Consider the following 113,754-nt stretch of genomic DNA (forward strand, 5'->3'; position numbering starts at 1 on the left):
GTCGCTCTGACGCTCTCCATGGGGCCCGCCGAGTGGCTGCTCCACCGGTTCCGCCGGGTCAGCCTCGCCCGGCTGCGCACGCTCACCACGGCCCGCGCCTTCCGGCGGGCCGCGGCCGGGAACCTCGTCCACTGCCTCGGCGCCTACCTCGCCGTCCTCCTCGCCCTGTCCGCCGTCGGCACCCTGCTGTGGCCGGGAGCCGAAGCGCTGGGCGGCGCGCGGCTGCTCGGTCTCGTGCTGGTCGGGGTCGTGCTCTGGCTCGGCCTGCTCCTGCAGGCCTTCGGCGCGGTGCGCAGCGCCGCCGCCGTGTGCGTGGCCGCCGCCGCGACCCAGACCCTCGCACCGAGTGCGGGCCCGGCCGTCTCCGCCGTGGCCGCGGCCGTCCTCGCCGTCCTGACGTGCGCGCTCCTCGTCCGCCCGACCGCCCACCGCGCCTGAGGAAGCCCGTGACCCCCTCCAGCCCCTCCCTGCTCGTACCGTTCTACGAGCACCCCGCCGACCGGCCCGAGGAATGGGACGCCGTGGTCGCGGCCGCGCCGTCCCTGTACGGCGTCGTCCTCAACCCCGCGAGCGGCGCGGGGACGGCCCCCGACCCCGGCTTCGCCGTCGTCGCCGAACGGCTCCGCGCGGCCGGGGTCCGGGTCCTCGGCTACACCGACACCGCCTACGGGCGGCGCCCGCACGGCGAGGTCGTCAGCGAACTGCTGCGCCACCGCGACTGGTACGGAGCGGACGGAGCCTTCCTCGACCAGGTGCCGACCGCGCCCGAGGCCCTCGCCCATGTCCGCCGCATATCCGTCGCCGCACGCGCCGCGGGCGCCCGCACCCTGGTCCTCAACCACGGCGCCCATCCCGACCCGGGCTACGCCGAACTCGCCGACCTGCTGGTCACCTTCGAGGGCCCCTGGGACTCCTACCGGGGCCTCGATCTTCCGCTCGCCGACCACTACTGCCACCTGGTCTACGCGGCCCCGCGCGGCGCGCTCCCGACGACCCGCGTCCACTGCGCGGTCCCCGGCACGGGCTCCCACCCCTGGGGCACCCTTCCGCACGCCCTCACTCGTGAACCCGCCCCGGCAGGCCAGGGCGTGTTCTCGGCCGGGTGACCGGCTAGAGGGTGTGCACCGCGCCCAGGGTCAGGGCGACGAGCACCACCGTGGCCGTCACCTCCTCCACCGCCCCGAACACGTCGCCCGTCACCCCGCCGAACCTCCGCACACAGCGCCGCAGCAGCAGGGCCGCCGCGGCGAGACCCGCGCCCGCCGCGAGGACGTGGCGCAGGGCGTCGTAGGGGGAGAACAGCGCCCCGGCCGCGGCGCAGGTCACCAGGACCGCCGCGGTGACGAGGGACGCGGCGCGGGCCGGGACGGTGGCGGCGACCATCGCGCCCAGGCCCTCGGGGCGGGCCGCCGGGATGCCCTCGCGGGAGGCGTGGGTGAGGGCGAGCCGGGCGACGGTCGCGGCGAGGACGGCACCGACCGCGCCGTACGCCCAGCCCTCCTCGTACAGCCGGTACAACGCGGCGACCTGGGCGAGGAGGACGAAGAGCAGCACGATCACACCGAACGGACCGATGTCCGACTGCTTCATGATGCGCAGCGCGTCCTCGGCCGGCTTCGCGCTGCCGAGCCCGTCCGCCGTGTCCGCGAGTCCGTCCAGGTGCAGGCCGCGGGTCAGCAGGGCCGGCACGGCCGCCGTGGCGACGGCGGCGAGCAGGGGACCGGAGCCGAGCAGCAGGAGCACCCCGCCGGGCGCGGCCGCGAGCAGTCCGACCACGAGGCCGGCGAACGGGGCCCAGAGCATGCCGGCGCGCGCCGCGTCCCTGTCCCAGCGGGTGATGCGGGCGGGGAGCACGGTGAGGGTGCCGAAGGCGAAACGCAGGCCGTCCATCCGGGCAGGGTAAGCCAGGCCTCCAGCCTGTAAATTGCGCATATCGCGTATACGGCGCATATCCGAAGCAGGTGGCATGGGTCACTGGTTCTACCGAAACTTCGTCGAGCCGGGAAAGCTCCCGCTGCTCATCGCCCTGTTCTCGTTCGTGGTGACGTTCCTGGTCACCCGGGCGATCGTGCGGATGATCCGGGCCGGGAAGGGCCCGTTCGGCAATGTGGAGTCCGCCGGCGGACTCCACATCCACCATGTCGTACCCGGTGTCGTCCTCACCGTCGTCGGCGGCTTCGGGGCCGTCGCCAGCGGCCGGGAGGGTGTCACCGCCTGCGTCTTCGCGGCGGTCTTCGGGGTCGGCGCGGGGCTCGTCCTGGACGAGTTCGCGCTGATCCTCCACCTCGACGACGTCTACTGGAGCGACCAGGGGCGCAAGAGCGTCGAGGTCGTCGTCCTGACCGCCGCCCTGGTGATGCTGGTCCTCGGCGGTTTCTCACCGCTGGGCGTCAACGAACTGACGCAGGACCAGCGGCAGAACCGGGCCGCCTTCATCCTCACGCTGCTCGTCAACTTCCTCTTCGTCCTGATCACCCTGGTGAAGGGGAAGTTCCGGCTGGCGGTGCTCGGGACCCTGGTGCCGTTCGTGGCGATCGTCGGGTCCGTCCGCCTCGCCCGTCCCGGCTCCTGGTGGTCCCGGCGTCTCTACCGGCGCCGCCCCAAGGCCCGGGCCCGCTCCCGGCTGCGCACCTATCGGCACGACCGGCGCTGGGACAAGGTGCGGCGCAGACTTCAGGACGTGATCGGCGGCTTCCAGGAACGGGTGCCGGGCCGCAGTTCCGGCTCGGGGTCCGACGGCGGCGGCTGACGGCGCTCCCGCCAGGACTCGACCGCCATGAGCGCCAGCACGGCGGCGATCGCCGCGAGGTGTTCCTTGCCCGCCAGGTTCGTCTTGACCAGGACCTCCACCACCATGGCGACGACCACGAGCGCCCCGGTCCACCGGGCCCGGTAGCGCCGACAGACGTACACGGCGAGGCCGACGACGGCCGCCGACGGGCCGGTGTCGACCACCTGCGCGTCGGAGGCGGGCAGCCCCAGCGGGCCGTCCGGGCCCAGGGCGAGGCCGGCGCGCGCGTACAGCGTGCCGGCCAGCGTCGCGAGGTAGGCGATGGCGAGGGTGCGCCACCGCCCCAGGCATATCTCGGCGATGCCGAAGACCAGCAGCAGCTGCGCGAGCGCGCCCCACACCGGCAGGTCGAGCGCCGGTACGAAGAGGGAGAGCGGGGTGCGCAGCAGGGCGAGCCAGAGCGGGTCCTCGGCCCGGACCGACCCGATGTTCTGGACCGGCTGGTACCCCCAGTCCTGGTTCTGCACGAGCTGGAAGAGCGCCGTGAGGAAGACGGCCCCCAGTGTCATCGGCACCGCCCGCCACCGCCGGGTCACGAGCGCGGTCCGTACGGCCACGTACAGCGGCCCCCACTCGCGGCGGGCGAAGTCCGTGAGCGCGGACCTCACCGCTTGCCCTCCAGGTGCTTGCGGTGCATCCACTTCGGCAGGCCGGGGGCCTCCAGGAAGCCCTCGGCGCGTCCGGCGGCCAGGCCGATGCGCAGCAGGTCGGCGCTCTTCTCGAAGAGCATGAAGCGGGGCTCCCAGATCGGTCGGTACTTGGCGTTGGCGCGGTACAGCGACTCGATCTGCCACCAGCGGGAGAAGAAGCTGAGGAGGGAACGCCACATCCGCAGCACGGGTCCCGCCCCGAGCTTCGAGCCACGTTCGAAGACGGAGCGGAACATGGCGAAGTTGAGCGAGACCTGAGTGATCCCGATCTCCTTGGCGCGCTGGAGGAGCTCGATGACCATGAACTCCATCAGGCCGTTCTCCGCGTCCCGGTCACGGCGCATCAGGTCGAGCGAGAGACCCTTGGGGCCCCAGGGGACGAACGAGAGCACCGCCCGCAGCTCGCCGGCCTCGTCGCTGCACTCCAGCATCACGCAACGGCCGTCCCGGGGGTCGCCGAGCCGGCCGAGCGCCATGGAGAAGCCGCGTTCGGTCGCCCCGTCGCGCCAGTCGTCGGCCTTGCGGAGCAGCTCGTCCATCTCGTCGGCGGGGATGTCCTCGTGGCGCCGGATCCGGACCTCGTACCCGGCCCGCTTCACCCGGTTGTACGCCTGCCGCACCGACCGCATGGCCCGGCCCTCGAGGGTGAACTCGTCGGTCTCCACGATCGCCTCGTCGCCCAGCTCCAGGGCGTCCAGGCCGTGCCGGGCGTAGACGGTGCCTGCCTCCTCGCTCGCGCCCATGACGGCTGGGATCCAGCCGTGCTCACGGGCCTCGGCCAGCCACGGCTCGATGGCGCCGGGCCAGGCCTCGGGGTCGCCGATCGGATCGCCCGAGGCGAGCGAGACCCCGCCGACGACCCGGTAGGCGATGGCGGCCTTCTCGCTCGGGGACCACACCACGCTCTTCTCGCGGCGCAGCGCGAAATAGCCGAGCGAGTCGCGTTCGCCCTGCTTCTCCAGGATGTGCCGCAGCCTCTCCTCGTCCTCGTCCGTGAGCGGGTCGACGGCCCGGCGCGAGCGGAACGCCGCGTAGAGCACGGCGATGATCAGCAGCGTGGAGAGCACGTTGATGGCGACGTCGACCCAGCCGGGGGTGGCGATCCCGTCGAAGCGCGAGTCGTCGGCGGCCAGGGTGATCAGCCGCATGACGCCGTACCGCCAGCGCTCGAGGAACGTCGAGGTGCCCGTCGAGGTGTTGGTCACGGTGACCAGGAACGCGGCGAGCAGCGAGGTGACCAGGAGCCCGCCGACCGCGACGACCGCGGCGAGCAGCGGGTTGGAGCGGTCGCCCTTGGCGTAGAACTCCTTGCGGCCGAGGACCAGCGCGAGGACGAACGCGGCCGTCAGGGTGAGCGAGACCCAGTTCTGGGGGTGCTCCCGGATCTCGGCGAAGGCCATGGCCAGGGCGAAGAGCAGCAGGAAGAGACCGCTGAGGACGATGTTGAGGATCCACGCGGCGCGCTTGCGGCGGCGCATGGTGATCGCCAGGAAGAGCGTGAAGACGCCCGAGGCGAAGCCCGCCGTCAGCAGGTACGGGGTGAAGTAGTCGTCGGTGTTGTGCCGCCGGAGGTCCTGGCCGAGCGAGACCCAGACGGCGCTCAGGAAGTTGATGAACGTGACGGCGCGCAGGTACCAGACGGCGAACGCGGCGCTGCGCCGCGAGCGCGGGGTGGTGCCCCGGGGCGTTCCTTCGGCGGACAAACGGACCTCTCCCATGAAAAGCGATCATATGGGGCATCACTTGCCATGGCGGGGCGACGGAAGCGGTCGTCCGCCCGATGGGGGTCCCCAGGACGGAGTCCGCGGGGAAGGGACCGCTTCCGGCGCCGTGATCCGTCTAGTCCTCCTCGTCGGGCGCGCCGACCGGCGCGTCCTCCGGAGCGGTCTCCTCCGGACGCTCGGGCAGCTCCGCCGCCAGCGCGGCGGCGGCCCGGACGAGAGGCAGAGCGAGCAGAGCCCCGGTTCCCTCGCCCACAGTGACGCCGTGATCGAGCAGCGGGTTGAGCGCCATCCGGTCCAGCGCCTTCGCCTGCGCCGGCTCACCGCTCACCTGGCCCGCCAGCCACCAGTCCGGCGCCCGGAACGCCGCCCGCTGTGCCACCAGCGCGCAGGCCGCCGCCACCACACCGTCCAGGATCACCGGCGTCCGGCGCACGGCGCTCTGCAGCAGGAAGCCCGTCATCGCGGCCAGATCCGCTCCGCCGACCGCGGCGAGCAGCTCCAGCTGGTCGCCCAGGACCGGCCGTGCGCGCCGCAGGGAGTCACGGACCGCCGCGCACTTGCGCATCCACGCCAGGTCGTCGATGCCCGCGCCGCCCCGGCCGGTGACCACCGAGGCGTCCGTCCCGCAGAGGGCCGCGATCAGGGTCGAGGCCGGCGTCGTGCCGCCCACGCTCAGATCGCCGAGCACGACCAGATCGGTCCCCGCGTCGGCCTCCTCGTCGGCGATCGCCATGCCGAGCCGGATCGCCGCCTCGGTCTCCTCGGCGGTCAGCGCGTTCTCGAGGTCGATCCGGCCGCTCCCGCGCCGCACCCGGTGCCGTACGACCTCGGCGGGCAGCAGCTCCGGATCGCAGTCGAGCCCGGCGTCCACCACCCGTACCGGCACCCGCGCGCTGCGGGCCAGCACCGCCACCGGACTCGCCCCGTCCAGCACCGCGCGGACGAGCTCGTGCGCGGTCCCGGCCTCACGGCCCGACACCCCGAGCGAGGCCACCCCGTGGTCGCCCGCGAAGAGCACCACCTTCGGCTGCTCGATCGCCCGCACCTCGACCGACCCCTGTGCCGCCGAGAGCCACTCGCCGAGTTCGTCGAGGCGGCCGAGCGCACCGGGCGGAACGATCAGACGCTCCCGGCGTTCCTCGGCGTCACGTCGCACCCCGCCGTCGGGGCGCTCGATCAGATCGGAGAAGTCGTCCAGGTTCAAGGCTCTTCCTCGTGACGTCGGTCGGCGATGGAATGGGTGATCGAACCCTACCCGCGCAGCACCAGCGCCTGGCCGGAGACGACGAGGAGCACCTGCTCGCACTCGTCGCCGAAGGCCGCGTTCAGCCGGCCCAGCTCGTCCCGGTACCGCCGACCCGACGTGGTGGCCGGCACGACCCCCGACCCCACCTCGTTGGTGACGGCGACGACCGTACGGGACGTGGCGCGGACCGCCGCCACCAGCTCCCCGACCCGCTCGCGCAGCGCCTCCTGCCCGCCGTCCGCCCACCGCTCCTCGTCCCAGGCGCCCACCCGGTCCATGGCGTCCGTCAGCCAGAGCGACAGACAGTCGATCAGCAGCGCGGGACCCCCGTCCTCCCGCAGCAGCGGTACGAGATCACAGGTCTCGGCCGTACGCCACGAGCCGGGCCGCCGGTCCCGGTGCAGGGCCACCCGCTGCGCCCACTCCGGGTCGCCCTCGCGCGTCCCGCCGGTCGCCACGTACAGCACCTCGGGGAAGGTCTCCAGACGCCGCTCGGCCTCCACCGACTTGCCCGACCGCGCCCCGCCGGTCACCAGCGTGCGACGCGGCACGTCGGGCACGGCGTGGTACTCGCCGACGTACAGGGTCGTGCCGTCCGGCACCGTACGCGCCCCGGCGGCGGCGAGCCGGCGGTCCAGCTCGGCGCCGTTCGGCACGTCGTGGTCGAGGTGGACGGCGATCACGTCGGTGCTCGCCCCGACCGCCCCCGTCGACCGCAGCCGGGCCAGCGCGTCGGACCGGCCCGTGACGTCCATGACGACCATGTCGTACGGCGGCCGGTGATCGTCCGGCAGCCCGGCGGGGGAGCCGCCGGGCGGGAGGTAGAGCAGCCGCTCGCCGTCCGGTGAGGTCACCTCGTACCCGGTGCCGGGCGAGTCCATCGACACGGCCCGCACCCGGTGCCCGCTGATCAGCGTCAGCTCCCGGCCGTCCGGCACCCGCCCGGCTGCGGGCAGCCCGGCGGGCACCTCCACCGCGGGCCCGTCGTGCGGATGCGTGAGGAGCACCTGCCGTACGCCGACCAGCGAATGCCCGGCCCGGGCGGCCGCCAGCGCGGCCCCGGGCGTCAGATCGAGCAGCAGCGACTCGTCCACGAGCAGCGAGGTGGCCGCCCGCGTCCGGTCGCCGCGGGAGGACGCGCACACGGCGCAGGGGCATTCGGGGCGGGGGAGCCCGAGCGGGGCGCCGGTGCCGAGCAGAGTCAGTTCCACCCCTTGATCCTCCCGCGTCGCCGCAAGGGGTGCGCGCCCGGCTACGCTGCGGGCAGGAAACCGATCATCCGGTGAACCTCAGGAGGCGGACATGGCATGGACGTGGCGGTTCGAGAAGGCCGACGGCTCGGAGACGGCTCCCGCGGTGGAGCCGGAGGACTGGACCACCCAGGGCGACGCCGAATCCTGGATCGGTGAGGTCTGGAAGGAGCTCCTGGAGGGCGGAGTCGAGCAGGTGACCCTCTTCGAGGACGACGGGAAGATCTACACGATGTCGCTCACGAGCGCGGCCGAGGCCTAGGGCGTGTTGCGAAAGTAGCGCCGTCCGCCCGAAGGGCGGGCCCCGCGGCGTCTGGTGCGTGCGATCGCAAGGCGGAGGGTCGTCCTCGTACCGGGTGTACTCGGACGATCCCGACAACGCAGCGAGCGTGCGTGCCAGGCGTCGCGGGGCAGGCGGGACTTTCGCAACACGCCCTAGGCCGCCCCGTAGAGACGCCGAGGCGGTCCGGACCCGAGGGGTCCCGGACCGCCTTCGTCGTGTCCGCGCGGCCAGGGCCCGCCGTGCCGGGACCCTCGCGGCCTCGGGCGGCGAGGGCCGCCGTCGAGCGCCGGGCCGCGCCCCGCGGCGCCCCGGTCACCGGCCGTCGGCGGCGCAAGGAGGCGTCGGACACGGGAGAGATCCCTCCCCGGAGTCATGTTCGTCGGGTTCGCACGCCTGCGGGGAGGCGGCCGATCAGGGGCGCGGGACGCGTCGGCGTCAGCCTCGTACCCCGCACAGGTGCAGCAGCGCCGCGACCCTCCGGTAGGGCTCCGTCCGCCCGGCCCGGTCCTCCGCGGCGAGCAGCCGCTCCAGCTCCTCGGCGGCCGGCAGTCCCACATCGCCCGCCACGCCGTCGGTCAGGACCCGCACGCCGTACCAGGCGTGCAGCGGTGCGGCGATCCCCGCCAGCGTCGACGTCAGCGCGTCGAGCCGGTCGGCCCGGACCTTGAAACCGTTGTCGTCGGTGTACGTGTCCGACTCGAAGCCGGACAGCGCGCCCGACCAGTCCCCGGCCAGACCCGGCCGCATGGCCAGGGAGTCGGCGTTCCGCACGACCAGGGAGAGCAGACCGCCGGGCGCCAGCATCCGGGCGAGGCCCGCGAGGAGAGCGTCCGGCTCGGCCGCGTACATCAGCACGCCGTGGCAGAGCACGACGTCGAAGCTGCCCGGCAGGAAGTGCACACCCGTCTCGCGGCCGTCGCCCTCGACCAGCCGGACCCGCTCACGGATCCCGGCCGGCTCGGTGGCCAGCGACTCACGGGCGGCCTTGAGCAGCTCGGGATCGGCCTCCAGACCGGTCACCGTGTGACCGGCCCTGGCGAGGCGCAGCGCCTGGGTGCCCTGCCCCATGCCCGCGTCGAGGATCCGCAGCCGCTGGCCCACCGGGTAGCGGCCGGCTATCTGCTCGTCGAGCTGGCGGGCGACGAGCTCCTGACGGACGGTCTCGCGCAGCCCGCCGTACCCGCTCGGCCAGGGGGAGGTGGCGGGCAGCAGCGGACCGCCACCCGTACCCGTACCCGCGACCGTCTCGGAGCTTCCCGCGCTCAGGGCCGCTCTCCGCGCTTGACCTGCGGCTTCGGCAGTCGCAGTCGGCGCATCTGGAGCGTACGCATGAGGCCGTAGGCCACGGCACCGCGCTTCGGCTCGTTCGGGAAGCGCTCGTTGAGCTGCTTCTTCAGGCGGAGCCAGATGCCGATCGAGTCGATGACGATCATCACGATCACGCCGAGCCAGAGCAGCAGAGAGACGTTCTGCAGCACGGGGACGCGGATCATCGACAGCACGAGGATCACCACGGCCATCGGGAGGAAGAACTCGGCGATCGCGAAGCGCGAGTCGACGAAGTCGCGCACGAAGCGACGGACCGGACCCTTGTCGCGGGCCGGCAGATAACGCTCGTCGCCACTGGCCAGCGCCTCGCGCTGGCGGGCCAGGTCGGAGCGGCGGGCCTCGCGCTGGCGCTTGGCGGCCTCCTTGCGGTCGGTCGGCACCGTCGCGGCGCGACGGCGCTGGGTCTGCGCGTCACTCCGCTTCGGGGTCGGGCGGCCCTTGGGGGCCTCGGGGTCGCGGGGCTGCTTGGAGAGGTCCGCCGTCACCTTGTCGGTGGGGGCCTTCTCTTCCTTGGAACGGCTACGGAACACAAAGCCCAGGGTACGTGGTGGGGGGTGTGGACCCCAGTGCGGCCGGGAACGATCTGGTATCGGCCCGCGTCTGTGGGGGTACGTACGGACGACACGCACGGTTTCCCCGAGGTCCATCTACTCCCTGGGCCGGAGAGAGCCCGTTCGCACTCGTCCTTGGGGAGGAGCACATCCGGCCCCGAACAGTGCGTCAATGGAGACAGGGCCCGTACTGTGGATCCTGTTGGAGTGCTTGAGCCGAGTCCGTCAGAAGGGGGCGCGCGAAGCCCATGAGCGGTGTCATGAAGCGTATGGGGATGATCTTCCGCGCGAAGGCAAACAAGGCCCTTGACCGGGCCGAGGATCCGCGCGAGACCCTCGATTACTCCTACCAGAAGCAGCTGGAGCTCCTGCAGAAGGTCCGCCGGGGCGTCGCCGACGTGGCGACGTCGCGCAAGCGGCTCGAACTGCAGCTGAACCAGCTCCAGGGCCAGTCCGCGAAGCTGGAGGACCAGGGCCGCAAGGCGCTGGCGCTCGGCCGCGAGGACCTGGCCCGTGAGGCGCTCTCCCGTCGGGCGGCGCTCCAGCAGCAGGTGAGCGACCTCGAGGTGCAGCACCAGACGCTGCAGGGCGAGGAGGAGAAGCTCACACTGGCGGCGCAGCGCCTCCAGGCCAAGGTGGACGCCTTCCGTACGAAGAAGGAGACCATCAAGGCGACGTACACGGCCGCCCAGGCGCAGACCCGGATCGCCGAGTCCTTCTCCGGCATCTCGGAGGAGATGAGCGACGTCGGCGTGGCCATCCAGCGCGCCGAGGACAAGACGGCGCAGCTCCAGGCACGCGCCGGCGCCATCGACGAGCTGCTCGCCTCGGGCGCGCTCGACGACCAGTCGGGCCTGGCCAAGGACGACATCCAGGCCGAGCTGGACCGGCTGTCCGGCGGCACGGACGTCGAGCTGGAGCTCCAGCGGATGAAGGCGGAGCTGGCCGGCGGGCCCTCGGCCTCGAAGCAGGCCATCGAGGGCGGCAACGGCGCCGCCACGCCGCAGGACCAGCAGCAGTCGCAGCCGCGCTTCGACAAGCAGTAGCGAGCGGTGGCGGGCCGGAACGGGCTGGAGTAAGCAGGAGAGCGAGAAGCGGCACCGAGCGGTAACGAGCCCGAAGGACGCGTCATGATCGTACGGATCATGGGGGAGGGCCAGCGGACGCTGGCCGACAGCCACGTCGCCGAGCTGAACAAGCTGGACGACAAGCTGCTCGCAGAGATGGAGTCGGGGGACTCCGACGGCTTCCGCCGGACCCTGTGCGCCCTGCTCGACGAGGTCCGCCGGCTCGGGGAACCCCTCCCGGACGACGCCCTGGAGCCCTCCGAACTGATCCTGCCGTCGCCGGACGCGACCCTCGACGAGGTGCGCGAGATGCTCTCCGACGACGGCCTGATCCCGGGCTGAGCCGCACGACTCCAACGCACCGGTGCCCCGCCCCTCGCCCGAGGGAGCGGGGCACCGGTGCGTCGCACCCCGTACCGTTGCCTGTCGTGACCACCCTCGACAGCGGCTTCCAGCGGGGCCGGCAGTGGCTGCGGGCGCACCCCCTCGCCTTCGACGGAGCCCTCGCGTCCGCCGTGCTCGTCTGCATGATCACGGCCTCCTTCGCCGACCCCCACGGCAGCCGCAACGGCCCCACCTTCGGCGACCGCACCCCCGACGCGAGCAGCGTGCTCCTCATGGTGCTCGGCGCCGGCGCCCTGGTCCTGCGGCGGCGCGACCCCCTCGCCGTCCTCGCCTTCACCGGCGCGGTCACCCTCGTCGAGCTGATCACCGACAACAGCCCGGCGCCCGTCACGATGAGCACCGTCATCGCGCTCTTCACGGTCGCCGCCCGTACCGACCGCCCCACCACCTGGCGCGTCGGCCTCACCACGATGGCCGTTCTGACCTGCGGCGCGATGCTGTTCGGACCCACCCCCTGGTACGCGCAGGAGAACCTCGGCGTCTTCGCCTGGACCGGTATGGCCGCGGCCGCGGGCGACGCCGTCCGCAGCCGCCGCGCCTTCGTCGACGCCATCCGGGAGCGGGCCGAGCGCGCCGAGCGCACCCGGGACGAGGAGGCCCGGCGCCGGGTCGCCGAGGAGCGCCTGCGGATCGCCCGCGATCTGCACGACGTCGTCGCCCACCACATCGCGCTGGTCAACGTCCAGGCCGGGGTCGCCGCCCACGTCATGGACAGGCGGCCCGACCAGGCCAAGGAGGCCCTGGCCCACGTCCGCGCGGCCAGCCGCTCCGCCCTCAACGAGCTGCGCGCCACCGTCGGCCTGCTCCGTCAGTCGGGCGACCCGGAGGCGCCGACCGAACCTGCGCCCGGCCTCACCGTCCTCGACGAGCTCCTCGCCACCTTCCGTCACGCCGGACTCCCGGTCGAGCTGGCCCGCGCCTCCGACGACGCCGCGCTTCCCGCCGCCGTCGACCTCGCCGCGTACCGGATCATCCAGGAGGCGCTGACCAACGTGCAGAAGCACGCGGGCCCGGAGGCCAAGGCGGAGGTGAGCGTCGTCCGGGTCGGCCGGACCGTCGAGATCACCGTCCTCGACAACGGCGTCCCGCAGCAGCCGGCACCCCCCGACGGCGCCGGCGGCCACGGGCTGATCGGGATGCGCGAGCGCGTCGGCGCCCTCGGCGGCACACTGACCGCGGCACCCCGGTACGGCGGGGGCTTCCGCGTCCAGGCGATACTTCCCGTGACGGCCCGTACGGGGGAGGACACATGACCATCCGAGTGCTGCTCGCCGACGACCAGGCGCTGCTCCGCAGCGCGTTCAAAGTGCTCGTGGACTCCGAGCCGGACATGGAGGTCGTCGCGGAGGCGGCGGACGGGGCCGAGGCGGTCGCGCTCGCCCGCTCCACCCGGGCCGACGTCGTCCTGATGGACATCCGGATGCCGGGTACGGACGGTCTGGCCGCCACCCGGCTCATCACCGCGGACCCCGAGCTCGCCGACGTACGGATCGTCATGCTGACCACCTTCGAGGTCGACGAGTACGTCGTGCAGTCGCTCCGCGCCGGGGCCTCCGGCTTCCTCGGCAAGGGGGCGGAACCGGACGAACTGCTCAACGCCATCCGCATCGCCGCCGCCGGGGAGGCCCTGCTCTCGCCCGTCGCGACCAAGGGCCTGATCGCCACGTTCCTGGCGCAGGGCGGACGTGCGGGAACCGACGGGGACCCGGACTCCCCGGCGTACTCCGAGCGGCTGGCCGCCCTCACCACCCGTGAACGCGAGGTCCTCGTCCTCGTCGCGGGCGGCCACTCCAACGACGAGATCGCCGAACGCCTGGAGGTCAGCCCCCTCACGGTGAAGACGCACGTGAACCGGACCATGGCCAAACTCGGCGCGCGGGACCGGGCCCAGCTCGTCGTCACGGCCTACGAGTCGGGGCTGGTACGTCCAAGGGTGGAGTGAGGGAGTACTCCGGCGTACTCCAGACGCGGTATGCGCCGGATAAGGATTTGGACCCCGGGGCCGAGGATCCGGCGCTTCCCATGGCTGATCGTGTAGGCGGGCACCCATCACCGCCCGCCTGCCGAGCACGCCACAGAAGAGAGACCCCATGTCCTGGCTGTCCAGATTCAGCCTCGCGCAACGGGCCCTGATCGGGCTGATGTCCATCGTGGCCATCGTCTTCGGGGCGATAGCCATCCCGCAGCTGAAGCAGCAACTGCTGCCCTCGATCGAGCTCCCGATGGTCTCGGTCCTCGCCCCCTACCAGGGCGCGTCGCCCGACGTGGTCGAGAAGCAGGTCGTCGAACCGCTCGAAAGCACGATCAAGGCCGTCGACGGCATCAAGGGCGTCACCTCCACCGCCTCCGAGGGCAACGCCCTCATCATGGCCACCTTCGACTACGGCGACGAGGGCACCAAGCAGCTCGTCGCCGACGTCCAGCAGGCCGTGAACCGGGCCCGCGTGGCGCTTCCCGACGGAGTCGACCCGCAGGTCGTCGCCGGTTCCACCGACGACATCCCGACCGTGGTGCTCGCCGTCACCTCCGACAAGGACCAGCAGGCGCTCGCCGACCAGCTGGAGCGCACGGTCGTCCCCGCCCTCGAGGACATCGACGGAGTCGGCCAGGTCTCCATCGACGGCGTCCAGGATCTCCAGGTCTCCGTCACCCCCGACGACAGGAAGCTCGCCGCGGCCGGCCTCACCACCATGAAGCTCGCCGAGGCCATCCGGTCGGGCGGCGGCACGGTGCCCGCGGGTTCCTTCTCCGAGGACGGCAAGAGCCGCACCGTGCAGGTCGGCGGCGGCTTCACCTCGCTCCAGCAGATCCAGGACCTGCGCATCAAGCCCGAGAAGGGCGAGGCCGTCCGCCTCGCCGACGTGGCCACGGTGCAGCAGACGGAGGCCTCCCGGGTCTCCATCACCCGCACGGACGGCAAGCCGAGCCTCGCCGTCATGGCCACCATGGACAACGACGGAAGCGCCGTCGCCATCTCGGACGCGGTCAAGGACAAGCTCCCCGAGCTGCGCGCGGACCTCGGCTCGGGCGCCGAGCTCACCGTCGTCTCCGACCAGGGCCCCGCGGTCTCCAAGTCGATCTCCGGTCTGACCACGGAGGGCGCGCTCGGTCTCGTCATGGCCGTCCTGGTGATCCTGGTCTTCCTCGCCTCGATCCGCTCCACCCTGGTCACCGCGGTCTCCATCCCGCTCTCGGTCGTCCTGGCCCTGATCGTGCTGTGGACCCGTGACCTCTCGCTCAACATGCTGACGCTGGGCGCCCTCACCATCGCCATCGGCCGGGTCGTCGACGACTCGATCGTGGTCCTGGAGAACATCAAGCGGCACCTCGGCTACGGAGAGGAGCGCCAGGCGGCGATCCTCACCGCCGTACGCGAGGTCGCGGGCGCCGTGACCTCCTCCACGCTCACCACCGTCGCGGTCTTCCTGCCGATCGGTCTGGTCGGCGGCATGGTCGGCGAGCTCTTCGGCTCGTTCAGCCTGACCGTCTCCGCGGCCCTCCTCGCCTCGCTCCTGGTCTCGCTGACCGTCGTCCCGGTGCTCTCGTACTGGTTCCTGCGCGCCCCCAAGGGCACGTCGGAGGACCCGGACGAGGCCCGGCGCCTGGCGGAGGAGAAGGAGAGCCGGAGCCGGCTGCAGCGCCTGTACGTCCCCGTTCTGCGGTTCGCGACCCGGCGCCGCCTCACCAGCGTGGCGATCGCGATCGTCGTCCTGGTCGGCACCTTCGGCATGGCCCCGCTCCTGAAGACGAACTTCTTCGACCAGGGCGAGCAGGAGGTCCTGAGCATCAAGCAGGAGCTGGCTCCCGGCACCAGCCTCGCGGCCGCCGACGAGTCCGCGAAGAAGATCGAGAAGGTCCTCGCCTCCACCGACGGGGTGAAGAACTACCAGGTCACGGTCGGCTCCTCGGGCTTCATGGCCGCCTTCGGCGGCGGCACGGGCGCCAACCAGGCCTCGTACCAGGTCACGCTGGACGACTCGGCGTCGTACGAGAAGACCCGTGACGCCATCGACGAGGGCCTCCGCGAGCTCGAGGGCATCGGCGACACGACGATCGCGGCGGGCGACGGCTTCGGCAGCCAGGACCTGAGCGTGGTGGTCAAGGCCTCCGACGCGGACACCCTGAAGGAGGCCTCCGAGGCGGTCAAGGCGGAGGTCGCGAAGCTGAAGGACGTCACCGACGTCCAGAGCGACCTGTCGCAGTCCGTGCCGCGGATCTCCGTCAAGGCCAACGCGAAGGCCGCGGACCTCGGCTTCGACGACACGACGCTCGGCATGGCCGTCGCGCAGGCGGTCCGGGGCACCCCGGCGGGCAAGGCGATCCTCGACGACTCCGAGCGGGACATCGTCCTGACCTCGGCGAAGCCGGCCACCACGATGGAGAGCCTGAAGGCGCTGCCGCTCGGACCGGTCAAGCTCGGCGACATCGCCGACGTGAAGCTGGTCCCGGGCCCCGTCTCGATGACCCGGATCGACGGCTCGCGGGCCGCGACGATCACCGCCAAGCCGACCGGCGACAACACCGGCGCGGTGAGCGCGGACCTCCAGTCGAAGATCGCGGCCCTCGACCTCCCGAAGGGCGCGACCGCCTCCATCGGCGGTGTCTCCGAGGACCAGTCCGAGGCGTTCGTCAACCTCGGCCTCGCGATGCTCGCGGCGATCGCGATCGTGTTCATGCTCCTGGTCGCGACCTTCAAGTCGCTCGTCCAGCCGCTGATCCTGCTGGTGTCGATCCCGTTCGCGGCGACCGGCGCGATCGGTCTGCTCGTGATCACGGGCACGGCGATGGGCGTCCCGGCGATGATCGGCATGCTGATGCTGATCGGCATCGTGGTGACCAACGCGATCGTCCTGATCGACCTGATCAACCAGTACAGGTCGCAGGGGCTGGGGATCGTCGAGGCGGTCGTCGAGGGCGGCCGTCACCGGCTCCGCCCGATCCTGATGACGGCCCTGGCGACGATCTTCGCGCTGCTGCCGATGGCGCTCGGCGTCACCGGCGAGGGCGGCTTCATCGCCCAGCCGCTGGCGGTGGTCGTGATCGGCGGTCTGATCACCTCGACGCTGCTGACGCTGCTGCTCGTCCCGACGCTCTACGCGATGGTGGAGCTCCGCAAGGAGCGCCGCGCGAAGAAGAAGGCGGACAAGAGGGCGAAGAAGGCGAAGAAGCGGGACGGCACGCTCGACAACCCCGAGCAGCCGGACGGGACCCCCGCGGACGCGACGCTGCTGGACGCGCTCGACATCTGACGCCCCACACGGCGAAGGGCGCCCCGCTCAGTGCGGGGCGCCCTTCGGCGCGTCTACCGGAGAAGCGTTACGGCAGCGCCAGCATCCGCTCCAGCGCCAGCTTCGCGAAGCTCTCGGTCTCCTTGTCGACCTGGATCCGGTTGACCAGGTTGCCCTCGGCCAGCGACTCCAGCGCCCACACCAGGTGCGGCAGGTCGATCCGGTTCATGGTCGAGCAGAAGCAGACCGTCTTGTCGAGGAAGACGACCTCCTTGTCCGGGTGTGCGTTGGCCACGCGGCGGACCAGGTTCAGCTCCGTGCCGATCGCCCACTTCGAGCCGGCCGGGGCCGCCTCCAGCGTCTTGATGATGTACTCCGTCGAGCCGACGTAGTCCGCGGCGGCGACGACCTCGTGCTTGCACTCGGGGTGCACCAGCACGTTCACGCCCGGGATCCGCTCGCGCACGTCGTTGACCGAGTCCAGCGAGAACCGGCCGTGCACCGAGCAGTGGCCACGCCACAGGATCATCTTGGCGTTCCGCAGCTCCTCGACGGTCAGGCCGCCGTTCGGCTTGTGCGGGTTGTACAGGACGCAGTCGTCGAGCGACATGCCCATCTCCCGCACCGCCGTGTTCCGGCCCAGGTGCTGGTCGGGCAGGAACAGGACCTTCTCACCCTGTTCGAAGGCCCAGTCGAGGGCGCGCTTGGCGTTGGACGAGGTGCAGATCGTGCCCCCGTGCTTCCCCGTGAAGGCCTTGATGTCGGCCGAGGAGTTCATGTACGAGACGGGTACGACCTGGTCGGCCACGCCGGCCTCGGTCAGCACGTCCCAGCACTCGGCGACCTGCTCGGCGGTGGCCATGTCGGCCATCGAGCAGCCGGCCGCGAGGTCGGGCAGGACGACCTTCTGGTCGTCCGTGGTGAGGATGTCGGCCGACTCGGCCATGAAGTGCACACCGCAGAAGACGATGTACTCGGCCTCCGGGCGGGCGGCCGCGTCACGGGCGAGCTTGAAGGAGTCGCCCGTGACGTCGGCGAACTGGATGACCTCGTCGCGCTGGTAGTGGTGGCCGAGCACGAAGACCTTGTCCCCGAGCTTCTCCTTGGCCGCGCGGGCGCGCTCCACCAGGTCGGGGTCGGAGGGCGACGGAAGGTCGCCGGGACACTCCACTCCGCGCTCGCTCTTCGGGTCGGCCTCGCGGCCGAGCAGCAGCAGGGCGAGCGGCGTCGGCTGGACGTCCAGGGGCTGGGCGGTGGTCACGTCACGCACCCTTTCTTATCTGCGGCAACGCTTTTCGTCTAAATGACGCTATCTATCATAACCGCTTCACGTCACTTTGACGATGTCCATAGTGTCGATGTGACGAATTCGCGGTCCACGGTTCGGATCTTGCCGTTCTCCGCTTCGCGGGCGGGTGTGCGAGCATGAAGGGGAAAAGACGTGAAGGCCGAGCCTCGCCCGGAATGAATCCGGGGCCCCGCCGGTTGGACCCGTCGGCAAGCAGTCTCCGTACAACCCGGGAGAGAAGCAGATGTCCGTATCGGACGAGAAGACCACTGTCAGCGACGGCATCCTCCTGTCTGACGCCGCCGCGGCCAAGGTCAAGGCCCTGCTCGACCAGGAAGGCCGCGACGACCTGGCGCTGCGCGTCGCCGTACAGCCCGGCGGCTGCTCCGGCCTGCGCTACCAGCTCTTCTTCGACGAGCGTTCGCTCGACGGCGACGTCGTCAAGGACTTCGACGGCGTCAAGGTCGTCACCGACCGCATGAGCGCCCCGTACCTGGGCGGCGCCTCCATCGACTTCGTCGACACCATCGAGAAGCAGGGCTTCACGATCGACAACCCGAACGCCACGGGCTCCTGCGCCTGCGGTGACTCGTTCAGCTGAGTCGTCAGTCGTACGTACGAGGGCGGCCGCCCCGGGGACTCCGGGGCGGCCGCCCTCGTACGTACGCCGTGGTGCGCGTGCCTACCGGCGCGGGACGGGCTCCCCGCTCGGCGCGTCCACGACCGTCCGGCCGCCCAGCGGCTGCTCCAGCGTCACCGTCCGGGTCACCTCGACCGCCATGGCGATGCACGCCCGGCCCGGGTCCGTCGCCTTCTCCGTCACGCGCACGGTGACCTTGTCGGCGCTCTCGCCGGCCGTGGCCGTGTAGGTGCTGCACACCCCGCCCCAGAAGGTCACCGAGAGCTTCGTCCCGGTGCCGTCGACGCGGTACGACTGGATCTGCCGCACGGGCGCCGTGCCCTGACCGGGGTCCGGCGTCGGCGTGGGGCTCGGCTCGGCAGGGGGCGCCAGGTGCTCCGGCGCCACAGCCGTCCGTACCACCGTGTGGGGCTCCGCCCCGGCCTCCGACTCCACCCGGAACAGCCAGGACGGTACGAGCGCCCGCTCACCGTCGACGAACTGCGCGGCGAGCCCGAGGGTCGCGCCCGTGACGGCCAGCTCCTTCGGCGCGGCGCCCGGCTCGCAGGTCACCGTCGGCGCCTCCCGGGCCGCCTCGCCGGCCGGCGGATCCGTCGCGCAGCCGCCGATGCCGATCGAGCCGGGGCCGGACGACGCCTTGTTCAGCTCCTCCAGGGCCCTGTCCGCGCTGATCAGCGGGTAGTCGGCCCCCTTCGCCGGCTCCTTCAAGTGCCCGCTTCCCGCGACCGGTTCACCGTCCGGGCCGACATGGATGCCGGTCGACCAGCCGTACGTCGGCAGCCCGCCCACGACCGGGTCGGCGTTGACCACCCGTACCGACCCCATCAGCTGGCTCGCGTCCAGCTTCGCGTCCTCCTGGCCGATCGCCTTCAGTACGGGGGTGGCCGCCGCCCTCGCCGCCGCCTCGCTCACCGGCCCGCCGCTCGGGGGCTTCACCTCGCCCGGTGGGGGACACGCCTTGCCCTTGAGGCAGGTGTCACCGGCCGGACCCCCCTCGTACCGCGAGAACGTCCAGCTGCCGGGGGCCTCGGCCGACACGTCGAGCCGCAGCCCGGAGCCGTCCTTCTCCGGCGCGATCTTCCAGACCTCGCCCTCGAGGCGCGGCGCGCCCGGGATGCCCAGGGCGCGGGCGAGCCGGGTCACCTCCGCCGCCGTGACCCGGCCCTCGGGCCGGTGGACCGCGGCCGAGGAGGGTCCCTCGGGCAGGGGTCCCCTGGCCCGGTAGACGGCTCCGCCGCCGCTCGGGTCGGGCTCGCCCGGCGCGATGCCGGCCCCGCCGTCCGCACCGCCGGTACCGTCCACGCCGCCCGTGCCGTTCTTGGCGTCCAGGCGCAGCGGCGGGGGAGCGGCCGCGCCCGCGGGCCGGCTGTCACCGCCCTCGGAGGCCGTGGTCGCGAAGTACACCCCGCCGCCCCCGGCCAGCAGGACGCCCGTCGCCACCGAGGCCACGAGCAGCGGCCGGTGCCGCATCCGCCGGTTCTCCGTACCGCTCACCGCATCGCTCCTTCGTCCCTGCCCCTGGAAGGCGTCCTTCCGGGAGACAGCCCCCGGAGGACATCAGTGGGACGGAATGGACGAGCGGGTGGTTCCGTCGCTCAGGAGCCGTATTCGGACGTCGCGGCGATCAGCCGCGCCGAGGCGGGCGGAACGACGACGCCGTGGATGCGGGCGGGGGAGACCCTGGCGGGAACGTCGGCCGCGGGCACCACCCAGTGGGGGGCCATCCGCGCACTGTCGCCGCACAGCTGGGCCAGGCTGAACTCGGACTCCTGATGCTCACGAGGAGCGGGGTACGTGGACATACGCGCACCGTACGCACGCGACGCCTCCGGGGAAAAGACCTACTCTGAGGTAGTTTCCACTGTTCGGCAGGACAGCCTCCAGCCGGTAGCGTGAACTGTCAACCCCTTTCCGTCCCGCAGGAGCGCCCAGCCGTGCGTATCGCAGTCACCGGCTCCATCGCCACCGACCACCTCATGACCTTCCCCGGCCGGTTCGCAGACCAGCTCGTCGCGGACCAGCTGCACACGGTCTCCCTCTCCTTCCTCGTCGACAACCTCGACATCCGCAGGGGAGGCGTGGGCCCGAACATCTGCTTCGGCATGGGCCAGCTCGGCGGCAACCCGATCCTCGTGGGTGCGGCCGGTTACGACTTCGACGAGTACCGCGCCTGGCTCGACCGCCACGGTGTCGACACCGGCTCGGTGCGGATCTCCGAGGTCCTGCACACCGCCCGGTTCGTCTGCACCACGGACAAGGACCACAACCAGATCGGCTCCTTCTACACGGGCGCGATGAGCGAGGCCCGGCAGATCGAGCTGAAGGCCGTCGCCGACCGCGTGGGCGGCCTCGACCTCGTCCTGATCGGCGCCGACGACCCCGAGGCGATGCTGCGCCACACCGAGGAGTGCAAGGCGCGGGCCATCCCCTTCGCCGCGGACTTCTCCCAGCAGATCGCGCGCATGGACGGCCAGGAGATCCGCACGCTCCTGGACGGCGCCACGTACCTCTTCTCCAACGAGTACGAGAAGGGCCTCATCGAGTCCAAGACCGGATGGACCGACGAGGAGATCCTCGGCCGGGTCGGCCACCGGGTCACCACGCTCGGCTCGCGCGGCGTGCGCATCGAGAGCGCGGGCGGGGAGACCATCGAGGTCGGCTGCGCGGAGGAGGACGCCAAGGTCGACCCGACCGGGGTCGGCGACGCGTTCCGAGCCGGCTTCCTCACCGGCCTGTCGTGGGGCGTCACCCTGGAGCGCGCGGCCCAGGTCGGCTGCATGCTCGCCACGCTGGTGATCGAGACCCTGGGCACCCAGGAGTACACGCTGCGCCGGGCGAACTTCATGGAGCGCTTCACCAAGGCGTACGGCGACGAGGCCGCGGCCGAGGTCCAGACGCACCTGGGCTGACCCCCGTAGGGGCTCCGCCCGGCGCGGAGCGGGCGGAGCCCCGAGGCCACCCGGCGCAGGGGCGCGGAGCCCCTACGCCACCCGGCGCACCACGTACGCCGACCCGCCCTTCGGGGACGGCTCCTCGCCCACGTACTCCTGGCCGCGCATCTCGCACCAGGCCGGGATGTCCAGACGGGCCGCCTCGTCGTCCGCGAGGACGGTGACCGTGCCCCCCAGCGGCACGTCGCCGATCACCTTCGCCAGCTCGATCACCGGGATCGGGCAGCGCTTGCCCAGCGCGTCGACCACGAGCGACCCCGAGACGCCCGGCTCCGTCGCCGCCTCCGGAGCGCCGAGTCGCTCCCGTACCTGCGCGACCACCCCCGGCAGCACCGCCAGGAAGCGGTCCACGTCCTCCTCCGCCGTGCCCGCCGGCAGGGACACCCGCACGTTGCCCTCGCTCAGCACTCCCATCGCGCGCAGCACATGGCTGGGCGTCAGCGTCGAGCTCGTACACGACGAACCGGACGAAACGGAGAAACCCTCCCGGTCCAGCTCGTGGAGCAACGTCTCTCCGTCGACATAGAGACACGAGAACGTGACGAGATGGGGGAGCCGGCGCACCGGGTCGCCCACCACCTCCACATCGGGGACGAGCTCCGGAACCCGCGCCCGGATCCGGTCCACCAGACCCCGCAGCCGCGCCCCCTCGGCCTCCGCCTCCGCCCGCACGGCCCGCAGCGACGCCGCCGCCGCCACGATCGCCGGCAGGTTCTCGAAACCGGCCGACCGGCCCGACTCCCGCTCGTCCGCCGGGCCTTGGGGGGAGAAGCGGACACCCTTGCGGACCGCGAGCAGGCCGACCCCCGCCGGACCGCCCCACTTGTGCGCACTCGCCGCCAGCAGCGACCAGGGCCCCTCCACCGGCCCCCAGCCCAGTGACTGCGCCGCGTCCACGAGCAGCGGCACCTCCGCCGCGCGGCACGCCTCCGCCACCTCCGCGACCGGCTGCGCCGTCCCCACCTCGTGGTTGGCGGACTGCAGACAGGCCAGCGCCGTCCCCGGCTCCAGGGCCGCCGCGAAGGCCGCGGCCTCCACCGCCCCGGACCGGCCCACGGGCACCTCCGTCAGCGAACCGCCCGCTGCGGCGTGCGCCTCGCCCGCGTGCAGTACGGAGGAGTGCTCGACCGCCGAGACCACCAGCCGGTCCCCGACACGCCGACGCCCGGCGAGCGCGCCGGCAATCCCCGTATGCACCGCCCGCGTCCCCGAAGGAGTGAACACCAGCTCGTCGGGGCGGCAGCCCACGGCCTCCGCCGCGGCCTCCCGCGCCGCGTCGAGCAGCATCCGGGCCCGCCGCCCCTCCCGGTAGAGCCGGGCCGGATCGGCCCAGCCCTCGTCCAGGGAGGCAAGCAGCGCCTGGCGGGCGACGGGGTGGAGCGGGGCGGAGGACGCGGCGTCGAAGTAGGGCACGGCCCCACGCTAGTCCCCGCTCCGTAATCCCCCGTCAGATGCCCCGCGCGGGCCGTCGATCGCCGCACGTCCGGGGCCCCGGACCCGCCTGCGGAGGGGGCGGGTCCACCCCTTCGGGGAGTCGGACGGCGCGTTGGGCACCCTCCCCGCGCGACCCCAAATAGCGTCCAGTAGGGTTTGGTCCGCATAAACATCCAAACCCCTGCCCGCGGCCGGGGCGGCGACCGACCAGCGAGACGGCCGTAGCCGACCAGCGCGGGCCGAGACTCTCGGGAAGGCGCTACGTGAGTCCCAACGGCTCCGACCGCTCGTCGCGGCGCCCGATGCGGCGGAAGCTGCCGCAGGTGCTGACTGCGGGCCTGATCCTGGCGACAGCCACCGGCTGCTCGTACAACTGGGAAGACTTCCCCCGCCTTGGTATGCCCACCCCCGTCACGGAAGAGGCTCCCACGATCCTCTCCCTGTGGCAGGGCTCGTGGGCGGCTGCGCTCGTCACGGGCGTCCTGGTGTGGGGGCTGATCCTGTGGTCCGTCATGTTCCACCGGCGCAGCCGCACCAAGGTCGAGGTACCTCCGCAGACGCGGTACAACATGCCCATCGAGGCGCTGTACACGGTCACTCCACTCATCATCGTGTCGGTGCTCTTCTACTTCACCGCGCGCGACGAGTCGAAGCTCCTTTCGCTCTCCGACAAGCCGGCCCACACGATCAACGTGGTCGGCTACCAGTGGAGCTGGGGCTTCAACTACATCGAGAACGTGCCCGGGGTGACGGGTGACGCTCAGACGGCCCCCAACCTCGACGCCATTCCGGACAAGTACCAGGACCAGTTCCCGGCGAACGCCGGCGGCGTCTACGACGCCGGCATCCCGGGCGACCGGAACCCGCAGACCGGCAACCCGGGCCCGACCCTGTGGCTGCCCGAGGGCGAGAAGGTCCGGTTCGTCCTGACCTCCCGTGATGTCATCCACTCCTTCTGGGTGGTCCCCTTCCTGTTCAAGCAGGACGTCATCCCGGGTCACACCAACGTCTTCGAGGTGACCCCGAACAAGCAGGGCACCTTCCTCGGAAAGTGCGCCGAGCTGTGCGGTGTCGACCACTCCCGGATGCTCTTCAACGTCAAGGTGGTCTCTCCGGAGCGCTACCAGCAGCACCTGAAGGAGCTGGCGGAGAAGGGGCAGACCGGCTACATCCCGTCGGGCATTGAGCAGACGGACCCGGCCAGGAATGCGGAGAAGAACCAACTGTGAGCATCCTCAACGAACCCCAGGGTGCGGCCGCGGCTGAGGACTCGTACGAGAACGAGCTCCCGGTACGCCGCAAGCAGCCCGGCAATGTGGTGGTGAAGTGGCTGACCACCACCGACCACAAGACGATCGGCACGCTGTACCTGGTCACGTCGTTCGTCTTCTTCTGCATCGGCGGCCTGATGGCGCTCTTCATGCGCGCCGAGCTGGCCCGTCCGGGCACGCAGATCATGTCGAACGAGCAGTTCAACCAGGCGTTCACGATGCACGGCACGATCATGCTGCTGATGTTCGCGACGCCGCTGTTCGCCGGATTCGCGAACTGGATCATGCCGCTGCAGATCGGCGCGCCCGACGTGGCGTTCCCGCGGCTGAACATGTTCGCGTACTGGCTGTACCTCTTCGGCTCGATCATCGCGGTGGCCGGCTTCCTCACCCCGCAGGGTGCGGCCGACTTCGGCTGGTTCGCCTACTCCCCGCTGTCGGACGCCGTCCGCTCGCCGGGTGTCGGCGCCGACATGTGGATCATGGGTCTGGCCTTCTCCGGCTTCGGCACGATCCTCGGCTCGGTCAACTTCATCACCACGATCATCTGCATGCGCGCTCCGGGCATGACGATGTTCCGCATGCCGATCTTCACCTGGAACGTGCTGCTGACCGGTGTGCTGGTCCTGCTCGCCTTCCCGGTCCTCGCCGCCGCGCTCTTCGCGCTGGAGGCCGACCGCAAGTTCGGCGCACACGTCTTCGACGCGTCCAACGGCGGCGCACTGCTGTGGCAGCACCTCTTCTGGTTCTTCGGCCACCCAGAGGTGTACATCATCGCGCTGCCGTTCTTCGGCATCGTCTCCGAGGTCATCCCGGTCTTCAGCCGTAAGCCGATGTTCGGCTACATCGGTCTGGTGGCCGCGACGATCGCGATCGCCGGTCTCTCCGTGACCGTGTGGGCGCACCACATGTACGTCACGGGCGGCGTGCTCCTGCCGTTCTTCTCCTTCATGACGTTCCTCATCGCCGTACCGACCGGCGTGAAGTTCTTCAACTGGATCGGAACGATGTGGAAGGGCTCGTTGTCCTTCGAGACGCCGATGCTCTGGACGATCGGCTTCCTGGTCACCTTCACCTTCGGTGGCCTGACGGGCGTCATCCTGGCCTCGCCGCCGATGGACTTCCACGTCTCCGACTCGTACTTCGTCGTCGCGCACTTCCACTACGTCGTCTTCGGCACCGTGGTCTTCGCGATGTTCGCCGGCTTCCACTTCTGGTGGCCGAAGTTCACCGGCAAGATGCTGGACGAGCGGCTCGGCAAGATCACCTTCTGGACGCTCTTCATCGGCTTCCACGGCACGTTCCTGGTGCAGCACTGGCTGGGTGCCGAGGGCATGCCGCGTCGTTACGCGGACTACCTGGACGCCGACGGCTTCACCGCGCTGAACACGATCTCGACGATCTCCTCGTTCCTGCTCGGCCTGTCGATCCTGCCGTTCCTCTACAACGTCTGGAAGACCGCCAAGTACGGCAAGAAGATCGAGGTCGACGACCCGTGGGGTTACGGCCGTTCGCTGGAGTGGGCCACCTCCTGCCCGCCCCCGCGGCACAACTTCCTCACCCTGCCGCGGATCCGTTCCGAATCCCCGGCGTTCGACCTGCACCACCCTGAGATCGCCGCTCTCGACCAGCTCGAGAACAAGCCGCACGAGGCCGAGGCCCTCACCGGCAGCAAGGAGGCCGGCAAGTGAAGATCCAGGGCAAGATGTTCATCTGGCTGAGCGTCTTCATCCTCGCCATGGCGATCCTCTACGGCGTCTGGTCGAAGGAGCCGGTCGGTACCACGGCGCTCTTCCTGGCCTTCGGCCTCGCCATCATGATCGGCTACTACCTGGCCTTCACGGCCCGGCGGGTCGACGCGATGGCGCAGGACGACAAGGAGGCCGACGTCGCGGACGAGGCCGGCGAGGTGGGCTTCTTCGCCCCGCACAGCTGGCAGCCGCTCTCGCTGGCCATCGGTGGCGCGCTCGCCTTCCTCGCCGTCGCCATGGGCTGGTGGATCCTGTACTTCTCGGCTCCGCTGATCCTGGTCGGCCTGTTCGGCTGGGTGTTCGAGTTCTACCGCGGTGAGAACCAGAACCAGTAGCCCGTAGCAGTACCCCGCAACACCCCGAGGGGCCCGGACACTTCGTCACCCGAAGTGTCCGGGCCCCTCGTTTGCAGCACTCGGCGCGCTGGCCGCGAGGATTGTTCTTACGGTGATGTCATGAACGACACGCCGCGCATTCGGACTGTTCTGAGCTGCACCCTTTTGGCCCTCCTGGTCACCGCCGGCGCCGGTGCCTGCGCGGGCACCGACGGCAATCCGCTCTCCGCCAAGCCCTACGACGCGGCGGAGCAGGTCGCCTTCAGCGCCCCCACCGACGGCAGGAAGGCCGACCCGGACAAGGCCCTGGAGATCACGGCCAAGGGCGCGGACGGCCGCATCACGGACGTGACGGCCGTCGACGCGACCGGGCACCACCTGGCCGGCGAACTCACCGCCGACGGCCGTCTCTGGCGCTCCACGGGCTCCCTGACGGCCGGCGCGACCTACACCGTCAAGGTGTCCACGGAGGACGAGGACGGGGCCCCCGGCGCCCGCACGTTCACCTTCGAGACGACCCCGGCCAAGCGGGCCCTGACGGTCGCGTTCGGCCCGGAGGCGGGCAAGTACGGCGTCGGACAGCCCATCACGGCCGACCTCAGCCTCCCCGTCAAGGACCGGAAGGCCCGCGCGGTGGTCGAACGGGCGCTGAAGGTGCGCTCGACCCCGGCCGTCGAGGGCTCCTGGCACTGGGTCGACGACCGGAAACTGCACTTCCGTCCGAAGGAGTACTGGCCCGCCGGCGCGGCGATCACGGCCACCGCCAACCTGGCGGGCGTCAAGGTCGGCGACAAGCTGTACGGCGGGGACTCCAAGCCGCTCGAGCTGACGATCGGCGACCGGATCGAGGCCGTCGCGGACGCCGGCACGTTCTCCATGACCGTGCGGCGCAACGGAGAAGTGATCAAGACCATGCCGGTGACCACCGGCAAACCGGGCTTCTCCACCCGCAACGGCATCAAAGTCATCCTCGGCAAGGAGTACTTCGTCCGGATGCGCGGCACCAGCGTCGGCATCGCGGAGGGCAGCTCGGAGTCGTACGACCTGCCCGTCTACTACGCGACACGGGTGACCTGGAGCGGCGAGTACGTCCACGCCGCGCCCTGGTCCGTGGGCTCGCAGGGGTTCGCCAACGTCAGCCACGGCTGTGTCGGCATGTCGACGGGGAACGCGGCCTGGTTCTTCGAGACCGTCCGTCCGGGCGACATCGTGCAGACCGTCAACAGCATCGGCGACATGATGGACCCGTTCGGGAACGGATTCGGCGACTGGAACCTGCCCTGGGACAAGTGGCGCGAGGGCAGCGCCCTGGTCGCGGACACCAAGAGCGCCGCCCACCAGCCGGACCCGTCCCGGCTCAGGCCGCTCGTTTAAGGGCTCGGTTCGCCTCCGCAGCGCCTCATGCGCTCACTCGCCGGGGTCCTGGCTACGCGTCGATCGACAGACGCGAGCGGAGCAGGGCCGCCAGGGACGCCGCGAACTCGACCGGTTCCACCGGAAGGGTGACCGCGGCGTCCGCACGGCTCCAGGTGGCCAGCCACGCGTCCTGCGGGCGGCCGATCAGGAGCAGCACCGGCGGGCAGCGGAAGATCTCGTCCTTGATCTGCCTGCAGACGCCCATGCCTCCCGCCGGCACGGCCTCGCCGTCCAGCACGCAGGCGTCGACGCCACCCTCCTCCAGCCGCTTGAGCACGGCCGGGAGTGTCGCGCACTCGATGAACTCGACCGGCGGAACGTCGGCCGCGGGCCTGCGACCCGCCGCCAGGCGCACCTGTTCCCGCGTGTTCGCGTCGTCGCTGTAGACCAGGACCGTGGCGCTCGACTGCATCGTTCCTCCGTGAAGGTCATCAACCGATGCGCGGGATGCTACTCCGTCCCACACCCCGTCAACACCGGTACGACACCGGTTGGGAGGCCACTTCAATGGGCCGTTCGGGCTGGACAGACGCCCCTGACACTCCGAACGGCACCCCCCGGAGTGAGGGCGGGATAAGCGACCGACATAATGTCGGTCGTGGCGACAGTAACGACAGTAGAAACCGGGCACGCGCACCCGTCGGTCAATCGACCGAACCTCACCAGCGTCGGAACCATCATCTGGCTGAGTTCCGAGCTGATGTTCTTCGCGGCCCTCTTCGCGATGTACTTCACCCTGCGATCGGTGACCGGTCCCGAGTTCTGGACGGAAAAGGCCGACGCCTTGAACTTCCCGTTCTCGGCGACCAACACCACGATCCTGGTGCTCTCCTCCCTCACCTGCCAGCTCGGCGTCTTCGCCGCCGAGCGGGGCGATGTGAAGAAGCTCCGGACGTGGTTCATCATCACGTTCGTGATGGGTGCGATCTTCATCGGCGGCCAGGTGTTCGAGTACACCGAGCTGGTCAAGCACGAGGGGCTCTCGCTCTCGTCGGACCCCTACGGCTCGGTGTTCTACCTGACCACCGGCTTCCACGGCCTGCACGTGACGGGCGGTCTCATCGCCTTCCTGCTGGTCCTGGGCCGGACGTACGCCGCCAAGAGGTTCACTCACGAGCAGGCAACCGCCGCCATCGTCGTGTCCTACTACTGGCACTTCGTCGATGTCGTCTGGATCGGCCTCTTCGCCACGATCTACATGATCAAGTAATCGGGTCCCGGGACCCGAGCACATCCAGCAAGCACCGACGCAGAAGATCCTGACACCGGGGTAATCCGTGAAAAAGCTCTCCGCACGACGACGCCATCCGCTGGCGGCGGTCGTCGTCCTACTCCTCGCGCTGGCGGCCACCGGGGGGCTGTACGCCGCGTTCGCGCCCGCGGGCACGGCGAAGGCCGATGAAACCGCCCAGTCCCTCGCCATCGAGGAGGGCCAGAAGCTCTACGCCGTCGGCTGCGCCAGCTGCCACGGCACCGGCGGTCAGGGCACCTCTGACGGCCCGTCCCTGGTAGGCGTCGGCTCCGCGGCCGTCGACTTCCAGGTCGGCACGGGCCGCATGCCGGCCCAGCAGCCGGGCGCCCAGGTGCCGAAGAAGAAGGTCATCTACTCGCAGGCTGAGATCGATCAGCTCGCGGCGTACATCGCCTCCCTCGGTGCCGGCCCGATCACGCCGAAGGAGGGGCAGTACAGCCCCGACGGGGCCGACATCGCCCGTGGTGGCGACCTGTTCCGCTCCAACTGTGCCCAGTGCCACAACTTCACCGGTGAGGGCGGCGCGCTCACGCACGGCAAGTACGCCCCGAGCCTCGAAGGCGTGAGCCCGAAGCACCTGTACGAGGCCATGCAGACCGGCCCGCAGAACATGCCCTCCTTCCCGGACAAGACCATGCCGGAGAAGGAGAAGAAGGACATCATCGCGTACGTCCAGGCCGTCAACGGCGAAAAGGCCGACAGCCCCGGCGGGCTCTCGCTCGGCGGCCTCGGCCCGGTCAGCGAGGGTCTGTTCGCCTGGGTCTTCGGTCTCGGTGCGCTGATCGCAGTTGCCGTCTGGGTCGCGGCCCACACCGCTAAGGCCAAGAAGTCATGAGTAGCCAAGAGATTCCAGAAGAGAACCTGCCCGCTGAGCAGGACACCGCGCACGGCGCGGTGAAGGTCCTCGACGACCCGTTCGCGGACCCGGGCCTTCCGCCCCACAAGCCGCGCATCCAGGACATCGACGAGCGGGCCGCCCGCCGGTCCGAGCGTGCGGTCGCCTTCATGTTCACGCTGTCGATGCTGGCCACGGTCGGCTTCATCGCGTCGTACGTGATCTTCCCGGTCGACAAGATCGTCTACATCTGGCCGTTCGGCCGGGTGAGCGCGCTCAACTTCGCCCTGGGTCTCACCCTCGGCGCGGCGCTCTTCTTCATCGGCGCGGGAGCGGTCCACTGGGCCCGCACCCTGATGTCCGACGTGGAGATCGCCGACGAGCGTCACCCGATCGCGGCTCCGGCGGAGACCAAGGCGAAGGTCATGGCGGACTTCGCGGCCGGTGCCGCCGAGTCCGGCATGGGCCGCCGCAAGCTGATCCGCAACACGATGTTCGGCGCGCTGTCGCTCGTACCGCTCTCCGGTCTCGTGCTGCTGCGTGACATGGGCCCGCTGCCCGAGAAGAAGCTCCGGTCCACCCTGTGGGCCGAGGGCAAGCAGCTCATCAACATGAACACGCACGAGCCGCTGCGTCCCGAGGACGTCGCGGTCGGTTCGCTGACCTTCGCGATGCCCGAGGGCCTGTCCGAGCACGACCACGACTTCCAGGTCGAGATCGCCAAGGCCGCCCTGATGATCGTCCGGATCCAGCCGGAGGACATCAAGGACAAGCGCGAGCTCGAGTGGTCGCACGAGGGCATCGTGGCCTTCTCGAAGATCTGCACCCACGTGGGCTGCCCGATCTCGCTGTACGAGCAGCAGACGCACCACGTGCTCTGCCCGTGCCACCAGTCCACCTTCGACCTCTCCGACGGCGCCCGTGTCATCTTCGGCCCGGCCGGCCACGCCCTTCCGCAGCTGCGGATCGGTGTGAACGACAAGGGCAACCTGGAGGCGCTCGGCGACTTCGCCGAGCCCGTCGGCCCTGCCTTCTGGGAGCGCGGATGAGCACTGTGACCGATTCGAAGAAGAAGGCACCCGCCGGTGAGCGGGTGGCCGACTGGGCCGACGGCCGTCTCGGGATCTACTCCCTGGCCAAGGCCAACATGCGGAAGATCTTCCCGGACCACTGGTCCTTCATGCTGGGTGAGATCTGCCTCTACAGCTTCATCATCATCATCCTCACGGGTGTGTACCTGACGATGTTCTTCCACCCGTCGATGAACGAGGTGGAGTACCACGGCAGCTACATCCCGCTGCAGGGCCAGCTGATGTCCGAGGCGTTCAACTCGACCATGCACATCTCCTTCGATGTGCGCGGTGGTCTGCTCATCCGGCAGATCCACCACTGGGCGGCGCTGATCTTCCTCGCCGGCATGTTCGTGCACATGATGCGCGTGTTCTTCACGGGCGCGTTCCGCAAGCCGCGTGAGATCAACTGGCTGTTCGGCTTCCTGCTGTTCTTCCTGGGCATGTTCACCGGCTTCACCGGTTACTCGCTCCCGGACGACCTGCTCTCCGGCACCGGTGTCCGCTTCATGCAGGGCGCGATCCTGTCCGTCCCGGTCATCGGCACGTACCTGTCGATGTTCCTGTTCGGCGGGGAGTTCCCCGGCGGCGACTTCGTGGCCCGGTTCTACTCGGCGCACGTCCTGCTGCTGCCCGGCATCATGCTCGGTCTGGTGGTCGCCCACCTGATCCTGGTCTTCTACCACAAGCACACGCAGTTCGAGGGCCCCGGCCGTACGAACAAGAACGTCGTGGGCATGCCGCTGCTGCCGGTCTACATGGCCAAGGCCGGAGGCTTCTTCTTCCTGGTCTTCGGTGTCATCGCGGTCATCGCGGCGATCGCCTCGATCAACCCGATCTGGGCGCTCGGCCCGTACCGTCCGGACCAGGTGTCCACCGGCGCCCAGCCCGACTGGTACATGGGCTTCGCCGAGGGTCTGATCCGTGTCATGCCGGGCTGGGAGATCAACCTCTGGGGCCACACGCTCGTCCTGGGCGTGATGATCCCGCTGGCGATCTTCCCCGCGGTCCTCGCGGCGATCGCGGTCTACCCGTTCATCGAGTCGTGGATCACCGGCGACAAGCGCGAGCACCACATCGCGCAGCGCCCGCGCAACGCTCCGACGCGCACCGCCTTCGGTGTCGCCTGGATCACCGCGTACATGATCATGCTCGTCGGTGGTGGAAACGACCTCTGGGCGACCCACTTCCACCTGTCGCTGAACTCGATCACCTGGTTCGTCCGGATCTTCTTCTTCGTCGGGCCGGTCCTCGCGTTCATCCTCACCAAGCGGATCTGTCTCGGCCTGCAGCGCCGCGACCACGACAAGGTGCTGCACGGACGCGAGTCCGGCATCATCAAGCGTCTGCCGCACGGCGAGTTCGTCGAGGTCCACCAGCCGCTCAGCCAGGGCGAGCTGTACCGCCTCACGGCGCACGAGCAGAACAAGCCGGCCGAGCTCGGCCCGCTCGTCGACGAGAACGGCGTCGAGCGCAAGATCGGCCGCATGGAGAAGCTCCGCGTCAGGCTCAACAAGAGCTACTACGGCGAGGACAGCCAGATCGCCAAGCCGACCGTCGAGGAGTACAAGGAGATCACCAGCGGCCACGGCCACCACTGATCACCTGATCCACTCGACCTGAGGTCGCCACAGCGGGAGCCCCGTCCATTCGATGGACGGGGCTCTTTGCCGTCCCCGTTGCTCGATAGGGTGGAGTCGTCACCGTCACGCACTGATCAGGAGCCGCCATGAGCGCTGCGACCCCCGCTGGAGGACCTACGTCGGCGGGCCGCTCGTGGCCCACCGTCCTGGACGGCCTGCTGACCGGCCGCGACCAGAGCGCCGAGGACACCGCCTGGGCGATGGACCGCATCCTGCGCGGCGAGGCCACCGACGCCCAGATCGCCGGTTTCGCCGTGGCCCTGCGCGCCAAGGGCGAGACCGTCGAGGAGATCACCGGCCTCGTGCGGACGATGTACGAGCACGCCAACGTGATCGAGGTGCCCGGCCCCTCCGTCGACATCGTCGGCACCGGCGGCGACGGCGCGAAGACCGTCAACATCTCCACCATGTCGGCGATCGTCGTGGCCGGCACCGGCGCGAAGGTCGTCAAGCACGGCAACCGCGCCGCCTCCAGCGCCAGCGGCGCCTCCGACGTCCTGGAGAAGCTCGGCGTCAACCTGCAGCTCACCCCGCAGCGGGTGGTCGAGGTCGCGGAGGAGGCGGGGATCACCTTCTGCTTCGCGGTGAAGTTCCACCCGGCGCTGCGCCATGTGGCCGCGGCCCGCAAGGAACTGGGCATCCGGACCACGTTCAACTTCCTCGGTCCGCTCACCAACCCCGCCCGCGTCAGAGCGCAGGCGACCGGTGTGGCCGACGCCCGGATGGCCCCGATCATGGCCGGCGTCCTCGCCGAGCGCGGCTCCTCGGCGCTGGTCTTCCGCGGCGACGACGGCCTGGACGAGCTGACGACCACGGCCACCTCCCGGGTGTGGGTCGTACGGGACGGCGTGGTGCGCGAGGAGGCCTTCGACCCGCGGGACGTCGGCATCGAACTCGTACCGGTGGAGGCGCTGCGCGGCGCCGACGCCTCGTACAACGCCGATGTCGCCCGCCGGCTGCTCGCGGGCGAGACCGGTCCCGTACGGGACGCGGTACTGCTCAACTCGGCGGCGGCGCTCACGGCCCTGGAGCCGGGCGCGGGCACCCTGGTGGAGCAGCTGCGCGAGGGTATCGCGCGGGCGGCCGAGTCGATCGACTCGGGTGCGGCCAGGCAGGCGCTGGAGCGCTGGGTCGCGGCCAGCAACAGGTAGCGGCGCCGGGCGCGCCCCGTTCCGCCATCCGGAACGGGGTTGCGCACCGGCGATCACGTGGCATACGTTCAGTGCCAGGTCATGAGTGACAGCCTCGAAGCCCCGGCTGGCTGTCCGGCAACCCTCCGTCCGTGGCGGGGTGCCCCGGGTGAAGACCAGGCCGTGGACAGCAAGGTCCGCGGCAAGCGCGGACCCCTGCACACCCTGGGGTCCTGGTCCTCAAGGGAGCAGTCTCGTGAGCAAGCGAATGCGCTAGGGCCCGTCGGCCCCGTTTCCCCACCCTCCGTACGAACACCGTGCGTCGAGGCAACACCCGTGTGAGGCACCCTTCTTCGCGCTGCCCCGCGGGCACTTCGCTGACCTTCCCGCTCAGGAGACACAGCCATGTCCGCGTACCCGAACGCCGCCACCACGCACGACGCCGCGACCGCAGCCCCCTCCGCCGCCACCGACTCCGAGGCCGGCGGCCCCTGCTGCGCCGCCCCGCTCCCGGTCCTCGGGCGGGACGTCACCGTTCCCCTCGTGACCGGGGGCGAGGTCACCTACGCCGCGCTCGACTACGCCGCCAGCGCGCCGGCCCTGCAGCGGGTCTGGGACGACGTCGCCGCCTACGCCCCGTACTACGGCAGCGTCCACCGCGGCGCCGGCTACCTCTCGCAGCTCTCCACCGACCTCTTCGAGAGCAGCCGCGTCACCGTCGCCGAGTTCCTCGACTGCCGCCCCGCCGACCAGGTCGTCTTCACCCGCTCCACCACCGACTCGCTCAACCTGCTCGCCGCCGCGCTCCCCGCCGGCTGCGAGGTCTTCGTCTTCGAGACCGAGCACCACGCCTCGCTCCTGCCGTGGAGGGACGCGCGCGTCACGTACCTCAACGCCCCGCGTACGCCCGCCCAGGCCGTCGAGACCCTGGAGCGCGCCCTCGCCGACCGTGACCCTTACGGCCCCGCGCTCGTCTGCGTCACCGGCGCCTCCAACGTCACCGGTGAGCTGTGGCCGGTCCGGGAACTGGCCGCCGCCGCCCACGCCCACGGCGCCCGGATCGTCCTCGACGCCGCCCAGCTCGCGCCCCACCACCCGGTCTCCGTACAGGAGTTGGACGTCGACTGGGTGGCCTTCTCCGGCCACAAGCTGTACGCCCCCTTCGGCTCGGGAGTCCTCGCGGGCCGCGCCGACTGGCTCCAGGCCGCCGAGCCCTACCTCGCCGGCGGGGGTGCGTCCAAGAAGGTGAGCCGACGGATCGCCGGGGAAGGCGCCGGGGGAGTGGACGTCGAGTGGCACACCACCGCCGCCCGTCACGAGGCCGGTTCGCCGAACGTCATCGGCGTCTACTCCATCGCCTCCGCCTGCAAGGCGCTCACCGAGGCCGGGTTCGACTCCCTCGTCGCCCGTGAACAGCACCTCGTCGACACCGTCCGGGAGGGCCTCGCCGAGGTCCCGGCGGTCAAGGTGCTCTCGCTCTTCGGCGACGAGGCTCCGCGCGTCGGTGTCCTGTCCTTCGTCGTCGAGGGCTGGAACAGCTCCCACTTCGCCGCCGCGCTCTCCGCCGAGTACGGCATCGGCGTCCGCGACGGCCTCTTCTGCGCCCACCCGCTCGTCCGCACCCTGCTCGGCAGCGACCCGCAGACCCAGGGCGAGTGCGGAGCCCCCGAGGCCGCGCCCGGCGAGAAGTCGCTCAACGCCATCCGCGTCAGCTTCGGCGCCGGTACGCCCGACGAGCACGTGGAGCGTTTCGTACGTGCCGTGAAGGAGCTCGTCCGGGACGGCGCGCAGTGGAAGTACCGCACCGAGGACGGCCGTTGCGTCCCGGACCGCGGCTGAACACTCACTCGTACGGGTGAAGGGGGCCGCCTGCCGCGGCCCCCCGCGTCAGGACTCCAGGCCGATCGCGAAGGCGGCTTCGAGGTCGTGCTGGGAGTACGTCCGGAAGGCCACGTGCGTGTCCGTCGCCTCGACGCCCGGGATCTTGCTGATCCGGCCGGGGATGACGTCCGCGAGGTCGTCGTGCCGCGGCACGCGGACCATGGCGATCAGGTCGTAGGTACCGGTCACCGAGAAGACCTCGCTGACGCTGTCGAGCGCGGCGATCGACTCCGCGATCTCGGGGATGCGGTCCACGCTGGTCTTGATGAGCACGATCGCGGTGATCACGGCTGGCTTTCTCCCTCGGTCGCCGCGGCTGGGGACTTCACTGTATCCCCACCTCGGTAGCGGACCCAGGCGTAGAGGAAGCCGACGGCGAAGCCCACCACATGGGCCAGATAGGCGACACCGGGGCCCGCCCCGGCCGAGCGGGCCGCGAGCCACTGGAGCGCGAACCAGAAGACCAGCACGATCCAGGCGGGGAACCGCAGCGGCAGGAAGAACAGGAAGGGGAACAGGCTCGTCACCCGGGAGCGGGGGAAGAGGTAGAGGAACGCCCCGAGCACCCCCGAGATCGCCCCCGACGCCCCGACCAGCGTCTGCTCGCTGCTCGCGTACGCCGCCGCGTAGCCGAGCAGCGCCAGATAGCCGCAGCCCGCGTAGAAGAGGGCGAAGCCGAGCGCCCCCATCCGCTCCTCGGCCATCGCGCCGAAGACGAACAGGAACAGCATGTTCCCGAGCAGGTGCAGCCAGCTGCCGTGGACGAAGAGGGCGGTCAGCGGGGTGACGAGCGTGCCGGGTTCGCCGCCCATCAGCTCGGCCGGCACGACCCCCCAGCGGTGGAAGTACGCGCTCTGCGCCGCCAGGGCCCGGTCCCCGGTCCCGTAGGAGGGGTCGAGGCCCGACACCGGGCTGATCAGGAACGTGAGGCAGCAGGCGGCGATCAGGGCATACGTCACCGTGGGTCCGCTCCAGGCCCCCCGGCACGCCCCGAGCGCCGCCTCCCGCCATGCGATGCGCCGCCTGTCGATCATGGACAGATCATGGCGTAACGGGGCCCACCTGGACAGAGTGCCTCGCCGCGACACGGGGTACCCGCGAGGCCGTAGGGTTACGGGCAGTACCTCCGCAGTTCAATGGCGCACCGCGGCACCCGCATCCGCATCACGCACATGAAAGAGGACGGCACGATGACGACGGTTCCCCTGCCGACCGCCGAGACCCGCTGGCGCTGCACCCTGTGCGGCAACCTGACCCGGTTCGATGTGACCCGGTCCTCCAAGGTCGTCGAGTACGTCCATCTGGATCTCGCGGGAGAGCCGAAGGTCGAGGAGCGCGAGGTGGTCAGTGAGACCATCGAGTCGGTCCGCTGCCGCTGGTGCAACGCGGTGGACCAGATCGAACTGGTGGACAGGCCCGGCACCGCTTCCTGACGGCGGCGGTGCGCAACACGATGGGGTGACGCAACGTGGAGCAGCCCGCGCGCGGTGGTGAACCGGCCGGCGCGGCAGGTGACGCTGCCGAGGCGCTCGACCGCCCGCTGCCGGACGGCGTACGGCGGCGGGTCGTCGCGCTGGTCTCGGACGCCTTCGGCGGGCTGACCGTCGCGGAGCTTCCGGCCCCCCTGAGGCAGTACGCCCGCTTCACCGCGAGCCGGCGGGCCAAGTTCGCGGGCAACGCCATGGCCGCCGCCCTGGAGAGCGATCCGCTGTTCCGGCAGCGGATCGGTGAGCGGTTCAAGGAGGCCCAGCCCGAGCTGGCCGGGGCCGTCGAGACCGGCGCCCCGCCCGCCGCCGCCGACCCCGTCGACGTCGCCGCGGCCGCCTACGTGCTGCGCCCCGCCGGCTGGGTCAAGCTGGTCGCCGCCGCGGGCGAGGAGGCCCAGCGCGCCGACGCCGAGCGCGCCGACGAGGCCGGCCGGCGCGAGCTGGAGCGGCTGCGCGAGGAGGTCGCCGCCGCCAGGGACCGCGGGCGTGCGGAGACCGAGGAGCTGCGCCACGACCTGGAGGCGGCGCGCAGGGAAGCCGAATCGCTTCACCGCAAGCTGCGCAGCGCGCAGAGCGACGTGAAGCGCGGCGAGGCGGCGCTGCGCCGCACCCACGCGGAGATCGACACGATCAAGGCGGAGGCCGCGGCGCAGGTTTCGGCCGCGGAGAGCGAGAGCCGCCGTCTCAAGGCCCGCCTGGGGGAGGTCGAAGCCGCCCTGGAGGCGAGCCGCCGGGCCGCCCGTGAGGGCCGCTCGGTGGAGGACATGCGGCTGCGGCTGCTGCTCGACACGGTGCTCGACGCCGCGCAGGGGCTGCGCCGCGAACTGGCCCTGCCACCCGTCTCCGTCCATCCCGCCGACACCGTCGACGCGGTGGAGCCCGGACGGATGTCGCCGAAGGACATCGCCGCCCGCGCGCTCTCCGAGACCGACCCGGCGCTCCTGGACCAACTCCTGGCGCTGCCCCAGGCGCATCTGGTCGTGGACGGCTACAACGTCACCAAGACCGGCTATCCGACCATGCCGCTGGAGAAGCAGCGGCTGCGGCTGCTGGGCGGGCTCTCCACGCTCGCGGCCCGCTCGGGCGCCGAGGTCACCTGTGTGTTCGACGGTGCGGAGCTCGCGGCGCCGGTGCTGCTCGCCCCGCCGCGCGGGGTGCGGGTGCTCTTCTCCAAGCCGGGCGTGACGGCCGACGAGTTGATCCGTCAGCTGGTGCGCGCCGAGCCGCCGGGCCGTCCGGTCGTCGTGGTCTCCACCGACCGTGAGGTGGCCGACGGGGTGGCCAAGGCCGGGGCGCGTCCGGTCGCGTCCGCCTTGTTGCTGAAGCGGCTTTCGCGCGCCTCGTGACGTCTCGTAACTACTGGGCCTAATGCCCGAATTCTGGAGGGCGTACGGTCAAGTGGCCGTTACTGCCCGTGTGATGTGTGTAAATAAAGTGCCGCGTGAGCGAGATTTTGCTCATGAGGATTTGAACTGATCACAAGATGGTCACTAGGGTCGGGCCTCGAACCTCCGCGCGGTTGATCATCCATCCGGGATGGCAGCGGAGAAACCGCCTGCCGCAGCCTGGTTGGGCGGCTCGAGGAAGAAGGAGATCGCCTTCGTGGCGTCCCACCGTCGTCCCAAGCAGCCGAGCCGCACCCGCGTGACCGTGCTCACCGCGACCGCCGCCGCGGCCGTCGCGCTCTCCGTCCAGTCCGGCGCCCAGGCCGCCCCGAAGCCGAAGATCGACGACGTCAAGTCGAAGGTCGACAAGCTGCACCACGAGGCCGAGGAGGCCACGGAGCAGTACAACCTGGCCGAGGAGCGTCGCGGGAAGCTGCAGAAGGAGATCGGCGCCCTTCAGGACAAGGTGGCGCGCGGTCAGCAGGAGCTCAACACGCTGCGGGACAACATCGGTTCGGTCGCCAGCGCGCAGTACCGCTCCGGTGGCATCGACCCGGCGCTCCAGCTCTTCCTCTCCTCCGACCCGGACACCTACCTCGACAAGGCGTCCGCGATCGACCAGCTCGGCGCCAAGCAGGCCGACGTGCTCCAGTCGATCCAGTCCAAGCAGCGCACGCTCGCCCAGCAGCGCGCCGAGGCGACGACGAAGCTCGCCGACCTCGAGGACGTCCGCAAGACCCTCGGTGAGAAGAAGAAGGCCTACCAGGGCAAGCTCGCCGAGGCGCAGAAGCTGCTCAACACCCTCACCGCCGCCGAGCGCGCCAAGATGCAGGCCGAGGAGCAGCGCGCCAGCCGCGCCGCCGGCGACCGCGTCGACCTCGGCAACGAGGTCCCGGCCTCCCAGCGCGGTGCCGCCGCGCTCAGCGCCGCCGCCACCCAGATCGGCAAGCCGTACGTCTCCGGCGCCGAGGGCCCCAACTCGTACGACTGCTCCGGTCTGACGCAGTGGGCCTACCGCCAGGCCGGCGTAGGGATCAGCCGTACCACCTACACCCAGCAGAACGACGGCGTGAAGATCGGCCGCAGCCAGCTCAAGCCGGGCGACCTGGTCTTCTTCAACAGCCTTTCGCACGTGGGCCTGTACGCCGGTAACGGGCAGATCCTGCACGCTCCCAAGCCCGGCGCGTCGGTCCGCTACGAGTCCATGAGCTACATGGGCACCTTCCAGTTCGGCGTGCGCATCTGACGCATCCGCCGCGCTCCGACGTGACGCCCAATCGGGTGGAATGTCGCATCTCTCGATGACGTGACGCCCCGCCGGTGACCTGTGGTCTCCGGCGGGGCGTCACTTTGCGTGTCGGGAACCTTCGTTGGACGGAGGGTGATCACCGGCTACTGTCTGCCGCGCCAGTCTGGGCAACACCGAACGGAGCGCGATACGTGGCGTCCCACCGACGACCCGCGAGGGTCACCGTCCTGACCGCCGCCGCGGCCACCGCGGCCACGGCCTTCGGCGCCGTCCCGGCGAGCGCCGATCCGAGCGGCACCCCTGAGACCACGCGCGCCACCGTCGACCGGCTCTTCGAGGAGGCCGAGAAGGCCACCGAGGGCTACAACAAGGCCGACGAGCGGGCGGACCAGCTGCGCAGGACGGTCTCCCGGGCGAAGGACAGCGTGGCGCGCGGCCAGGAACGCGTCAACCGCATGCGGGGCGCGCTCGGTTCGGTGGCCGGAGCCCAGTACCGCTCCGGCGGGATGGACCCCGCGCTCGCGCTGCTGCTCTCCTCCGACCCCGACTCCTACCTCGACCGGGCCTCCGTCCTGGACCGGGTGACCGACCGGCAGAGCGTGGCGCTCGGCCGGCTCCAGCACGAGCTGCGCCGGCTGAACCAGGAGCGGACCGAGGCCGGCCGGCTCCTCGTCGAGCTGGAGCGCAGCCGCACCCAGGTCGCCCGGCACAAGCGCACCGTCGAGCGGAAGCTCGCCGAGGCCCGCCGGCTGCTGCAGTCGCTGACGGACGAGGAGCGGGCGGCGTTCGAGGGCCGGGCCGACCGCTCGGGCCGGGACGCACTCGCCGGGGAGCTGCCGCCCCTCGCCGATCTCGGCCCGGCCTCCTCGCGCGCCGCCGCCGCGGTGATCGCCGCCCGCAGCGCCATCGGCAAGCCGTACGTGTGGGGCGCGACGGGGCCGTCCGCCTTCGACTGCTCCGGCCTGATGGTCTGGTCGTACCGGCAGGCCGGCATCAGCCTCCCGCGGACCTCGGCGGCCCAGCGGAACGCGGGCCGGCGGGTGCCGCTCTCGCAGGCGCAGCCGGGCGACCTCGTCACGTACCGCGGCGACGCCAGCCACGTCGGGATCTACGCGGGCGACGGGCAGGTCATCCACGCCCCGTATCCCGGCGCGCGGGTGCGCTACGACCCCGTCGGGATGATGTCCCACGTGACGGTGACGCGGGTCTGACCGGACACCTGTCCGGTCGCCTGCCCGTACGATCGGGTGCGTGGCAGGTCAGGGGTGTGGAGCGGTGCGACGGGCGGCAGCCTGTCTGGTGGCCGTCCTGCTCGCCCTCACCGGCTGCGCGGCGCCGGAGGCCGGCGATCCGGCGCCCGAGGAGATCCGCACCCTCCTCGACCGGCACGCGCGGGCGCTGCTCGCCCGCGACGAGACGGCGTACGCGGCGGGGCTCGACCCGGCGTTCGCGCCCACCGCGCTCAGGGAGTACGACCGGCTCACGGAGGTGCCTCTCGCCTCGTGGGGCTACCGCGTGACGGACGTCGACCGGGCGGGGGAGGACCGGGCGACGGTCCGCGCCGAGCTCAGCCACCGGATCGCCGGCTACGACTCCGGGCCGGTCACCAGCGAGCGCGTCCTGGACCTGACGGAACGCGACGGCCGGTGGTACGTGACCGGTGAACGGCCCGCGGAGGGCGCCACCCAGCAGCTGTGGCAGCAGGGCGAGGTGGACGCGGTACGAGGAGCGCGCAGCCTCGTCCTCGGCGTCGGGCAGCGGGAGGAGCGGCTGAAGGCCGTCGCGGCGGCGGCCGACCGGGCGGTGCCCGCGGTCTCGTCGGCCTGGGCCGGGACGTGGGCGGGCCGGGTGGTGGTCCTCGTCCCCGCCTCGCTGGACGCCATGGGCGGGCTGCTCGGGGCGCCCGCGGCCTCGTACCGGGGGATAGCGGCGGTCACGACCGGGGAGGTCGGCGGCGGGCCGGACGCGCCCGCGGACCGGGTGATCGTCAACCCCGAGGCGTACGGGGTCCTCGGGGGCTTCGGGCAGCAGGTCGTCCTCACGCACGAGACGACCCACGTGGCCACCCGCGCCGTCACCTCCGCGTCCACTCCGGTCTGGCTCTCCGAGGGCTTCGCCGACTGGGTCGCGTACCGGGGCACGGGCCGCACGGCCGCCCAGGCGGCCCCGGAGCTGCGCCGCGCGGTCGCCGCCGGCGACGTCCCCCCGGCCCTCCCGGACGACAAGGCCTTCGCCTTCGGCAGCGACGCCGACGCCCTGGCCCGCGCCTACGAGGGCGGCTGGCTGGCCTGCGCGCTGATCGCGGAGCGCTGGGGCGAGGCGAAGCTCACCGCCTTCTACCGAGCGGTGGGCGCCCACCCGCAGCGCGAGGGCGCGACGGAGAAGGCCCTCGCCGAGGTCCTCGGCACGACCCCCGGGGAGTTCACGACGGCCTGGCGGGACTATGTGCGGGACAGCCTGGCGTAGGACGGGCCAGCCGGCGTAGGGCGGGCCAGTGCGCGGCCCTGGGGCCGCTGCAGCGCCGTACGCCGTCCCTCAGCCGACCGGCAGGCTCCGCGCGCGCTCCGGTTCCGGCTCCGCCTGAGCCGGGATCTTCACCGGGGTGAGCCGCGGTTCGGTGACCGTCTGCTGCCAGAGGACGCGACAGGCCGAGACCGACGCGGCGACCAGCAGCCCGTTCCGTATGAGCAGCAGCGCGATGCCCAGCGGATCGCTGTCCGTGACGTGCGAGAACCACACCGGGAACTCGAACTGCGTCACCGCCGTCGCCCACACCACCAGATGCGCAGGACGATGCATCCGGCTCGCCCGGTACGCCAGGCACACCGCGGCAAGGCCCACCAGCCACAGCATGTACTGCGGGCTGATCACCCGGCTCGTGGTGGTGAACAGCAGCACCGCCACGAACGCCGCGTCCGCGGGGGTCGTCGACGCGAACTGCCGGGCGCGTATCCGCCACACGAGCAGCCAGCAGAAGGCGGCGACGGTCAGGCCCATCGCGACCGTGGCGACGGAGGAGACGTACGGGCCGAGGAACTCGATCGAGCCGTAGTTCATCTGCGCCACGCCGTCCCAGCCCAGGTGGCGGGCCACGTGGAAGACCATCGCCCCCAGGGACTCCAGTTCGAGCCCCCGATCGCGCTGGTACGTCAGGAAGGCCAGCGCACCGGGCGCCGCGAGCACGCACAGGAGCAGGAGCCCGGCTGCCGCGCCGGCCGCCGTCGACCACGAACGCAACGTCGCACGGCCGCGGGGCGTGCCCGCGAGCACCAGCGCCGGCCAGACCTTCAGCATCGCCCCGAAGCCCGCCAGGGCGCCGAGGACGCGCGGCCGGTGGACGCCGGCGAGCAGCGCGGCCACCGCCACCGCGGTGACCATCAGGTCGTAGCGGGCGTACGCGGTCGGGCCGAGCAGCGGCACGCCCGCGATCCAGATCCAGGCGCCGTGCCGGCTCCGGCCGCGCCGCCGGCCTGTGTACATCAGCAGCGCGAAGACGAGCGCGTCGCAGAGGAAGGCGAGGACGAAGAAGGCCGCGGAGTAGCCGAGGAACGGCAGCACCGCGGGGGAGAGGATCGCGAGGGCGGCGAGCGGCGGGTACTGCCAGGTCACGTCGTCCAGCGGGTACGTGCCGGTCTTCAGGACGTCGAACCAGCCCTGGTAGATCTGCTCGATGTCACTGGTGATGTCCGGCCCCGGGACCGTGACGACCTTGAAGACACAGAGGAGCAGAACGACCCGGGTGAGCCCCCAGAGCACTATGGGGTTTCTTCTCGCGCGCTCGGCAGCCGTACCCAGTACGCCCGTCATGCCTACCTCGTCCCATCCTGTCGGTCTGTTCGGTCCGCGTCCGCGGACGGGTGGTGTTGCCGGGCGGGGGGTGCCGTCACGTACATTCGGCGACGATGCACAAGACCCTGATCGTAACCAACGACTTCCCGCCCCGACCCGGTGGAATCCAGGCGTTCCTGCACAACATGGCGCTGCGTCTGGATCCCGAGAAGATCGTGGTCTACGCCTCCACGTGGAAGCGCAGCCGCGAGGGGATCGAGGCGACCGCCGCGTTCGACGCCGAGCAGCCTTTCACGGTCGTGCGGGACAGCACCACCATGCTGTTGCCCACACCTCGGGTCACCGCGCGGGCGACGGCGCTGCTCCGTGAGCACGGCTGCGAGTCGGTCTGGTTCGGGGCCGCGGCCCCGCTCGGCCTGATGGCCCCCGCGCTGCGCAGGGCGGGCGCGCGACGGCTCGTGGCGACGACCCATGGGCACGAGGCGGGCTGGGCGCAGCTGCCCGGCTCCCGGCAGCTGCTCCGGCGGATCGGCGAGGGCACGGACACGATCACGTACCTCGGGGAGTACACCCGCTCGCGGATCGCGGCCGCGCTGACCCCGGCCGCGGCCGGGCGGATGGTGCAGCTTCCGCCGGGCGTCGACGAGAAGACCTTCCACCCGGGCTCGGGCGGGGACGCCGTACGGGAGCGGCTCGGGCTCAGCGACCGGCCCGTGGTCGTGTGCGTCTCCCGGCTCGTCCCGCGCAAGGGCCAGGACACGCTGATCCGCGCCCTGCCCGAGATCCTGTGCCGGGTGCCGGACGCGGTGCTGCTGATCGTCGGCGGCGGCCCGTACGAGAAGGACCTGCGGCGCCTCGCGGCGACGACCGGGGTGGCCGATTCCGTACGGTTCACCGGCGCGGTGCCCTGGGAGGAGCTGCCGGCCCACTACGGCGCCGGGGACGTCTTCGCGATGCCCTGCCGCACCCGCCGCGGCGGCCTGGACGTCGAGGGCCTCGGCATCGTCTACCTGGAGGCCTCGGCCACGGGCCTGCCGGTCGTCGCGGGCGACTCGGGCGGCGCGCCGGACGCGGTCCTCGACGGCGAGACGGGCTGGGTGGTCAGGGGCGAGGCCCCGGAGGAGTCGGCGGACCGCATCGCGACCCTCCTGCTCGACCCGGAGCTGCGCGCCCGCATGGGCGCCCGCGGCCGTGACTGGGTCGAGGAGCGCTGGCGCTGGGACCTGCTGGCGGAGCGCCTGAGGGAACTGCTCTAGCCCCGCCCGGGCCCGCCCTTGCCCTGCCCGGGCCGGCCCCGCCCCCCGCGGGGCCGAGGAGAGAACGAACGGGCCCCGTGGGACGCCGGACGGCATCCCACGGGGCCCCTCGGGTTTCGGGCACCCGCGCGATCAGGCGCGGTAGATCCCCTCGATCTCGTCCGCGAAGTCCTTCGCCACCACGTTCCGCTTCAGCTTCAGCGACGGCGTGATGTGGCCCGCCTCCTCGGTGAACTGGGACGGCAGGACGCGGAACTTCCGGACCGACTCGGCCTTGGACACCGCGGCGTTGCCGTCGTCCACCGCCCGCTGGACCTCGGCGAGCAGGTCGGCGTCGTCGCGCAGCGTCGCGGCCGTCGCACCCGCGGGCTTGCCGTGCTCGGCCGCCCAGCGGCCCAGGAACTCCTCGTCCAGGGTGATCAGCGCGCCCACGAACGGGCGCCCGTCGCCGACCACCATGCACTCCGCGACCAGCGCGTGCGCGCGGATCCGGTCCTCGATGACCGCCGGGGCGACGTTCTTGCCGCCCGCCGTCACCAGGATCTCCTTCTTCCGGCCGGTGATCGCGAGGTAGCCGTCCTCGTCCAGCGTGCCGATGTCGCCCGTGTGGAACCAGCCGTCCGCCAGCGCCTCGGCCGTCGCCGTCTCGTTCTGCCAGTAGCCCGAGAAGATGTGCTCGCCGTGCAGCAGCACCTCGCCGTCGTCGGCGATCCGCACCACCGAGCCCGGCAGCGGCTGCCCGACCGTACCGATCTTCTGCCGGTCCCACGGGTTGAACGCGGTCGCCGCGCACGACTCCGTCAGGCCGTAGCCCTCCAGGACCGTGAAGCCGATCCCGCGGAAGAAGTGGCCGAGCCGCTCACCGAGCGGCGCTCCGCCCGAGATCGCGTACTCGCCGCGCCCGCCGAGCACCGCCCGCAGCTTGGAGAAGACCAGCTTGTCGAAGACCTTGTGCTTGAGCCGCAGGCCGAGGGACGGGCCCTGCGGCGTGCCGATCGCCCGGCTGTACGCGATCGCCGTGTGCGCCGCCTTGTCGAAGATCTTGCCCTTGCCGTCGGCCTGGGCCTTCGCCCGGGCCGAGTTGTAGACCTTCTCGAAGACACGCGGCACACCGAGGATCAGCGTCGGCCGGAAGGAGGCCAGCTCGTCGGTGAGGTTCTTGATGTCCGGTACGCAGCCCAGCTTGATCGGCGCCATCACCGACGCGACCTCGACGAGCCGCCCGAAGACGTGCGCGGCCGGCAGGAACAGCAGGACCGAGCACTCGCCGGTACGGAAGAGCGGCTTCAGACGCTCCACCACGTTGCCGCACTCGGCGAAGAACGCGCGGTGCGTCAGCACACAGCCCTTGGGGCGGCCGGTGGTGCCCGAGGTGTAGACGATCGTCGCCGGGTCGTCGGCGTGCGCGGTCGACATCCGCTGGTCGAGGAGCTCGTCCGAGATGTCCGCGCCGGTCCCCGCGAGGTGCGCCACCGCGTCGTCGTCGATCTGCCAGATCCCCTTGAGGGCGGGCAGGTTCGCCTGGACCGAGACCACGGCCTCCTGGTGGGCCGCCGTCTCGACGAGGGCGAGCGTGGCGCCCGAGTCGCCGAGGATCCACTGGATCTGCTCCGGCGAGCTGGTCTCGTAGACCGGCACGGTCACCGCGCCCGCGCTCCAGATCGCGAAGTCGAGGAGCACCCACTCGTACCGCGTCCTGGACAGCAGGGCCACGCGGTCGCCCGGCTCGACGCCGGCGGCGATCAGGCCCTTCGCGGCCTCGCGGACCTCGGCGAGGAACTGTTCGGCGGTGACGTCCGTCCAGACGCCGGCCACCTTGCGTCCCATCACGGCGGTGTCTGGGTGCTGAGTGGCGTTGCGGCGGATGAGATCCGTCAGGTTGCCGTCCGAGGGGACCTCGTACAGGGCCGGAAGGCTGAACTCGCGCAAGACTGCTGCTCCTCATCGGGCGCCGGCGCCACGGCTCTGTGTGAATGCACCGGTGCGGTCCAAGATCGGGCAGGTGCTCAGTGGGGTGAGCACAACTGGACTGCCCGGACGTTACCCATCAGTACTGGGTTCCCGATAGGGGGTCCTGGCCAGATGTTCCATGCGTCACACAGCTGTGGCGATGCTTCGCGCACAGTAGTCCACAGCTTCGACGACTCGGAAGTAACCGCAGGTCCGACGCCCTACGCTGAACCGCATGAGGATCAACGTGGTCAGCGACGTACACGGGAACAGCGGGGCCCTCGCCAAGGCGGGGCAGGGCGCGGACGCCCTGGTCTGTCTCGGTGACCTGGTGCTCTTCCTCGACTACGCCGACCACAGCCGGGGCATCTTCCCGGACCTCTTCGGTGTCGAGAACGCCGACCGAATCGTCGAACTGCGCACCGCACGACGCTTCGACGATGCGCGTGACCTGGGACGACGCCTCTGGTCCGAGCTCGCCGTCGACCGCGACACCGCGATCGAGTCCGCGGTCCGCCGCCAATACGAGGAGCTCTTCGCGGCCTTCCCGAACCCCACGTACGCGACGTACGGCAACGTCGACATCCCCGGCCTGTGGCCCGAGTACGCCCGCCCCGGGACGACGGTCCTGGACGGTGAGCGGGTCGAGCTCGACGGACTTGTGTTCGGCTTCGTCGGCGGCGGGCTGCGGACGGCGATGCGTACGCCGTACGAGATCTCCGACGAGGAGTACGCGGCGAAGGTGGAGGCCCTCGGCGAGGTCGACGTGCTGTGCAGCCACATCCCGCCGGACGTGCCGGAGCTGACGTACGACACCGTGCCGAGGCGCTTCGAGCGCGGCAGCCGGGCGCTGCTCGACGCGATCCGGCGCACGAGGCCGCGGTACGCGCTCTTCGGCCACGTCCACCAGCCGCTGGCGCGGCGGATGCGGGTCGGGAGCACGGAATGCGTGAACGTCGGCCACTTCGCGGCGACGGGCAGGCCGTGGACGCTGGAGTGGTGACGGGCGTTCGGTGACGGCGCGATAGCCTTCGGTCGGCACGTTCGTGCCCTTACGACTTCCGCCGGACCGCACAGTGGAGGAGCCACCACGATGGCCGAACACACCAGCTCGAGCATCACCATCGAGGCGGCGCCGGCCGACGTCATGAGCGTCATCGCCGACTTCGCGCGCTACCCCGAGTGGACGGGCGAGGTGAAGGAGGCCGAGGTCCTGGAGAAGGACGCGGCCGGCCGCGCGGAGAAGGTCCGGCTGCTGCTCGACGCGGGCGCGATCAAGGACGACCACACGCTGGCGTACACCTGGACCGGTGACGACGAGGTCTCCTGGACGCTGGTCAAGTCCCAGATGCTCCGCGCGCTCGACGGCTCCTACCGGCTGGCGCCGGCGGGCGGCGGGACGCGGACCGAGGTCACGTACCAGCTGACGGTGGACGTGAAGATCCCGATGCTGGGAATGATCAAGCGCAAGGCGGAGAAGGTCATCATCGACCGCGCGCTGGCGGGCCTGAAGAAGCGAGTCGAATCCGGCGCGTAGCGCTCACGGGACGCCTCCGCCGGTCGTGGGCGGTGGGGACCGGCCCTGTCGAGGGCCGGGGCGGGTGGCCTGCGGGGCGGCGGTAACGTCTGGGGCATGGGGATCATGCTTGTCACCGGCGCCGGCGGCGCCGGCCGCACCACTGTCGCCACCGCCGCCGCCCTCGCCGAAGCCCACGCCGGACGACGCGTCCTGCTCGTCTCCGCCGAGGCCGACGAGGGCCTCGGCGTCGACGTCCTCCGGCCGAGCCCCGCCGCCGACTTCCGGCGCGAGTTCCTCGCCCTGCAGGAGCGCTCCACCACCGCCTTCGACCTCCTCGGCGCCACCCCCTTCGAGGACGCCGAGCTCACCGAACTCCCCGGCAGCGCCCCGTTCGCCCTCCTCCGCGCGCTGCGCGACGCCGCCGCACAGGACCGGGACCTCGTCGTCGTCGACCTGCCTCCGCTCCTGGACGCCCTCGCCCTCCTCGCCCTGCCCGAGCAGCTGCGCCGCTACCTCCGCCGGCTCCTGCCGCCCGAGCGGCAGGCCGCCCGCGCCCTGCGTCCCATGCTGGCCCAGCTCGCCGGCGTCCCCATGCCCGCGCAGTGGCTCTTCGAGACGACCGCCCGCTGGGAGGCCGAGCTCGCCGCCGTGCAGGCCGTCGTCGACGCCCCCACCACCGGCGTCCGCCTCGTCGTCGAGCCGGGGCCCGCCGCCGCCGACACCCTGCGCACCGCCCGCCTCGGGCTCGCGCTCCACGGCCTCACCCTCGACACCGTCGTCGCCAACAAGCTGCTGCCCGCCGAGTCGGCCGACCCCTGGTTCGCCGCGCTGACCGCCCAGCAGCACGAGCACCTGGCCCGGCTCCGTACCGGACACGACGGAGTCGTCCACGCGCTCCCGCACCTCGGCCGGGACCCCCGCGGCCCCGAGGACCTCGCCCTGCTCGCGGTGGACGCCAATCCCGTCGCGGCCCCGGAGTGGACCGTCGAGGACCGCCGCGCCGACGACGGCATCCTGGTCTGGCACATCCCGCTGCCGGGCGCCGTCAAGGAAGAGCTGTCCCTCGTCCGCCGGGGCGACGAACTGCTCCTCGCCGTCGGGCCGTTCCGCCGCAACGTCCCACTGCCGGCGGCCCTGCGCCGCTGCACGGTCGCCGGTGCCGGGCTGGTCGACGGCGATCTCCGGATCAGGTTCACCCCGGACGCCGGCCTCTGGCCGAAGAGGCCGTAGCGCCGACGCGGCCGCGGCGCGGGCGCGGCCATGGCGTGGCACCGGCCGTAGCGGCCACGGCTCCGTAGCCCCCGAGGCCCCCGGCGCCGTGTACCGTCGACGGTATAAGCCGTAAGGAGTACGCCATGAGCGATTCGGATGCCTGGGCCAAGGCGTGCGCCGAGGACCTGGAGGCCGAGAAGGCCCGCCGCCGCGCCGCGGCCGGCCAGGAGCCCGGCTCGGCCGCCGAGGAGTTCCGCAAGCTCTTCGACGCCGTCGCCGAGAAGGTCTCCACACTGCGCAACCCGCTGACGGGCATGGCAGCCCAGGGCACGGTGCAGCAGTTCGTCAACCAGGCGAAGGCCGCCGTCGAGCCGATCATCGAGCGCAACCCGCAGGTCTTCGACCACCTCGCCGCGGCCGGCAACGAGCTGCTCGCCGCGTACCGCTCGGCGGTCGAGAACCACGAGACGCGCTGGACGCGCGACGAGCCGGACGACCCGCGCAGGGAGACCCCGGCCGAGCGGCCCGAGGACACGAAGAGGGACGACGAGGGGCCCGGAACCGGGCAGCACATCGACCTGGACTGATCAGGACGGGCGGCCCCCTCGGGTACGGTTGGCCTTAGCGGGGCTCGACCGAAAACTGAGGGACACATGGGACTCACCATCGGCGTCGACATCGGCGGCACGAAGATCGCGGCCGGCGTGGTCGACGAGGAGGGCAACATCCTCGACACGCACAAGGTGCCCACCCCGCCGACCCCCGAGGGCATCGTCGACGCGATCTGCGCCGCTGTCTCCGAGGCCGGCAAGGGCCACGAGATCGAGGCTGTGGGCATCGGTGCCGCGGGCTACGTCGACGACAAGCGCGCGACCGTCCTCTTCGCGCCGAACATCGACTGGCGGCACGAGCCGCTGAAGGACAAGGTCGAGCAGCGGGTCGGTCTGCCGGTCGTCGTCGAGAACGACGCGAACGCCGCGGCCTGGGGCGAGTACAAGTTCGGGGCGGGCAAGGGCCACGAGGACGTCATCTGCATCACGCTGGGCACCGGCCTCGGCGGCGGCATCATCATCGGCAACAAGCTGCGCCGCGGACGCTTCGGCGTGGCGGCGGAGTTCGGCCACATCCGGGTCGTCCCGGACGGTCTGCTCTGCGGCTGCGGCAGCCAGGGCTGCTGGGAGCAGTACGCCTCCGGGCGCGCGCTCGTCCGGTACGCCAAGCAGCGCGCCAACGCCACCCCCGAGCGGGCCCAGGTCCTCCTCGGCCTCGGCGACGGCACCGTCGGGGGCATCGAGGGCAAGCACATCAGCCAGGCCGCCCGCGCCGGCGACCCGGTGGCCGTCGACTCCTTCCGCGAGCTGGCCCGCTGGGCCGGCGCCGGCCTCGCCGACCTCGCCTCGCTCTTCGACCCGTCCGCCTTCATCGTCGGCGGAGGCGTCTCCGACGAGGGCGAGCTGGTCCTCGACCCGATCCGGAAGTCCTTCCGGCGCTGGCTGATCGGCGGCCAGTGGCGGCCGCACGCCCAGGTCCTCGCCGCCCAGCTCGGCGGCAAGGCCGGCCTGGTCGGCGCGGCCGACCTGGCCCGCCAGGGCTAGCTTTCCCTGCCACACCGACACCCGCCCGCCGCGTCCTCCCGGGACCGGCGGGCGGGTGTCGTATGTTGCTGGGCATGGCGATCACCCCGTTGCCCAACTCCCGTACCGAGGCGGATGGTTCGGCCGTCCTCCGGGTCCTCAGCTACAACGTCCGCTCGATGCGGGACGACGAGGACGCCCTCGCCCGGGTCATCCGGGCCTGCGCGCCCGACCTCGTCTTCGTCCAGGAGGCACCGCGGTTCTTCCGCTGGCGCAAGCACGCCGCCCGGCTCGCCGCCAAGAGCGAACTCGTCCTGCTCAGCGGCGGCGCGACGGCCGCCGGGCCGCTGTTGATGTGCTCGCTGCGGGCCACCGTGGAACGCACGGAGGACGTGCTGCTGCCCCTCACCCCCGGCCTGCACCGGCGGGGCTTCGCCACCGCCGTCGTACGTTTCGCGGGTGCCCGGGTCGGCCTGATCAGCTGCCATCTGAGTCTGCGGAGCGAGGAACGGTACGCCCAGGCCGGGATGCTCCTGGACCGGGTGGCCGCCATGGACGCCCCGCACACGATCGTGGCCGGAGACCTCAACGAGCGCCCCGGCGGCCGGAGTTTCACCCGGCTCGCGAAGGAGCTGCAGGACGGCTGGGCGGTCAGCCCGTGGGGCGGCGAGTACACGTCGACGCCCGAGGTCCCGCATCAGCGCATCGACGCGATCCTCGCCACGCCCGGGGTGGAGTTCCTGGGCTGTGGTGTACCGCAGGACCTCGATCCGGCGGACCTCCGGGCGGCCACGGACCACCTGCCGGTCCTGGCCGCCGTACGGATCCCGGCCTCCTGACCCCGGTCGGGCGGCAGCACGTGCCGGGCGGGGACGGGCCGCGGCGGGCCGGAAACGCCACGGCCCCCGCCGGGCCGAGGCGGGGGCCGAACGTGAGGCGCCGGACGCGAGGGTGTACGCCGGACGCGAGGGTGCGCACCCTACGCGAGGGTGTACGCCGTCACACGACCGCGCCGCGGCCCGGGTCGTCGAAGTCGTCGTCCTCGTCGTCGTGCCGCATCCGGGCGACCAGCGTCGCGAAGCCGCCCAGGAAGCCGCCCACGCACACCGTGGTCAGCCACCAGGTCATGTCCCACCGGAGCAGCACGGCGAGGAGCATGAGGACCGGGCCGCCGACGACGCCCAGCCACGCGAACTTGGTCGTCGTGTCCGCATCCGGCAGCGGTGGCGGCTCCGGCGGGACGAAGTGGCCCTCGCCGTCGTCGTCGCCCTTCTTCCGCGTCTTCCCGCCACCCTCGGCGGCGGCCTCGGCGTCCGGGTCCGCGAGCTCGTAGTCCCGGGGGCCGCCGCCGGCCACGCCCACACCCACCCCGGGCGCGAAGACGACCGAGCTGCCGAGCGCGGGTCTGGCGGGTCCTTCGCGGTCCCCGTCCCCGTCCCCGTCCTCGTCGTCCTCGTCGTCCTCTTCGCTCTCGTCCTCGTCGGCGTCCGCCGCGCCGTCCGCGTCACCGTCGTCCTGGGGGTCCTCCGGCTCCGGGAGCGCCAGATCCTCCACCGACCGGAACGGCCTCGCCCCCGGAGGGTCCGCCGGCTCCTCGCCGTACCCCGCGACGATCGCGGCCCAGGCCGCCTCCTCGTCGATGGGCTGGGGGTCGCCGCGCTCCCCGTCCTGCTGCTCAGCCACCGCTCGTGCTCCCCTTCTCACCGACCACGTCCGGAGCCAGCCGGCCCACGAAGGCCAGGCTCTCCTCGAAAATCCGCTCCGCGTCATGGTCCAACGTCGCCACGTGGTAACTCTGTTCCAGCAGGATCTCCGTCACGTCCGTCGAGGAGATCCTGCTCAGGATCCGCGCCGTGTCGGCGGGCGGCACCACATGGTCCTGCGGGCTGTGCAGGATCACCAGCGGCTGCGTGACCTGGGGGAGCTCGGCATCCACCGTCTGGAACAGCCGGCGCAGGGAGTGCGCCGCGTGCAGCGGCACCCGGTCGTAGCCGAGCTCCGTCACGCCCTCCTTGGCGATGTCACTCGCGATGCCGTTCGTCGAGCGGACGAAGTGGCGGACGACCGGCAGCGCGTGCGCCACGACGCCGTGCACCTTGTTGCCCGGGTTCACCAGGACCATGCCCCGTACCGCGTCCCCGTGCTTGGCCGCGAGGCGCAGCGCCAGCGCCCCGCCCATGGAGAGGCCGAAGACGAAGACCTGCTCGCACCGGGCGAGCAGCTCGCGCAGCTCCCGGTCCACCTCCGCGTACCAGTCGTGCCAGGTGGTGAGCTGCATGTCCTCCCACCGCGTGCCGTGACCGGGCAGCAGTGGCACCGACACCGTCAGCCCGCGCTCGGCCAGGTACTCGGCCCAGGGGCGCATCGACTGAGGGGAACCGGTGAATCCGTGACAGAGAAGGACGCCGACCTTGCCGCCCTCGTGGCGGTACGGCTCGGCTCCGGGAAGGACCGGCACCGGGGTCTCCTGTTCGGGGGGTTTCGGCTTCGCGGAGGGCGAGGCTTCGACGAAGCGACGACAAAAGGGGAAGGCCTTCACGGTACGCGACCGGACCGACACCGACCAGGTCCGTATCCAGGAAGGTGCCACGCTCACGGCCGCACCCGCGAGGGCGGGCGCGAAAAGGCGGGATAAGGTCTGTCCGACGGCACACGGAAGGTACTCGAGTTGATCTACGGCGCAATGAAGTTCTCCATCGGAGGGTCACTGAAGCTCGCCTTCAGGCCGTGGGTGGAGGGCCTCGAGAACATTCCCGCCGAAGGGCCGGCGATCCTCGCGAGCAACCATCTCTCCTTCTCGGACTCCTTCTTCCTGCCGGCCGTCCTCGACCGCAAGGTCACCTTCATCGCCAAGGCCGAGTACTTCACCTCGCCCGGAGTGAAGGGCAAGCTCACCGCCGCCTTCTTCAAGGGCGTCGGCCAGCTCCCCGTGGACCGCTCCGGCGCCCGTGGCGCGGGCGAGGCGGCGATCAAGGCCGGCATAGAGGTCATCGAGAAGGGCGGGCTCTTCGGCATCTACCCCGAGGGCACCCGCTCGCCCGACGGCCGGCTCTACCGGGGCAAGCCCGGCGGCCTCGCGCGCGTGGCGCTGGCCACCGGCGCGCCGGTCATCCCGGTCGCCATGATCGACACCGAGAAGATCCAGCCGCCCGGCAAGGTCGTCCCCAAGCTGATGCGCCCGGGGATCCGGATCGGCAAGCCGCTCGACTTCAGCCGTTACCACGGCATGGAGGGCGACCGCTTCATCCTCCGCTCGGTGACCGACGAGGTCATGTACGAGATCATGAAGCTGTCCGGCCAGGAGTACGTCGACATCTACGCGACGGCCGCCAAGCGCCAGATCGCGGAGGCCGAGAAGGCCGCCAAGGAGGCCGTCAAGGCCGAGATCGCGGCACGGGAAGAGTCCGGCGCCTGATCCTCGCGTAGCGGGGGGCGCCCGGGGGGTGGGGGAGATGGCCAAGCGCGAGCGTGTCGTGCGGATGTCGGTCGAGCAGCCGCTGTGGCGCGCGCTGACCGCGTACCGCGTCGGAACGATGGTCTACGCCGTTCTGATCTTCGTCTTCGCCCGGGACCGCTACGAGCGGCCCTGGGTGGCCGTCGCCTTCCTCGCGGTCATGTGCGTCTGGACCCTCGCCACCCTGCCCAAGGTGGCGAACGCGGCCAGCTGCACCAAGCGCTTCCTGATCGCCGACCTCACCGTCGCGCTGACCGGCATCCTGCTCACCCCGCTCGCGGACCAGCACGCCCAGTCGGTCGACGGGCCCACGCTGCCGACGATATGGACCGCCGGAGCCGTCCTCGCGTACGCGATCAAGGGCGGCTGGCGCTGGGCCGGCTTCGCCTCCTCGCTGGTCGCCGTCGCCAACATCATCGAACGTTCCCACCCCACCCGGGACACCCTGCACAACGTCCTGCTGGTGTGGGTGGCGTCCATCGCCATCGGCTACGTCGTCGAGGTCGCCCGCGCCTCCGAACGGACCCTCGCCCGCGCCCTGGAGATCGAGGCCGCGACCCGGGAGCGGGAGCGCCTCGCCCGGGACATCCACGACAGCGTCCTGCAGGTCCTGGCGATGGTGCAGCGACGCGGTACGGCGCTGGGCGGCGAGGCCGCCGAGCTGGGCCGGATGGCGGGCGAGCAGGAGATCGCCCTGCGCACACTGGTGGCCGGCGGGCTGAACAGGCCGTCGCTCGTCTCGGAGGACGAGTCCGAAGGCGCGGTGGTCCGCGTCGTCGAGGAGCCGGACGACGACGCCCCGGTCGATCTGCGCGCCCTGCTCGTCCCGCGAGCCGGGGCGAAGGTCACGCTCTCGGACCCGGGCGCCCCGGTCCTGCTGCCGCGGGCCGCCGGCCGTGAGCTGGCCGCCGCCGTCGGAGCCGCCCTGGACAACGTCCGGGTGCACGCGGGCGGGGACGCGCGGGCGTGGATCCTCGTCGAGGACTGGCCGGACGAGGTGATCGTGACGGTACGGGACGACGGGCCGGGCATCCCGGAGGGGCGGCTCGCGCAGGCGGAGGGCGAGGGACGGATGGGCGTCGCGCTCTCCATCCGCGGCAGACTGCGCGACCTGGGCGGCACGGCCGAGCTGATCTCGGTACCGGGCCAGGGCACGGAAGTGGAACTGAAGGTCCCGAGGGGCACACGCCCGACGGACGCACGGGGGAAGGCGGGAACGAGATGAGCGAGCAGCAGATCGAGCAGCAGCGGATCAAGGTGATGGTCGTCGACGACCATCCGATGTGGCGGGACGCGGTCGCCCGCGACCTGGCCGAGGCCGGGTTCGACGTGGTGGCCACCGCGGGCGACGGCGAGCAGGCCGTGCGGCGCGCCGGGGCGGTCGGCCCGGACGTGCTCGTCCTCGACCTCAACCTGCCCGCCAAGCCGGGGGTCCAGGTCTGCAAGGAGCTGGTCGCCGCCATGCCCGCGCTGCGGGTCCTGGTGCTCTCCGCGAGCGGCGAGCACGCCGACGTCCTGGAGGCGGTCAAGTCCGGCGCCACCGGCTATCTGCTGAAGTCGGCCAGCACGGCCGAGCTGATCGACGCGGTACGCCGCACGGCGGCGGGCGACCCCGTCTTCACCCCCGGGCTCGCGGGCCTGGTCCTCGGCGAGTACCGCAGGCTGGCCTCCGAGCCCGCTCCGGCCGCCGGCGGGGACGAGCCCAAGGCGCCCGAGCTGACCGAGCGTGAGACGGAGGTGCTGCGGCTCGTGGCCAAGGGCCTGAGCTACAAGCAGATCGCCGAACGTCTGGTGATCTCGCACCGGACCGTGCAGAACCACGTCCAGAACACGCTCGGCAAGCTCCAGCTGCACAACCGGGTGGAGCTCGTCCGGTACGCGATCGAGCGCGGTCTCGACGACGCCTGAGGCCGCCGCCGAGGCCCTTGCGCAGCCGTGCCCGGGCGCCCGGGCACGGAGCCGTACGCCCGTACGGCGCAGGACAATTCACCCTCCGTGCCGTGTCGAAGTGACCCACGTCACTACTAGCGTGGGTCGCGCATCCCGTCCGCACGGCGAAGGAGAGGTCCATGCGCGTCGGCGTACTGACCGGAGGCGGCGACTGCCCCGGTCTCAACGCGGTCATCCGCGCCATCGTCCGCAAGGGCGTCCAGGAGTACGACTACGAGTTCACCGGCTTCCGTGACGGCTGGCGCGGCCCCCTGGAAGGCGTCGCCGTACCGCTCGACATCCCCACCGTCCGGGGCATCCTGCCGCGCGGCGGCACGATCCTCGGCTCCTCCCGCACCAATCCGCTCACCGCCGAGAACGGCATCCGCCGGATCAAGGAGAACCTCGCCAAGTTCGAGATCGACGCGCTGATCGCGATCGGGGGCGAGGACACCCTCGGCGCGGCCGCCCGGCTGGTCGACGAGTACGGCGTCCGCTGCGTGGGCGTCCCCAAGACGATCGACAACGACCTGTCCGCCACCGACTACACCTTCGGCTTCGACACGGCCGTCGGCATCGCCACCGAGGCGATCGACCGGCTGCACACCACCGCCGAGTCCCACATGCGGGTCCTGGTGGTCGAGGTGATGGGCCGTCACGCCGGCTGGATCGCGCTGCACTCCGGTCTCGCGGGCGGCGCCAACGTCATCCTCATCCCCGAGCAGCGCTTCGACCTCGACCAGGTCTGCGCCTGGGTCACCTCCCGCTTCACGGCCACCTACGCCCCGATCGTGGTGGTCGCCGAGGGGGCGATGCCGCAGGACGGCGACATGGTCCTCAAGGACGGCACGCTCGACTCGTACGGCCACGTCCGGCTCTCCGGTGTGGGCGAGTGGCTCGCCAAGGAGATCGAGAAGCGGACGGGCCACGAGGCCAGGACCACCGTCCTCGGTCATGTGCAGCGCGGCGGCACGCCCAGCGCCTTCGACCGCTGGCTCGCCACCCGGTTCGGTCTGCACGCCATCGACGCGGTCCGCGACGGGGCCTGGGGGCAGATGGTCGCCCTGCGTGGCACCGACGTCGTCCGCGTCCCCATCGCCGAGGCCACCGCGCGGCTGAAGACGGTCGATCCGGAGCTGTACGCGGAGGTGGGCGTCTTCTTCGGCTGAGCGGCCCCGGCACCGGCACCGGCGTCGCGGGGCCGACGGGGCCGGCGAGCCGCCGGTGTTCCGGCCGGCCGGCACCGTCGGCCCGGTCGGCCGTCCCGGCCTGCGGCGCGCACCACTCCCGGGGTCGTATATTCGCCGTTACCCGACAATTCCGGCGAACCCCGGGAGGGGATCCGTGGACATCCTGGCATTCGGTGTGCAGGCCGACGAGAAGCCGCTGATCGAGAAGGCCTTCGCCGGCCTCCACGACGTCCGCTGCCTGGACGTGTTCCTCACCGAGGTCACCGCCCGTATCGCGACGGGCCACGAGATCGTCTCCACGAGCGTCAACGCCGACCTCGGCGAGGGTGTCCTGCGCACCCTCGCCGCCGGCGGCACGAAGCTCATCGCCCAGCGCTCCACCGGCTTCAACAACATCGACCTCGACGTCGCCGAGCGGCTCGGCCTGACCGTCGCCCGCGTCTCGTACTACTCCCCGTACTCCGTCGCCGAGTTCGCCTGGACCCTGGCCATGGCCGTGAACCGGCGGATCGTCCGCGCCTCCAACCGGACCCGCGACTTCGACTTCCGGCTCGACGGACTGATGGGCCGTGACCTGCGCGGCCGTACGGTCGGCGTCCTCGGCACCGGGAAGATCGGCGAGGCGTTCACCCGGATCGCCCACGGCTTCGGCATGCGCCTGCTCGGCTGGGACGTCGCCGAGAACCCCGCGTGTCTCGAACTCGGCATGAAGTACGTCGAGAAGGAGCGGCTCCTCGCCGAGTCCGACCTCGTCAGCCTCCACGTGCCGTTGCTCCCCGCCACCCGGCACCTCCTCGACGCCGCCGCGCTCAGGACGATGAAGGACGACGCCATCCTCGTGAACTCCAGCCGCGGCGGCCTCGTCGACACCGACGCGCTGGTGGCCGAGCTCCGCGCCGGCCGGTTCACCGGCGTGGGACTCGACGTGTACGAGGCGGAGGCCGGGCTCTTCTTCCTCGACAGGTCGCTGGAGGTCGTCGAGGACGACACCCTGGCCCGCCTGGTGACCTTCCCGAACGTGGTGGTCACCTCGCACCAGGCGTACTACACGGTCGACGCGGTCGGTCAGATCATCGACACGACCGTCCAGAACGTCCTCGACTACACCGCCGGGCGGCGCAGCGAGAACGTCCTGGTCCCGGCCGCCGCCTCCTAGGGCCTGTCTTTCGGATCATGCCGGGCTCGCGACGCCTGGCACGCGCGCTCGCCGCGTTGTCGTCGGTCGTCGACGCTCCGCGTGGACTCTCCCCCAGCCTGCGGCCGGGGGGAGCCCCATCCTCCGCCTTGCGATCGCACGTACCAGACGCCGCTCCCTGATCCGGCCTGATCCGAAAGACAGGCCCTAGACCAGCACCCCGGCGAGCAGGGACGCCGTCACCGCCGCCCCCTCCATCGTCAGCACCGACTCCGGGTGGAACTGGACGCCCGCGAAACCGGGGCCGCGGAGCGCGTGGACCTCGTCAGTCTCCCCGTCCCGGCTCACCTCGATGCGGTGCAGGGCCAGTTCGGTGGCGGTCCGGTCGTCGCAGCGGGCCGTGAAGCTGTTGTAGAAGCCGACCGTCTGCTCCTGCCCGAAGAGATCGATGCGCACCTGCGCCCCCTGGAACGGGGTGCGCTTTCGGACGATCTCCAGGCCCAGTTCGGCCGCGATCAGCTCATGACCGAGGCAGACGCCCAAGAGACAGGGGCGGCCCGAAGGGCCTCGATCAGGGGTGGTGGCCGGGTGACGTGCGGGCCCGTGCCGGTGGTCCCGGACGAGATCGGCCGTCAGCCCCCGCAGGAAGCGCATCTTCGGATCGGCGGCGTCCGACGGATCCCCCGGCCCGGGGCCGAGCACCACCGGGCCACGGTGGGAGAGCGCGAGCTCCCGCAGCCCCGGCTCGTCGTAGCGGACGACGGAGACCTCCAGACCGGACGAGCGCAGCAGATGCGCCAGCATCGCGGTGAAGGTGTCCTCTGCGTCGATCACCAGCGCGTGGCCGGTCAGCTCGGCCGAACGCTCCTGCATCCGCAGCCAGAACGGCGCCAGGTCCGCCCTCCGGGCGTCCAGCGCCGCCCGCACCCGCGGATCGTCCGCCAGCCGCGGAGCGACCGGCGACTCGTCACGCGGCCGGCCCTCCCGCACCCCCAGCGCGGCGAGCACGCCCGCCACCTTGGCGTGCGTCTCGGCGACCTCTCCCGCCGGGTCGGAGTGCCGTACCAGCGTCGCGCCCACCGGCACCCGCAGCCGCCCGTCCCCGGAGATGTCGGCGGTCCGGATCAGGATGGGGGAGTCCAGGGTCTGCGCCCCGCTCCCGTCGGTGCCGAGCAGGGCCAGAGCCCCCGCGTAGTAGCCGCGCCCCCCGGCCTCGTGCCGCTCGATCACCCGGCAGGCGTTCTGCACCGGCGACCCCGTGACGGTCGCCGCGAACATCGTCTCCCGCAGCACCTCCCGCACGTCGAGGGACGAACGGCCCCGCAGCTCGTACTCGGTGTGCGCGAGGTGCGCCATCTCCTTGAGCCGTGGCCCGACCACCACACCGCCCATGTCGCCGACCGTGCACATCATCTTCAGCTCCTCGTCGACCACCATGGAGAGCTCTTCGGTCTCCTTGCGGTCGGCCAGGAACGTCAGCAGATCCTCCGGGGTGGGCGCCGCCCCGGCCGGGTAGCGGTACGTCCCGCTGATCGGGTTCATGACGACCGTTCCGCCCGACATCCGGACGTGCACCTCCGGGCTCGCCCCGACGAGGGTCCGGTCGCCGGTGTGAACGACGAACGTCCAGTACGCGCCCCGCTCACCGGCCAGGAGCCGCCGGAACAGCGCGAGCGCGTCCGCCCGCCCGAAGCCCGGGATCTCCCCGGTGTAGGTCCGGCGGATGACGAAGTTGGCGCCCTCACCGGCGCCGATCTCCTCGTCGATCACCCGCCGCACCGTCTCGGCGTACGCCTCGTCCGACACGTCGAACCCGCCGCCCTCGACACGGACGGCGTGCGCCGGGAGCTGGGCGAGCGCGTCGGCGAGCGGCAGCTCGTACGCCTCCTCGGCGACGAGCACGGAGAGCGGGGTGCCGTCGTCGCGCACGTCGAAGCCGCGCTCGCGGATCTGCCGGAACGGCACGAGGGCGAGCGTCGGCAGCGCCCCGACGGGCAGCTCGGCGAGCCGCTCGGCCTCCCGGACCGGGCCGATCAGCACCTCGACGGTGTCGTGGTCGCGGCCGGGGGTGCGCCTGCGGATCAGGGCGAAGGGCGGGCAGGAGTCGTCGAGGAGACGGGACAGGTCCAGGTCCAGGTCCAGGGCCATGGTGCGTGTTCCTTCCGGTGGATCGGAGAGGAACGGCCCTGGGAAACGCGGAAGGCCGCCCCTCGGGGCGGCCTTTGCGTGTCGTGGAGGTACGCGCAGTCAGTGGGCCGCCGGATGAGCGGTCCACCACCAGTTCTGAGTCGTCTGCGCGAACATGCCTGCACTGTAACGCAGCCGGGCATCGGCGAGGGGCCCGGTTCACACCGCGGACGGTGCGAACCGGGCCCCTCAGCCGTGCGGGCGGTCCGGAACCGGGATCAGAAGATCAGGTTGTAGGTCTGCCAGCCGCTGCCGACCTTGGTGCGGGCGGCGAACGGGGCGGTGGCGCTGCCGGTGCCCTTGTAGTACCAGAGGACCCCGGCGCCGTCGCGGCCGATGAGGTCGACCTTGCCGTCGGCGTTCAGGTCGCTCGGACCGACGAGCTGGTTGTACGTCTGCCAGCCGCTGCCGACCTGCACGCGGGCGGCGTACGGGGCGGTGGTGCTGCCGGTGCCCTTGTAGAACCACAGGGTCCCGGCGGTGTCGCGGGCCACGAGGTCGGCCTTGCCGTCGGCGTTCAGGTCACCGGTGCTGACGAGCTGGTTGTACGTCTGCCAGCCCGCACCGACCTTGGTGCGCGCGGCGAACGGCGAGGCGGGGTTCCCCGTGCCCTTGTAGAACCAGAGCATGCCGGACTTCTCGCGGGCGATCAGGTCCGGTATGGAGTCCCCGCTCAGGTCACGGGCGCCGACGATCCGGTCGTAGATCTGCCAGCCGCCCCCGGTCTTGAGCCGGGCCTTGAAGGGGGAGGAGGGATTGCCGGTGCCCTGGTAGTACCAGAGCACGCCGGCGGCGTCCCGGCCGACCATGTCCCCGGTCCCGTCCGCGCGCAGCGCGGTCATCGGGGTGATGGCGTTGAACATGTTCCACCCGCTGCCGACGCGGTACCGGGTCAGGAACGGCGCGGTGGCGCTGCCGGTGCCCTGGTACTGGTAGAGCACACCGGAGGCGTCACGGGCGAGGAGGTTGTAGCGGTTGGTGGCGGTCGCCGGCGCGGTGGTGCCGATCTCCTGGATGTCGCTGGTCCTGACCCAGGCGATGCGGTGGTTGTAGCGGATCGGCGTGAAGAGGTTCGTCTTCCCCGAGACCAGCGTGCCGTCGGTGTTGTACGCGCTGAAGTAGTAGTCGCCGGGAGACGACACGCCCGCCTTCGCGTAGGCCTGTCCCGCCGGGAGGCTGTACTTCGTCAGGGAGGCGGAGTTCTCCGACTGGACCGGGACGCCCGTGCCCGTGTAGGCGGCGTCCTCGGGGTACGCGCGCCCGTAGATCGGGATCGACGTCGCTCCGGCCTTGGCCGTCACCGCGGTCTGGGAGGTGCTGCCGACCGGCGCGGTGAACTGACCGCCCGGATTGCGGAACCAGGCCTTCTTGCCGCCGTACCAGATCGCGGTCCAGTCCGTCCGGGCCTCGGCGACCACGTACTTGCCGCCCGCGACGACCTTGTTTGCCCAGTTGGGGCCCTCGGACCAGGTCTGCGTGCCCAGGTACGGATCGGTCAGCGCCTTGGCCGGGTCGGCGACAGGCTCGCTGTACAGGTAGCCGAAGTTCGCCGGCTGCGTCGCCACGGCGTTGCCGCCGTACGTCAGCGTCGGCTGGTTCGCCGTGGTGAAGGGGGGCACGACACGCACGAGCTGGCCGGTCTTGAGCAGGCCGCCCGCGCCGCCCGCGCCGGTGGGGGCGCCCATCAGCGACATGTAGTGGTTCCAGTCCCAGAACGGGCCCGGGTCCCAGTGCATCCCCCGCACCTTGGCGTCGAGGACGCCCGGGATCTCGTCGTGGGCGATGATGTGCTCACGGTCCAACGGGATGCCGTACTTGTTGGCCAGGTACTTGACCACGGCCGCGGAGGACTCGTACTGCGGCTCGGTGTACCAGCTGCCCGCCTTGATGGCGTAGCCCTCGTGCTCGATGCCGATCGAGTGCATGTTCGCGGTCTTGTTGCCCGCGTGCCACGCCTCGTTCTTCGTCGCCACCATCTGCGTGACCTGGCCGTCCGAGGCCCGGATCAGGTAGTGCGCGCTCGCGTACGACGCCGGGTTCTGGAAGACCGCCAGAGAGCCCGCGTAGCCGCCCTCGGTGTCATGAATGATGATCTGGCGGATGTCGAAGCCGTTGGCGGGGCGGCTGGCGAGGTTGTAGTTCCCGTCGTTCTGCGAGTACGCAGCGGGCTTGAAGTCGCACGGGAGGCCCGTCGGGCACTCGATGGCCGGGGCGTCCGTCGTGTCGGCGAAGGCGGCGGCGAGCGGCACGTTGGACGGCTTCACCGGTTCGACCGACGGATCGGCGGGGAGCGTGACGAGTTCGCCACTCGTGGTGAGCTCCTGCTCACCCGTCTTGATCGACTCGAAGACGCGCTTCGCGAAGAGGTCGGCGCCCTTCTTGTCGGGCGACTGGCTGTAGCGCGCGACGGCGGGGTACCAGGCGCCCGCCTCGTCGGACAGTTCGGCGCCGGCCTGCTTCTGGTACTCCGCGAGGAGCGCCGCGCCGGCCCGGATGGACTCGGCGGAGTCGTTCTGGACCGCCTCGGCGGAGCCGTCGACCAGCTCAGCGGCCTTGTCCAGCGTGTGCAGCCGCGGGTCGTCGGTGTCGACCGTCTCCTTCGGCAGCGCGCGCAGTGCCTTCTGGGCGTCGAACTTCTTCTCGATGCGCGGATCGCCGCTGCGGTTCATGTGCTCGACGCGGTGCTCGTCCGCGTCGGGCTCCACGTCCTCAGGGTCGACGTCCGTCAACCCCATGACGTTGTACGCCCCCGTCGTGCTCGGCTCCCCGTCGTGGGACTCCCACCGCGTCTGCCGGTACGACACCGCCATCAGCACGCTCTGCGGGACGTCGAACTCCGCCGCCGCCTCCGCGAACTGCGTCTGCAGCGACGTTTCTGCGCCGGGCTTGTCGTCCGATGCGCCGAGGATCCCCGGCGACGCCACGGCGATCGTGCCGATCGTGGCGGTGGCGACGATCGCCGCCGCCGCACCGTAAAGCAGCCGTCTCTTTTTGCGGTCCCTGCGGTGCCCCTGGCTCACGCCCACCCCTGTGAAGTATTTAGGCCTCAGATGTTTAAACACGTGTTTGAACGCGCGTGAGGGTAACACCCGTTCGAGGCGCGATCATCGCCCACGGACATTTCGGGCGCGCGTCTCACTCAATGGGCGCGTCCCTGGACAAGCCGCCGGACACCGTAATGTGGTGGTTGTGACCGTGAACGCTAAGACCACCGCAACCGGTGGCAACACCTGGCGAGACCTTCCCGCGGCGCAGCAGCCCGAGTACCCCGATGCCGAGGCTCTGCGCGATGTGATCGCGGACCTCGAGTCGTATCCGCCGCTCGTCTTCGCGGGCGAGTGCGATCAGCTGCGCGCCCGCATGGGAGCCGTCGCCCGTGGCGAGGCGTTCCTGCTCCAGGGCGGCGACTGCGCCGAGGCCTTCGACGCCGTGTCCGCCGACCACATCCGTGCCAAGCTCAAGACGCTGCTCCAGATGAGCGCCGTCCTGACGTACGCGGCCTCCGTGCCCGTCGTCAAGGTCGGCCGGATCGCCGGGCAGTACTCCAAGCCCCGCTCCAAGGGGACCGAGACCCGCGACGGCGTGACCCTGCCGACGTACCGCGGCGACTCGGTCAACGGCTTCGACTTCAACGAGAAGGCCCGCGTCCCGGACCCCGAGCGCCTGAAGCGGATGTACAACGCCTCCGCCTCCACGCTCAACCTGGTGCGCGCCTTCACGACCGGCGGCTACGCCGACCTGCGCCAGGTGCACGCCTGGAACCAGGACTTCGTGAAGTCGTCCCCCTCGGGTCAGCGCTACGAGCAGCTGGCGCGCGAGATCGACAACGCGCTGAACTTCATGAAGGCCTGCGGCACCGACCCGGCCGAGTTCAAGGCCGTCGAGTTCTACGCCTCCCACGAGGCGCTGCTGCTCGACTACGAGGGCGCCCTCACGCGTACGGACTCGCGTACCGGCAAGCTGTACGACACCTCCGGCCACATGGTCTGGATCGGTGAGCGCACCCGCCAGCTGGACCACGCCCACATCGAGTTCGCCTCGCGGATCGCGAACCCGATCGGCATCAAGCTCGGCCCGACGACCTCGGTCGACGACGCGCTGACGTACATCGACCGGCTCGACCCGGAGCGCGAGCCCGGCCGGCTCACCTTCATCGTCCGCATGGGCGCCGACAAGGTCCGGGACAAGCTTCCGGAGCTGGTCGAGAAGGTCACCGCCTCGGGCGCGACCGTCGCCTGGGTCACCGACCCGATGCACGGCAACACCTTCGAGGCGGCCTCCGGCCACAAGACCCGGCGCTTCGACGACGTGCTCGACGAGGTCAAGGGCTTCTTCGAGGTCCACAAGAGCCTCGGTACGCACCCGGGCGGCATCCATGTCGAGCTCACCGGTGACGACGTCACCGAGTGCGTGGGCGGCGGCGACGAGATCTTCGTCGACGACCTGCACCAGCGCTACGAGACGGCCTGCGACCCGCGCCTGAACCGCAGCCAGTCCCTGGACCTGGCGTTCCTGGTGGCGGAGATGTACCGCGATCAGTAAGTAGCTTCGTACGACGATGGGGCGCGGATCCATGTGATCCGCGCCCCATCGTCGTGAGGAGGGCTTTTGGGCCTCGTGCGTGCCGGGTAAGGTTAGGTTAGCCTTATCGATCTCGGCAGGAGGTGAAACCGCGTGTACGTATGCTCATGCTTCGGTGTCACGGAGAAGCAGGTCCAGGAGCACGCGGACGCGGGCGCCTGCACGCCTCGCCAGATCGCCTCGGCCTGCAAGGCCGGAACCGACTGCGGTTCGTGCGTACGACGTATTCAGGCCATCCTCGGGCGCGGCAACTGCCCGCGGCGGGAGCTCCTGGACCAGGGGCTGCCGGCGCTGACCTCGGTCTCGGACCCCGAGGAACTGCAGGACCTGCCTGAGGCGGCCTAGGGCCTGCCCTAGCTCGGCTGCTCGATCAGCGTCGAGATGTAGAGCGCTTCGCCGAGGCTCTCGATCAGCTCCAGCTGGGTGTCGAGGTAGTCGATGTGGTGCTCCTCGTCGGCCAGGATCTCCTCGAAGAGGTTGGCCGAGGTGATGTCCCCCTTGGCCCGCATGACCTCGATGCCGCGCTTGAGGCGGTCGATCGCCTCGACCTCCACCTGGCGGTCCGCCTTGAACATCTCGGTCACCGTCTGGCCGACCCGCACATGGAAGAGCCGCTGGTAGTTGGGCAGGCCGTCCAGCATCAGGATGCGCTCGGTCAGCTTGTCCGCGTGCTTCATCTCGTCGATGGACTCTTCGCGGGTGTACTTGGCGAGTTTCGCCCAGCCCTTGTTGTCCTGGATGCGGTAGTGCAGCCAGTACTGGTTGATGGCCGTCAGCTCGCCGGTCAGCTGCTCGTTGAGGAACTCGAGGACCTCGGGGTCGCCCTGCATCGCAGAGGCTCCTTCCACGCATGTCTGGGTCGTGACTGGGCAGGATGGCCGCATCCTTGCACCACGGATGGGGGGCGTCCAGTAAGTGGAGGCTTAGTGGGACTTGCCCCGAATCGCGCACGTGTGCGAGGTTGCCTGGTCATGACCACCCCTCGCGGTCTGTCACCATGGATGGCATGGGTCAGCCGGAGAGCGGAGTACGCCGGGAAGCAGAGCAGTCGGATCTTCCGCCGGGACAGCGGCTGCAGCGCGGCTGGCCGGTCACCCATTACGGCCCCGTCCCCAAGTTCAAGCCGGACCGCTGGGAGTTCCGGGTCTTCGGGGCGACGGCGGACGGCGACAAGCGGTGCTGGAACCACGAGGAGTTCTCGGCTCTCCCGTTCTCGACGGTCGTAGCCGATCTGCACTGCGTCACGAAATTCAGCATGCTCGGGGCCGAATGGGGTGGCGTGCCCGCCCGGACGATCCTGGAGCTGGCCCCGCCCGCCTCCGGTGTCACGCATGTGATGGTCTGGGCCGAGTACGGCTTCAGCGCGAACATGCGGCTGGCCGACTTCGCCGCCGAGGGCACCATCTTCGCCACCCACAAGGACGGTGAGCTGCTCACCGCCGAGCACGGCTTCCCGCTGCGGCTCGTCGTCCCGCACCTCTACGCCTGGAAGGGACCCAAGTGGGTCCGGGGCGTGGAGTACATGACCGCTGATCGCCGGGGCTTCTGGGAGGAGCGCGGCTATCACAACATCGGCGACCCGTGGAGGGAACAGCGGTACTCGTACCAGGAGGAGCCGGGTGACGGCCCGGAGCTCTAGGTGCCCCGGGCCGGACGGCTCAGTGGTGGTACCGGTACACCACCGCGTGGCCCTTGCCGCGGCCGATCATCCACTTGTTGACGGGTGTGGTGATCAGGAAGGCGACGAGGAAGGCGAAGGCCAGGGCGCCCCAGAACAGCGCGTCCGAGAGATGCGCGTCCATCGCTCCGGGGACCAGGAGCAGGACCCCGTTGTCGACGATCTCCATCACGAGGATCGAGAGGGTGTCGGCGGCGAGCGCGACACCGATGGCCGCCTTGAGGCTCAGGCCCGCGCGGACGACCGCCCACAGGGTGAGTGAGTAGCCGAAGAAGAAGGCCAGGGCGATGGCGAGGACCATCGTCGGGGCGTTGCCCCAGCCGAGCGCGGTGCCGATGATCATGCCGAGCACCTCGCCGATGGCGCATCCGGTGAGGCAGTGGAGGGTCGCCTTCATGGCCATGGACCAGCTGGCCTTGCCTGGGCCGTGGCCCTCCTGGGAGCCGTGGCCCTCGTGGGAGGTGGCGTGGTGATGCGCGTGCGCTTCGTGGTGCTCCATGGGTCCCCCAATGACCGGTGGCGGTTCCTGGTGCTTCACAGGAACCGTATACCCCCTAGGGGTATTCCTCAACGGCTCACCCCCGGAGTTTCTTCAGCCTCTCCACGTCCGCCGCATGCCCTTCCTTGCCGCCCGGCGTCTCGATGATCAGAGGAACGCCCTCGGTCGCGTGGTGCCGCATCAGCTCGCGGAACGGCTCCTCGCCGATATGGCCGGCCCCGATGTTCGCGTGCCGGTCCTTGTGCGCGCCGACGACGTCCTTGGAGTCGTTGGCGTGGATCAGTCTCAGCCGCCCCTCGCCCACGGTCGCGACCAGCTGGTCGAGCGTCTGCGCCATGCCGTGCGGGCCGGTCAGATCGTGGCCCGCCGCGAAGATGTGGCAGGTGTCGAGGCAGATCCCGAGCTTCGGGTGGCGGTCGAGCGCCTCGAAGTACGGGCCGAAGTCCTCCGCGCGCGAGCAGAGCGAGAAGCCCTGCCCCGCCGTCGACTCCAGCAGCAGGAAGGGGTCGTCCGGGTGCGTCAGCTCGTCCAGCAGAGGCCGCATCCGCTCCCGTACCTGCGCCAGCGCCTCCGCGCGAGGGCGGCCTCCGGTCGCCGATCCGGTGTGCACCACCACGCCCTTCGCCCCGATCTCCCGGCCCCGGCGCAGCGAGTGCCGCAGCGACTCCACGGACCGGTCGACGGTGGCCTCGGTGTGCGAGCCGAAGTTGATCAGGTACGGGGCGTGGACCCAGGCCGACAGGGACTCCGCCTCGCACGCGGCGCGGAACAGCTCGTCCTGCTGCGGACTGCCCACGGGGGTCGCCCAGCCCCGGGGGTTGGCGACGAAGACCTGGACGGTCTCGGCGCCCAGCTCGCGGGCGTAGCCGAGACCGACCGTGGCGAGGCCGCCGGCCACGGGGACATGGCCGCCGACGGGGTTGCGCATGAGTTCTTACAGTCCCTTGATCGTGATGGTGATGGTGGAGCCCTCGGGGGCGGTGGAGCCGCCGTCGACGGACTGGCCCGAGACGGTGTCCCCGAGGAAGGGGAAGGTCTTCTCGACCTTCACCTCGAAGCCCGCCCCCTCCAGGGCCTGCCGCGCCGCGTCGGCCGACTCGCCCGTCACGTCGGGGACCTCGATCATCCGGGGCCCCTTGGAGACGGTCAGGACGATCCGGTCGCCCTTCGCGGCACGGCTGCCCTCGGCGAGCGACTGGGCCGCCACCGTGCCCGCCTCCTCGGAGGAGTGGATCTGCTCGGTCGCGACCCGCACGCTGAGACCGGCGTCCTGGAGCGTGCGGGTGGCGTCGGCCACCGACTCGCCGGCCACGTCGGGGACGTCGACGGGGCTGCCCTTGCTGACCGTGAGCGCGACGGCGGAGTCCGGGCTGCGCTCGGTGCCGGGCTCGGGGTCGGAGCCGATCACGGCGCCCTGCGCGACGTCCTCGCTGAAGGCGCTGGTGATCACACCGGGAGCCAGGCCCTCCTTCGCCAGGAGCTGCTTGGCCTCCGCCAGCGGCTTCCCCTTCAGGTTCGGGACCTTCACGATCTCGGGACCCCGGGAGATGGTCAGAGTGACCGTGCCGTTGCCGCGGATCCGCGCGCCGGAGGCGGGGTCGGTGGCCATGACCGTGCCGCGCTCGTACACCTCGCTGAACGCCCGCTTCGTCGCGCCGACGTCCAGCCCCGCGTCCGTGAGGCGCCCGGTCGCCTCGCTCTCGGTCTGGCCGAGGACGGCGGGCACCCGCGTGAACTGGCCGGAATTGATGTACCAGACGCCGCCGCCGAGACCCAGGACGAGCAGAACGGCGGCGACGACGAGGAGCGGTCCACGGGGCGGACCACCGGTGTTCCGGCGTCGCGACGGAGGTTCGGGCGGCGGCATGGTCAGCCGGCTGGTGTGCTGCACCGGCTGCTCGGTCCCGGTCTCCACGGGCAGGATCCGGGGGATCACGCTGGTCCGGTCCTCGGAGCCGGTCCGGTCCTCGGGGTGGGCCTGCGGCGGGACCGCGTCCAGCTGCTCGTCCCGGAGCGTGGCACGGGCCTCACGGGCCTGCGCGAGGAGCGCGACGGCGTCGTGCGGGCGGATGTCGGGGTTGCGGGCGGTGGCGCTCGCCACGAGCTCGTCCAGCTCGAGGGCGAGGCCGGGGACGGCCGCCGACGGGGCGGGCACGTCGGTGTTCAGGTGCTGGTAGAGGACCTGGGCGGGAGTGTCCCCGGAGTGCGGCTTGCCGCCCGTCAGCATCTCGTACAGGACGACACCGCACGCGTACACGTCGGCGCGGGTGTCGGCGGTGCCGTGCTCGATCTGCTCCGGGGCCAGGTACGAGACGGTGCCGAGGACGGAGCCGGTGGTGTTCGTGGCCGAGCCGACCGCGCGGACGAGACCGAAGTCGGCGACTTTCACCCGGCCGTCGTCCCCTATGAGGACGTTCTCGGGCTTCATGTCACGGTGGACGAACCCGGCCCGGTGCGCGGCACCCAGCGCGGCGAGCACCGGCTCCAGGACGTCGAGCGCGGCGCGCGGCTGGAGCGCCCCCCGTTCGCGCAGCACGTCGCGGAGGGTGCATCCGGCCACGTACTCCATGGCGAGGTAGACGTACGCGCCGTCCGCGCCCTGGTCGAAGACCCCGACGACGTTGGGGTGGGAGAGCCGGGCGACGGACTTGGCCTCGCGGATGAAGCGCTCGACGAACGTGGCGTCGGAGGCGAGGGCCGGGTGCATCACCTTGAGCGCGAGCACCCGGTCGAGGCGGAGGTCGACGGCCCGGTAGACCGTGGCCATCCCGCCGACGGCGATGCGCGCGTCGACGCGGTAGCGGCCGTCGAGCGTCTGCCCGACGAGAGGGTCCTGAAGGGTCGTGTCCACGGCCCCGAGTTTACGAGCCGCCGAGCACCACCCGCCTCCACCGCCCCCGACCGCAGCACAGCTGTGACGTGCGGCCCCGCGTCAGAACGCCGGGCGCTCCGGGTCCAGGGCGCCCCGGCCGTCCGTGGGGGAGGAGGCCCGGGCGAAGTGGCGCCGGGGGATGCGGCCCGCCCGGTGGGCCAGCCGGCCCGCCTCCACCGCGTGGCGCATGCCCTCCGCCATCAGGACCGGGTCCTGCGCCCGTGTCACCGCGGAGGCGAGCATGACCGCCGAGCACCCCAGCTCCATCGCCTGCGCCACGTCCGAGGCGGTTCCGGCCCCCGCGTCCAGGATCACCGGCACGCCCGCCGACTCCACGATCAGCTCGAAGTTGTGCGGGTTGCGGATACCGAGCCCGGAACCGATCGGCGAGCCGAGCGGCATGACCGCCGCGCAGCCCACGTCCTCCAGCTTCCGTGCGAGGACCGGGTCGTCACTGGTGTACGGCAGGACCGTGAAGCCGTCGTCCACCAGCGTCTCCGCCGCTTCCAGCGTCTCGACGGGGTCCGGCAGCAGGGTCCGCTCGTCGGCGATGACCTCCAGCTTGATCCAGTCGGTACCGAGCGCCTCCCGGGCCAGGCGGGCGGTGAGGACGGCCTCACCCGCCGTGTAGCAGCCCGCGGTGTTCGGCAGGACGCGGATCGAGAGCCGGTTCAGGACGGACAGGACCGAGCCCTGGACGGTCGGGTCCAGACGGCGCATGGCGACGGTCGTCAGCTCGGTGCCGCTGACGGCCAGCGAGCGTTCGAGCACGTCGAGGCTGGGCGCCCCGCCGGTGCCCATGATCAGCCGCGAGGAGAACTCCGTACCGCCGAGGAGGAAGGTGTCGTCGGACATGGCGCTCAGCCCCCCTGCACGGCGGTGAGGATCTCGACCCGGTCGCCCTCGACGAGGACGGTCGCGGACCACTGGCTGCGCGGCACGACGCTCTCGTTGACGGCCGCGGCCACGCCCGACGGCGCGGCCGTCAGCGTCGCCACCAGGGCCTCGAGGGTGGTGGGCCCGACGAGGACACGCGCCTCGCCGTTGACGGAGACGTTCGCCGGGCCGTCCGCCGGTGTGCCGGGCGGGGTGCTCGCCGGCGTGCCGGCCGGGCTGTTCGTCGAGACGTTCATGCGGGCTGCTCCTGTCGTACGGGGGAGAAGCGGCGGGGAGTGAAGGGTCGGGCCTCGTCCGGGAGCACGCCCGTGGTGAGCAGCTCGGCCATGACGTCGCCGGTGACCGGCGTGAGCAGGACCCCGTTGCGGTAGTGCCCGGTGGCCAGCTGAAGGCCGGGCAGCGCGGTGGGGCCGAGCAGGGGCGCGTTGTCGGGGGAGGCGGGCCGCAGACCCGCCAGGGTCTCGGTGAGCGGCAGCTCGGTGAGTCCGGGGACGAGCTCGTGGGCGTCCCGGAGCAGCTCGTAGACCCCGCCCGCCGTGACGGTGGTGTCCCAGCCCAGCTCCTCGCTGGTCGCGCCGACCACCAGCTCACCGCTCTCGCGGGGCACCAGATAGACGTGGCTGCCGCGGACGACGGCGCGGACGGTCCGGGACAGGAACGGGGCGAACGCGGGCGGCACGGTGAGCCGCAGCACCTGACCCTTCACGGGGCGTACGGGAGGCAGGACGTCCCGCGGCACGCCGGCGAGCCGCCCGCTGAGGCTGCCCGCGGCCAGCACGACCTGCTCCGCGGTGAGCTCGGAGCCGTCCGCGAGCACCACGCCCGTGGCCCGGTCCCCTACGACCGTCAGCCGCTCGGCGAGATCCCGGTGGAAGACCACCCCGGCCCGCTCACAGGCGGTGACCAGCGCGGCGGCGAGCCGGCGCGGATCGACCTGGTGGTCGCCGTCGACCCGGAGCCCGCCGCGCACGCCCGGCGCCAGCATCGGCTCCAGGCGCCGGCATTCGCGCCCGCTGAGCCACTCCGACTCCAGGCCGCAGCGGATCTGCAGGGCGTGCAGCTCGCGCAGATGCGCCCGGTCGTCGGCGTCGAGGGCGACGGCGAGCGTGCCGGAGGCGCGGTAGCCGACGTCCTGTCCCGTGGCGTCCCGGAGTTCGGCGACGAACTCCGGATAGCGGCGCGCGGAGGCGAGGTTGAGGGCGAGCAGCGTCTCCTCGCCGTAGTGGAGTTCGGTGACGGCGGCCAGCATCCCGGCCGCCACCCGCGCGGCCCCGCCGCCCGGTTCGGGGTCCACGACCGCGGTGCCCAGCCCGCGCTGCGCGGCCCGCCAGGCCGTGACCAGGCCGATGATTCCGCCTCCGACGACGAGAACGTCCGAGGTACTGCGTGTACGCGACATGGGCGTCCAGCCCCTCCCTTCGCCGGCATGACCCGGATCAGGTTCGTACGGTCGGAGGCCGGTCAGCCTCCCTCTCAGCCCGGTGCGTCCGGGCTCCCGCGAGTGCTCTACGTTGACGGTCAGCGTAACCCCCGCCCCCGACGCCCAGTAAGGGAGCCTCCGTGACCCGCCCTCCCGTCTCCGGCCACCACCCTGGACCGACGGGCCCCGCCCCGGCTGCTCCGTCCCTCGACGGACTCGTCCTCGTCCCCGTCGCCGACCAGGCGCCCGGCCAGGTCGGGACGCGCACCACGTTCACGTACCACGAGGAGGACGGCCGGATCTGGGCCGAGTACGCGGGCGGGGACGTGGTCCGAGGGAGTCTCGTCGGCACGCGCGCGGGGGACCGGCTCGACTTCCGTTACGTGCAGTTGAAGAGGGACGGATCGACCTCTTCCGGGCATTGCGTCTCCACCGTCGTCGAGCTGCCCGACGGCCGCGTTCGACTGGAGGAGAGCTGGGCATGGGAGTCCCAGGAGGGCTCCGGCACCAGTGTCGTGGAGCAGCAGTCTTCCTGACGTTGCGTCAGATACGTAAGGTGATCGGGTGAGCGAGCAGAAGCAGGCACAGCAGCGGGTCGTCGTCGTGGGTGCCGGGATGGCGGGGGTGCAGACCGCCGTCGCCCTGCGCGAGCAGGGCTTCACCGGCGCGGTCACCCTCATCGGGGCCGAGCCCCACCAGCCCTACGACCGCCCGCCCCTCTCCAAGGCGGTCCTCCTCGGCAAGGCCGAGGACTCCGCCTTCGACGTCGACTTCGAGGCGCTCGCCATCGAACTGCGCCTCGGCGTCGACGTGACCGGGCTGCGCGCCGGCGCCCACGAGGTCGACACCGAGGCCGGGCCCGTCCCGTACGACGTCCTGGTCGTCGCCACCGGCGCCGAACCCGTCACCCTGCCCGGCACCGAGGGCGTGCCGGGGGTCCATCTGCTCCGCACCCTCGACGACGCCGCCCGCCTCAAGCCCGTCCTGGAGCGGCGGCACGACATCGTGGTGGTCGGCGCCGGCTGGATCGGCGCCGAGTTCGCCACCGCCGCCCGCGAGGCGGGCTGCGCGGTCACCGTCGTCGAGGCCGCCGACCGCCCGCTCGCCGGCGCGCTGCCCGTCGAGGTCTCCGCCCCGATGACCCGCTGGTACGAGGAGAGCGGCGCCGAACTCCTCACCCACGCGCGCGTGGACCGGATCGAACCCGGCACGGTGCACCTGGCCGACGGCCGGCGGCTGCCCGCCGACGCGGTCGTCGTCGGCATCGGCGCCCGGCCCGCCACCCGCTGGCTCGCCGGCTCCGGCATCGCCCTCGACGCCGACGGCTCGGTCACCGCCGACGACCGGCTGCGCACCTCGCTGCCCGACGTGTACGCCGTCGGCGACTGTGCCTCGTTCCCCTCCGCCCGCTACGGCGCCCGGCTCCTGGTCCACCACTGGGACAACGCGCTCCAGGGCCCCCGTACCGTCGCGGCCGACATCATCGGCGAGACCCCCGGGGTCTACGACCCGGTGCCGTACTTCTGGTCCGAGCAGTTCGGCCGCTTCGTGCAGTACGCCGGACATCACGCCGGAGACTCCGAGCTGGTCCACCGAGGGGATCCGGCCGAGCCCTCCTGGTCCGCGCTGTGGCTGCGCGACGGCGCCCTGGTGGCCCTGCTCGCCGTCGGCCGCCCCCGCGACCTGGCCCAGGGGCGCAAGCTGATCGAGTCCGGCGCGCGGCTCGACCCGGAGCGCGCCGCCGACTCCACCGTCCCTCTGAAGGCGGCAGTCCTGTAGGGGGTGTCTCGCCGATCATGCCGGGCTCGTCGGCGAGACACCCCCTGGGCCCGACTACCGACTGTCAGTCCGGGATGGCAGGCTTGTCCCGTGACCGAGATTGACGCAAAGACCGATGCTCTCGTCCCCGCCTGGCTCTACCTCCCCGACATCGCGGAAATGCTCGACGTCGAGGTGACGCGCGTGCGGCAGCTGGTCAAGGAGGGCCAGCTCATCGCCGTACGCCGCGGCGAGAACAAGGCGCTCCAGGTGCCCGCCGCCTTCATCGACGGCGACAAGGTGGTCAAGGGGCTCTCCGGGACCCTGACCCTCCTGAAGGACGACGGCTTCTCCGACGAAGAGATGCTGGAGTGGCTTTTCACTCCCGACCCGACCCTGCCGGGCACGCCCGCGCAGGCCCTCAGCGAGAATCGCGGCACGGAGGTGAAGCGCCGCGCCCAGGCGCTCGCCGTCTGACGCACCGAAGACACCACAAGGAGTCCCCGGGGCCGGGTCCGCCCGGCCCCGGGGCCACCGCACTCAACGGGGGGAAGCACCCATGTCCACGTCTCGCGCGCAGCTCGCCGACGCCCGGCTCTACCTCTGCACGGACGCCCGCCGGCGCCAGGGCGACCTGCCCGAGTTCCTCGACGCGGTGCTCTCCTCCGGCGTGGACATCGTGCAGCTGCGCGACAAGGGCATGGAGGCCGGCGAGGAGCTGGAGCACCTCGCCGTCTTCGCCGAGGCCTGCCGTCGCCACGGCAAGCTGCTCTCCGTGAACGACCGGGCCGACGTCGCCCACGCCCTCGGCTCCGACGTGCTGCACCTGGGCCAGGGCGACCTCCCGGTGCCCGCCGCCCGCGCGATCCTCGGCGAGGAGATCCTCATCGGGCGGTCCTGCCACGCCGAGTCCGAGGTGGACGCGGCCGCGGCCGAGCCCGGCGTGGACTACTTCTGCGCCGGCCCCTGCTGGCCCACCCCCACCAAGCCCGGGCGGTACGCCCCCGGCCTCGGCCTCGTGCGCCACGCGGCCGCCCTGGAGCAGGACCGGCCCTGGTTCGCCATCGGCGGGATCGACGAGACCAACCTGGACGAGGTCCTGGACGCGGGAGCGCGCCGGATCGTGGTCGTCCGGGCGATCACCGAGGCCGACGACCCGGCCGCGGCCGCCGCCCGGCTGGCCAAGCGGGTCCGCGAGCGCCTCCAGCCGGCGCCCCGGCCCTCACCGGCCGGTTTGTCGTAACGTCCGAGAGGCCCACCCGTCCGCTGGGTGATGTCCAAAATCGTGTCCATTACTCGGACGCTTCTTCGTCGGCCGTGGCACCCCGTCTAACCTGCCGGTATGGCCCTTGGTACCGCTTCCACCCGCTCGGACCGCGCGCGAACGGTCCGCGACATCCTCGCCTCCGGCGGGCCTTCGTACTCCTTCGAGTTCTACGCGCCCAGGACCGAGAAGGGCGAGCGAAGCCTCTGGAACGCCCTGCGACGGGTCGAGGCGGTCGGCCCCAGCTTCGTCTCCGTGACGTACGGAGCCGGCGGCTCCACCCGCGGCGGCACCGTCAAGGCCACCCAGAAGATCGCCGGCGACACCACCCTCACACCCGTCGCCCACCTCACCGCCGTCGACCACTCGATCGCCGAGCTGCGCAACGTCCTGGGCCAGTACGCCGACGCCGGCATCCGCAACATGCTCGCCCTGCGCGGCGACCCGCCGGGCGACCCGCTGGGGGAGTGGATCGAGCACCCCGAGGGCGTCCGGTACGCCGCCGACCTGGTCCGGCTGATCAAGGAGTCCGGCGACTTCTGCGTCGGCGTCGCGGCCTTCCCCGAGATGCACCCGCGCTCCACCGACTGGGACACGGACATCCGTCACTTCGTGGACAAGTGCCGGGCCGGCGCGGACTACGCCATCACCCAGATGTTCTTCGACCCCGAGAACTATCTGCGGCTGCGCGACAGCGCGGCGAAGGCCGGCTGCGAGACGCCGATCATCCCCGAAGTCATGCCCGTTGTGAACGTGAAGACCCTCGACCGGCTGCCCCAGCTGAGCAACGCGACCTTCCCCGCCCATGTGAAAGACCGCATCCTCGCCGTCAAGGACGATCCGGCCGCTGTACGCTCCATGGGCATCGAGTTCGCGACGGAGTTCTGCGCGCGTCTGCTCTCCGAGGGTGTCCCCGGACTGCACTTCATCACGCTGAACAACTCCACCGCGACGCTGGAGATCTACGAGAATCTCGGACTGCACGTGCAGTCGTGACCGGCGTACCCGCCCCAGACCCGCGGCGGTGGCCGTAGGTAGGAGAGGGGCGGGCATGGGGTGGACGGTCCTCTACATCGCGTTCGGTGTCGTCGCGTTGTGGCTGCTGGGTGAGGTGCTCCTGCAGTACAAGGCGAGGCTGCGCTGGCGCGTGCTCGCCTTCTGCGGCTTCCTCGGAGTCGTCCTCGGCGTGCTGATGCCGTCCGTCGCGGTGATCATCGTCGGCGCGGTGGCCTTCGCCGTCGGCCAGACCTACGTGACCCTCTCGTTCCGGCGCGGCTTCTCCACCGGGTGGGCGATCGGAGGCAGCCCCGGCGCGAGCCGGCGGCGCAGGTCCGGCGCGCCCGTCGAGGCCGGCCCCACCCTGGAGGTCAGCGACCTCTCCTACGAGCAGGCCGACCCGTCCCCCGCCGAGACCACCGCCGTCTACGAGCCCCAGCCGCTGCCCGAGGACACCGGCCAGTACGGCGTCTACGACACCTCGTACGACCACTCCCAGACCCCCGCCGAGGCGCCGCAGCACACCTACGGGGAGTACGACGGCTACGGCACGCAGGGCACACCGGGCTACGCCCAGCAGCCCGGCGGCTACGAGGAGCAGCCCGGCTACGCGCAGCCCGCCTACGACTACGGCACCGGCCAGCAGCAGTACGCCGCCTACTCGGACCCGTACATCGGCCCGACCACGGACGGCCAGCAGTACGCCGCGTACGACTACGGCACGGACGGCCGGCAGCAGCCCTACGCGGACCCGTACGCCCCCTCGTACGGCTACGACACGCCGCCCGGCGGGGTCTGGGTGCCGCAGCAGCGCGACAGCGAGCAGCCCGCGCAGCCGCCGCACCAGGGCTACGAGAACTACGAGCCGTACAACAACGACCAGCAGTACCGGTACTAGGAGTGTCAGGCGGCTCCCGGCCTCACCGGGAGCCGCGGAAACCGTCGCCCTCCACGATCAGCCCCGCGACCAGCGCGCCCGACATGCCCGCGTGGGCGAGCCCGCCGCCCGGGTGGGACCAGCCGCCCGCGAAGTACAGCCCGGGCAGCGGAGAGCGGTTGGCCGCGGGCAGGAAGGCCCCCCGGCCGCCCGCGAGCGCGGGCCCGGGCACCTCGGAGGCGCCGGTCTCCCGCAGGGTGTCGTCCGGGGTGCGGACCTCCTGCCACAGCAGCCGTTCACGCAGCCCCGGCACGGCCGGCTCCGCGGCCGTCACCATCCCCTCGGCGATCTCCGCCCAGTCGTGCTCCGGGTACAGGTTCACCGTCGCGGTGAGGGTGACCGACTCGTGGTCGTCGTCGGGGCGGAGCGAGGGGTCGCCGGGCCGCAGCACGGTCGTCGTCGGGCGGTCCGCGGTCGCGTGGACGACCGTACGGTGCACGGCGTCCGCCTCCCGCGCGCCGCGCAGGGCCAGACAGACCGTCATCCGGCCCGTCCCGCCGTCCTGGTAGCGCGGCCACTCGTCCTGGCGTTCCCAGCCCACGACGTGCTCCCGGTACAGAGCGGGCACAGGGGCGCCCGCGACGACGTGGTCCGCCTCGACCGCCTCGCCCCCCGCCAGGACGACGCCGGCCGCTCTGCCGCCCCGCTCCGTCACCCCGGAGACCCCCGTGTCGAAGACGAACTCCACCCGCCGCTGCAGACACCGCTGGTACACCGCGTCCGCGAGCGCCCGGATTCCGCCGTCCACGTACCAGGTCCCGAACGTCTGCTCCATGTACGGCAGGACGGCGGCCGCGGCGGGGGCGGTGGCCGGATCGAAGCCGTAGGCCCAGGCGTACGCGTCGAGGAGCGCGACCAGCCGGGGATCGCGCAGCTCCCGCGCGCCGACCTGCGCGAGCAGGGTCGTGGGGCGCCGCAGCAGCCCCGCCTTCAGGGCCGGGTACGGCTCGCGGGCCAGGGGCGAGGCGTCCGCCGTCTGCGGCTCCTCCAGGAGCGGGCGGCGCGTGCGGTCCCAGGCCTCGCGGGCCCGGACCAGGAAGTCGCCCCAGCGCTCGCCGGCGCCCGCGCCGAGCGCCTCGTCCAGGGCGGAGACCGTGCCCGCCCGCGAGGCGTTCGGCAGGTCCACGCGGGTGCCGTCGGCGAAGACGTGACGGCTCGCCGGATCGACCTGCCTCAGCTCGACGCAGTCCTCCAGCGGCTCCTTGCCGGTCTTGACGAAGAGATCGCGGTACACCGCGGGCAGATGCAGCAGCCCGGGGCCGGTGTCGAAGCCGAACCCGTCCCGCTCGAAGCGGCGCACCGCGCCGCCGTACGTCCCGCCCCGCTCGTACACCGTCACCCGGTGGCCCGCCACGGCCAGCCGGGCGGCGGTCGCCATGGCGCCGAGACCTGCGCCGATCACCACAATCCGTGCCATGTCAGCGACCTTATCGGCCGTCACCGACCGTCAGGCCGGGCGCCCCTGTCAGTAGGGAGGGACCCTCTGGGCCTCCGTCGCGGCCAGGCGCCGCTCCTCCCGCCGCTGCGCTCTCCGGCGCAGGAAGCGGCGGATGCTCCGGGCGAGGACGACGAGTATCACCAGGCCGAGCAGGAGCAGGACGGCCGCGATGATCGCCGCCACCTCCGGGTTGAACAGGGCGAAGGTGATGATCCCGGCCACTCCGAGGTCCTCCGCCGTGCTCATGGCGATGTTGGAGAACGGCTCGGGCGAGGTGTTGATCGCCATCCGGGTCCCCGCCTTGACGAAGTGGCTCAGCAGGGCGGTGGTACCGCCCACCGCGCCCGCCGCGAGCTCGGGGATCGATCCGGACTGGCCGGCGAGCAGCGCGGCCACCACGGCGCCCGCCACCGGCCGGATCACCGTGTGGACCGAGTCCCAGACGGAGTCGACGTAGGGGATCTTGTCCGCCACCGCCTCGCAGAGGAACAGCACCCCGGCGACGATCAGGACGTCGGTGCGCTGGAGCGACTCGGGCACTTCGTCGGTGAGACCGGTCGCGCCGAAGACGCCGAGGAGGAGGATCACCGCGTAGGCGTTGATCCCGCTGGCCCAGCCGCTGGTGAAGACGAGGGGGAGTACGGACACGCCCGTGATCGTAACCAGGTCTGAGTACCCGTACCTATACCTCGGTTTGAGTAGGTACGCGGATGGGTTCCGACCTGCGAAGACGAGAGAGTGGGGACCACGGAGGGGGCGCGGCTCCGGCACCGCCGACACGGGGTGGCGGAACGGGGTCGCGTGCCCGACGGCACGGGGGTGCAACGGGGGTTGCAGGAAACGGCGGACGGCGAGGCTCGGGGGGATCGAGCCTCGCCGTCCGCCGTGTCTGCCGTCCGCCGGCGGTCAGCGGCCGCTCACGCGCCCGTGCAGCAGCCGGGACAGCGCGCTGTGGACGTCGTCGATCGAGCGCTCCCGCTGGAAGGCCTGCCAGTCGAGTGCGGCCACCAGGACCATTCCCACCAGCGCCGCCGCGGTGAGCGGGATGTCGATCTCGTCGCTCAGCTCGCCCTCCGCGACTCCCTCGCGCAGCACGCCCTCCACCACCGCGACCGCCTGCTGCCGGACCACCAGCAGGGTGGAGTTCCAGGCGCGGTTGGTGCGCCAGAGCTCGGCCACGTACAGCTGGGTGAAGGCCGGGTAGCGGTCGATGAAGAGCAGTCCCGCCCGGATCATCGCGTCGAGCGCGTCGACCCGGCTCCCGCCGCGTTCCGCCGTCTCCTCGGCCGCCGCCCGGAGGGAGGCGGTGAGGAGCCCGACTCCGTGCCGCAGCAGCTCCTCGAACAGCTCGGTCTTGCTCTTGAAGTTGTAGTAGACCGTGCCCTTGGCGACGCCCGCGCGCTCGGCGATCTCGTCCACCGTCGTCGCCGAGAAGCCCTGCTCGGCGATGAGGGTGACGGCGGCCTCGTAGAGCTTCGCGCGCGTGGCCTGGCGTCTGGTGCTGCTGCTGTCCATGGGCTCGATTCTCACAGGTCTCGCGGGTGCCACAGGGCCGGATTCACAGGGTCAGATCGGGGTGGAGCCGGTCCAGCGTCCACACCTGCTTGCGCCGCGCGGAGACGGCCGTCAGCGCCAGCGCACCCACCGTGAAGGCGGTCAGGACCGCGCACGCCTGCCAGACCGGTCCGATCCCGCCGCCCGAGATCAGCCGGCGCAGCGACTCGACCACGTAGCTCATCGGCAGGAACGGGTGGATCGCGTTGAAGAAGCCGGGGCTGGTCTGTACGGGGTAGGTGCCGCCCGCCGACGTCAGCTGGAGCATCAGCACGGCCAGCACCAGGATCCGGCCCGCCGCGCCGAAGCGGGCGTTGAGCCACTGGATGATCGCGGCGAAGCAGCAGGTCACCAGGGCCAGGAAGCCGACCGTGCCGGCGGCCCGGGTCATCTGCAGGCCCAGCCCCCAGTGCAGGACCGACATCAGCGCGGCGACCTGGAGCAGTCCGATGGCCGCGACGGGCAGCCAGCCCGCCAGGGCGATCCGCCAGGCCGAGGCCCCCGCGGCGAGCGCGCGCCGGTTGAGCGGCTGGATCAGCATGTACGCCACCATCGCGCCGACCCAGAGGGAGAGCGGGATGAAGTACGGGGCGAAGCCGGTGCCGTAGTTGGGCGCCTTGTGGAGGGACTGGGAGGCGAGTTCGACGGGGTCGGCCATGACCTCCGTACGCCGGTCGCGGTCCTGCTTGTCGTAGTCGGGGATCTTGGCGACGCCGTCCTTCAGGCCGGTGGCCAGCTCGCCCGAGCCGTCGGCGAGCTTGAACAGGCCGCCGTCGAGCTCTCCCGCGCCCTTCTTGAGCTTGCCGACGCCGCTGTCGAGGTTCGCCGAGCCGGTCTTGGCGCTGGTCAGGCCCGTGTGGAGCTCGTCGGCACCCTTGGCGACCTTCTGGGCGCCCGCGTTCAGCCTGTTGATCTTCTTGACGGCGCTTTCGAGGTCGTCGTCCAGGTGCGGGGCGTCCTTGGCGAGCTGATCGGCCTGCTTCTGGACCTCGGCGAGCCGCTTGTCCAGCTTCTTCAGGTCGCCGTCGCTGTCCTTGGTCAGCTCGTGGAGGTCGTCGGCGATCTTGGCGACGTCGTCGGCCGAGGTCTTGGCCTCCTTCAGCACCGAGCAGGCCTTCGGGTCGGGCAGCGGGTTGTCGACGCAGCTCTTCTTGTGGAGGGCCGCCAGCTTGTCGTCCGCGACGTGGGCGGCGCTGCGGGCGATCGGGGCACGGCGGACCACGTCGTCCAGGTCGTGACGGACCGCGCCTGCGGCGTCGGAGACCAGACGGGCGGTGTCGCCGATCGTCTTGCCGTTGTTCCTCAGATACGGGCGGACCTTGTCGGCCTTTCCGTTGACCTTGTCCGCGAGCGCCTTGGTGCCGGCGGCGACCTGCCGGGAGCCGGTTTCGAGGTCGCCCGCGCCCTTGTCGAGCTTCTTAAGACCGGAGGAGAGGTTCCCGCTGCCGGTCTTGGCGTCCTTCAGCCCGTCGGCCAGGCTCTTGGAGCCCTTCTTGGCCTTGTCCACGCCGTCCTTGAGGTCGCCGGCACCCTTGGCCGCGTCGGCGGTGGCGTCGTGGATGTCGGAGAAGGAGATGAAGATCTTGTCGAGGAAGGAGCGCGAGGACTTGGTGGAGGCCGCGGTGCGGACCTCGGAGAAGACCGTCCGCGAGATCTGCCCGACGATGTAGTTGTTGGCGTCGTTCGTACGGACCTTCAGCGCACCGGTCTCGGGGGTGTCGCCCGAGCTGGAGGCGATCCGGCTGCTGAAGTCCTCGGGCATGGTCAGGGACAGGTAGTACGTCCCGTCCTCGACGCCCTTGCGGGCCTCCTCGTCGCTCACCTGACGCCAGGCGAAGACCTTGCTGTCGAGCAGGTTCTCGGTGATGTCGTCACCGGCGTTGATCTTCTTGCCGTCGGCGGTGGCGCCCTTGTCGGCGTTGACGAGCGCGACGGGTATCCGGTCGAGCCTGCTGTACGGGTCCCAGAAGGACCAGAGGTACAGCGCTCCGTAGAGCAGCGGCAGCAGCAGGATCGCGACGAGCGCGGCGCGCGGCAGCTTCCCCCTGCCGAACCGCTTCAGCTCAAGCGCGGCCAGTTTCGGCGAGCGCATCGGCTTCCCCCTCCTCGGTCGTGTCGTCGTTCGCGTCACCGGCGTCGGCGCCGGCGGTGGAGACGCCGGTCGCGTCTCCGGCCGTGGCGTCGGCGGTGTCTTCGGCCGGGTCTTCCTCGGCCGGGTCTTCTGCGGTCGGATCTTCTCCGGCCGGGTCTTCTCCGGCCGGGTCCTCCTCGGTGTCCCCGTCCGCGCCGGCCGTCGTCTTCACGGCGTCACCGGACTCCGGGGTGTCCTCGGGGGTGCGGGGTGCCGTGGTGACCTTCAGGGCGTCCTCGGGTGCCTCGCTGCACACGGCGAGCACCGTCGTCCCCGCGTCGGCGATGGAGCGCAGGAGCGCCCACGCCTCGGCCCGGTCGGCCGCCGAGAGCTTGAGGTCGGTGTCGTCGAGGGCGAGCAACCGGGGCCGGCCGATGAGGGCCAGGGCCACGGACAGGCGCAGCGCCTCCAGGCGCTCCAGGTCCCGTACGGAGGTCCGCTCGCCCTTCGGCAGGGCCTCCAGGTCGAGCCCGGAGGCCTCCAGCGCGGCGTCGATCCGGGCCCGGGTCGCGGCGGCCCGCTCGCCGGGCGGCCGCAGCAGCGCCCGGACGGCCCCGTCGTAGCGGCGCTGGAGCAGCGCCCGCTCGCGCAGGTGCTCGGCGACGGTGAGGGAGGGGTCGAGGTCGCTGACCCCGGGCACCGGACCGAGCGAGCTGATCCGGCGCACGGCGGCCATCCTGCGGGGCAGCGGGTGTCCCGCGACCTCGGCGTGGCCCTCCTGCGGCTTCATCCGGCCGGTGAGCGCGAGCAGCAGACAGGTGCGGCCCGAGCCCGACGGCCCCTCGATCGCGACGAGCGCGCCCGGTTCGGCCCGGAAGCCGACCTCGCGGAAGACCCAGCCGCGTGGTCCCTTCAGCCCGAATCCGTCCGCGACGACGGCTGCGCCGTGCGGCTCCGCCGGGTTCGCTTCCACCGGCCCACCCCCAACTTCCCCGTTTTGAACTGACCAGTCAGTTCAAAAACTTACCCCTTGATCCTCGTTCTCGGCAAAACAGCAGGTCAGCGCAATTGTCAGTGGCGCCCTTCACGATGGACACATACGGACACAGAGCCGTCACACGACGACAGGAGGCTCGTCATGACCAGCTCCTCCGCAGCAGCCGCGCCCAGGCGCCGCCCCGGAAGCCGACCCGCCCCCGCACTGGCAGGACCACCGTCCGACGTCCACCCCGTGCTGCGCCGCTCCACGGCGCCGCCCGCCGCCCTCGACCTGCTCGCCCAGGCCCGTACCGGGCTCGAAGAGGCGGCCGCCCTCGACCGGCCCAACGAGCGGTACGCCACGGCCCACCTCGCCGCCCTCCGTACCGCGGCCGCCGTGCTCGCCGTCCGGGGCCGCCCCGAGGCCGATCCCCGCAAACGGGCCAGGATCCGCAGCGCCTGGGAGGTGCTGCCCGAGACAGCGCCCGAGCTCGCCGAGTGGAGCGCCCTCTTCGCCGCGGGCGCCGCCCGCCGGGCACGGGCCGAGGCGGGCATACCGGGCGCCGCGACCGGCCGGGACGCCGACGACCTGATCCGGGACGCCGCGATGTTCCTGCGCCTGGTCGAGCGGCTTCTCGTCCTCCAGCCCGTGCTGCCCCGCCAGACCGGCGCCGGCGAGGCCACGGGGTGAGCGGCGGTTGATCGGGGCAGCGCGGCCGAGGCCATAGGGTGGGAGGCGTTCGTACACCGTCACCGAGGAGTCAACAGCCGTGTCGGACCCTTCCCCTGTCTTCGGTCGAGAGGCGTCGTCGCGCCCGTCGCGTGCCTCCCTGCGCACGGCCGTCGTCTGGGACGTCCTCAAGGACGCCCTCGATCGCCGGGTCAAGGCCACCGGGAAGGACACCCTGGATGTCCTCGACACGGGCGGCGGCTCCGGGAACTTCGCCGTGCCGGTGGCCCGCCTCGGCCACCGGGTCACCGTCGTCGACCCCAGCCCCAACGCGCTGTTCGCGCTGGAGCGCCGGGCCGCCGAGGCCGGCGTCGCCGAGCGGGTCAGCGGGGTCCAGGGCGACATCCGGGGCCTCTTCGACGTGGTCGGACGCGACGGCTTCGACGTGGTGCTCTGCCACGGCGTCCTGGAGTACGTGGACGACCCGGCCGAGGGCGTACGGAACGCGACCGCGGCGCTCCGGAACGGCGGCGCGCTCAGCCTGCTCGCCGCGGGCGTCGGCGGTGCGGTCCTCGCCCGCGCGCTGGCCGGGCACTTCACCGAGGCCAGGAACGCCCTCAGCGACCCGGCCGGGCGCTGGGGGACCGGCGACCCGGTGCCCCGGCGGTTCACCGCGGAGCAGCTCACCGAACTGGCGGGCACGGCCGGTCTGGACGTCGGTGCGGTGCACGGCGTACGGGTCTTCGCCGACCTCGTCCCCGGGGTTCTCGTCGACACCGAGCCCGGCGCGGCCGAGGCGCTGCTCAAGCTGGAGGCCGCCGCGGCGGAGCTCCCCTCGTTCCATGCCATCGCCACCCAGTTGCACGTCCTGGGGGAGAAGCCCGCCTGATACCTCGGTCGCGCCGCTGATCAGCGGCGCAACCGCACATGGAGTACGCCACAGCACCTCCGGTCGCGGGCTTTCCCCCGTATGATCGGGGGACACCGTCCGGCATGACGGGCAGGTTGCCGGGGAATCAACGCCTCAGCAACCGAACCGCATGGCGGCCCGGTCTGGCGAATAGGCGTTGAGGGCGGGTTTCACGGGGACGATTCCCTGCCTATCCTGAAAGGGCCGCATCCCGGTCGCCCCCGCGACCGACGACTAGGAGGACTCCGTGCCGCTCTCGGAGCACGAGCAGCGAATGCTCGAGCAGATGGAGCGAGCGCTGTACGCCGAAGATCCCAAGTTCGCGACAGCGCTCGAGGGAAGCGGACTGCGTACGTACACCCGGCGACGGGTCTACCAGGCAGTCGCCGGCTTCCTGGTGGGTATCGCGCTCCTCATGGCTGGAATGGTCGCTCAGCAGATCTGGATCAGCGTGGTGGGGTTCCTCGTCATGCTGGGCTGCGCGGTACTGGCGGTCACCGGATGGCGCAAGGCGCCCAAGCCGGGTGAGCAGCAGGCGAGTGGCGGAGAGGCGGCCGGTGGCCGTCAGACCCGGCAGCGCCGCTCGATGATGAACCGGATCGAAGAGCGGTGGCAGCGCCGCCGCGACGAGCAGCAGGGCGGCGGCCACTGACGCCGCGCTGAGGGCGCGACGCGCCCCTACACACGCACCGAGCCCCCGCGGGCCCGCGCCACAGCGCGTCCCGCGGGGGCTCGTTCGTTCCCCGCTCCTGACCCTCGCGGGGGTGGGGGGAGCGCCGGGTGGCGCCCCCCACCCGCGAGGGTCAGGGGTTCGTGCGGGTCAGGCGGCGGAGGGTGGTGGTCAGGCGGAGCGTCGCGGTCTGGCGGCGGGTGGCCCAGCGGTCCGTCAGGGCCGACCAGCCGGCCGACGCCCTCCAGATCACCCGCGCGGCCGAGCGCGGGGCCAGCAGCGCCCGCAGCCGGACCTTCCGGGAGGCCGCAGCCGCGAAGCCGGTGACGACCAGGGCCACCTCGTCCGCCAGGCCCGTGCCCGGACGGGGCTGCGGGGCGTAGAGGACCTGCTCCACCGCCCGCGCCACCCGGTGCACCGCGTTGGCGGACTCGCCCTCCAGGGCGCCGAGCCGGACGATCCGCGCCGCCGTCTTCCGGGGGGTGATCGACTCGTCCGGCACCACCCCGTGGTCCCAGGCGGTGTCCACGATCTCCTGCCACGCGGCCAGCGTCCTGGCCACCGCGTCCTCGGCGGTACGGCCCGAGGAGCCGAGCCGGCGCGACCGCAGCCGCCTGCGCCACAGCAGAGGCGTCAGCGGCAGCAGCACCACCACCGCCACGCCCAGGCCCACCAGAACCACCGTCAGCGGATCGACCCCGCCGCCGCCCGACGAGGCACCGCCCGCCGCCGTGTCAGGGCCGCACTCGCCGAGGCGGCGCAGCTGCGGCGGGCAGCTGTCCGACGCGCTCGGCACCGCCGACGGAGCGGCGGAGGCGCCGGTCGACGGCTGCGCCGTCTCGGTCGGCGTCCCCGAAGGGGACTGCTGCCGCGTGTACTCCGGTGTGAAGCCCCGCGTCGGCGTCGGCTCGAACCGGGTCCACCCCGCGCCCTCGAAGTACAGCTCGGGCCAGGCGTGGGCGTCCCGGATGCCCACCGACATCGCGCCGTCGGCCTGCTGGCTGCCCGGCATGAAGCCGACCGCCACCCGCGCCGGGATGCCCAGGGTCCGCGCCATCGCCGCCATCGAGAACGAGAAGTGGACGCAGAAGCCCTCCCGCCGTTCCAGGAAGCGCGAGATGGCCTGGACCCCCGTACCGGACTCGACGTCGACGTCGTAGCGGAAGCCGCCGTCCGACGCGAACCAGTCCTGCAGCTTCACGGCCCGTTCGTAGTCGTTGCGCGCGCCCTTGGTGACCTGGAGTGCCGTCGCCCGCACGTCGAGCGGCAGCGAGTCGGGGACCTTCGTGTACTCGGCGCGGAGCGCCGACGACGCCGGCGGGGCCGCCGCCAGCTGCGCGGCCGTGGGCCGCACGTCCAGGCTGGCCACCGTGTACCGGGCGCCCCGGGTGGTCTGCCCGTCGTCGCCGACGAGCATCCGCCCGGCCGGCTCGTACCGCCAGCGACCGCCGATCTCCACCCGGGACGCCGGGTACGGCATCGGCAGCCACTTCTGCTCGTACGCCGGGGCGGCGACGAAGTTGCCCGTCACCTCGGTCGTCGCGACCTGTCCGCTCAGGCCGTCCGGCCGCGGCAGCGGCTTGGGCACGTCCTCGATCGGGCGGACGGAGGACTTCCACGACGTGCCGTCGAACTGGTCGAGCGCCACGAGCCGCAGATACATGCCGCTGGTGTCGGTCGCGTTCGTCCGGTACCGCAGCACCTCGCGGTCCTCGGGCTGGCGCAGGTTGTCCTGGAGCGAGACCAGCGGGTTCACCGCTGAGATCGTCCCGCCCTTGCCGCTCTCGCCCGGTCCGTCGCCCGAGCCGCCGAACAGGCCGCCGGAGAGCGTGGGCACCGCCGCCACGGCCAGCGCGACGCCCATGGCGGCCACGCCGATCCGCCGGCCGGTTCGCACCGGGGCGAGCGGTCGCGCGCCCCCGGAGCCGGCCGTACCGGCACGCGGCGCCGCGCCGAAGACCCGCCCCCACTGGGAGAGCCGGTCCCGGCTCTCCGCCAGGAGCAGCATGAGATAGCCGGAGGCCGCGAGCAGGAAATACAGCGGGCTCGCGCCGCCCTCGGAGAGCCCGGCGGCCACCGAGTAGAGCGCCAGCAGCGGCAGTCCGGCCGGGGCCGCGCTGCGGAAGGTCACCGCGAGCGTGTCCACCAGCAGCCCGATCACCAGCACGCCGCCGACCACCATCAGCCGGATGCCCGCGGTGTCCGGGGCCGGGATCGCGAAGGTCCCCACGTCGTCGACGCCCGACCGGAAGAGCGTGGCGAAGCGCCCGAACGCCTCCGGCCCGGGCACCAGCCCGAGCAGCGCCTGCTCCCGGGCGAAGACCAGGGTCATCGCCAGCACGGTCACGACGGCCTGCGCCGTGACCGTCAGTGGCCTGGCCAGCGGAACCCGCCGGGTCAGCGCGCCGACCCCGCTCTGCACCGCGAGCAGCAGCGCCGCCGTGAAGATCCAGTTCGCCGGCCGCACCAGCGGAAAGAGCGCGCCCGCCGCCATCATCGTGGCGGCGTAGGCGCCCAGCGTCAGCCGCCCGAGGCCGCTCATGACCAACCTCCGTACGTCTCGCCCGCGGCGCTCTCCGCGCGGATCCCGCCCGCCTGCTGCCACAGCTCGGCGAGCCGGGCGCCCGGAGGAACGGCCAGTGCCGTCCAGCCGGCCTCCCGCAACTGCCTCAGCCGCTCCTCGACCGCCCCGGACGCCGCGCCTCCGGAGATCCACGTGCCGGAGTCCAGGACGAAGGCGACGGCCGCGCCGCTGCGCTGCCGCATCCGGGCGGCGAGCGCCGCCTGCTCCTCGTCGATGTCGCCGACGAAGGCGATGAGCAGACCCTCGTTCCCGCCGCGCAGCACGTCGTAGGCGCGCGAGAGTCCGGCGCCGTCGGAGTGGTCCACGACGGCGAGGGTGTCCATCATCAGCCCGGCCGCCTCGGCCGAGTCGTGCGTGGTGCCGGCGAAGCCCTCGGCTCCCTCGCCGGGCACCGAGGTGCCCGTGTCGGTGAGGAGCCGTACCGAGAAGCCGCGCTCCAGCATGTGCACCAGTGCGGAGGCCGCCCCGGAGACCGCCCACTCGAAGGCCGAGTCCGGCCCGGCGCCCTCGTAGGCGATGGCCCGGGTGTCGAGCAGCACCGTGCAGCGGGCCCGCTGCGGCTGCTCCTCACGGCGCACCATCAGCTCGCCGTAGCGCGCGGTGGAGCGCCAGTGGACCCGGCGCAGATCGTCGCCGTGGCGGTAGGTGCGCGGGATCACGTCGTCGTCGCCGGCCAGCGCCAGCGAGCGCAGGCTGCCGTCGCCGTACCCCGCCGCCTCGCCGGTCAGCTTCACCGGCGGCAGCGGCTCGGTCCTGGGGACCACGGTGAGGGTGTCGTACGCGCTGAAGGAACGCGTCAGCTCGCACAGGCCGAACGGATCGTTCAGCCGGAGCTGGAGCGGGCCCAGCGGGAAGCGCCCGCGCAGGTCGGAGCGGACGCGGTAGGACACCTCGCGCCGGCCGCCCGCCTCGACCCGGTCCAGGACGAACCGGGGCCTCGGCCCGAGCATGTACGGGACGTGGTCCTGGAGCATGAGCAGCCCGGTGGGCAGCCGGGAGACGTTGTCCATCCGCAGGTGGACGCGCGCCTCCGAGCCGACCGGCACCCGCTGCGGGGAGAGCCGCCGGCTGCCGGCGACCCGGTAGCGGGTGCGGTGGAGCACCACGGCGCAGAGCAGCGGCAGCACCGCGAGCAGCACCCCGACCCGCAGCAGGTCGCTCTGGCCGAGGACGAAGGCGCAGATCGCGGCGGCGGCACCGGCGGCGAGGAAGGACCGGCCGCGCGTGGTGAGTCCGCTCAGGGCTGCCCGCAGACCGCCCCGGTCGTCACCCGCGCGAGCGCCCAGGTCGTCTCCCCGCTGCCCCTCAGGCGTGGCAGCGGTCGTCATCACAGCGGCCGAACGCCGGGCTGCTGGTGGCCGAAGTGAGGGCCGGTGGGCGGCGCGGAGGCCGGCACGGGCGTGCGCTGCAGGATGTCGAGCACGACCTGCTCCGCGGTACGCCGGTTCAGCTGGGCCTGCGCCGTCGGCAGCAGCCGGTGCGCGAGCACCGGCACGGCCAGCGCCTGGAGGTCGTCGGGCAGGACGTACTCGCGGCCGCTGAGCGCCGCGGAGGCCTTGGCGGCGCGCAGCAGGTGGAGCGTGGCACGCGGGGAGGCGCCGAGTCTCAGGTCCGGGTGGGTTCTGGTCGCGGCGACGACGTCCACGGCGTACCGGCGCACGGAGTCGGCGACGTGCACGGCTCGTACCGCGTCGATCAGCTTGACGATGTCGTGGGCGTGGGCGACCGGCTGCAGGTCGTCCAGCGGGTTGACCGCGCCGTGGATGCCGAGCATCTGGAGCTCGGCCTCGGCGCTGGGGTAGCCGATCGAGACGCGCGCCATGAAGCGGTCGCGCTGCGCCTCGGGGAGCGGGTACGTGCCCTCCATCTCCACCGGGTTCTGCGTGGCGACGACCATGAAGGGGCTCGGCAGCTCGTACGTCTGACCGTCGACCGTGACCTGCCGCTCCTCCATGGACTCCAGGAGCGCGGACTGGGTCTTCGGTGAGGCGCGGTTGATCTCGTCGCCGATCACGATCTGGGCGAAGATCGCGCCCGGTTTGAACTCGAAGTCCCGCCGCTGCTGGTCGAAGATCGACACACCGGTGATGTCCGACGGCAGCAGGTCGGGCGTGAACTGGATACGGCGCACCGAGCAGTCGATGGACCGCGCCAGCGTCTTGGCCAGCATCGTCTTGCCGACGCCGGGGACATCCTCGATCAGAAGATGTCCCTCGGCGAGCAGCACTGTCAGCGAAAGCCGTACGACCTCAGGCTTGCCCTCGATCACACCCTCCACCGACCTGCGGACACGCTCCGCTGTGGTGGTCAGATCTGTGAGGCTCGCTCGATCGTCATAGGTCGTCACCCGGCCCTCCTCGGCCCCTCCGAAAAACACCGACACCTGCCCCCGCGGTTCCTTGCGGGGGGTGTCACCCGAGCATTCTTGTTGCCCTTGCCGGGTTGTGTCACTCGCCTGTGGACAAGTGGGAGCGTTATGCCGGGGTTTGCCATGTTGCGCCCTGCGGATCAGGCGGGGTCGATCTCGCGGAGAAGACCGGTGGTCACGTCGAAGACGAACCCGCGGACATCGTCGGTGTGCAGCAGGAACGGCGAGGTCCGGACGCGCTGCATGGACTGCCGGACGTCCTGGTCGACGTCGCGGAAGGACTCCACGGCCCAGGACGGCCGCTGGCCGACCTCCATCTCCAGTTCGTGCCGGAACTCCTCGGTGAGCGACTCCAGGCCGCAGCCGGTGTGGTGGATGAGCACGACGCTGCGGGTCTTGAGCGCGCGCTGGCTGATCGTGAGCGAGCGGATCACGTCGTCGGTGACGACGCCGCCCGCGTTGCGGATGGTGTGACAGTCGCCGAGCTCCAGGCCGAGCGCGGCGTGGAGGTCGAGACGGGCGTCCATGCAGGCCACCACGGCCACGTTCAGCACGGGGCGCGCGTCCATGCCCGGATCGGTGAAGCCGGCGGCGTACCGCTCGTTGGCCTCGACGAGCCGGTCGGTGACCGTGCCGGCGGTCTGAATCACGTCGGTGGAAGTGTGCGCAGAGGTCGACATGTCTATGACGGTAGTGGTCACGAGTGCTCATGGCCCGCTGTGAGAGCGGACAAAGAACGTCAATGAGGCTTGTTGTGAGGTAACCCACAGGCATGGGAAGTGAAGGCCCATTCGGGTGAGTCATCCTGAATGCCCCGCTCCGACCGAAGCCCTGTGCGACGCGCCAGCCGGTTGATTGACCGCCACGGCCAGTGGACTAAAGTAACGCGAAGTTCACGGAGACATTGAGCGATTTCCGCGCTTTCTCCCCCGCGTGCGCGGCGGATGCGTAGCGGCCGCGCCGAATCATGAGCCGAATTCTGAGAGGGCGCAATTGAGCAACGACCGACACGTCCCGGTGATGCTCCAGCGGTGCCTGGACATGTTGGCCCCCGCCCTGGAGCGCCCCGGCGCGGTCGTCGTCGACTGCACCCTCGGCCTCGGCGGCCACAGCGAGGCGCTGCTCGCGCGGTTCCCCGAGACGCGTCTCGTCGCCCTCGACCGGGACAAGGAGGCGCTGCGTCTCTCCGGCGAACGGCTCGCCCCGTACGGTGAGCGCGCGACGCTCGTCCACGCGGTCTACGACGAACTGCCCGAGGTCCTCGACCGGCTCGGCATCCCGCGCGTCGACGGCATCCTCTTCGACCTGGGCGTCTCCTCCATGCAGCTCGACGAGGCCGACCGGGGCTTCGCCTACGCGCAGGACGCCCCGCTCGACATGCGCATGGACCAGACGACCGGCATGAGCGCGGCGGAGGTCCTCAACACCTACCCGGCCGGCGAGCTGGTCCGCATCCTGCGGGCGTACGGCGAGGAGAAGCAGGCCAAGCGGATCGTGTCCGCGATCGTGCGCGAGCGCGAGAAGGAGCCGTTCACCAACAGCGCGCGCCTGGTCGAGCTGATCCGCGACGCGCTGCCGCAGGCGGCCAAGCGCACCGGCGGCAACCCCGCCAAGCGCACCTTCCAGGCCCTGCGCATCGAGGTCAACGGCGAGCTGACCGTCCTGGAGCGGGCGATCCCGGCGGCGGTGAAGGCACTCGCCGTGAGCGGCCGGATCGCCGTCCTCTCGTACCACTCCCTGGAGGACCGCCTGGTCAAGCAGGTCTTCGCGGCGGGCGCGGCGAACACCGCGCCGCCCGGCCTGCCGGTGGTCCCCGAGCAGTACCAGCCCCGGCTCAAGCTGCTCACCCGAGGCGCCGAACTCCCCACCGAGGAGGAGATCGCCGAGAACCGCCGAGCCGCTCCGGCCCGGCTCCGAGGGGCGCAGCGCATCCGGGAGGACGCACTGTGACCGCCCGCCCGTCTCCCGCCGCCACCCCGCGCGCAGCGCTCGGCGCCGCCGCGGCTCCGCGCCACTCGGGCGGGGAAGAAGCGCACGGAAGCGAGCGGGCATGACGACGAAGGGGCCGCTCAAAGGGCGGGCGGCGCGGCTCGGGCGGCTCATGCCCTCGGGGCCCAGCACCGCCGCCCGTACCCCCTTCGTCCTTCTCGTCGTGGTGCTCCTCGGCGGCGGACTCATCACGCTCCTGCTGCTCAACTCCGCCCTCAACCAGGGATCCTTCAAACTGCGTGACCTCAAGAACCGCACCACCGAGCTGACCGACGAGGAGCAGGCCCTCCAGCGGGACGTGGACGACTACTCCGCGCCCGACGCGCTGGAGCGCAGGGCCCGGGAGCTCGGCATGGTCCCCGGCGGCAGCCCCGCCTTCCTCGACCCGAGCGGCAAGGTCCTCGGCGAGCCCTCCGAGGCGACGGCCGCGCCGAAGCCGCCCGCCCCCCGACCCGACCCGACCCCGCCGCGCACGAACCCGGACACGAGCGCCCCCGCGAAGCCGCCAGAGACGGCAGTGACGCCAGAGACGGCAGTGACGCCAGAGACGGCAGTCACGCCGGAGACGGCAGTCACGCCAGAGGCGCCCGAGACGACGCAGAAGACGACCGCGCCCGCCCCGACGACCTCCGGCAGGTGACCTCAGTGCCCCCCAAGGAGCCCCCGCGCCGGCGGGTCCCCGGCCCCGCCGGGCCCGCGCGCCCCGCCCGCCCCCGGCCCGCCGCCGCCCGCTCCGGTGGCGCCCGCTCCGGTGGCGCCCCGCGCAGGCCCGCCTCCCGGCCTCCCGTACGGCCCAAGGTGCGCACCATCCGGCTCGGCAGCCCGAAGCCCCGGCTGCGGCTCGTCTCGCTCGGCCTGACCCTCGTGATGCTGGTGTTCGTCGTCCGCCTGCTCCAGGTGCAGGCCGTCGACGCGAGCGCCCTGGCCGCGAAGGCCGAGGCGCACCGCTACCAGGAGTACACGCTCTCCGCGGAGCGCGGCGAGATCACCGACCGCTCCGGGATCGCCCTGGCCGCCAGCGTCGACGCGTACGACATCACCGCCGACCCCAAACTCTTCACCCCCGAGGAGAGCAAGGTCCGGGACGCCCCCGAGCAGGCCGCCGCGCTCCTCGCACCGCTCCTGGGCAAGGAGCCCGCCGACCTGGCGAAGAAGCTGCGTACCCCCAAGTCCCGCTACACCCTGCTGGCCCGCAAGCAGACCCCACAGGTCTGGAACCAGATCAAGGACCTCAAGAAGGTCTACGGGCAGAAGTCCAAGCCCTCCGAGGGCGGCAACGGCGTCAACCTGCTCGGCGGCATCCTGAGCGAGCCCAGCAGCAAGCGCGTGTACCCCAACGGGGAGCTCGCCGCCGGGATACTGGGCTATGTCAACGCCGAGGGCCGGGGCGCCGGCGGCCTCGAGTCCATGCTCGACAAGGAGCTCGCGGGCCAGGAGGGCAAGATCAGGTTCGCCGAGTCCGGCGGCCGCCAGGTGCCCACCGCGGGCTCCCGCGGTACCCCGGCCGTGCCCGGCTCGGACATCGAGCTGACCATCGACCGGGACATCCAGTGGGCCGCCCAGCGCGCCATCACGGAGCAGGTGGAGAAGTCCAGGGCGGACCGCGGCTACGTCATAGTGCAGAACACGCGGACCGGGGAGGTCCTGGCCATGGCCAACGCCCCCGGCTTCGACCCCAACGACCTGTCCGCGGCCAACGCCGCCGCGATGGGCAACGCGGCCCTCCAGGACGCCTACGAGCCCGGCTCCACCAGCAAGGTCATGTCCATGGCCGCCGTCCTGGAGGAGGGCGCGGCGACGCCCGCCACCCATGTCGTCGTCCCCAACCGCCTGCACCGGGGCGACCGGCTCTTCAAGGACGACATCGACCACCCGACCTGGTACCTGACGCTCAACGGCGTCCTCGCCAAGTCCAGCAACATCGGCACCATCCTGGCCACCGGCCAGCTCGGCGACACCCAGGCCGAGTCCAACCGGGTCCTCCACTCCTACCTGCGCAAGTTCGGCATCGGCAGCCCCAGCGGGCTCGGCTACCCCGGCGAGACCCCGGGCATCCTCGCCAAGCCCCAGAACTGGTCGACCTCGCAGCAGTACACGATCCCCTTCGGCCAGGGCCTCTCCGTCAACGCCATGCAGGCCGCCTCGGTCTACTCGACCATCGCCAACGGAGGCGTACGGATCGAGCCCACCCTCGTCCGCGGCACCAAGGGACCCGACGGCCGCTTCACACCCGCGCCCGCCCCGAAGGAGACCCGGGTCGTGAGCGAGAAGACCGCCAGGACCGTCGCGCAGATGCTGGAGTCCGTCGTCGGCGACGAGGAGGGCACCGGCACCAAGGCCCGGATCCCCGGCTACCGCGTCGCGGGCAAGACCGGAACCGCCAACCGCGTCGACCCCGAACTCGGCCGCTACAAGGGGTACACGGCCTCGTTCGCGGGCTTCGCGCCGGCCGACGACCCGCAGATCACGGTCTACTGCGCCATCCAGAACCCCACCAAGGGCAGCTACTTCGGCGGCCAGATCTGCGGCCCCATCTACAAGAAGGTCATGGAGTTCGCCCTCAAGACGCTCCATGTGGCCCCGACGGGCAGCGAGCCCGCCCGACTGCCGGTCATGTTCAAGGACAGCGAGTGACACCCCGGGAGCACCAGTGAGCACGATCACCCCCGATTCCGGGAACCGGAAATCGAACTCCGGCGACGCCCCGGCCTCTTTTGGCCCCGCGGCGGGTGGGCCCGGTACGCTCACCGCCGTGCCACACGCTGATCAGTACCGAACCGCCCCGCCCCGCCCCGAGCAGGCCCGCCCGACACCCCTGGGCGACCTGGCCGCCCGGCTCGGGACCGAGACGCCCGGCGACGCCGCCGTCACGGGCATCACCCACGACTCGCGGGCGGTACGGCCCGGCGACGTGTACGCGGCCCTTCCCGGCGCCCGGCTGCACGGCGCCGACTTCGCCGCCCAGGCCGCCGGCCTCGGCGCCGCCGCGATCCTCACCGACCCGGCCGGCGCCGAACGCGCCGCCGCGACCGGCCTGCCGGTCCTGGTCGTCGAGAACCCGCGCGGACGGATGGGCGAACTCGCCGCCGAGATCTACGGCCGGCCGGGCGAGGACCTCCTCCAGATCGGCATCACCGGCACCTCGGGCAAGACCACCACGGCCTACCTCGTGGAGGGCGGACTCAGGGCGGCCGGGCTCAGGAGCGGCCTCATCGGCACCGTCGAGATGCGGATCGGTGACGAGCGCATCAAGTCGGAGCGTACGACCCCCGAAGCCACCGACCTCCAGGCCCTGTTCGCCGTGATGCGCGAACGGGGCGTCGAGGCGGTCGCCATGGAGGTCTCCAGCCACGCCCTCGTGCTCGGCCGGGTCGACGGCTGCGTCTTCGACGTCGCCGTCTTCAACAACCTCAGCCCGGAGCACATGGAGTTCCACTCCGACATGGAGGACTACTTCGCGGCCAAGGCTCAGCTCTTCACCCCGGAGCGCAGCAGGCGCGGTGTGGTCAACCTCGACGACGCCTACGGCCGCAGGCTCGCCGCCGGGGAGGCCGGCGTCCCGGTCGTCACCTTCTCCGCCGAGGGCCACCCGGACGCCGACTGGCGCGCCGAGGCCGTCGAGATCGGCTCCCACGGCTCCACGTTCACGGTCGTCGGCCCCGAGGGCGAGCGGATCTCCGCCGCCGCGCCGCTGCCCGGCCCGTTCAACGTCGCCAACACCCTGGCCGCGATCGTCACCCTGGCCGTCGCCGGGATCGACCCGCAGACCGCCGCCGACGGCGTCGCCGCCGTCCCCGGCGTCCCCGGCCGGCTGGAGCGCGTCGACGCCGGCCAGCCGTACCTCGCGGTCGTCGACTACGCCCACAAGACGGACGCCGTCGAATCGGTCCTGCGCTCGCTGCGCAAGGTCACCGAGGGGAAGGTGCACATCGTCATCGGCTGCGGCGGCGACCGGGACACCACCAAGCGCGGCCCGATGGGCGCCGCGGCGGCCCGTCTCGCCGACACCGCCGTACTGACTTCCGACAACCCCCGTTCCGAGGACCCGCTCGCGATCCTCGCCGCGATGCTCGCCGGCGCCGCCGAGGTGCCCGCCCACGAGCGCGGCGACGTCCTGGTCGACGCCGACCGCGCCGCGGCCATCGCCGCGGCCGTGGCCCGCGCCGAGCCCGGCGACACCGTGCTCGTCGCCGGCAAGGGCCACGAGCAGGGTCAGGACATCGCCGGAGTGGTCCGCCCCTTCGACGACCGTCAGGTCCTGCACGCAGCGATTGAACAGAACCTCAAAAACAGTCAGGGATAAGTTGTGATCGCCCTCTCCCTCGCCGAGATCGCCGAAATCGTCGGCGGGCAGTCGTACGACATACCGGATCCGGCCGTCCGGATCACGGGTCCCGTCGTCATCGACTCCCGTGAGGTGAAGCCCGGCAGCCTCTTCGCCGCCTTCGCCGGCGAACAGGTCGACGGCCACGACTACGCGGCCCGCGCCGTCGAGGCGGGCGCGGCAGCGGTGCTGGCCGCCCGCCCCGTCGGCGTACCCGCGATCGTCGTGGACGACGTCCAGACGGCCCTCGGCGCCCTCGCCCGCGCCGTCGTCGAACGCCTCGGCACCGATGTCGTCGCGCTGACCGGCTCGGCCGGCAAGACCTCCACCAAGGACCTGATCGCCCAGGTCCTCGACCGCCACGCACCCACCGTGTGGACACCCGGCTCGCTCAACAACGAGATCGGGCTCCCGCTGACGGCGCTGCGCGCGAGCGACGAGACCAGGCACCTGGTCCTCGAGATGGGCGCCCGCGGCATCGGTCACATCCGCTACCTCACCGGACTGACCCCGCCGCGCATCGGACTCGTCCTCAACGTGGGCACCGCCCACATCGGCGAGTTCGGCGGCCGCGAGCAGATCGCCCAGGCGAAGGGCGAACTCGTCGAGGCGCTGCCCCCGGCCGACGAGGGCGGTGTGGCCGTCCTCAACGCCGACGACCCGCTCGTCCGGGCCATGGCCCAGCGGACCCGGGCGCGCGTGACGCTCTTCGGAGAGTCGGACGAAGCGGTCGTACGTGGCGAGAATGTCCGTCTCACAGCGAACGGACAGCCCTCTTTCAAGCTTCACACACCCACCGGGTGCAGTGACGTGACCTTGCGCCTGTACGGTGAGCACCACGTGTCGAACGCGCTCGCCGCGGCCGCCGTCGCCCATGAGCTGGGCATGCCCGTCGAGGAGATCGCCACCGCGCTCTCGGAGGCGGGCACCCTGTCGCGCTGGCGCATGGAGGTCACCGAGCGTCCGGACGGCGTGACGATCGTCAACGACGCCTACAACGCGAATCCCGAGTCCATGCGAGCCGCTCTGCGCGCGCTCGCGGCCATGGGCCGGGCCGCACAGGCCCAGGGGGGCCGGACGTGGGCGGTGCTCGGCAAGATGGCCGAGCTCGGGGACGCATCGCTCGCCGAGCACGACGCGGTCGGACGGCTCGCCGTCCGGCTCAACGTCAGCAAGCTCGTGGCAGTAGGGGACAGGGAAGCGTCCTGGCTGCAACTGGGCGCATATAACGAGGGTTCGTGGGGTGAGGAGTCGGTGCACGTGTCCGACGCGCAGGCGGCTGTCGACCTGTTGCGCAGAGAGCTGCGCCCGGGGGATGTCGTCCTTGTGAAGGCTTCCAGGTCTGTCGGTCTTGAGCAGGTCGCCCTGGCACTGCTCGACTCCGAGAGCGAGGTCACGGGCCGATGAGGCAGATCCTCTTCGCGGGAGCCATCGGGCTCTTCCTGACCCTGATCGGCACCCCGCTGCTCATCAAGCTCCTTGCCCGCAAGGGGTACGGACAGTTCATCCGCGACGACGGCCCGCGCGGCCACGCCGGCAAGAAGGGCACGCCCACCATGGGCGGCATCTCCTTCATCCTGGCCACGCTCATCGCGTACGCGCTCGCCAAGGTCATCACCGGTGAGGACCCGACGTACTCGGGTGTGCTCGTCCTCTTCCTGATGGCCGGCATGGGCCTCGTCGGCTTCCTCGACGACTACATCAAGATCGTCAAGCAGCGTTCGCTGGGTCTGCGGGCCAAGGCGAAGATGGCCGGCCAGCTGATCGTCGGCATCGCCTTCGCCGTGCTCTCCCTGCAGTTCGCGGACCTGCGCGGGCTCACTCCCGCCTCCACGAAGCTCTCCTTCATCACCGACTTCGGCTGGGCCATCGGGCCGGTGCTGTTCGTGGTCTGGGCGCTCTTCATGATCCTGGCCATGTCCAACGGCGTGAACCTGACGGACGGTCTGGACGGCCTGGCCACCGGCGCGTCGGTGATGGTCTTCGGCGCGTACACGTTCATCGGCCTGTGGCAGTTCCAGGAGTCCTGCGCCAACGCGGTCACCCTGACCAACCCCAACGCCTGCTTCGAGGTCCGCGACCCGCTCGACCTCGCGGTCGTCGCCTCCGCCCTCATGGGTGCCTGCTTCGGCTTCCTGTGGTGGAACACCTCGCCGGCCAAGATCTTCATGGGCGACACCGGCTCGCTCGCGCTCGGCGGCGCGCTCGCCGGTCTCGCCATCTGCTCCCGTACCGAGCTGCTGCTCGCCCTGCTCGGCGGCCTGTTCGTGCTGATCACCATGTCGGTGGTCATCCAGGTCGGCTCGTTCAAGATGACCGGCAAGCGCGTCTTCCGGATGGCCCCGCTCCAGCACCACTTCGAACTCAAGGGGTGGTCGGAGGTCCTGGTCGTCGTCCGGTTCTGGATCATCCAGGGCATGTGCGTGATCGTGGGCCTGGGCCTCTTCTACGCGGGATGGGCATCCGAAAAGTGAGCTGGAACGGCAAGAGGGTCACCGTCGCGGGTCTCGGGGTCTCCGGGATCCCGGCCGCCCGTGCCCTGCACGGCCTGGGCGCCGTCGTGACCGTCGTCAACGACGGCGACGACGAGCGCTCCCGGGCGCAGGCCGAGGAGCTGCGGGCCGAGGGGATCACCGTCCGCCTCGGTGACGGCGACACCCTGCCGGAAGGCAGCGAACTGGTCGTCACCGCCCCCGGCTGGCGGCCCGACAAGCCGCTCTTCGCGGCCGCCGCCCAGGCGGGTGTGGAGGTCTGGGGCGACGTCGAGCTCGCCTGGCGGCTGCGTGAGACCCCGCCGGGAAGGACTCCCGCTCCCTGGCTCGCCGTGACCGGCACCAACGGCAAGACCACGACCGTGCGGATGCTCGCCTCGATCCTCCAGGCCGCGGGGCTGCGGACCGCCGCCGTCGGGAACATCGGGGTCTCGCTCCTCGACGCCGTCCTCGGCGAGGAGACGTACGACGTCCTCGCCGTCGAGCTCTCCAGCTACCAGCTCCACTGGGCCCCGAGCCTGCGGGCCCACTCGGCCGCGGTGCTCAACCTGGCGCCCGACCACCTCGACTGGCACGGCAGCATGGAGGCGTACGCCGCCGACAAGGGCCGGATCTACGAGGGCAACACCGTGGCCTGCGTCTACAACGTGGCCGACAAGGTCACCGAGGACCTGGTCCGCGAGGCGGACGTCGAGGAGGGCTGCCGGGCCATCGGCTTCACCCTCGGCACCCCCGGCCCGTCCCAGCTCGGCGTCGTCGAGGGCATCCTCGTCGACCGGGCCTTCGTCGAGAACCGGCAGAAGCAGGCCCAGGAGCTCGCCGAGGTCGCCGACGTCCAGCCGCCCGCCCCGCACAACATCGCCAACGCGCTCGCCGCGGCCGCCCTCGCCCGTGCCTTCGGCGTCGAGCCGAAGGCGGTACGGGACGGGCTGCGCGCCTTCCGGCCCGACCCGCACCGCATCGAACTGGTCGAGGAGATCCAGGGCGTCGTCTACGTCGACGACTCCAAGGCGACCAACACCCATGCCGCGGAAGCCTCGTTGGCGGCCTACGACCCGATCGTCTGGATCGCCGGCGGCCTCGCCAAGGGCGCCGCCTTCGACGAGATCGTCGCCAACTCGGCGAAGCGCCTGCGCGGGGTCGTCCTCATCGGCGCCGACCGTGCGCTGATCCGCGAAGCCCTGGCGCGACACGCCCCCGAGGTCCCGGTCGTGGACCTCGACCGGACCGACACTGGGGCGATGTCCGCGGCGGTCGAGGAGGCGTCCCGGCTCGCGCAGCCGGGCGACACGGTCCTGCTGGCCCCGGCCTGCGCCTCGATGGACATGTTCACCAATTACAACAAGCGGGGCGAGGCCTTCGCGGACGCCGTCCGAGCCCTCGCCACGGCCGGGCGCGACTGACCTGACCAGCAAGGAGGTCCGGCAGCGCCGGGCACGACTGGAGGGGACAGCGACCATGCCGAGCAGAACCGCCGGGACCCGCCGGCCCTCCGCCGTCCGCGGCGGAGGCCGCGTTCCCGCGCCGCCGCGCGCCTCCCGCGCCGGAGGCGTACGGCGGATGTACGAGCAGGCGCGGCGGGCCTGGGACCGGCCGCTCACCGCGTACTACGTCATCCTCGGCGCCGCCCTGCTGATCACCGCGCTCGGCCTGGTGATGGTCTACAGCGCCTCGATGATCACGGCGCTCCGGTACGACCTCGTGCCCTCGTACTTCTTCCGCAAGCAGTTCTTCGCCGCCGTCCTCGGCGCGGTGCTGCTCCTGGTGGCGTCCCGGATGCCCGTGAAGCTGCACCGGGCGCTCGCGTACCCGATCCTCGTCGGCGCGGTCTTCCTGATGGTGCTCGTGCAGGTCCCGGGGATAGGGCGGGCGGTCGGCGGCAACCAGAACTGGATCTCGCTGGGCGGCCCGTTCATGCTGCAGCCCAGTGAGTTCGGCAAGCTGGCGCTCATCCTGTGGGGCGCCGACCTGCTGGCCCGCAAACAGGACATGAAACTGCTCACGCAGTGGAAGCACATGCTCGTGCCGCTGGTGCCCGCGGCGTTCCTGCTGCTCGGGCTCATCATGCTCGGCGGGGACATGGGCACGGCGATCGTGCTGACCGCGATCCTCTTCGGGCTGCTGTGGACGGCCGGCGCCCCCACCAGGCTCTTCGTCGGCGTGCTGGCGGTGGCCGGGGCCCTCGGATACCTGCTGATCACGACGAGCGACAACCGGCTGAAGCGGTTCGCCTGCATCGGCGCCACCGACCCGGGCGGAGAGGGCGCGCCCTGTCTCCAGGCCGCCCACGGGATCTATGCTCTCGCCTCGGGCGGATGGTTCGGTTCCGGACTGGGTGCCAGTGTGGAAAAATGGGGCCAACTACCCGAAGCGCACACCGACTTCATCTTCGCCGTCACCGGGGAGGAACTGGGTCTGGCGGGGACGCTGTCGGTACTCGCCCTGTTCGCGGCTCTAGGCTATGCGGGTATCCGCGTGGCCGGACGCACGGAGGACCCCTTCGTGAGGTACGCCGCGGGAGGTGTGACCACGTGGATCACGGCCCAGGCCGTGATCAACATCGGTGCGGTGCTCGGTCTGCTGCCGATCGCCGGGGTCCCGCTCCCGCTGTTCTCCTACGGAGGGTCGGCCCTGCTGCCGACCATGTTCGCCGTCGGGCTCCTCATCGCCTTCGCGCGACAGGAACCCGCCGCGAAAGCGGCCCTGGCCATGCGGCGCCCCGGCTGGGGTAGGCGGGCCGGGGTGAGATGGAAGTCGATGCGACGGCGCGTCAAGAAGCGTCCGTCCGGAGAGCGGTGAATTTCGGTGCATGTCGTACTCGCCGGTGGGGGGACCGCCGGCCACATCGAGCCAGCGCTCGCCCTCGCGGACGCCCTGCGCAGGCAGGACCCGAGCGTGGGCATCACGGCGCTCGGCACGGAGAAGGGCCTGGAGACCCGACTCGTCCCCGAGCGGGGCTACGAGCTGGCGCTCATCCCTGCCGTGCCGCTGCCGCGCAAGCCCACCCCTGAGCTGATCACCGTCCCCGGACGGCTGCGCGGCACCATCAAGGCGGCCGAGCAGATCCTGGAGCGCACCAAGGCCGACTGTGTGGTCGGCTTCGGCGGCTACGTGGCCCTGCCCGGCTATCTCGCGGCCAAGCGCCTCGGAGTGCCGATCGTGGTCCACGAGGCCAACGCCCGGCCCGGCCTGGCCAACAAGATCGGCTCGCGGTACGCGGCCGGGGTCGCCGTCGCCACGCCGGACTCGAAGCTCCGCAACGCCCGTTACATCGGCATCCCGCTGCGGCACACCATCGCCACCCTCGACCGGGCCCGGGTCCGGCCCGAGGCGCGCGCCGCCTTCGGTCTCGACCCGAACCTGCCGACGCTGCTCGTCTCTGGCGGCTCGCAGGGCGCACGCCGGCTCAACGAGGTCGTCCAGCAGATCGCGCCCGTGCTCCAGCGCTCCGGCATCCAGATCCTGCACGCGGTCGGCCCGAAGAACGAGCTGCCGCGTGTCGACAACATGCCCGGGATGCCGCCGTACGTCCCGGTACCGTACGTGGACCGGATGGATCTCGCGTACGCGGCGGCGGACATGATGCTCTGCCGCGCGGGCGCGATGACCGTCGCCGAACTCTCCGCCGTCGGGCTGCCCGCCGCCTACGTCCCGCTGCCCATCGGCAACGGCGAACAGCGGCTCAACGCCCAGCCGGTGGTCAAGGCGGGCGGCGGGCTGCTCGTCGACGACGCGGAGCTGTCGCCGCAGTGGGTGCAGGGCAACGTCCTGCCCGTGCTGGCGGATCCGCACCGGCTGTACGAGATGTCCCGCGCCGCCGCCGAGTTCGGCCGCAGGGACGCCGACGACCTGCTCGTCGGCATGGTGTACGACGCGATCGCCGCGCGCTGAGGCGAGCGCGCCCCACAGGGACGGAGAGAGGGCGTGACCGGACCGACGACCGCGGAGAAGCGCGGCACACGCGAGCCGAAGGGGTCGTCGGAACGGCCGGTGGGGACGGGTGCCCGGAATGGAGGATTCCGGGCACCCGGCCCCAGGTCCCTGCTGATCGCGCTCGCCCTCGTCCTGATCGGGTCCGGCACGGTCTGGGCGCTCTACGGCTCCTCCTGGCTGCGCCTGGAGCGCGTGACGACCTCCGGGACACGGGTTCTGACACCCCGTGAGGTGGAGGCGGTCGCCGCCGTGCCGATCGGTTCCCCGCTCGTCTCCGTCGACACCGACGCCATCGAGGCGCGACTGCTACGGGAACTGCCCCGTATCGACACCGTCGAGGTCACTCGGTCCTGGCCGGATGGAATCGGTCTGAAAGTGACGGAACGGAAGCCGGTCCTGGTGGTGGAAAAGGGCGGAAAGTTCACGGAAGTGGACGCCGCCGGAACGCGATTCGCCACGGTGGACAAAGCGCCCCCCGGCGTACCCGAACTCGTACTGAAGGCCGCCTCCGCGCCGAGCCTGCGCCGCTTCGACGAGGACCGGCTCCTGGTCGAGGCGGTGGGCGTGACGGGCGAACTCCCGGAGAAAATCGCCCGGGACACTCGTGTCGTGGAGATCACCTCGTACGACTCCATCACTCTGGAGCTCGGCGGCGGTCGTACGGTCTTCTGGGGCAGTGGTGAGGAGGGTGCCCTCAAGGCCCGTGTGCTCACCGCTCTGATGAAGGCGGCGCCCAAAGCGGGGCACTTCGACGTAAGCGCCCCCACAGCCCCCGCCACCTCGGGGAGTTGACGCCCATTCCCGCTGGCCAGCGCCCTGGTTGGCCAGCGCTATGGGTGATCACATAGGGTGAAAAGAAAAACGGGAGGTTCGGCGTGTTCGTTGAACGTGCGCCACTTGTCGACTTAGTGTCCTGTTCGGAAGAGTCCAGCGAACAGAGACACTGGTAACCCTAAACTTCAACGTTAGGGTTTGGGTCGGCGTTTCGGACCGTCCCATCGGCATCCGTCGTCGCAGCGCGACTACCACCGCGAAGCGGCGACACGTAACTCGAGGCGAGAGGCCTTCGACGTGGCAGCACCGCAGAACTACCTCGCAGTCATCAAGGTCATCGGTGTCGGCGGCGGTGGTGTCAATGCCATCAACCGAATGATCGAGGTCGGTCTCAAGGGCGTCGAGTTCATCGCGATCAACACCGACGCGCAAGCGCTGTTGATGAGCGACGCCGACGTCAAGCTCGACGTCGGCCGTGAACTCACCCGTGGCCTCGGGGCCGGGGCGAACCCGGCAGTCGGTCGCAAGGCGGCAGAGGACCACCGTGAGGAGATCGAGGAGGTCCTCAAGGGGGCCGACATGGTCTTCGTGACCGCCGGCGAAGGTGGCGGCACCGGCACCGGCGGCGCACCCGTCGTGGCCAACATCGCGCGCTCGCTCGGCGCCCTGACGATCGGTGTGGTCACCCGGCCGTTCACCTTCGAGGGACGCCGTCGGGCCAACCAGGCGGAGGACGGCATCGCCGAGCTCCGCGAAGAGGTCGACACCCTCATCGTCATTCCGAACGACCGGCTGCTCTCGATCTCGGACCGCCAGGTCTCCGTGCTCGACGCCTTCAAGTCGGCCGACCAGGTGCTGCTGAGCGGTGTGCAGGGCATCACCGACCTCATCACCACCCCCGGTCTGATCAACCTCGACTTCGCCGACGTCAAGTCGGTCATGTCCGAGGCCGGTTCGGCCCTCATGGGCATCGGCTCCGCCCGCGGCGACGACCGCGCGGTCGCGGCGGCCGAGATGGCGATCTCCTCGCCGCTCCTGGAGGCGTCCATCGACGGCGCCCGTGGCGTGCTGCTCTCCATCTCCGGCGGTTCGGACCTCGGTCTCTTCGAGATCAACGAGGCCGCGCAGCTGGTGAGCGAGGCCGCCCACCCCGAGGCCAACATCATCTTCGGTGCCGTCATCGACGACGCCCTGGGCGACGAGGTGCGGGTCACGGTCATCGCGGCCGGCTTCGACGGCGGTCAGCCGCCGGCCCGCCGGGACAACATCCTCAGCTCGGCCTCGGCCAAGCGCGAGGAGCCGGCCCCCGCGCCGCGCGCCGCCGAGCGCCCGCTCGGCGGCCTCGGCACCGTCGCCCCCCGGGACGAGCCGGCCGCCCCGGCCGAGCCCGCGGCCCCCGCGGTCTCCGCCGAGACCACGCTGCCGCCGGCCGTCCCCCCGGTCGTCCCGCCGGCCCGCCCGTACCCGGACACCCAGGCCGAAGAGCTGGACGTTCCGGACTTCTTGAAGTGATAGAGCGGCTCGAACCCGTGAGCGGCGCGCACTTCGCCTTCACCGACAGGTGGGGCGGGGTGAGCGCCGTTCCGTACGAGGAGCTCAACCTCGGCGGCGCGGTGGGGGACGACCCCGAGGCCGTGCGTGTCAACCGGGCCCGGGCGGCCGGGGCCCTGGGCCTCGACCCCGGGCGTGTCGTCTGGATGAACCAGGTGCACGGCCCGGATGTCGCGGTGGTCGACGGACCCTGGGGGGACCGGCCGGTTCCCCAGGTCGACGCGATCGTCACCACCCGGCGCGGACTCGCCCTCGCGGTCCTCACCGCCGACTGCACACCGGTCCTGCTCGCCGACCCCGTCGCCGGAGTCGCGGCCGCCGCCCACGCCGGGCGGCCGGGGATGATCGCCGGGGTCGTGCCGGCCGCCGTGCGGGCCATGATCGAACTCGGCGCCGAACCGGCCCGGATCACCGCCCGTACCGGCCCCGCCGTCTGCGGGCGCTGCTACGAGGTGCCGGAGGCGATGCGCGCCGAGGTGGCCGCCGTCGAGCCGGCCGCCTTCGCCGAGACGAGCTGGGGCACCCCGGCCGTCGACGTCACCGCCGGGGTCCACGCCCAGTTGGAGCGGCTCGGCATCCGGGACCGGCAGGCGAGCGAGGTCTGCACCCGAGAGTCGGGTGACCACTACTCGTACCGCCGCGATCGCACCACAGGGCGACTCGCGGGATATGTCTGGTTGGACGGATATGACGGACCGTAAGTCGGAACTCGCCGAGAACCTTGCGCGGGTGGAGGAACGTATCTCTGCCGCCTGCGCCTCCGCCGGCCGCAAGCGGTCGGAGGTGACCCTGATCGTGGTCACCAAGACCTACCCGGCGAGCGATGTGCGCATCCTGCACGAACTCGGCGTACGGGACGTCGCCGAGAACCGCGACCAGGACGCCGCCCCCAAGGCCGCGGCCTGCGCGGATCTGGACCTCCGCTGGCACTTCGTCGGCCAGTTGCAGACGAACAAGGTCCGTTCTGTGACGAGTTATGCGGATGTCGTGCAGTCCGTCGACCGGTTGAAGCTGGTCACCGCTCTCGCCGCGGCGGCGGAGAGGTCGGGGCGCGAGCTCGGCTGCCTCGTCCAGGTCGCGCTCGACGCCGAGTCGGGCGAGCGCGGAGAGCGCGGCGGCGTCTCGCCGGACGGAGTCGCGGAGTTGGCCGCCGCGGTGGAGGCCGCACCCGGGCTGAGGCTCGACGGACTGATGACCGTCGCGCCGCTCGCCGGCCCCTTCGCGGGCCGCCAACGTGCGGCGTTCGACCGCCTGATGGATTTGTCGACTCTCCTGCGCGCGACCCGTCCGGCTGCGAACATGGTGTCCGCGGGAATGAGCGCGGACCTTGAGGACGCTGTGGCGGCCGGAGCGACACATGTGCGCATCGGTACGGCGGTACTGGGTGTCCGCCCCAGGCTCGGGTAACGTCGCCAAGCAAGTCGGACCACAGCAGAAAATATGGTCATTCCCGCCGGTCGGCGGGCAGACCTCGTGGATCACGGGCACTTGGTGACGAGGCCGATCCACCACAGAGCGGAGGACTCAGAGAATGGCCGGCGCGATGCGCAAGATGGCGGTCTACCTCGGCCTCGTGGAGGACGATGGGTACGACGGCCGGGGGTTCGACCCCGACGACGACTTCGAACCCGAGCTGGAACCGGAACCCGAGCGCGAGCGGCGCCATCAGCCCCCGCGACAGCTGGAGCGCGAGGAGCCGGTACGTGTGGTGCAGCAGCCCACGCCGCGCGAGCCGGTCGCTCACGCCGCCTCACTATCCGCCGAAAGCGGACGTCCGGCTCGAATCGCCCCCGTGGCGTCCATCACACCCGAACGCCCGAGCCTGGAGAAGAACGCACCGGTGATCATGCCCAAGGTCGTGTCCGAGCGGGAGCCGTACCGCATCACCACGCTGCACCCGAGGACCTACAACGAAGCCCGTACCATCGGGGAACACTTCCGTGAGGGCACTCCGGTGATCATGAACCTCACGGAGATGGACGACACGGACGCGAAGCGACTTGTCGACTTTGCCGCCGGACTCGTCTTCGGGCTCCATGGCAGCATTGAGCGCGTGACGCAGAAGGTGTTCCTGTTGTCGCCTGCTAACGTCGATGTCACGGCGGAGGACAAGGCCCGGATCGCAGAGGGCGGGTTCTTCAACCAGAGCTGAGAAAACGAAGACCGGAACGGCCGGCCGCAAGGCCGGGCAAGTGAGAGCACGAGAGCCAGGGGAGAGGGAAGCGCGGGATGGGCGTCGCACTACAAGTGGTCTACATCGCTCTGATGTGCTTCCTCATCGTGCTGATCTTCCGGCTCGTCATGGACTACGTCTTTCAGTTCGCACGTTCATGGCAACCCGGTAAGGCGATGGTGGTCGTTCTGGAGGCCACCTACACTGTCACCGATCCACCGCTCAAGCTTCTGCGGCGGTTCATCCCGCCGTTGCGTCTCGGGGGCGTGGCACTTGACCTGTCCTTCTTCGTTCTGATGATCATCGTCTACATCCTGATCTCCATCGTGAGCGGCTTCGCGAGGTGAATGTGGACGATACGGTCTTGCCGACTGCCGACGACTACGTAGAGGTGAAGAAGAGATGCCGCTGACCCCCGAGGACGTGCGGAACAAGCAGTTCACGACCGTCCGCCTTCGAGAAGGCTATGACGAGGACGAGGTCGATGCCTTCCTCGACGAGGTCGAAGCCGAACTGACCCGCCTGCTCCGCGAGAACGAGGACCTGCGGGCCAAGCTGGCCGCGGCCACGCGTGCCGCTGCGCAGAACCAGCAGCAGGGCATGCGCAAGCCCCCGGAGCAGCAGGATCGTCCCGTCGGTCCCGGCGCCCCGGTGCCCGCCGCCATATCCGGACCGCCCGTCCAGCAGCAGCCCCCGCAGATGGGCCCGCCGCAGCTGCCGTCCGGTGCGCCCCAGCTTCCCGCCGGTCCCGGTGGCCACGGCCCCGGCCCGATGCAGGGTGGCCCGATGGGCCCCGGCCCGATGCAGGGCGGCCCGATGGGTCAGCCGATGGGCGGCCCCATGGGTCACCCCCAGCAGCAGATGCAGCAGCCGATGCAGCAGCCCCAGCAGGGCCCCGGTGGCGACAGCGCCGCCCGTGTCCTCTCGCTGGCCCAGCAGACGGCCGACCAGGCGATCGCGGAGGCCCGTTCCGAGGCCAACAAGATCGTCGGAGAGGCGCGCTCGCGCGCCGAGGGCCTGGAGCGGGACGCCCGCGCCAAGGCCGACGCGCTGGAGCGGGACGCGCAGGAGAAGCACCGCGTCGCGATGGGCTCCCTGGAGTCCGCTCGCGCGACGCTGGAGCGCAAGGTCGAGGACCTGCGCGGCTTCGAGCGCGAGTACCGCACGCGTCTGAAGTCGTACCTGGAGTCGCAGCTGCGCCAGCTGGAGACCCAGGCGGACGACTCGCTGGCTCCGCCGCGGACGCCGGCCACGGCCTCCCTGCCGCCGTCGCCCTCGATGGCCTCGGCGGGCGCGGGTGCGCCGTCGTACGGCGGCAACGGCTCGATGGGCGCCCCGCCGTCCATGGGCGGTGCCCCGTCCTACGGTGGCCAGCAGCAGATGTCGCCGGCGATGACCCAGCCGATGGCTCCGGTCCGCCCGCAGGCGCCGCAGCCGATGCAGCAGGCGCCGGCGCCGATGCGCGGCTTCCTGATCGACGAGGACGACAACTGACGGCGGCGGTTCGCGCGGTGAGCGCGTAGCCGTCGGCAGGCTGAAGGCCGGGCCCCTGGGAAACCAGGGGCCCGGCCTTTTTGCGTGGGCGTGGGCGTGGGCGCGGGGTGCGGGCGGGTGGGGACGGCGGGTGGGGACGGGGGTGGTGACCCACGGTCTCGCGTGGGGAACGGAGAAGCCCGGCCCCACGAGGGGGCCGGGCTTCCCGGTGCCGCTGGTTACGCCTTGCGGAGGCTGAAGGTCAGGGACAGGCCTTCGTCCGTGAACGGGGTGCCGAACGTGGTGTCCGGGGCGGTCGGGGCGAAGTCCGTCGCCAGGACCTCGTCCGCGATCAGCTCCGCATGGGCCGTCAGGGCCTCCGTCGTCTCGGGGGACTCCGACGCCCAGCGCAGGGCGATCCGGTCCGCCACGTCCAGGCCGCTGTTCTTGCGGGCCTCCTGGATCAGGCGGATCGCGTCACGGGCCAGGCCCGCCTTCCGCAGCTCCGGGGTGATCTCCAGGTCCAGGGCGACCGTCGCACCCGCGTCCGAGGCGACCGACCAGCCCTCACGGGGCGTCTCCGTGATGATGATCTCCTCGGGGGTGACGAAGATCGTCTCGCCGTTCACGTCCAGCGTCGCCTCGCCCGCCTGGCGCAGCGCCAGCGACAGCTCCGCCGCGTCCGCCGCCGCGACCGCCTTCGCCACGTCCTGGACGCCCTTGCCGAAGCGCTTGCCGAGCGCGCGGAAGTTCGCCTTCGCCGTCGTGTCGACCAGCGAGCCGCCGACCTCGGAGAGGGAGGCCACGGACGTGACGTTCAGCTCCTCCGTGATCTGGGCCCGCAGCTCCGGGGAGAGCTCGGTGAAGCCCGTCGCCGCCACCAGGGCGCGGGAGAGCGGCTGGCGGGTCTTGACGCCCGACTCCGCCCGCGTCGCCCGGCCCAGCTCGACCAGGCGGCGGACCAGGGTCATCCGGGTCGAGAGCGCCGGGTCGACCAGGGACGCGTCCGGCTCCGGCCACGTCGAGAGGTGGACCGACTCCGGGGCGTCCGGTGTCACCGGGACCACCAGGTCCTGCCAGACCCGCTCCGTGATGAAGGGGGTCAGCGGGGCCATCAGCCGCGTGACCGTCTCCACCACGTCGTGCAGGGTCCGCAGCGCCGCCTTGTCGCCCTGCCAGAACCGACGGCGCGAGCGCCGCACGTACCAGTTCGACAGGTCGTCCACGAACGCCGAGACGAGCTTGCCCGCCCGCTGCGTGTCGTACGACTCCAGCGCCTGCGTGACCTCGCTGACCAGCGTGTTCAGCTCGGACAGGAGCCACTTGTCCAGGACCGTGCGGTCCGCCGGCGCCGGGTCGGCCGCGCTCGGCGCCCAGCCGGACGTACGGGCGTACAGCGCCTGGAAGGCGACCGTGTTCCAGTAGGTGAGGAGAGTCTTCCGCACCACCTCCTGGATCGTGCCGTGGCCCACCCTGCGCGCCGCCCACGGGGAGCCGCCGGCCGCCATGAACCAGCGGACCGCGTCCGCGCCGTGCTGGTCCATCAGCGGGATCGGCTGCAGGATGTTGCCCAGGTGCTTGGACATCTTGCGGCCGTCCTCGGCGAGGATGTGGCCCAGGCAGACCACGTTCTCGTACGACGACTTGTCGAAGACCAGGGTGCCGACCGCCATCAGCGTGTAGAACCACCCACGCGTCTGGTCGATGGCCTCGGAGATGAACTGCGCCGGGTACCGGGACTCGAAGAGTTCCTTGTTCTTGTACGGGTAGCCCCACTGGGCGAACGGCATCGAGCCCGAGTCGTACCAGGCGTCGATGACCTCCGGCACGCGCGTCGCCGTCTTGGAGCAGCTCGGGCAGGGGAAGGTCACCGCGTCGATGTACGGGCGGTGCGGGTCGAGCTCCGACTGGTCCGAGCCCGTCAGCTCGGTCAGCTCGGCGCGCGAGCCCACGCACGTCAGGTGGCCGTCCTCGCAGCGCCACAGCGGCAGCGGGGTGCCCCAGTAGCGGCTCCGGGAGAGCGCCCAGTCGATGTTGTTGTTCAGCCAGTCGCCGAAGCGGCCGTGCTTGACCGAGTCCGGGAACCAGTTCGTCTTCTCGTTCTCTTCGAGAAGGCGGTCCTTCACGGCGGTCGTGCGGATGTACCAGGACGGCTGCGCGTAGTAGAGCAGGGCCGTGTGGCAGCGCCAGCAGTGCGGGTAGCTGTGCTCGTACGGGATGTGCTTGAAGAGCAGGCCGCGCGCGTCCAGGTCGGCGGTCAGCTGCTCGTCGGCCTTCTTGAAGAAGACCCCGCCGACCAGCGGCACGTCCTCCTCGAAGGTGCCGTCGGGGCGGACCGGGTTCACGACCGGCAGGCCGTAGGCGCGGCAGACCTTGAGGTCGTCCTCACCGAAGGCGGGGGACTGGTGGACCAGACCCGTGCCGTCCTCGGTCGTGACGTACTCCGCGTTGACCACGTAGTGCGCCTCGGCGGGGAACTCGACGAGCTCGAAGGGGCGCTGGTACGTCCAGCGCTCCATCTCGGCGCCCGTGAAGGACTCGCCCGTGGTGACCCAGCCCTCGCCGAGCGCCTTCTCCACCAGCGGCGCGGCGACGACGAGCTTCTCCTCGCCGTCGGTCGCGACGACGTAGGTGACCTCGGGGTGCGCGGCGACCGCCGTGTTGGAGACCAGGGTCCAGGGCGTCGTCGTCCAGACCAGGAGCGCCGCCTGGCCCGCCAGCGGGCCGGAGGTCAGCGGGAAGCGGACGAAGACGGAGGGGTCGACGACCGTCTCGTACCCCTGCGCCAGCTCGTGGTCCGAGAGGCCGGTGCCGCAGCGCGGGCACCAGGGGGCGACGCGGTGGTCCTGGACGAGCAGGCCCTTGTCGAAGATCTGCTTGAGCGACCACCAGACCGACTCGATGTACTCGGGGTCCATCGTCCGGTACGCGTCGTCCAGGTCGACCCAGTAGCCCATGCGCGTCGTCAGCTCGGCGAAGGCGTCGGTGTGGCGGGTCACGGACTCGCGGCACTTGTCGTTGAACGCGGCGATGCCGTATTCCTCGATGTCCTTCTTGCCGGAGAAGCCGAGCTCCTTCTCGACGGCGAGCTCGACCGGGAGGCCGTGGCAGTCCCAGCCGGCCTTGCGGGCCACGTGGTAGCCGCGCATGGTCCGGAAGCGGGGGAAGACGTCCTTGAAGACGCGGGCCTCGATGTGGTGGGCGCCGGGCATGCCGTTGGCGGTCGGCGGGCCCTCGTAGAACACCCACTCGGGGCGGCCCTCGGACTGCTCCAGCGTCTTGGCGAAGATCTTGCTCTCGCGCCAGAAATCGAGCACGGCGTGCTCGAGCGCGGGCAGGTCGACCTGGGCGGGCACCTGGCGGTACTGCGGCGGTTTCATCGGCGAGCTTCCTCCGGCGGACTGCTTCGTTTCCGTCCGGAGGGACGAGAGCGCCGTGCTGCGCGGCTCCCGCGGTACCACCCTCCTTGGCCGCGGACGTGTGTCGTCCGTGGCCCCCTCATTGGGGTCGCGATGCCGGTTCTAGTCGCCTGACGGCTTTCTTCCGGCGGCTCCGGGGTGATCCTTCACATCGGGCTGGCCCCCGGGCTCTCACCGTCCCCGGGTCGCTCATGGCTGCGTACGACGCTACTCGTCCCCATCCAAGCCTTTCGCTCAGCCCAGTGTACGGGGCCGGAAGCCGCTCGGCAGACCGCTTTTCCGGCGGCGCGCGGGGCGGCCGGACATGACCCGAATGGCCATACGGCCGGGGCCGGACTTCACCGGCCGCCGCGGGGCGGATTACGGGGCGGGGAGCTGGGCACAACGGATGCAGACTCGCCGTGCCGGCGGCACGGGGCGGGTGCGAACGGCGGCGTGCCCCGTTGCCGCGGGCCTTGGGCCGATTTATCGTCCCAGCACGATTCGCGAGCAAGATCACAAAATGTGAAGGGGCCGCGACATGGTGGCGAAGAAGACCGCCGCGAAGAAGACCTCGACCGCCGGATCCACCGGTGTGGACGGGGCGGCCAAGGACGTCACCGGCAAGAAGACGGCGGTCGCCGGGAAGGCGGCGGCGAAGAAGGCCCCGGCACGCGGGACGACGAAGAGCACGGCGAACAGCACGGCGAAGGCCGGGGCCGAAGCAGCCCCTGCGAAGAAGACGTCCGCGAAGAAGACCTCGGC

105 protein-coding genes and 2 riboswitches (2 of these 107 running past the window's edge) are annotated in these 113,754 nt (G+C 71.6%); of the genes, 67 read left to right on the forward strand and 38 right to left on the reverse strand.

All coding sequences use genetic code 11. The features are described from left to right. Together ACZ3IJ_RS15835 and ACZ3IJ_RS15840 are read left to right on the forward strand one after the other, a co-directional pair. Nucleotides 1-438: the 3' end of a hypothetical protein gene (locus tag ACZ3IJ_RS15835; protein WP_467468504.1), read on the forward strand. 954 nt of this gene lie to the left of the window's left edge; the window shows 438 of its 1,392 coding nt (coding positions 955-1,392); its start codon lies off the left edge, out of view; its stop codon occupies nt 436-438. Between the two features lie 8 nt (nt 439-446). Continuing rightward, nucleotides 447-1,106, forward strand: a complete 660-nt coding sequence (locus ACZ3IJ_RS15840; RefSeq protein WP_467468506.1) for a spherulation-specific family 4 protein — start codon at nt 447-449, stop codon at nt 1,104-1,106. A 4-nt stretch (nt 1,107-1,110) separates the two neighbouring features. Here ACZ3IJ_RS15840 and cobS read toward each other — a convergent pair whose 3' ends face one another. Then, complete coding sequence (gene cobS / locus ACZ3IJ_RS15845; protein ID WP_467468508.1) at nt 1,111-1,890, reverse strand: adenosylcobinamide-GDP ribazoletransferase; 780 nt, start codon at nt 1,888-1,890, stop codon at nt 1,111-1,113. A gap of 76 nt (nt 1,891-1,966) precedes the next feature. Here cobS and ACZ3IJ_RS15850 point away from each other — a divergent pair, with 76 nt between their 5' ends. Continuing rightward, the gene (locus ACZ3IJ_RS15850; protein ID WP_467468510.1) at nt 1,967-2,749 is read left to right on the forward strand and encodes a hypothetical protein; all 783 of its coding nucleotides are present in this window, start codon (nt 1,967-1,969) and stop codon (nt 2,747-2,749) included. Here ACZ3IJ_RS15850 and ACZ3IJ_RS15855 read toward each other — a convergent pair. The 4 genes from ACZ3IJ_RS15855 to ACZ3IJ_RS15870 all read right to left on the reverse strand — a co-directional run bounded on the left by ACZ3IJ_RS15855 (nt 2,674) and on the right by ACZ3IJ_RS15870 (nt 7,622). After that, on the reverse strand, nt 2,674-3,399 hold the full coding sequence (locus ACZ3IJ_RS15855) for a hypothetical protein (protein ID WP_467468512.1): 726 nt from the start codon (nt 3,397-3,399) through the stop codon (nt 2,674-2,676). The genes ACZ3IJ_RS15850 and ACZ3IJ_RS15855 overlap by 76 nt on opposite strands. After that, on the reverse strand, nt 3,396-5,159 hold the full coding sequence (locus ACZ3IJ_RS15860; RefSeq protein WP_467468514.1) for a phosphatidylglycerol lysyltransferase domain-containing protein: 1,764 nt from the start codon (nt 5,157-5,159) through the stop codon (nt 3,396-3,398). The genes ACZ3IJ_RS15855 and ACZ3IJ_RS15860 overlap by 4 nt, the downstream gene beginning before the upstream one ends. A gap of 121 nt (nt 5,160-5,280) precedes the next feature. Next, complete coding sequence (gene cobT, locus ACZ3IJ_RS15865; protein ID WP_467468516.1) at nt 5,281-6,369, reverse strand: nicotinate-nucleotide--dimethylbenzimidazole phosphoribosyltransferase; 1,089 nt, start codon at nt 6,367-6,369, stop codon at nt 5,281-5,283. Nucleotides 6,370-6,416: 47 nt separating this feature from the next. Beyond that, the gene (locus ACZ3IJ_RS15870; protein WP_467468518.1) at nt 6,417-7,622 is read right to left on the reverse strand and encodes a bifunctional adenosylcobinamide kinase/adenosylcobinamide-phosphate guanylyltransferase; all 1,206 of its coding nucleotides are present in this window, start codon (nt 7,620-7,622) and stop codon (nt 6,417-6,419) included. A 91-nt stretch (nt 7,623-7,713) separates the two neighbouring features. On the opposite strand from ACZ3IJ_RS15870, the gene ACZ3IJ_RS15875 reads away from it, so the two are divergent. Continuing rightward, on the forward strand, nt 7,714-7,923 hold the full coding sequence (locus tag ACZ3IJ_RS15875; protein WP_352189339.1) for a hypothetical protein: 210 nt from the start codon (nt 7,714-7,716) through the stop codon (nt 7,921-7,923). Nucleotides 7,924-8,379: 456 nt separating this feature from the next. On the opposite strand, the gene ACZ3IJ_RS15880 is transcribed toward ACZ3IJ_RS15875, so the two are convergent. Together ACZ3IJ_RS15880 and ACZ3IJ_RS15885 are read right to left on the reverse strand one after the other, a co-directional pair. Next, complete coding sequence (locus tag ACZ3IJ_RS15880; RefSeq protein ID WP_467469070.1) at nt 8,380-9,114, reverse strand: class I SAM-dependent methyltransferase; 735 nt, start codon at nt 9,112-9,114, stop codon at nt 8,380-8,382. 92 nt (nt 9,115-9,206) lie between these two features. After that, nucleotides 9,207-9,803 carry a DUF3043 domain-containing protein gene (locus tag ACZ3IJ_RS15885; protein WP_391797782.1) on the reverse strand — a complete coding sequence of 199 codons (597 nt, stop codon included), beginning with the start codon at nt 9,801-9,803 and terminating at the stop codon, nt 9,207-9,209. A 269-nt stretch (nt 9,804-10,072) separates the two neighbouring features. On the opposite strand from ACZ3IJ_RS15885, the gene ACZ3IJ_RS15890 reads away from it, so the two are divergent. The 5 genes from ACZ3IJ_RS15890 (at nt 10,073) to ACZ3IJ_RS15910 (ending at nt 16,545) form a co-directional block, all read left to right on the forward strand. Continuing rightward, nucleotides 10,073-10,870: a PspA/IM30 family protein gene (locus ACZ3IJ_RS15890; protein WP_352189337.1), complete on the forward strand. Its 798-nt coding sequence runs from the start codon at nt 10,073-10,075 to the stop codon at nt 10,868-10,870. Nucleotides 10,871-10,954: 84 nt separating this feature from the next. Then, nucleotides 10,955-11,233 (forward strand): PspA-associated protein PspAA, encoded by a 279-nt coding sequence (gene pspAA, locus ACZ3IJ_RS15895; protein ID WP_391797783.1) that lies wholly within the window; start codon nt 10,955-10,957, stop codon nt 11,231-11,233. Between the two features lie 86 nt (nt 11,234-11,319). After that, nucleotides 11,320-12,549 carry a sensor histidine kinase gene (locus ACZ3IJ_RS15900; RefSeq protein ID WP_467468522.1) on the forward strand — a complete coding sequence of 410 codons (1,230 nt, stop codon included), beginning with the start codon at nt 11,320-11,322 and terminating at the stop codon, nt 12,547-12,549. Continuing rightward, nucleotides 12,546-13,238, forward strand: coding sequence for a response regulator (locus ACZ3IJ_RS15905; protein ID WP_467468524.1), 693 nt, complete (start codon nt 12,546-12,548; stop codon nt 13,236-13,238). Before ACZ3IJ_RS15900 ends, ACZ3IJ_RS15905 begins: the two co-directional genes overlap by 4 nt. Before the next feature lie 148 nt (nt 13,239-13,386). Beyond that, a complete protein-coding gene (locus ACZ3IJ_RS15910) occupies nt 13,387-16,545 on the forward strand; it encodes an efflux RND transporter permease subunit (protein WP_467468526.1) in 3,159 nt (1,052 codons plus the stop codon). 67 nt (nt 16,546-16,612) lie between these two features. Here ACZ3IJ_RS15910 and nadA read toward each other — a convergent pair whose 3' ends face one another. Further along, the gene (gene nadA / locus ACZ3IJ_RS15915; RefSeq protein WP_467468528.1) at nt 16,613-17,794 is read right to left on the reverse strand and encodes a quinolinate synthase NadA; all 1,182 of its coding nucleotides are present in this window, start codon (nt 17,792-17,794) and stop codon (nt 16,613-16,615) included. Between the two features lie 262 nt (nt 17,795-18,056). Between nadA and ACZ3IJ_RS15920 the strand changes: the two genes are divergently transcribed. Next, complete coding sequence (locus tag ACZ3IJ_RS15920; protein WP_018848827.1) at nt 18,057-18,413, forward strand: HesB/IscA family protein; 357 nt, start codon at nt 18,057-18,059, stop codon at nt 18,411-18,413. Between the two features lie 81 nt (nt 18,414-18,494). On the opposite strand, the gene ACZ3IJ_RS15925 is transcribed toward ACZ3IJ_RS15920, so the two are convergent. Both ACZ3IJ_RS15925 and ACZ3IJ_RS15930 read right to left on the reverse strand, forming a co-directional pair. Further along, nucleotides 18,495-19,946: a hypothetical protein gene (locus tag ACZ3IJ_RS15925; protein WP_467468530.1), complete on the reverse strand. Its 1,452-nt coding sequence runs from the start codon at nt 19,944-19,946 to the stop codon at nt 18,495-18,497. Between the two features lie 101 nt (nt 19,947-20,047). Further along, nucleotides 20,048-20,254 (reverse strand): hypothetical protein, encoded by a 207-nt coding sequence (locus ACZ3IJ_RS15930; RefSeq protein ID WP_467468531.1) that lies wholly within the window; start codon nt 20,252-20,254, stop codon nt 20,048-20,050. Between the two features lie 132 nt (nt 20,255-20,386). Here ACZ3IJ_RS15930 and ACZ3IJ_RS15935 point away from each other — a divergent pair, with 132 nt between their 5' ends. Then, nucleotides 20,387-21,361, forward strand: coding sequence for a carbohydrate kinase family protein (locus tag ACZ3IJ_RS15935; RefSeq protein ID WP_467468533.1), 975 nt, complete (start codon nt 20,387-20,389; stop codon nt 21,359-21,361). Nucleotides 21,362-21,433: 72 nt separating this feature from the next. On the opposite strand, the gene ACZ3IJ_RS15940 is transcribed toward ACZ3IJ_RS15935, so the two are convergent. Beyond that, complete coding sequence (locus ACZ3IJ_RS15940) at nt 21,434-22,816, reverse strand: aminotransferase class V-fold PLP-dependent enzyme (RefSeq protein WP_467468535.1); 1,383 nt, start codon at nt 22,814-22,816, stop codon at nt 21,434-21,436. A 284-nt stretch (nt 22,817-23,100) separates the two neighbouring features. On the opposite strand from ACZ3IJ_RS15940, the gene ctaC reads away from it, so the two are divergent. The 4 genes from ctaC (at nt 23,101) to ACZ3IJ_RS15960 (ending at nt 27,568) form a co-directional block, all read left to right on the forward strand. Continuing rightward, nucleotides 23,101-24,066 carry an aa3-type cytochrome oxidase subunit II gene (gene ctaC / locus ACZ3IJ_RS15945; RefSeq protein ID WP_383229196.1) on the forward strand — a complete coding sequence of 322 codons (966 nt, stop codon included), beginning with the start codon at nt 23,101-23,103 and terminating at the stop codon, nt 24,064-24,066. Next, on the forward strand, nt 24,063-25,799 hold the full coding sequence (gene ctaD / locus ACZ3IJ_RS15950) for an aa3-type cytochrome oxidase subunit I (protein WP_383229195.1): 1,737 nt from the start codon (nt 24,063-24,065) through the stop codon (nt 25,797-25,799). The genes ctaC and ctaD overlap by 4 nt, the downstream gene beginning before the upstream one ends. Continuing rightward, nucleotides 25,796-26,194 (forward strand): cytochrome c oxidase subunit 4, encoded by a 399-nt coding sequence (locus ACZ3IJ_RS15955; protein WP_352189325.1) that lies wholly within the window; start codon nt 25,796-25,798, stop codon nt 26,192-26,194. Before ctaD ends, ACZ3IJ_RS15955 begins: the two co-directional genes overlap by 4 nt. Nucleotides 26,195-26,314: 120 nt before the next feature. Continuing rightward, on the forward strand, nt 26,315-27,568 hold the full coding sequence (locus ACZ3IJ_RS15960; protein ID WP_467468537.1) for a L,D-transpeptidase: 1,254 nt from the start codon (nt 26,315-26,317) through the stop codon (nt 27,566-27,568). Nucleotides 27,569-27,620: 52 nt separating this feature from the next. Here the strand turns inward: ACZ3IJ_RS15960 and ACZ3IJ_RS15965 are convergent, their stop codons facing one another. Further along, nucleotides 27,621-28,022 (reverse strand): response regulator transcription factor, encoded by a 402-nt coding sequence (locus ACZ3IJ_RS15965; RefSeq protein ID WP_467468539.1) that lies wholly within the window; start codon nt 28,020-28,022, stop codon nt 27,621-27,623. Between the two features lie 177 nt (nt 28,023-28,199). Here ACZ3IJ_RS15965 and ctaE point away from each other — a divergent pair, with 177 nt between their 5' ends. From ctaE to ACZ3IJ_RS15995, 6 genes are all read left to right on the forward strand, one after another. Further along, on the forward strand, nt 28,200-28,820 hold the full coding sequence (ctaE, locus tag ACZ3IJ_RS15970; protein ID WP_352189322.1) for an aa3-type cytochrome oxidase subunit III: 621 nt from the start codon (nt 28,200-28,202) through the stop codon (nt 28,818-28,820). A 67-nt stretch (nt 28,821-28,887) separates the two neighbouring features. Continuing rightward, a complete protein-coding gene (qcrC, locus tag ACZ3IJ_RS15975) occupies nt 28,888-29,697 on the forward strand; it encodes a cytochrome bc1 complex diheme cytochrome c subunit (RefSeq protein WP_467468541.1) in 810 nt (269 codons plus the stop codon). Further along, on the forward strand, nt 29,694-30,746 hold the full coding sequence (gene qcrA / locus ACZ3IJ_RS15980) for a cytochrome bc1 complex Rieske iron-sulfur subunit (RefSeq protein WP_391797796.1): 1,053 nt from the start codon (nt 29,694-29,696) through the stop codon (nt 30,744-30,746). Before qcrC ends, qcrA begins: the two co-directional genes overlap by 4 nt. Further along, nucleotides 30,743-32,368: a cytochrome bc1 complex cytochrome b subunit gene (qcrB, locus tag ACZ3IJ_RS15985; protein ID WP_391797797.1), complete on the forward strand. Its 1,626-nt coding sequence runs from the start codon at nt 30,743-30,745 to the stop codon at nt 32,366-32,368. Before qcrA ends, qcrB begins: the two co-directional genes overlap by 4 nt. 128 nt (nt 32,369-32,496) lie before the next feature. Beyond that, complete coding sequence (trpD, locus tag ACZ3IJ_RS15990; RefSeq protein WP_467468543.1) at nt 32,497-33,561, forward strand: anthranilate phosphoribosyltransferase; 1,065 nt, start codon at nt 32,497-32,499, stop codon at nt 33,559-33,561. A 77-nt stretch (nt 33,562-33,638) separates the two neighbouring features. Then, a riboswitch (SAM riboswitch) is annotated at nt 33,639-33,755 on the forward strand. 190 nt (nt 33,756-33,945) lie between these two features. Beyond that, nucleotides 33,946-35,379: an aminotransferase class V-fold PLP-dependent enzyme gene (locus tag ACZ3IJ_RS15995; protein ID WP_467468545.1), complete on the forward strand. Its 1,434-nt coding sequence runs from the start codon at nt 33,946-33,948 to the stop codon at nt 35,377-35,379. A 48-nt stretch (nt 35,380-35,427) separates the two neighbouring features. On the opposite strand, the gene ACZ3IJ_RS16000 is transcribed toward ACZ3IJ_RS15995, so the two are convergent. Both ACZ3IJ_RS16000 and ACZ3IJ_RS16005 read right to left on the reverse strand, forming a co-directional pair. Beyond that, on the reverse strand, nt 35,428-35,709 hold the full coding sequence (locus ACZ3IJ_RS16000; RefSeq protein ID WP_017238849.1) for an Lrp/AsnC family transcriptional regulator: 282 nt from the start codon (nt 35,707-35,709) through the stop codon (nt 35,428-35,430). Next, a complete protein-coding gene (locus ACZ3IJ_RS16005) occupies nt 35,706-36,455 on the reverse strand; it encodes a rhomboid family intramembrane serine protease (RefSeq protein ID WP_467468547.1) in 750 nt (249 codons plus the stop codon). The genes ACZ3IJ_RS16000 and ACZ3IJ_RS16005 overlap by 4 nt, the downstream gene beginning before the upstream one ends. A 156-nt stretch (nt 36,456-36,611) precedes the next feature. Here ACZ3IJ_RS16005 and ACZ3IJ_RS16010 point away from each other — a divergent pair, with 156 nt between their 5' ends. The 5 genes from ACZ3IJ_RS16010 (at nt 36,612) to ACZ3IJ_RS16030 (ending at nt 42,008) form a co-directional block, all read left to right on the forward strand. Beyond that, complete coding sequence (locus ACZ3IJ_RS16010) at nt 36,612-36,854, forward strand: hypothetical protein (RefSeq protein ID WP_260228851.1); 243 nt, start codon at nt 36,612-36,614, stop codon at nt 36,852-36,854. Nucleotides 36,855-36,889: 35 nt separating this feature from the next. Further along, nucleotides 36,890-38,254 (forward strand): NYN domain-containing protein, encoded by a 1,365-nt coding sequence (locus ACZ3IJ_RS16015; RefSeq protein WP_467468549.1) that lies wholly within the window; start codon nt 36,890-36,892, stop codon nt 38,252-38,254. A gap of 256 nt (nt 38,255-38,510) precedes the next feature. Beyond that, entirely contained in the window at nt 38,511-39,539 is a 1,029-nt protein-coding gene (locus ACZ3IJ_RS16020) for a C40 family peptidase (protein WP_467468551.1), read from the forward strand. A 194-nt stretch (nt 39,540-39,733) separates the two neighbouring features. Next, nucleotides 39,734-40,753: a C40 family peptidase gene (locus tag ACZ3IJ_RS16025; RefSeq protein WP_467468553.1), complete on the forward strand. Its 1,020-nt coding sequence runs from the start codon at nt 39,734-39,736 to the stop codon at nt 40,751-40,753. Nucleotides 40,754-40,793: 40 nt separating this feature from the next. Next, nucleotides 40,794-42,008: a hypothetical protein gene (locus ACZ3IJ_RS16030; protein WP_467468555.1), complete on the forward strand. Its 1,215-nt coding sequence runs from the start codon at nt 40,794-40,796 to the stop codon at nt 42,006-42,008. A gap of 69 nt (nt 42,009-42,077) precedes the next feature. Here the strand turns inward: ACZ3IJ_RS16030 and ACZ3IJ_RS16035 are convergent, their stop codons facing one another. Continuing rightward, the gene (locus ACZ3IJ_RS16035; RefSeq protein WP_467468557.1) at nt 42,078-43,349 is read right to left on the reverse strand and encodes a glycosyltransferase 87 family protein; all 1,272 of its coding nucleotides are present in this window, start codon (nt 43,347-43,349) and stop codon (nt 42,078-42,080) included. A gap of 95 nt (nt 43,350-43,444) precedes the next feature. On the opposite strand from ACZ3IJ_RS16035, the gene ACZ3IJ_RS16040 reads away from it, so the two are divergent. Next, the gene (locus tag ACZ3IJ_RS16040; RefSeq protein WP_467468559.1) at nt 43,445-44,587 is read left to right on the forward strand and encodes a glycosyltransferase family 4 protein; all 1,143 of its coding nucleotides are present in this window, start codon (nt 43,445-43,447) and stop codon (nt 44,585-44,587) included. Nucleotides 44,588-44,719: 132 nt separating this feature from the next. On the opposite strand, the gene ACZ3IJ_RS16045 is transcribed toward ACZ3IJ_RS16040, so the two are convergent. Further along, complete coding sequence (locus tag ACZ3IJ_RS16045; RefSeq protein WP_467468561.1) at nt 44,720-46,516, reverse strand: AMP-dependent synthetase/ligase; 1,797 nt, start codon at nt 46,514-46,516, stop codon at nt 44,720-44,722. A gap of 256 nt (nt 46,517-46,772) precedes the next feature. Between ACZ3IJ_RS16045 and ACZ3IJ_RS16050 the strand changes: the two genes are divergently transcribed. The 6 genes from ACZ3IJ_RS16050 to ACZ3IJ_RS16075 all read left to right on the forward strand — a co-directional run bounded on the left by ACZ3IJ_RS16050 (nt 46,773) and on the right by ACZ3IJ_RS16075 (nt 51,681). After that, nucleotides 46,773-47,540, forward strand: coding sequence for a metallophosphoesterase family protein (locus ACZ3IJ_RS16050; protein WP_467468563.1), 768 nt, complete (start codon nt 46,773-46,775; stop codon nt 47,538-47,540). Between the two features lie 90 nt (nt 47,541-47,630). Continuing rightward, nucleotides 47,631-48,074 (forward strand): SRPBCC family protein, encoded by a 444-nt coding sequence (locus ACZ3IJ_RS16055; RefSeq protein ID WP_352191848.1) that lies wholly within the window; start codon nt 47,631-47,633, stop codon nt 48,072-48,074. Nucleotides 48,075-48,170: 96 nt separating this feature from the next. Further along, nucleotides 48,171-49,286, forward strand: coding sequence for an ArsA family ATPase (locus ACZ3IJ_RS16060; protein ID WP_467468565.1), 1,116 nt, complete (start codon nt 48,171-48,173; stop codon nt 49,284-49,286). A 125-nt stretch (nt 49,287-49,411) separates the two neighbouring features. After that, on the forward strand, nt 49,412-49,855 hold the full coding sequence (locus ACZ3IJ_RS16065) for a DUF5304 domain-containing protein (RefSeq protein ID WP_467468567.1): 444 nt from the start codon (nt 49,412-49,414) through the stop codon (nt 49,853-49,855). Between the two features lie 66 nt (nt 49,856-49,921). Next, nucleotides 49,922-50,863: an ROK family glucokinase gene (locus tag ACZ3IJ_RS16070; RefSeq protein ID WP_391797811.1), complete on the forward strand. Its 942-nt coding sequence runs from the start codon at nt 49,922-49,924 to the stop codon at nt 50,861-50,863. 74 nt (nt 50,864-50,937) lie between these two features. Beyond that, entirely contained in the window at nt 50,938-51,681 is a 744-nt protein-coding gene (locus ACZ3IJ_RS16075) for an endonuclease/exonuclease/phosphatase family protein (protein WP_467468569.1), read from the forward strand. A 160-nt stretch (nt 51,682-51,841) separates the two neighbouring features. Here ACZ3IJ_RS16075 and ACZ3IJ_RS16080 read toward each other — a convergent pair whose 3' ends face one another. Together ACZ3IJ_RS16080 and ACZ3IJ_RS16085 are read right to left on the reverse strand one after the other, a co-directional pair. Continuing rightward, nucleotides 51,842-52,525, reverse strand: coding sequence for a hypothetical protein (locus ACZ3IJ_RS16080; protein WP_467468571.1), 684 nt, complete (start codon nt 52,523-52,525; stop codon nt 51,842-51,844). Beyond that, nucleotides 52,518-53,300, reverse strand: coding sequence for an alpha/beta hydrolase (locus ACZ3IJ_RS16085; protein WP_467468573.1), 783 nt, complete (start codon nt 53,298-53,300; stop codon nt 52,518-52,520). Before ACZ3IJ_RS16085 ends, ACZ3IJ_RS16080 begins: the two co-directional genes overlap by 8 nt. Before the next feature lie 225 nt (nt 53,301-53,525). Between ACZ3IJ_RS16085 and ACZ3IJ_RS16090 the strand changes: the two genes are divergently transcribed. The 5 genes from ACZ3IJ_RS16090 (at nt 53,526) to ACZ3IJ_RS16110 (ending at nt 58,571) form a co-directional block, all read left to right on the forward strand. Next, nucleotides 53,526-54,257: a lysophospholipid acyltransferase family protein gene (locus ACZ3IJ_RS16090; RefSeq protein ID WP_361433551.1), complete on the forward strand. Its 732-nt coding sequence runs from the start codon at nt 53,526-53,528 to the stop codon at nt 54,255-54,257. Nucleotides 54,258-54,294: 37 nt separating this feature from the next. Beyond that, a complete protein-coding gene (gene macS, locus ACZ3IJ_RS16095) occupies nt 54,295-55,521 on the forward strand; it encodes a MacS family sensor histidine kinase (protein WP_467468575.1) in 1,227 nt (408 codons plus the stop codon). Then, complete coding sequence (locus ACZ3IJ_RS16100) at nt 55,518-56,204, forward strand: response regulator (RefSeq protein WP_467468577.1); 687 nt, start codon at nt 55,518-55,520, stop codon at nt 56,202-56,204. Before macS ends, ACZ3IJ_RS16100 begins: the two co-directional genes overlap by 4 nt. Nucleotides 56,205-56,365: 161 nt before the next feature. After that, nucleotides 56,366-57,394: a 6-phosphofructokinase gene (locus tag ACZ3IJ_RS16105; RefSeq protein ID WP_467468578.1), complete on the forward strand. Its 1,029-nt coding sequence runs from the start codon at nt 56,366-56,368 to the stop codon at nt 57,392-57,394. A 175-nt stretch (nt 57,395-57,569) separates the two neighbouring features. Beyond that, nucleotides 57,570-58,571, forward strand: a complete 1,002-nt coding sequence (locus ACZ3IJ_RS16110) for a 2-hydroxyacid dehydrogenase (protein ID WP_467468580.1) — start codon at nt 57,570-57,572, stop codon at nt 58,569-58,571. Between the two features lie 186 nt (nt 58,572-58,757). On the opposite strand, the gene ACZ3IJ_RS16115 is transcribed toward ACZ3IJ_RS16110, so the two are convergent. From ACZ3IJ_RS16115 to ACZ3IJ_RS16125, 3 genes are all read right to left on the reverse strand, one after another. Next, nucleotides 58,758-60,698: an anthranilate synthase family protein gene (locus tag ACZ3IJ_RS16115; protein ID WP_467468582.1), complete on the reverse strand. Its 1,941-nt coding sequence runs from the start codon at nt 60,696-60,698 to the stop codon at nt 58,758-58,760. Between the two features lie 99 nt (nt 60,699-60,797). Beyond that, a complete protein-coding gene (locus ACZ3IJ_RS16120) occupies nt 60,798-60,854 on the reverse strand; it encodes a trp operon leader peptide (protein WP_078513512.1) in 57 nt (18 codons plus the stop codon). Between the two features lie 101 nt (nt 60,855-60,955). Continuing rightward, complete coding sequence (locus ACZ3IJ_RS16125) at nt 60,956-63,757, reverse strand: N-acetylmuramoyl-L-alanine amidase (RefSeq protein ID WP_467468584.1); 2,802 nt, start codon at nt 63,755-63,757, stop codon at nt 60,956-60,958. 169 nt (nt 63,758-63,926) lie between these two features. Here ACZ3IJ_RS16125 and ACZ3IJ_RS16130 point away from each other — a divergent pair, with 169 nt between their 5' ends. Next, nucleotides 63,927-65,279 (forward strand): class II 3-deoxy-7-phosphoheptulonate synthase, encoded by a 1,353-nt coding sequence (locus ACZ3IJ_RS16130; protein WP_467468586.1) that lies wholly within the window; start codon nt 63,927-63,929, stop codon nt 65,277-65,279. A gap of 132 nt (nt 65,280-65,411) precedes the next feature. Continuing rightward, a complete protein-coding gene (locus ACZ3IJ_RS16135; protein WP_467468588.1) occupies nt 65,412-65,663 on the forward strand; it encodes a (2Fe-2S)-binding protein in 252 nt (83 codons plus the stop codon). 8 nt (nt 65,664-65,671) lie between these two features. On the opposite strand, the gene bfr is transcribed toward ACZ3IJ_RS16135, so the two are convergent. Beyond that, entirely contained in the window at nt 65,672-66,148 is a 477-nt protein-coding gene (gene bfr, locus ACZ3IJ_RS16140) for a bacterioferritin (protein ID WP_352191833.1), read from the reverse strand. Between the two features lie 176 nt (nt 66,149-66,324). On the opposite strand from bfr, the gene ACZ3IJ_RS16145 reads away from it, so the two are divergent. Further along, entirely contained in the window at nt 66,325-66,957 is a 633-nt protein-coding gene (locus ACZ3IJ_RS16145; RefSeq protein WP_467468590.1) for a sulfite oxidase-like oxidoreductase, read from the forward strand. 19 nt (nt 66,958-66,976) lie between these two features. Here the strand turns inward: ACZ3IJ_RS16145 and ACZ3IJ_RS16150 are convergent, their stop codons facing one another. From ACZ3IJ_RS16150 to thiO, 6 genes are all read right to left on the reverse strand, one after another. Then, entirely contained in the window at nt 66,977-67,495 is a 519-nt protein-coding gene (locus tag ACZ3IJ_RS16150; RefSeq protein ID WP_467468592.1) for a DUF4396 domain-containing protein, read from the reverse strand. Nucleotides 67,496-67,571: 76 nt separating this feature from the next. After that, nucleotides 67,572-68,423: a deoxyribonuclease IV gene (locus ACZ3IJ_RS16155; protein ID WP_467468594.1), complete on the reverse strand. Its 852-nt coding sequence runs from the start codon at nt 68,421-68,423 to the stop codon at nt 67,572-67,574. Nucleotides 68,424-68,429: 6 nt separating this feature from the next. After that, nucleotides 68,430-70,346 carry a Stk1 family PASTA domain-containing Ser/Thr kinase gene (pknB, locus tag ACZ3IJ_RS16160; protein ID WP_467468596.1) on the reverse strand — a complete coding sequence of 639 codons (1,917 nt, stop codon included), beginning with the start codon at nt 70,344-70,346 and terminating at the stop codon, nt 68,430-68,432. 81 nt (nt 70,347-70,427) lie between these two features. Continuing rightward, nucleotides 70,428-71,222 (reverse strand): thiazole synthase, encoded by a 795-nt coding sequence (locus ACZ3IJ_RS16165; protein WP_391797826.1) that lies wholly within the window; start codon nt 71,220-71,222, stop codon nt 70,428-70,430. 5 nt (nt 71,223-71,227) lie between these two features. Beyond that, nucleotides 71,228-71,500 (reverse strand): sulfur carrier protein ThiS, encoded by a 273-nt coding sequence (gene thiS, locus ACZ3IJ_RS16170; protein ID WP_467468599.1) that lies wholly within the window; start codon nt 71,498-71,500, stop codon nt 71,228-71,230. Then, nucleotides 71,497-72,663: a glycine oxidase ThiO gene (thiO, locus tag ACZ3IJ_RS16175; protein ID WP_467468600.1), complete on the reverse strand. Its 1,167-nt coding sequence runs from the start codon at nt 72,661-72,663 to the stop codon at nt 71,497-71,499. The genes thiS and thiO overlap by 4 nt, the downstream gene beginning before the upstream one ends. Further along, nucleotides 72,661-72,773, reverse strand: a riboswitch (TPP riboswitch). (Overlaps the previous gene by 3 nt.) A 51-nt stretch (nt 72,774-72,824) precedes the next feature. Here thiO and ACZ3IJ_RS16180 point away from each other — a divergent pair. The 6 genes from ACZ3IJ_RS16180 to ACZ3IJ_RS16205 all read left to right on the forward strand — a co-directional run bounded on the left by ACZ3IJ_RS16180 (nt 72,825) and on the right by ACZ3IJ_RS16205 (nt 77,600). Then, the gene (locus ACZ3IJ_RS16180) at nt 72,825-73,220 is read left to right on the forward strand and encodes an avidin-fold protein (protein ID WP_467468602.1); all 396 of its coding nucleotides are present in this window, start codon (nt 72,825-72,827) and stop codon (nt 73,218-73,220) included. A gap of 28 nt (nt 73,221-73,248) precedes the next feature. Then, nucleotides 73,249-74,463 (forward strand): NAD(P)/FAD-dependent oxidoreductase, encoded by a 1,215-nt coding sequence (locus tag ACZ3IJ_RS16185; RefSeq protein WP_467468604.1) that lies wholly within the window; start codon nt 73,249-73,251, stop codon nt 74,461-74,463. A gap of 90 nt (nt 74,464-74,553) precedes the next feature. Next, the gene (locus ACZ3IJ_RS16190) at nt 74,554-74,919 is read left to right on the forward strand and encodes an Rv2175c family DNA-binding protein (protein WP_352191823.1); all 366 of its coding nucleotides are present in this window, start codon (nt 74,554-74,556) and stop codon (nt 74,917-74,919) included. An 82-nt stretch (nt 74,920-75,001) separates the two neighbouring features. Next, a complete protein-coding gene (gene thiE / locus ACZ3IJ_RS16195) occupies nt 75,002-75,685 on the forward strand; it encodes a thiamine phosphate synthase (RefSeq protein ID WP_467468606.1) in 684 nt (227 codons plus the stop codon). A gap of 99 nt (nt 75,686-75,784) precedes the next feature. Then, on the forward strand, nt 75,785-76,702 hold the full coding sequence (gene metF / locus ACZ3IJ_RS16200) for a methylenetetrahydrofolate reductase [NAD(P)H] (protein ID WP_391797833.1): 918 nt from the start codon (nt 75,785-75,787) through the stop codon (nt 76,700-76,702). A gap of 55 nt (nt 76,703-76,757) precedes the next feature. Beyond that, a complete protein-coding gene (locus ACZ3IJ_RS16205; protein ID WP_467468608.1) occupies nt 76,758-77,600 on the forward strand; it encodes a hypothetical protein in 843 nt (280 codons plus the stop codon). 22 nt (nt 77,601-77,622) lie between these two features. Here ACZ3IJ_RS16205 and ACZ3IJ_RS16210 read toward each other — a convergent pair whose 3' ends face one another. The 5 genes from ACZ3IJ_RS16210 to ACZ3IJ_RS16230 all read right to left on the reverse strand — a co-directional run bounded on the left by ACZ3IJ_RS16210 (nt 77,623) and on the right by ACZ3IJ_RS16230 (nt 83,675). After that, complete coding sequence (locus ACZ3IJ_RS16210; RefSeq protein ID WP_467468610.1) at nt 77,623-79,056, reverse strand: phytoene desaturase family protein; 1,434 nt, start codon at nt 79,054-79,056, stop codon at nt 77,623-77,625. A 48-nt stretch (nt 79,057-79,104) separates the two neighbouring features. Further along, nucleotides 79,105-79,725 (reverse strand): DUF4126 domain-containing protein, encoded by a 621-nt coding sequence (locus tag ACZ3IJ_RS16215; RefSeq protein WP_467468612.1) that lies wholly within the window; start codon nt 79,723-79,725, stop codon nt 79,105-79,107. A gap of 258 nt (nt 79,726-79,983) precedes the next feature. Further along, the gene (locus ACZ3IJ_RS16220) at nt 79,984-80,592 is read right to left on the reverse strand and encodes a TetR/AcrR family transcriptional regulator (RefSeq protein WP_467468614.1); all 609 of its coding nucleotides are present in this window, start codon (nt 80,590-80,592) and stop codon (nt 79,984-79,986) included. Nucleotides 80,593-80,635: 43 nt separating this feature from the next. Further along, the gene (locus ACZ3IJ_RS16225) at nt 80,636-82,723 is read right to left on the reverse strand and encodes a YhgE/Pip family protein (protein WP_467468616.1); all 2,088 of its coding nucleotides are present in this window, start codon (nt 82,721-82,723) and stop codon (nt 80,636-80,638) included. After that, complete coding sequence (locus ACZ3IJ_RS16230; protein ID WP_467468618.1) at nt 82,695-83,675, reverse strand: ABC transporter ATP-binding protein; 981 nt, start codon at nt 83,673-83,675, stop codon at nt 82,695-82,697. Before ACZ3IJ_RS16230 ends, ACZ3IJ_RS16225 begins: the two co-directional genes overlap by 29 nt. Nucleotides 83,676-83,840: 165 nt before the next feature. Between ACZ3IJ_RS16230 and ACZ3IJ_RS16235 the strand changes: the two genes are divergently transcribed. The 3 genes from ACZ3IJ_RS16235 to ACZ3IJ_RS16245 all read left to right on the forward strand — a co-directional run bounded on the left by ACZ3IJ_RS16235 (nt 83,841) and on the right by ACZ3IJ_RS16245 (nt 85,912). Beyond that, nucleotides 83,841-84,371, forward strand: coding sequence for an SAV_6107 family HEPN domain-containing protein (locus tag ACZ3IJ_RS16235; RefSeq protein ID WP_467468620.1), 531 nt, complete (start codon nt 83,841-83,843; stop codon nt 84,369-84,371). 79 nt (nt 84,372-84,450) lie between these two features. Continuing rightward, nucleotides 84,451-85,239: a class I SAM-dependent methyltransferase gene (locus tag ACZ3IJ_RS16240; RefSeq protein WP_467468622.1), complete on the forward strand. Its 789-nt coding sequence runs from the start codon at nt 84,451-84,453 to the stop codon at nt 85,237-85,239. Between the two features lie 268 nt (nt 85,240-85,507). Beyond that, nucleotides 85,508-85,912, forward strand: a complete 405-nt coding sequence (locus tag ACZ3IJ_RS16245) for a DUF3040 domain-containing protein (protein WP_391797842.1) — start codon at nt 85,508-85,510, stop codon at nt 85,910-85,912. Between the two features lie 151 nt (nt 85,913-86,063). On the opposite strand, the gene ACZ3IJ_RS16250 is transcribed toward ACZ3IJ_RS16245, so the two are convergent. The 4 genes from ACZ3IJ_RS16250 to ACZ3IJ_RS16265 all read right to left on the reverse strand — a co-directional run bounded on the left by ACZ3IJ_RS16250 (nt 86,064) and on the right by ACZ3IJ_RS16265 (nt 91,562). Then, nucleotides 86,064-88,472, reverse strand: a complete 2,409-nt coding sequence (locus tag ACZ3IJ_RS16250) for a transglutaminase TgpA family protein (RefSeq protein WP_467468625.1) — start codon at nt 88,470-88,472, stop codon at nt 86,064-86,066. Next, a complete protein-coding gene (locus ACZ3IJ_RS16255) occupies nt 88,469-89,842 on the reverse strand; it encodes a DUF58 domain-containing protein (protein ID WP_467468627.1) in 1,374 nt (457 codons plus the stop codon). Before ACZ3IJ_RS16255 ends, ACZ3IJ_RS16250 begins: the two co-directional genes overlap by 4 nt. Further along, nucleotides 89,842-90,861 (reverse strand): AAA family ATPase, encoded by a 1,020-nt coding sequence (locus tag ACZ3IJ_RS16260; protein WP_467468629.1) that lies wholly within the window; start codon nt 90,859-90,861, stop codon nt 89,842-89,844. Before ACZ3IJ_RS16260 ends, ACZ3IJ_RS16255 begins: the two co-directional genes overlap by 1 nt. Before the next feature lie 161 nt (nt 90,862-91,022). Then, nucleotides 91,023-91,562 carry a beta-class carbonic anhydrase gene (locus ACZ3IJ_RS16265; protein WP_467468631.1) on the reverse strand — a complete coding sequence of 180 codons (540 nt, stop codon included), beginning with the start codon at nt 91,560-91,562 and terminating at the stop codon, nt 91,023-91,025. Between the two features lie 313 nt (nt 91,563-91,875). Here ACZ3IJ_RS16265 and rsmH point away from each other — a divergent pair, with 313 nt between their 5' ends. The 16 genes from rsmH to ACZ3IJ_RS16345 all read left to right on the forward strand — a co-directional run bounded on the left by rsmH (nt 91,876) and on the right by ACZ3IJ_RS16345 (nt 109,612). Continuing rightward, nucleotides 91,876-92,832, forward strand: coding sequence for a 16S rRNA (cytosine(1402)-N(4))-methyltransferase RsmH (rsmH, locus tag ACZ3IJ_RS16270; RefSeq protein ID WP_467468633.1), 957 nt, complete (start codon nt 91,876-91,878; stop codon nt 92,830-92,832). A gap of 100 nt (nt 92,833-92,932) precedes the next feature. Next, nucleotides 92,933-93,511 (forward strand): cell division protein FtsL, encoded by a 579-nt coding sequence (gene ftsL / locus ACZ3IJ_RS16275; RefSeq protein WP_467468635.1) that lies wholly within the window; start codon nt 92,933-92,935, stop codon nt 93,509-93,511. 5 nt (nt 93,512-93,516) lie between these two features. Next, nucleotides 93,517-95,505, forward strand: a complete 1,989-nt coding sequence (locus ACZ3IJ_RS16280) for a peptidoglycan D,D-transpeptidase FtsI family protein (protein WP_467468637.1) — start codon at nt 93,517-93,519, stop codon at nt 95,503-95,505. Nucleotides 95,506-95,521: 16 nt separating this feature from the next. Further along, nucleotides 95,522-97,174 carry a UDP-N-acetylmuramoyl-L-alanyl-D-glutamate--2,6-diaminopimelate ligase gene (locus tag ACZ3IJ_RS16285; protein ID WP_467468639.1) on the forward strand — a complete coding sequence of 551 codons (1,653 nt, stop codon included), beginning with the start codon at nt 95,522-95,524 and terminating at the stop codon, nt 97,172-97,174. Between the two features lie 3 nt (nt 97,175-97,177). After that, nucleotides 97,178-98,602, forward strand: a complete 1,425-nt coding sequence (locus tag ACZ3IJ_RS16290) for a UDP-N-acetylmuramoyl-tripeptide--D-alanyl-D-alanine ligase (RefSeq protein ID WP_467468641.1) — start codon at nt 97,178-97,180, stop codon at nt 98,600-98,602. Further along, nucleotides 98,599-99,669: a phospho-N-acetylmuramoyl-pentapeptide-transferase gene (mraY, locus tag ACZ3IJ_RS16295; protein WP_189802264.1), complete on the forward strand. Its 1,071-nt coding sequence runs from the start codon at nt 98,599-98,601 to the stop codon at nt 99,667-99,669. Before ACZ3IJ_RS16290 ends, mraY begins: the two co-directional genes overlap by 4 nt. Beyond that, nucleotides 99,651-101,090, forward strand: coding sequence for a UDP-N-acetylmuramoyl-L-alanine--D-glutamate ligase (gene murD, locus ACZ3IJ_RS16300; protein ID WP_467468643.1), 1,440 nt, complete (start codon nt 99,651-99,653; stop codon nt 101,088-101,090). The genes mraY and murD overlap by 19 nt, the downstream gene beginning before the upstream one ends. Before the next feature lie 55 nt (nt 101,091-101,145). Then, complete coding sequence (ftsW, locus tag ACZ3IJ_RS16305) at nt 101,146-102,486, forward strand: putative lipid II flippase FtsW (RefSeq protein WP_467468645.1); 1,341 nt, start codon at nt 101,146-101,148, stop codon at nt 102,484-102,486. 6 nt (nt 102,487-102,492) lie between these two features. After that, complete coding sequence (gene murG / locus ACZ3IJ_RS16310; RefSeq protein ID WP_467468647.1) at nt 102,493-103,578, forward strand: undecaprenyldiphospho-muramoylpentapeptide beta-N-acetylglucosaminyltransferase; 1,086 nt, start codon at nt 102,493-102,495, stop codon at nt 103,576-103,578. Between the two features lie 33 nt (nt 103,579-103,611). Continuing rightward, on the forward strand, nt 103,612-104,412 hold the full coding sequence (locus tag ACZ3IJ_RS16315) for a cell division protein FtsQ/DivIB (protein WP_467468649.1): 801 nt from the start codon (nt 103,612-103,614) through the stop codon (nt 104,410-104,412). Nucleotides 104,413-104,691: 279 nt separating this feature from the next. Further along, on the forward strand, nt 104,692-105,906 hold the full coding sequence (gene ftsZ / locus ACZ3IJ_RS16320; RefSeq protein WP_467468651.1) for a cell division protein FtsZ: 1,215 nt from the start codon (nt 104,692-104,694) through the stop codon (nt 105,904-105,906). Further along, complete coding sequence (pgeF, locus tag ACZ3IJ_RS16325) at nt 105,903-106,646, forward strand: peptidoglycan editing factor PgeF (RefSeq protein ID WP_467468653.1); 744 nt, start codon at nt 105,903-105,905, stop codon at nt 106,644-106,646. The genes ftsZ and pgeF overlap by 4 nt, the downstream gene beginning before the upstream one ends. Next, entirely contained in the window at nt 106,633-107,352 is a 720-nt protein-coding gene (locus ACZ3IJ_RS16330; protein ID WP_467468655.1) for a YggS family pyridoxal phosphate-dependent enzyme, read from the forward strand. Before pgeF ends, ACZ3IJ_RS16330 begins: the two co-directional genes overlap by 14 nt. A 124-nt stretch (nt 107,353-107,476) precedes the next feature. Continuing rightward, entirely contained in the window at nt 107,477-108,097 is a 621-nt protein-coding gene (locus ACZ3IJ_RS16335) for a cell division protein SepF (protein ID WP_467468657.1), read from the forward strand. A 77-nt stretch (nt 108,098-108,174) separates the two neighbouring features. Then, nucleotides 108,175-108,465, forward strand: a complete 291-nt coding sequence (locus tag ACZ3IJ_RS16340; protein ID WP_352190508.1) for a YggT family protein — start codon at nt 108,175-108,177, stop codon at nt 108,463-108,465. 55 nt (nt 108,466-108,520) lie between these two features. Beyond that, nucleotides 108,521-109,612, forward strand: a complete 1,092-nt coding sequence (locus tag ACZ3IJ_RS16345) for a DivIVA domain-containing protein (RefSeq protein ID WP_467468660.1) — start codon at nt 108,521-108,523, stop codon at nt 109,610-109,612. Nucleotides 109,613-109,830: 218 nt separating this feature from the next. Here ACZ3IJ_RS16345 and ileS read toward each other — a convergent pair whose 3' ends face one another. Beyond that, the gene (ileS, locus tag ACZ3IJ_RS16350) at nt 109,831-112,971 is read right to left on the reverse strand and encodes an isoleucine--tRNA ligase (RefSeq protein ID WP_467468662.1); all 3,141 of its coding nucleotides are present in this window, start codon (nt 112,969-112,971) and stop codon (nt 109,831-109,833) included. Between the two features lie 559 nt (nt 112,972-113,530). Between ileS and ACZ3IJ_RS16355 the strand changes: the two genes are divergently transcribed. Further along, nucleotides 113,531-113,754 carry the start of a TraR/DksA family transcriptional regulator gene (locus ACZ3IJ_RS16355; protein WP_467468664.1) on the forward strand. Its footprint extends 649 nt past the window's final position, so the window shows 224 of its 873 coding nt (coding positions 1-224); its start codon is at nt 113,531-113,533; the stop codon falls past the right edge of the window.

It is taken from the genome of Streptomyces sp. NPDC013317, from assembly GCF_055563155.1.

Coding starts and splice junctions, on each gene's coding strand:
- ACZ3IJ_RS16345 (WP_467468660.1), top strand. CDS start 108,521: ATGCCGCTGACCCCCGAGGACGTGCGGAACAAGCAGTTCACGACCGTC.
- ACZ3IJ_RS16055 (WP_352191848.1), top strand. CDS start 47,631: ATGGCCGAACACACCAGCTCGAGCATCACCATCGAGGCGGCGCCGGCC.
- ileS (WP_467468662.1), bottom strand. CDS start 112,971: ATGAAACCGCCGCAGTACCGCCAGGTGCCCGCCCAGGTCGACCTGCCC.
- ACZ3IJ_RS16250 (WP_467468625.1), bottom strand. CDS start 88,472: ATGAGCGGCCTCGGGCGGCTGACGCTGGGCGCCTACGCCGCCACGATG.
- ACZ3IJ_RS15905 (WP_467468524.1), top strand. CDS start 12,546: ATGACCATCCGAGTGCTGCTCGCCGACGACCAGGCGCTGCTCCGCAGC.
- ftsL (WP_467468635.1), top strand. CDS start 92,933: ATGACGACGAAGGGGCCGCTCAAAGGGCGGGCGGCGCGGCTCGGGCGG.
- ACZ3IJ_RS16115 (WP_467468582.1), bottom strand. CDS start 60,698: ATGGCCCTGGACCTGGACCTGGACCTGTCCCGTCTCCTCGACGACTCC.
- ACZ3IJ_RS15965 (WP_467468539.1), bottom strand. CDS start 28,022: ATGCAGTCGAGCGCCACGGTCCTGGTCTACAGCGACGACGCGAACACG.
- ACZ3IJ_RS15890 (WP_352189337.1), top strand. CDS start 10,073: ATGAGCGGTGTCATGAAGCGTATGGGGATGATCTTCCGCGCGAAGGCA.
- ACZ3IJ_RS16335 (WP_467468657.1), top strand. CDS start 107,477: ATGGCCGGCGCGATGCGCAAGATGGCGGTCTACCTCGGCCTCGTGGAG.
- ACZ3IJ_RS16210 (WP_467468610.1), bottom strand. CDS start 79,056: ATGGCACGGATTGTGGTGATCGGCGCAGGTCTCGGCGCCATGGCGACC.
- ACZ3IJ_RS16330 (WP_467468655.1), top strand. CDS start 106,633: ATGACGGACCGTAAGTCGGAACTCGCCGAGAACCTTGCGCGGGTGGAG.
- ACZ3IJ_RS16050 (WP_467468563.1), top strand. CDS start 46,773: ATGAGGATCAACGTGGTCAGCGACGTACACGGGAACAGCGGGGCCCTC.
- ACZ3IJ_RS16010 (WP_260228851.1), top strand. CDS start 36,612: ATGACGACGGTTCCCCTGCCGACCGCCGAGACCCGCTGGCGCTGCACC.
- qcrB (WP_391797797.1), top strand. CDS start 30,743: ATGAGCACTGTGACCGATTCGAAGAAGAAGGCACCCGCCGGTGAGCGG.
- ftsW (WP_467468645.1), top strand. CDS start 101,146: ATGCCGAGCAGAACCGCCGGGACCCGCCGGCCCTCCGCCGTCCGCGGC.
- ACZ3IJ_RS16065 (WP_467468567.1), top strand. CDS start 49,412: ATGAGCGATTCGGATGCCTGGGCCAAGGCGTGCGCCGAGGACCTGGAG.
- qcrA (WP_391797796.1), top strand. CDS start 29,694: ATGAGTAGCCAAGAGATTCCAGAAGAGAACCTGCCCGCTGAGCAGGAC.
- ACZ3IJ_RS16100 (WP_467468577.1), top strand. CDS start 55,518: ATGAGCGAGCAGCAGATCGAGCAGCAGCGGATCAAGGTGATGGTCGTC.
- ACZ3IJ_RS16255 (WP_467468627.1), bottom strand. CDS start 89,842: ATGACGACCGCTGCCACGCCTGAGGGGCAGCGGGGAGACGACCTGGGC.
- thiE (WP_467468606.1), top strand. CDS start 75,002: ATGTCCACGTCTCGCGCGCAGCTCGCCGACGCCCGGCTCTACCTCTGC.
- macS (WP_467468575.1), top strand. CDS start 54,295: ATGGCCAAGCGCGAGCGTGTCGTGCGGATGTCGGTCGAGCAGCCGCTG.
- thiS (WP_467468599.1), bottom strand. CDS start 71,500: ATGAACGTCTCGACGAACAGCCCGGCCGGCACGCCGGCGAGCACCCCG.
- ACZ3IJ_RS16340 (WP_352190508.1), top strand. CDS start 108,175: ATGGGCGTCGCACTACAAGTGGTCTACATCGCTCTGATGTGCTTCCTC.
- ACZ3IJ_RS16075 (WP_467468569.1), top strand. CDS start 50,938: ATGGCGATCACCCCGTTGCCCAACTCCCGTACCGAGGCGGATGGTTCG.
- ACZ3IJ_RS15960 (WP_467468537.1), top strand. CDS start 26,315: ATGAACGACACGCCGCGCATTCGGACTGTTCTGAGCTGCACCCTTTTG.
- ACZ3IJ_RS15860 (WP_467468514.1), bottom strand. CDS start 5,159: ATGGGAGAGGTCCGTTTGTCCGCCGAAGGAACGCCCCGGGGCACCACC.
- ACZ3IJ_RS16205 (WP_467468608.1), top strand. CDS start 76,758: ATGGGGTGGACGGTCCTCTACATCGCGTTCGGTGTCGTCGCGTTGTGG.
- ACZ3IJ_RS15995 (WP_467468545.1), top strand. CDS start 33,946: ATGTCCGCGTACCCGAACGCCGCCACCACGCACGACGCCGCGACCGCA.
- cobS (WP_467468508.1), bottom strand. CDS start 1,890: ATGGACGGCCTGCGTTTCGCCTTCGGCACCCTCACCGTGCTCCCCGCC.
- ACZ3IJ_RS15910 (WP_467468526.1), top strand. CDS start 13,387: ATGTCCTGGCTGTCCAGATTCAGCCTCGCGCAACGGGCCCTGATCGGG.
- ACZ3IJ_RS16155 (WP_467468594.1), bottom strand. CDS start 68,423: ATGCGCAACCCCGTCGGCGGCCATGTCCCCGTGGCCGGCGGCCTCGCC.
- murD (WP_467468643.1), top strand. CDS start 99,651: ATGGGCATCCGAAAAGTGAGCTGGAACGGCAAGAGGGTCACCGTCGCG.
- ACZ3IJ_RS15930 (WP_467468531.1), bottom strand. CDS start 20,254: ATGTCCACGTACCCCGCTCCTCGTGAGCATCAGGAGTCCGAGTTCAGC.
- ACZ3IJ_RS15850 (WP_467468510.1), top strand. CDS start 1,967: ATGGGTCACTGGTTCTACCGAAACTTCGTCGAGCCGGGAAAGCTCCCG.
- ACZ3IJ_RS15875 (WP_352189339.1), top strand. CDS start 7,714: ATGGCATGGACGTGGCGGTTCGAGAAGGCCGACGGCTCGGAGACGGCT.
- ACZ3IJ_RS16070 (WP_391797811.1), top strand. CDS start 49,922: ATGGGACTCACCATCGGCGTCGACATCGGCGGCACGAAGATCGCGGCC.
- ACZ3IJ_RS16040 (WP_467468559.1), top strand. CDS start 43,445: ATGCACAAGACCCTGATCGTAACCAACGACTTCCCGCCCCGACCCGGT.
- ACZ3IJ_RS16265 (WP_467468631.1), bottom strand. CDS start 91,562: ATGTCGACCTCTGCGCACACTTCCACCGACGTGATTCAGACCGCCGGC.
- ACZ3IJ_RS16165 (WP_391797826.1), bottom strand. CDS start 71,222: ATGTCCGACGACACCTTCCTCCTCGGCGGTACGGAGTTCTCCTCGCGG.
- ACZ3IJ_RS16005 (WP_467468547.1), bottom strand. CDS start 36,455: ATGATCGACAGGCGGCGCATCGCATGGCGGGAGGCGGCGCTCGGGGCG.
- thiO (WP_467468600.1), bottom strand. CDS start 72,663: ATGTCGCGTACACGCAGTACCTCGGACGTTCTCGTCGTCGGAGGCGGA.
- trpD (WP_467468543.1), top strand. CDS start 32,497: ATGAGCGCTGCGACCCCCGCTGGAGGACCTACGTCGGCGGGCCGCTCG.
- mraY (WP_189802264.1), top strand. CDS start 98,599: ATGAGGCAGATCCTCTTCGCGGGAGCCATCGGGCTCTTCCTGACCCTG.
- ACZ3IJ_RS15920 (WP_018848827.1), top strand. CDS start 18,057: ATGTCCGTATCGGACGAGAAGACCACTGTCAGCGACGGCATCCTCCTG.
- pspAA (WP_391797783.1), top strand. CDS start 10,955: ATGATCGTACGGATCATGGGGGAGGGCCAGCGGACGCTGGCCGACAGC.
- ACZ3IJ_RS16060 (WP_467468565.1), top strand. CDS start 48,171: ATGGGGATCATGCTTGTCACCGGCGCCGGCGGCGCCGGCCGCACCACT.
- ACZ3IJ_RS16225 (WP_467468616.1), bottom strand. CDS start 82,723: ATGCGCTCGCCGAAACTGGCCGCGCTTGAGCTGAAGCGGTTCGGCAGG.
- ACZ3IJ_RS16105 (WP_467468578.1), top strand. CDS start 56,366: ATGCGCGTCGGCGTACTGACCGGAGGCGGCGACTGCCCCGGTCTCAAC.
- ACZ3IJ_RS16035 (WP_467468557.1), bottom strand. CDS start 43,349: ATGACGGGCGTACTGGGTACGGCTGCCGAGCGCGCGAGAAGAAACCCC.
- bfr (WP_352191833.1), bottom strand. CDS start 66,148: ATGCAGGGCGACCCCGAGGTCCTCGAGTTCCTCAACGAGCAGCTGACC.
- metF (WP_391797833.1), top strand. CDS start 75,785: ATGGCCCTTGGTACCGCTTCCACCCGCTCGGACCGCGCGCGAACGGTC.
- ctaE (WP_352189322.1), top strand. CDS start 28,200: ATGTCGGTCGTGGCGACAGTAACGACAGTAGAAACCGGGCACGCGCAC.
- ACZ3IJ_RS16145 (WP_467468590.1), top strand. CDS start 66,325: ATGGGTCAGCCGGAGAGCGGAGTACGCCGGGAAGCAGAGCAGTCGGAT.
- ACZ3IJ_RS16090 (WP_361433551.1), top strand. CDS start 53,526: ATGAAGTTCTCCATCGGAGGGTCACTGAAGCTCGCCTTCAGGCCGTGG.
- ACZ3IJ_RS16150 (WP_467468592.1), bottom strand. CDS start 67,495: ATGGAGCACCACGAAGCGCACGCGCATCACCACGCCACCTCCCACGAG.
- ACZ3IJ_RS16220 (WP_467468614.1), bottom strand. CDS start 80,592: ATGGACAGCAGCAGCACCAGACGCCAGGCCACGCGCGCGAAGCTCTAC.
- ACZ3IJ_RS16235 (WP_467468620.1), top strand. CDS start 83,841: ATGACCAGCTCCTCCGCAGCAGCCGCGCCCAGGCGCCGCCCCGGAAGC.